General features: G+C 39.9%; 108 protein-coding genes, 1 tRNA gene and 3 pseudogenes (2 of these 112 cut by a window edge). 56 read left to right on the top strand and 56 right to left on the bottom strand.

What is annotated here, in order from left to right; genetic code table 11:
• Positions 1-68, bottom strand: the start of a protein-coding gene (locus E7X57_RS06210; protein WP_135611711.1) for a ferredoxin. The gene continues 163 nt to the left of window position 1, outside the view; only the first 68 of its 231 coding nucleotides appear in the window; its start codon is at positions 66-68; the stop codon falls past the left edge of the window.
• 137 nt (positions 69-205) lie between these two features.
• On the opposite strand from E7X57_RS06210, the gene E7X57_RS12470 reads away from it, so the two are divergent.
• On the top strand, positions 206-709 hold the full coding sequence (locus tag E7X57_RS12470; RefSeq protein WP_167880920.1) for a hypothetical protein: 504 nt from the start codon (positions 206-208) through the stop codon (positions 707-709).
• Between the two features lie 110 nt (positions 710-819).
• Here E7X57_RS12470 and E7X57_RS06220 read toward each other — a convergent pair whose 3' ends face one another.
• Positions 820-2,208, bottom strand: coding sequence for a hypothetical protein (locus E7X57_RS06220; RefSeq protein WP_135611716.1), 1,389 nt, complete (start codon positions 2,206-2,208; stop codon positions 820-822).
• 289 nt (positions 2,209-2,497) lie between these two features.
• Here E7X57_RS06220 and E7X57_RS06225 point away from each other — a divergent pair, with 289 nt between their 5' ends.
• The 5 genes and pseudogenes from E7X57_RS06225 to E7X57_RS06245 all read left to right on the top strand — a co-directional run bounded on the left by E7X57_RS06225 (position 2,498) and on the right by E7X57_RS06245 (position 5,561).
• Entirely contained in the window at positions 2,498-3,043 is a 546-nt protein-coding gene (locus E7X57_RS06225) for a copper chaperone Copz family protein (protein ID WP_135611718.1), read from the top strand.
• Positions 3,044-3,263: 220 nt separating this feature from the next.
• Positions 3,264-3,463, top strand: a pseudogene (locus E7X57_RS06230) (DUF378 domain-containing protein).
• An 80-nt stretch (positions 3,464-3,543) separates the two neighbouring features.
• Complete coding sequence (locus E7X57_RS06235; protein WP_135611720.1) at positions 3,544-4,551, top strand: DUF523 and DUF1722 domain-containing protein; 1,008 nt, start codon at positions 3,544-3,546, stop codon at positions 4,549-4,551.
• A gap of 401 nt (positions 4,552-4,952) precedes the next feature.
• Positions 4,953-5,219, top strand: a complete 267-nt coding sequence (locus E7X57_RS06240) for a DUF3303 domain-containing protein (RefSeq protein ID WP_135611722.1) — start codon at positions 4,953-4,955, stop codon at positions 5,217-5,219.
• A 78-nt stretch (positions 5,220-5,297) separates the two neighbouring features.
• Positions 5,298-5,561 carry a DUF3303 domain-containing protein gene (locus tag E7X57_RS06245; protein ID WP_135611724.1) on the top strand — a complete coding sequence of 88 codons (264 nt, stop codon included), beginning with the start codon at positions 5,298-5,300 and terminating at the stop codon, positions 5,559-5,561.
• A 13-nt stretch (positions 5,562-5,574) separates the two neighbouring features.
• Here E7X57_RS06245 and E7X57_RS06250 read toward each other — a convergent pair whose 3' ends face one another.
• Both E7X57_RS06250 and E7X57_RS06255 read right to left on the bottom strand, forming a co-directional pair.
• On the bottom strand, positions 5,575-6,192 hold the full coding sequence (locus E7X57_RS06250) for a hypothetical protein (RefSeq protein WP_135611726.1): 618 nt from the start codon (positions 6,190-6,192) through the stop codon (positions 5,575-5,577).
• 98 nt (positions 6,193-6,290) lie between these two features.
• Positions 6,291-6,680, bottom strand: a complete 390-nt coding sequence (locus tag E7X57_RS06255) for a hypothetical protein (RefSeq protein WP_135611728.1) — start codon at positions 6,678-6,680, stop codon at positions 6,291-6,293.
• Between the two features lie 248 nt (positions 6,681-6,928).
• Between E7X57_RS06255 and E7X57_RS06260 the strand changes: the two genes are divergently transcribed.
• Positions 6,929-7,678 carry an AzlC family ABC transporter permease gene (locus E7X57_RS06260; protein WP_135611730.1) on the top strand — a complete coding sequence of 250 codons (750 nt, stop codon included), beginning with the start codon at positions 6,929-6,931 and terminating at the stop codon, positions 7,676-7,678.
• Positions 7,675-8,019, top strand: a complete 345-nt coding sequence (locus tag E7X57_RS06265; RefSeq protein WP_244603619.1) for a branched-chain amino acid transporter permease — start codon at positions 7,675-7,677, stop codon at positions 8,017-8,019. Before E7X57_RS06260 ends, E7X57_RS06265 begins: the two co-directional genes overlap by 4 nt.
• A 431-nt stretch (positions 8,020-8,450) precedes the next feature.
• Here the strand turns inward: E7X57_RS06265 and E7X57_RS06270 are convergent, their stop codons facing one another.
• From E7X57_RS06270 to E7X57_RS06280, 3 genes are all read right to left on the bottom strand, one after another.
• Positions 8,451-8,828, bottom strand: coding sequence for a DUF5830 family protein (locus E7X57_RS06270; protein WP_135611732.1), 378 nt, complete (start codon positions 8,826-8,828; stop codon positions 8,451-8,453).
• Between the two features lie 283 nt (positions 8,829-9,111).
• The gene (locus E7X57_RS06275; RefSeq protein WP_135611735.1) at positions 9,112-10,050 is read right to left on the bottom strand and encodes a calcium/sodium antiporter; all 939 of its coding nucleotides are present in this window, start codon (positions 10,048-10,050) and stop codon (positions 9,112-9,114) included.
• Between the two features lie 240 nt (positions 10,051-10,290).
• Entirely contained in the window at positions 10,291-12,150 is a 1,860-nt protein-coding gene (locus E7X57_RS06280; protein WP_135611737.1) for a S8 family serine peptidase, read from the bottom strand.
• A 331-nt stretch (positions 12,151-12,481) separates the two neighbouring features.
• Here E7X57_RS06280 and E7X57_RS06285 point away from each other — a divergent pair, with 331 nt between their 5' ends.
• Positions 12,482-13,267 carry a DUF1638 domain-containing protein gene (locus E7X57_RS06285; protein WP_135611739.1) on the top strand — a complete coding sequence of 262 codons (786 nt, stop codon included), beginning with the start codon at positions 12,482-12,484 and terminating at the stop codon, positions 13,265-13,267.
• A 62-nt stretch (positions 13,268-13,329) separates the two neighbouring features.
• On the top strand, positions 13,330-13,527 hold the full coding sequence (locus tag E7X57_RS06290; protein ID WP_135611741.1) for a YwbE family protein: 198 nt from the start codon (positions 13,330-13,332) through the stop codon (positions 13,525-13,527).
• A gap of 129 nt (positions 13,528-13,656) precedes the next feature.
• On the opposite strand, the gene E7X57_RS06295 is transcribed toward E7X57_RS06290, so the two are convergent.
• Together E7X57_RS06295 and E7X57_RS06300 are read right to left on the bottom strand one after the other, a co-directional pair.
• Positions 13,657-14,421, bottom strand: coding sequence for a GTPase (locus E7X57_RS06295; protein ID WP_135611743.1), 765 nt, complete (start codon positions 14,419-14,421; stop codon positions 13,657-13,659).
• A gap of 58 nt (positions 14,422-14,479) precedes the next feature.
• On the bottom strand, positions 14,480-15,697 hold the full coding sequence (locus E7X57_RS06300; RefSeq protein WP_135611745.1) for a glycosyltransferase family 2 protein: 1,218 nt from the start codon (positions 15,695-15,697) through the stop codon (positions 14,480-14,482).
• 173 nt (positions 15,698-15,870) lie between these two features.
• Here E7X57_RS06300 and tnpB point away from each other — a divergent pair.
• The 3 genes and pseudogenes from tnpB to thrC all read left to right on the top strand — a co-directional run bounded on the left by tnpB (position 15,871) and on the right by thrC (position 19,215).
• A pseudogene (tnpB, locus tag E7X57_RS06305) lies at positions 15,871-16,983 on the top strand (IS200/IS605 family element RNA-guided endonuclease TnpB).
• A 276-nt stretch (positions 16,984-17,259) separates the two neighbouring features.
• On the top strand, positions 17,260-17,691 hold the full coding sequence (locus tag E7X57_RS06310; protein ID WP_135611747.1) for a DUF61 family protein: 432 nt from the start codon (positions 17,260-17,262) through the stop codon (positions 17,689-17,691).
• 180 nt (positions 17,692-17,871) lie between these two features.
• A complete protein-coding gene (gene thrC, locus E7X57_RS06315; protein WP_135611749.1) occupies positions 17,872-19,215 on the top strand; it encodes a threonine synthase in 1,344 nt (447 codons plus the stop codon).
• Positions 19,216-19,281: 66 nt separating this feature from the next.
• Here thrC and E7X57_RS06320 read toward each other — a convergent pair whose 3' ends face one another.
• The 17 genes from E7X57_RS06320 to E7X57_RS12475 form a co-directional block, all read right to left on the bottom strand.
• Positions 19,282-21,408: a hypothetical protein gene (locus E7X57_RS06320; RefSeq protein ID WP_135611752.1), complete on the bottom strand. Its 2,127-nt coding sequence runs from the start codon at positions 21,406-21,408 to the stop codon at positions 19,282-19,284.
• Positions 21,409-21,420: 12 nt separating this feature from the next.
• Positions 21,421-21,987 carry a hypothetical protein gene (locus tag E7X57_RS06325; RefSeq protein ID WP_135611754.1) on the bottom strand — a complete coding sequence of 189 codons (567 nt, stop codon included), beginning with the start codon at positions 21,985-21,987 and terminating at the stop codon, positions 21,421-21,423.
• 86 nt (positions 21,988-22,073) lie between these two features.
• Positions 22,074-23,561: a flippase gene (locus tag E7X57_RS06330; protein WP_135611756.1), complete on the bottom strand. Its 1,488-nt coding sequence runs from the start codon at positions 23,559-23,561 to the stop codon at positions 22,074-22,076.
• A gap of 50 nt (positions 23,562-23,611) precedes the next feature.
• Positions 23,612-25,039, bottom strand: a complete 1,428-nt coding sequence (locus E7X57_RS06335; RefSeq protein WP_167880921.1) for a CARDB domain-containing protein — start codon at positions 25,037-25,039, stop codon at positions 23,612-23,614.
• 577 nt (positions 25,040-25,616) lie between these two features.
• Complete coding sequence (locus tag E7X57_RS06340) at positions 25,617-27,782, bottom strand: hypothetical protein (RefSeq protein WP_135611760.1); 2,166 nt, start codon at positions 27,780-27,782, stop codon at positions 25,617-25,619.
• Positions 27,779-28,417, bottom strand: a complete 639-nt coding sequence (locus E7X57_RS06345) for a class I SAM-dependent methyltransferase (RefSeq protein ID WP_135611762.1) — start codon at positions 28,415-28,417, stop codon at positions 27,779-27,781. The genes E7X57_RS06340 and E7X57_RS06345 overlap by 4 nt, the downstream gene beginning before the upstream one ends.
• Positions 28,418-29,458, bottom strand: a complete 1,041-nt coding sequence (locus E7X57_RS06350) for a glycosyltransferase family 2 protein (protein ID WP_135611763.1) — start codon at positions 29,456-29,458, stop codon at positions 28,418-28,420. It abuts the gene before it with no gap.
• 167 nt (positions 29,459-29,625) lie between these two features.
• Entirely contained in the window at positions 29,626-30,642 is a 1,017-nt protein-coding gene (locus E7X57_RS06355) for a glycosyltransferase family 2 protein (protein WP_167880922.1), read from the bottom strand.
• Positions 30,643-30,696: 54 nt separating this feature from the next.
• On the bottom strand, positions 30,697-31,671 hold the full coding sequence (locus E7X57_RS06360; RefSeq protein WP_135611768.1) for an NAD(P)-dependent oxidoreductase: 975 nt from the start codon (positions 31,669-31,671) through the stop codon (positions 30,697-30,699).
• Entirely contained in the window at positions 31,668-32,513 is an 846-nt protein-coding gene (locus tag E7X57_RS06365) for a glycosyltransferase family 2 protein (RefSeq protein WP_135611770.1), read from the bottom strand. The genes E7X57_RS06360 and E7X57_RS06365 overlap by 4 nt, the downstream gene beginning before the upstream one ends.
• Before the next feature lie 28 nt (positions 32,514-32,541).
• Entirely contained in the window at positions 32,542-33,252 is a 711-nt protein-coding gene (locus tag E7X57_RS06370; protein ID WP_135611773.1) for a sugar phosphate nucleotidyltransferase, read from the bottom strand.
• Positions 33,252-34,058: a dTDP-4-dehydrorhamnose reductase gene (gene rfbD, locus E7X57_RS06375; RefSeq protein ID WP_135611775.1), complete on the bottom strand. Its 807-nt coding sequence runs from the start codon at positions 34,056-34,058 to the stop codon at positions 33,252-33,254. Before rfbD ends, E7X57_RS06370 begins: the two co-directional genes overlap by 1 nt.
• Positions 34,031-34,987: a dTDP-glucose 4,6-dehydratase gene (gene rfbB / locus E7X57_RS06380; protein ID WP_244603620.1), complete on the bottom strand. Its 957-nt coding sequence runs from the start codon at positions 34,985-34,987 to the stop codon at positions 34,031-34,033. Before rfbB ends, rfbD begins: the two co-directional genes overlap by 28 nt.
• A 40-nt stretch (positions 34,988-35,027) precedes the next feature.
• Entirely contained in the window at positions 35,028-35,579 is a 552-nt protein-coding gene (rfbC, locus tag E7X57_RS06385) for a dTDP-4-dehydrorhamnose 3,5-epimerase (protein WP_135611779.1), read from the bottom strand.
• Positions 35,580-35,598: 19 nt separating this feature from the next.
• Positions 35,599-36,684, bottom strand: a complete 1,086-nt coding sequence (locus E7X57_RS06390; protein WP_135611781.1) for a glycosyltransferase family 4 protein — start codon at positions 36,682-36,684, stop codon at positions 35,599-35,601.
• Positions 36,681-37,451 carry a glycosyltransferase gene (locus E7X57_RS06395; RefSeq protein ID WP_135611783.1) on the bottom strand — a complete coding sequence of 257 codons (771 nt, stop codon included), beginning with the start codon at positions 37,449-37,451 and terminating at the stop codon, positions 36,681-36,683. Before E7X57_RS06395 ends, E7X57_RS06390 begins: the two co-directional genes overlap by 4 nt.
• 136 nt (positions 37,452-37,587) lie before the next feature.
• Positions 37,588-37,734, bottom strand: coding sequence for a hypothetical protein (locus tag E7X57_RS12475; RefSeq protein WP_167880923.1), 147 nt, complete (start codon positions 37,732-37,734; stop codon positions 37,588-37,590).
• A 444-nt stretch (positions 37,735-38,178) separates the two neighbouring features.
• On the opposite strand from E7X57_RS12475, the gene E7X57_RS06400 reads away from it, so the two are divergent.
• Positions 38,179-40,002 carry a PGF-pre-PGF domain-containing protein gene (locus E7X57_RS06400; RefSeq protein WP_167880924.1) on the top strand — a complete coding sequence of 608 codons (1,824 nt, stop codon included), beginning with the start codon at positions 38,179-38,181 and terminating at the stop codon, positions 40,000-40,002.
• Positions 40,003-40,687: 685 nt separating this feature from the next.
• Entirely contained in the window at positions 40,688-41,620 is a 933-nt protein-coding gene (locus E7X57_RS06405) for a nucleoside recognition domain-containing protein (protein WP_135611787.1), read from the top strand.
• Positions 41,621-41,698: 78 nt separating this feature from the next.
• On the opposite strand, the gene E7X57_RS06410 is transcribed toward E7X57_RS06405, so the two are convergent.
• Positions 41,699-42,523, bottom strand: coding sequence for a DUF4097 family beta strand repeat-containing protein (locus E7X57_RS06410; RefSeq protein WP_167880925.1), 825 nt, complete (start codon positions 42,521-42,523; stop codon positions 41,699-41,701).
• Between the two features lie 247 nt (positions 42,524-42,770).
• Between E7X57_RS06410 and E7X57_RS06415 the strand changes: the two genes are divergently transcribed.
• Entirely contained in the window at positions 42,771-43,433 is a 663-nt protein-coding gene (locus tag E7X57_RS06415) for a class I SAM-dependent methyltransferase (protein ID WP_135611791.1), read from the top strand.
• Between the two features lie 31 nt (positions 43,434-43,464).
• Here E7X57_RS06415 and E7X57_RS06420 read toward each other — a convergent pair whose 3' ends face one another.
• From E7X57_RS06420 to E7X57_RS06430, 3 genes are all read right to left on the bottom strand, one after another.
• Positions 43,465-44,313, bottom strand: a complete 849-nt coding sequence (locus E7X57_RS06420) for a DMT family transporter (RefSeq protein ID WP_135611792.1) — start codon at positions 44,311-44,313, stop codon at positions 43,465-43,467.
• Positions 44,314-44,545: 232 nt separating this feature from the next.
• Positions 44,546-45,202, bottom strand: coding sequence for a hypothetical protein (locus E7X57_RS06425; protein WP_135611793.1), 657 nt, complete (start codon positions 45,200-45,202; stop codon positions 44,546-44,548).
• A gap of 293 nt (positions 45,203-45,495) precedes the next feature.
• Positions 45,496-47,034 carry a SulP family inorganic anion transporter gene (locus E7X57_RS06430; protein WP_135611795.1) on the bottom strand — a complete coding sequence of 513 codons (1,539 nt, stop codon included), beginning with the start codon at positions 47,032-47,034 and terminating at the stop codon, positions 45,496-45,498.
• 121 nt (positions 47,035-47,155) lie between these two features.
• On the opposite strand from E7X57_RS06430, the gene E7X57_RS06435 reads away from it, so the two are divergent.
• Positions 47,156-47,338, top strand: coding sequence for a hypothetical protein (locus E7X57_RS06435; protein ID WP_135611796.1), 183 nt, complete (start codon positions 47,156-47,158; stop codon positions 47,336-47,338).
• A 125-nt stretch (positions 47,339-47,463) separates the two neighbouring features.
• Here E7X57_RS06435 and E7X57_RS06440 read toward each other — a convergent pair whose 3' ends face one another.
• Entirely contained in the window at positions 47,464-48,381 is a 918-nt protein-coding gene (locus tag E7X57_RS06440; RefSeq protein WP_135611798.1) for a pirin family protein, read from the bottom strand.
• A 286-nt stretch (positions 48,382-48,667) separates the two neighbouring features.
• Here E7X57_RS06440 and E7X57_RS06445 point away from each other — a divergent pair, with 286 nt between their 5' ends.
• A complete protein-coding gene (locus E7X57_RS06445; protein WP_135611799.1) occupies positions 48,668-51,454 on the top strand; it encodes a PGF-pre-PGF domain-containing protein in 2,787 nt (928 codons plus the stop codon).
• Between the two features lie 253 nt (positions 51,455-51,707).
• On the top strand, positions 51,708-52,532 hold the full coding sequence (locus tag E7X57_RS06450) for a nitroreductase family protein (protein ID WP_135611802.1): 825 nt from the start codon (positions 51,708-51,710) through the stop codon (positions 52,530-52,532).
• Between the two features lie 93 nt (positions 52,533-52,625).
• Here E7X57_RS06450 and E7X57_RS06455 read toward each other — a convergent pair whose 3' ends face one another.
• Both E7X57_RS06455 and E7X57_RS12735 read right to left on the bottom strand, forming a co-directional pair.
• Positions 52,626-53,828, bottom strand: coding sequence for a hypothetical protein (locus E7X57_RS06455; RefSeq protein WP_244603621.1), 1,203 nt, complete (start codon positions 53,826-53,828; stop codon positions 52,626-52,628).
• An 11-nt stretch (positions 53,829-53,839) separates the two neighbouring features.
• Positions 53,840-54,238 (bottom strand): DNA polymerase, encoded by a 399-nt coding sequence (locus E7X57_RS12735; RefSeq protein WP_244603622.1) that lies wholly within the window; start codon positions 54,236-54,238, stop codon positions 53,840-53,842.
• Between the two features lie 90 nt (positions 54,239-54,328).
• Between E7X57_RS12735 and E7X57_RS06460 the strand changes: the two genes are divergently transcribed.
• The 3 genes from E7X57_RS06460 to E7X57_RS06470 all read left to right on the top strand — a co-directional run bounded on the left by E7X57_RS06460 (position 54,329) and on the right by E7X57_RS06470 (position 56,825).
• Positions 54,329-55,486, top strand: a complete 1,158-nt coding sequence (locus E7X57_RS06460; RefSeq protein ID WP_135611804.1) for an acyltransferase family protein — start codon at positions 54,329-54,331, stop codon at positions 55,484-55,486.
• A gap of 12 nt (positions 55,487-55,498) precedes the next feature.
• Complete coding sequence (locus E7X57_RS06465; protein ID WP_135611806.1) at positions 55,499-56,497, top strand: hypothetical protein; 999 nt, start codon at positions 55,499-55,501, stop codon at positions 56,495-56,497.
• 64 nt (positions 56,498-56,561) lie between these two features.
• Positions 56,562-56,825: a 2TM domain-containing protein gene (locus E7X57_RS06470; RefSeq protein WP_135611808.1), complete on the top strand. Its 264-nt coding sequence runs from the start codon at positions 56,562-56,564 to the stop codon at positions 56,823-56,825.
• A gap of 394 nt (positions 56,826-57,219) precedes the next feature.
• Here E7X57_RS06470 and mtaA read toward each other — a convergent pair whose 3' ends face one another.
• Positions 57,220-58,254, bottom strand: coding sequence for a methylcobamide:CoM methyltransferase MtaA (gene mtaA / locus E7X57_RS06475; RefSeq protein ID WP_135611810.1), 1,035 nt, complete (start codon positions 58,252-58,254; stop codon positions 57,220-57,222).
• A gap of 201 nt (positions 58,255-58,455) precedes the next feature.
• Between mtaA and E7X57_RS06480 the strand changes: the two genes are divergently transcribed.
• Positions 58,456-59,292 carry a GyrI-like domain-containing protein gene (locus tag E7X57_RS06480; protein ID WP_135612101.1) on the top strand — a complete coding sequence of 279 codons (837 nt, stop codon included), beginning with the start codon at positions 58,456-58,458 and terminating at the stop codon, positions 59,290-59,292.
• A gap of 92 nt (positions 59,293-59,384) precedes the next feature.
• Here the strand turns inward: E7X57_RS06480 and E7X57_RS12740 are convergent, their stop codons facing one another.
• The gene (locus E7X57_RS12740; protein WP_244603623.1) at positions 59,385-59,837 is read right to left on the bottom strand and encodes a cupredoxin family copper-binding protein; all 453 of its coding nucleotides are present in this window, start codon (positions 59,835-59,837) and stop codon (positions 59,385-59,387) included.
• Between the two features lie 203 nt (positions 59,838-60,040).
• Here E7X57_RS12740 and E7X57_RS06490 point away from each other — a divergent pair, with 203 nt between their 5' ends.
• From E7X57_RS06490 to E7X57_RS06505, 4 genes are all read left to right on the top strand, one after another.
• Positions 60,041-60,325: a ferritin-like domain-containing protein gene (locus E7X57_RS06490; protein WP_135611812.1), complete on the top strand. Its 285-nt coding sequence runs from the start codon at positions 60,041-60,043 to the stop codon at positions 60,323-60,325.
• 14 nt (positions 60,326-60,339) lie between these two features.
• Entirely contained in the window at positions 60,340-60,609 is a 270-nt protein-coding gene (locus tag E7X57_RS06495) for a ferritin family protein (protein ID WP_135611814.1), read from the top strand.
• Positions 60,610-60,781: 172 nt separating this feature from the next.
• The gene (locus E7X57_RS06500) at positions 60,782-62,272 is read left to right on the top strand and encodes a small ribosomal subunit Rsm22 family protein (protein ID WP_135611816.1); all 1,491 of its coding nucleotides are present in this window, start codon (positions 60,782-60,784) and stop codon (positions 62,270-62,272) included.
• 357 nt (positions 62,273-62,629) lie between these two features.
• Positions 62,630-63,238 (top strand): hypothetical protein, encoded by a 609-nt coding sequence (locus E7X57_RS06505; protein ID WP_135611818.1) that lies wholly within the window; start codon positions 62,630-62,632, stop codon positions 63,236-63,238.
• A 195-nt stretch (positions 63,239-63,433) separates the two neighbouring features.
• Here E7X57_RS06505 and E7X57_RS06510 read toward each other — a convergent pair whose 3' ends face one another.
• From E7X57_RS06510 to E7X57_RS06520, 3 genes are read right to left on the bottom strand one after another with little or no spacing between them, the layout of a single operon-like run.
• Positions 63,434-64,189 carry an ABC transporter ATP-binding protein gene (locus E7X57_RS06510; protein ID WP_135611820.1) on the bottom strand — a complete coding sequence of 252 codons (756 nt, stop codon included), beginning with the start codon at positions 64,187-64,189 and terminating at the stop codon, positions 63,434-63,436.
• Positions 64,189-65,280, bottom strand: a complete 1,092-nt coding sequence (locus E7X57_RS06515) for an iron ABC transporter permease (RefSeq protein ID WP_135611822.1) — start codon at positions 65,278-65,280, stop codon at positions 64,189-64,191. The genes E7X57_RS06510 and E7X57_RS06515 overlap by 1 nt, the downstream gene beginning before the upstream one ends.
• A 48-nt stretch (positions 65,281-65,328) precedes the next feature.
• On the bottom strand, positions 65,329-66,447 hold the full coding sequence (locus tag E7X57_RS06520) for an iron ABC transporter substrate-binding protein (RefSeq protein WP_135611824.1): 1,119 nt from the start codon (positions 66,445-66,447) through the stop codon (positions 65,329-65,331).
• A gap of 335 nt (positions 66,448-66,782) precedes the next feature.
• On the opposite strand from E7X57_RS06520, the gene E7X57_RS06525 reads away from it, so the two are divergent.
• Positions 66,783-67,427, top strand: a complete 645-nt coding sequence (locus E7X57_RS06525) for a MarC family protein (RefSeq protein WP_135611826.1) — start codon at positions 66,783-66,785, stop codon at positions 67,425-67,427.
• A 19-nt stretch (positions 67,428-67,446) separates the two neighbouring features.
• Here E7X57_RS06525 and corA read toward each other — a convergent pair whose 3' ends face one another.
• Positions 67,447-68,511, bottom strand: a complete 1,065-nt coding sequence (gene corA, locus E7X57_RS06530) for a magnesium/cobalt transporter CorA (RefSeq protein WP_135611828.1) — start codon at positions 68,509-68,511, stop codon at positions 67,447-67,449.
• A 134-nt stretch (positions 68,512-68,645) separates the two neighbouring features.
• Positions 68,646-69,566 carry a hypothetical protein gene (locus E7X57_RS06535; RefSeq protein ID WP_135611830.1) on the bottom strand — a complete coding sequence of 307 codons (921 nt, stop codon included), beginning with the start codon at positions 69,564-69,566 and terminating at the stop codon, positions 68,646-68,648.
• Between the two features lie 418 nt (positions 69,567-69,984).
• On the opposite strand from E7X57_RS06535, the gene E7X57_RS06540 reads away from it, so the two are divergent.
• The 4 genes from E7X57_RS06540 to E7X57_RS06555 are packed head-to-tail and all read left to right on the top strand — an operon-like array spanning position 69,985 to position 74,468.
• Entirely contained in the window at positions 69,985-70,707 is a 723-nt protein-coding gene (locus E7X57_RS06540; RefSeq protein WP_135611832.1) for an ABC transporter ATP-binding protein, read from the top strand.
• 40 nt (positions 70,708-70,747) lie between these two features.
• Positions 70,748-71,995 (top strand): COG1361 S-layer family protein, encoded by a 1,248-nt coding sequence (locus tag E7X57_RS06545; RefSeq protein WP_135611834.1) that lies wholly within the window; start codon positions 70,748-70,750, stop codon positions 71,993-71,995.
• 4 nt (positions 71,996-71,999) lie between these two features.
• Positions 72,000-73,214 (top strand): ABC transporter permease, encoded by a 1,215-nt coding sequence (locus tag E7X57_RS06550; protein WP_135611836.1) that lies wholly within the window; start codon positions 72,000-72,002, stop codon positions 73,212-73,214.
• A gap of 39 nt (positions 73,215-73,253) precedes the next feature.
• Positions 73,254-74,468: an ABC transporter permease gene (locus E7X57_RS06555; RefSeq protein ID WP_135611838.1), complete on the top strand. Its 1,215-nt coding sequence runs from the start codon at positions 73,254-73,256 to the stop codon at positions 74,466-74,468.
• A 12-nt stretch (positions 74,469-74,480) separates the two neighbouring features.
• On the opposite strand, the gene E7X57_RS06560 is transcribed toward E7X57_RS06555, so the two are convergent.
• The gene (locus tag E7X57_RS06560; RefSeq protein WP_048192944.1) at positions 74,481-74,804 is read right to left on the bottom strand and encodes a multidrug efflux SMR transporter; all 324 of its coding nucleotides are present in this window, start codon (positions 74,802-74,804) and stop codon (positions 74,481-74,483) included.
• Between the two features lie 143 nt (positions 74,805-74,947).
• Here E7X57_RS06560 and bcp point away from each other — a divergent pair, with 143 nt between their 5' ends.
• Entirely contained in the window at positions 74,948-75,430 is a 483-nt protein-coding gene (gene bcp / locus E7X57_RS06565; protein WP_135611840.1) for a thioredoxin-dependent thiol peroxidase, read from the top strand.
• A gap of 525 nt (positions 75,431-75,955) precedes the next feature.
• Positions 75,956-77,845, top strand: a complete 1,890-nt coding sequence (gene acs, locus E7X57_RS06570) for an acetate--CoA ligase (RefSeq protein WP_135611842.1) — start codon at positions 75,956-75,958, stop codon at positions 77,843-77,845.
• A gap of 264 nt (positions 77,846-78,109) precedes the next feature.
• Here acs and E7X57_RS06575 read toward each other — a convergent pair whose 3' ends face one another.
• Positions 78,110-79,360, bottom strand: a complete 1,251-nt coding sequence (locus E7X57_RS06575) for an MFS transporter (protein WP_135611844.1) — start codon at positions 79,358-79,360, stop codon at positions 78,110-78,112.
• 249 nt (positions 79,361-79,609) lie between these two features.
• Here E7X57_RS06575 and E7X57_RS06580 point away from each other — a divergent pair, with 249 nt between their 5' ends.
• On the top strand, positions 79,610-79,789 hold the full coding sequence (locus tag E7X57_RS06580) for a hypothetical protein (RefSeq protein WP_135611846.1): 180 nt from the start codon (positions 79,610-79,612) through the stop codon (positions 79,787-79,789).
• A gap of 8 nt (positions 79,790-79,797) precedes the next feature.
• Here E7X57_RS06580 and E7X57_RS06585 read toward each other — a convergent pair whose 3' ends face one another.
• The gene (locus E7X57_RS06585) at positions 79,798-80,319 is read right to left on the bottom strand and encodes a DUF2115 domain-containing protein (RefSeq protein ID WP_135611848.1); all 522 of its coding nucleotides are present in this window, start codon (positions 80,317-80,319) and stop codon (positions 79,798-79,800) included.
• Between the two features lie 253 nt (positions 80,320-80,572).
• Here E7X57_RS06585 and E7X57_RS06590 point away from each other — a divergent pair, with 253 nt between their 5' ends.
• On the top strand, positions 80,573-81,046 hold the full coding sequence (locus E7X57_RS06590) for an Hsp20/alpha crystallin family protein (RefSeq protein ID WP_135611850.1): 474 nt from the start codon (positions 80,573-80,575) through the stop codon (positions 81,044-81,046).
• 59 nt (positions 81,047-81,105) lie between these two features.
• Here the strand turns inward: E7X57_RS06590 and E7X57_RS06595 are convergent, their stop codons facing one another.
• The 4 genes from E7X57_RS06595 to E7X57_RS06610 form a co-directional block, all read right to left on the bottom strand.
• Complete coding sequence (locus E7X57_RS06595) at positions 81,106-82,236, bottom strand: DUF3179 domain-containing protein (protein ID WP_135611852.1); 1,131 nt, start codon at positions 82,234-82,236, stop codon at positions 81,106-81,108.
• Positions 82,233-82,928: a cytochrome c biogenesis CcdA family protein gene (locus E7X57_RS06600; RefSeq protein WP_135611854.1), complete on the bottom strand. Its 696-nt coding sequence runs from the start codon at positions 82,926-82,928 to the stop codon at positions 82,233-82,235. The genes E7X57_RS06595 and E7X57_RS06600 overlap by 4 nt, the downstream gene beginning before the upstream one ends.
• Positions 82,929-83,471: a TlpA family protein disulfide reductase gene (locus tag E7X57_RS06605; RefSeq protein ID WP_135611856.1), complete on the bottom strand. Its 543-nt coding sequence runs from the start codon at positions 83,469-83,471 to the stop codon at positions 82,929-82,931.
• A gap of 76 nt (positions 83,472-83,547) precedes the next feature.
• A complete protein-coding gene (locus E7X57_RS06610) occupies positions 83,548-85,662 on the bottom strand; it encodes a thioredoxin domain-containing protein (RefSeq protein ID WP_135611858.1) in 2,115 nt (704 codons plus the stop codon).
• A gap of 76 nt (positions 85,663-85,738) precedes the next feature.
• Between E7X57_RS06610 and E7X57_RS06615 the strand changes: the two are divergent.
• Positions 85,739-86,062 (top strand): annotated as a pseudogene (locus E7X57_RS06615) (amino acid ABC transporter ATP-binding protein); the annotation flags it as partial.
• Between the two features lie 2,144 nt (positions 86,063-88,206).
• Here the strand turns inward: E7X57_RS06615 and E7X57_RS06620 are convergent.
• The gene (locus tag E7X57_RS06620) at positions 88,207-88,746 is read right to left on the bottom strand and encodes a hypothetical protein (protein WP_135611860.1); all 540 of its coding nucleotides are present in this window, start codon (positions 88,744-88,746) and stop codon (positions 88,207-88,209) included.
• Between the two features lie 117 nt (positions 88,747-88,863).
• Here E7X57_RS06620 and E7X57_RS06625 point away from each other — a divergent pair, with 117 nt between their 5' ends.
• From E7X57_RS06625 to E7X57_RS06635, 3 genes are all read left to right on the top strand, one after another.
• Complete coding sequence (locus E7X57_RS06625) at positions 88,864-89,184, top strand: DUF2551 domain-containing protein (protein WP_135611862.1); 321 nt, start codon at positions 88,864-88,866, stop codon at positions 89,182-89,184.
• 27 nt (positions 89,185-89,211) lie between these two features.
• Positions 89,212-89,613: a hypothetical protein gene (locus E7X57_RS06630; RefSeq protein WP_135611864.1), complete on the top strand. Its 402-nt coding sequence runs from the start codon at positions 89,212-89,214 to the stop codon at positions 89,611-89,613.
• A gap of 68 nt (positions 89,614-89,681) precedes the next feature.
• Positions 89,682-89,757, top strand: a tRNA-Gln gene (locus E7X57_RS06635).
• 348 nt (positions 89,758-90,105) lie between these two features.
• Here E7X57_RS06635 and E7X57_RS06640 read toward each other — a convergent pair.
• On the bottom strand, positions 90,106-90,882 hold the full coding sequence (locus tag E7X57_RS06640) for an NYN domain-containing protein (protein ID WP_135611866.1): 777 nt from the start codon (positions 90,880-90,882) through the stop codon (positions 90,106-90,108).
• Between the two features lie 184 nt (positions 90,883-91,066).
• Here E7X57_RS06640 and E7X57_RS12865 point away from each other — a divergent pair, with 184 nt between their 5' ends.
• On the top strand, positions 91,067-91,189 hold the full coding sequence (locus tag E7X57_RS12865; RefSeq protein WP_256369407.1) for a hypothetical protein: 123 nt from the start codon (positions 91,067-91,069) through the stop codon (positions 91,187-91,189).
• 220 nt (positions 91,190-91,409) lie between these two features.
• On the opposite strand, the gene nrdD is transcribed toward E7X57_RS12865, so the two are convergent.
• Positions 91,410-91,766 carry an anaerobic ribonucleoside-triphosphate reductase gene (gene nrdD, locus E7X57_RS06645; protein ID WP_135611868.1) on the bottom strand — a complete coding sequence of 119 codons (357 nt, stop codon included), beginning with the start codon at positions 91,764-91,766 and terminating at the stop codon, positions 91,410-91,412.
• 706 nt (positions 91,767-92,472) lie between these two features.
• Here nrdD and E7X57_RS06650 point away from each other — a divergent pair.
• On the top strand, positions 92,473-92,931 hold the full coding sequence (locus E7X57_RS06650; protein ID WP_135611870.1) for a hypothetical protein: 459 nt from the start codon (positions 92,473-92,475) through the stop codon (positions 92,929-92,931).
• Positions 92,932-92,962: 31 nt separating this feature from the next.
• Here the strand turns inward: E7X57_RS06650 and E7X57_RS06655 are convergent, their stop codons facing one another.
• From E7X57_RS06655 to E7X57_RS06665, 3 genes are all read right to left on the bottom strand, one after another.
• Complete coding sequence (locus E7X57_RS06655) at positions 92,963-93,805, bottom strand: arsenite methyltransferase (RefSeq protein WP_244603624.1); 843 nt, start codon at positions 93,803-93,805, stop codon at positions 92,963-92,965.
• 51 nt (positions 93,806-93,856) lie between these two features.
• A complete protein-coding gene (locus tag E7X57_RS06660) occupies positions 93,857-95,332 on the bottom strand; it encodes a radical SAM protein (RefSeq protein ID WP_135611884.1) in 1,476 nt (491 codons plus the stop codon).
• A 250-nt stretch (positions 95,333-95,582) separates the two neighbouring features.
• Entirely contained in the window at positions 95,583-95,789 is a 207-nt protein-coding gene (locus E7X57_RS06665; protein WP_135611886.1) for a hypothetical protein, read from the bottom strand.
• 387 nt (positions 95,790-96,176) lie between these two features.
• On the opposite strand from E7X57_RS06665, the gene E7X57_RS06670 reads away from it, so the two are divergent.
• Positions 96,177-96,368 (top strand): TRAM domain-containing protein, encoded by a 192-nt coding sequence (locus E7X57_RS06670; protein WP_048194628.1) that lies wholly within the window; start codon positions 96,177-96,179, stop codon positions 96,366-96,368.
• Between the two features lie 359 nt (positions 96,369-96,727).
• Here the strand turns inward: E7X57_RS06670 and eif1A are convergent, their stop codons facing one another.
• On the bottom strand, positions 96,728-97,048 hold the full coding sequence (gene eif1A / locus E7X57_RS06675) for a translation initiation factor eIF-1A (RefSeq protein ID WP_135611888.1): 321 nt from the start codon (positions 97,046-97,048) through the stop codon (positions 96,728-96,730).
• A gap of 709 nt (positions 97,049-97,757) precedes the next feature.
• On the opposite strand from eif1A, the gene E7X57_RS06680 reads away from it, so the two are divergent.
• The 8 genes from E7X57_RS06680 (at position 97,758) to E7X57_RS06715 (ending at position 108,582) form a co-directional block, all read left to right on the top strand.
• Positions 97,758-98,507 carry an ABC transporter ATP-binding protein gene (locus tag E7X57_RS06680; RefSeq protein WP_135611890.1) on the top strand — a complete coding sequence of 250 codons (750 nt, stop codon included), beginning with the start codon at positions 97,758-97,760 and terminating at the stop codon, positions 98,505-98,507.
• The gene (locus tag E7X57_RS06685) at positions 98,486-99,709 is read left to right on the top strand and encodes a SufD family Fe-S cluster assembly protein (RefSeq protein ID WP_135611892.1); all 1,224 of its coding nucleotides are present in this window, start codon (positions 98,486-98,488) and stop codon (positions 99,707-99,709) included. Before E7X57_RS06680 ends, E7X57_RS06685 begins: the two co-directional genes overlap by 22 nt.
• Before the next feature lie 276 nt (positions 99,710-99,985).
• Positions 99,986-100,900, top strand: coding sequence for a glycine betaine ABC transporter substrate-binding protein (locus tag E7X57_RS06690; RefSeq protein ID WP_135611894.1), 915 nt, complete (start codon positions 99,986-99,988; stop codon positions 100,898-100,900).
• A gap of 66 nt (positions 100,901-100,966) precedes the next feature.
• Positions 100,967-102,094 carry an ABC transporter ATP-binding protein gene (locus E7X57_RS06695; RefSeq protein WP_135611896.1) on the top strand — a complete coding sequence of 376 codons (1,128 nt, stop codon included), beginning with the start codon at positions 100,967-100,969 and terminating at the stop codon, positions 102,092-102,094.
• A gap of 10 nt (positions 102,095-102,104) precedes the next feature.
• Complete coding sequence (locus E7X57_RS06700) at positions 102,105-102,749, top strand: ABC transporter permease (RefSeq protein ID WP_135611898.1); 645 nt, start codon at positions 102,105-102,107, stop codon at positions 102,747-102,749.
• Positions 102,743-103,354, top strand: a complete 612-nt coding sequence (locus E7X57_RS06705; RefSeq protein WP_135611900.1) for an ABC transporter permease — start codon at positions 102,743-102,745, stop codon at positions 103,352-103,354. The genes E7X57_RS06700 and E7X57_RS06705 overlap by 7 nt, the downstream gene beginning before the upstream one ends.
• 209 nt (positions 103,355-103,563) lie before the next feature.
• Positions 103,564-105,507 (top strand): NosD domain-containing protein, encoded by a 1,944-nt coding sequence (locus E7X57_RS06710; RefSeq protein ID WP_135611901.1) that lies wholly within the window; start codon positions 103,564-103,566, stop codon positions 105,505-105,507.
• Between the two features lie 243 nt (positions 105,508-105,750).
• Complete coding sequence (locus E7X57_RS06715) at positions 105,751-108,582, top strand: DEAD/DEAH box helicase (RefSeq protein ID WP_135611903.1); 2,832 nt, start codon at positions 105,751-105,753, stop codon at positions 108,580-108,582.
• A gap of 114 nt (positions 108,583-108,696) precedes the next feature.
• Here E7X57_RS06715 and E7X57_RS06720 read toward each other — a convergent pair whose 3' ends face one another.
• Entirely contained in the window at positions 108,697-109,380 is a 684-nt protein-coding gene (locus E7X57_RS06720; RefSeq protein WP_135611905.1) for a DUF169 domain-containing protein, read from the bottom strand.
• Positions 109,381-109,608: 228 nt separating this feature from the next.
• Positions 109,609-110,310, bottom strand: coding sequence for a DUF169 domain-containing protein (locus tag E7X57_RS06725; RefSeq protein WP_135611907.1), 702 nt, complete (start codon positions 110,308-110,310; stop codon positions 109,609-109,611).
• Positions 110,311-110,489: 179 nt separating this feature from the next.
• Here E7X57_RS06725 and E7X57_RS06730 point away from each other — a divergent pair, with 179 nt between their 5' ends.
• The 5 genes from E7X57_RS06730 to E7X57_RS06750 all read left to right on the top strand — a co-directional run.
• Positions 110,490-110,951, top strand: a complete 462-nt coding sequence (locus E7X57_RS06730) for a NifB/NifX family molybdenum-iron cluster-binding protein (protein ID WP_135611909.1) — start codon at positions 110,490-110,492, stop codon at positions 110,949-110,951.
• 153 nt (positions 110,952-111,104) lie between these two features.
• Positions 111,105-113,024 carry a Coenzyme F420 hydrogenase/dehydrogenase, beta subunit C-terminal domain gene (locus E7X57_RS06735; RefSeq protein ID WP_135611911.1) on the top strand — a complete coding sequence of 640 codons (1,920 nt, stop codon included), beginning with the start codon at positions 111,105-111,107 and terminating at the stop codon, positions 113,022-113,024.
• Positions 113,025-113,106: 82 nt separating this feature from the next.
• Positions 113,107-114,342, top strand: coding sequence for a cation diffusion facilitator family transporter (locus E7X57_RS06740; RefSeq protein WP_135611913.1), 1,236 nt, complete (start codon positions 113,107-113,109; stop codon positions 114,340-114,342).
• 28 nt (positions 114,343-114,370) lie between these two features.
• The gene (locus E7X57_RS06745; RefSeq protein WP_135611915.1) at positions 114,371-115,225 is read left to right on the top strand and encodes an ATP-binding protein; all 855 of its coding nucleotides are present in this window, start codon (positions 114,371-114,373) and stop codon (positions 115,223-115,225) included.
• A gap of 18 nt (positions 115,226-115,243) precedes the next feature.
• A protein-coding gene (locus tag E7X57_RS06750; protein ID WP_135611917.1) for a CGGC domain-containing protein crosses the window boundary here: on the top strand, positions 115,244-115,343 show its 5' portion. It continues 233 nt past the right edge of the window; 100 of the gene's 333 nt are visible here — the first part of the coding sequence; the start codon lies at positions 115,244-115,246; the stop codon falls past the right edge of the window.

Below are 115,343 nucleotides of genomic sequence, written 5' to 3' on the forward strand. Positions count from 1 at the left end.
ATACATCCTTCGTCTACATAGAACTGACCGGGTATATTCTCAGCTACTTTGTTTTCTTTATCAGCCATCTATAGTTCCCCCACTTATGGATACTGATGTTTACTTTTGAATTTACTTTCTATTTATAGGTTGTTATAAACTTCGCTTTGACCGAGAAATAGGGCATTTTTTAATCAAAAACACGAATTTTAGGTCATATTGACTTTTGGGCAAATTAAATACGATCATCAAATTTATTTGGAATGAAATACACTTAGAATATAGTTATGAAGGATGTGATATTATCAAAACAACAGACAAAATGATTCTTGTAACAGTATTTGCTACATTCATTTTGTTAATCACATTCATCCTGTTCATGCCATTTATATTTTCAGGGCCTGCTTCCCCTTTTTTTGTAGTCCACAACCACGATGTTAATAACCATACTGTAGTTATCGACGTATTGGATTCACGCAACATGTCCATAATAACAGAGACCTATGAATTGGGACCTAAGAGTGACATTTCCCGAAAAAGACCTTTGAGATTAAGTTTGCCACTATCAAAGGGTGAGTTTATGTTTAATGTCACTGTGGATAACAAAACAATTGGAACATATCATGTAGAAATACCACATCCACATACAATGGTCAATATACGGCTATATTATGAAGATTATACGGGAAATGTGACTCCAATCTCTGTGGAAGTAGCGGCAGTTGTATAACAATTTCTAATCTGAATCCGAATATATTAGGAAATCAATTTGACCGAAAATTCGTGTTTTGACCGAAAAAGAAATTATTTTTTGGTCAAAGCGTATAAATATCTTGATCTTCAGGCAACAACCCAATCGCTGTAAACATATGCTTGCTCAGCGTTTGAGCCCCAGGACATGATACCCACGCGATATTCCTGACCAACCGGGACTTTCAGGTTGGTTACCGTATATGTAATTCCGGCTTCTGCTTCAATTTCCGGGATCACATCACTCTGGATCTGATCCCATCCCATACCTTCATTGGTTGATTCAAGGTATGTGTATATGGTTACATCTTCTGCAGTTGCCGAGCCAACATTTGTGATCTCAATATCCAGATCTACATATGTGTACGCTGCCCCCCTCTTGCCGGTTCCTGTAAATTCAATTTGCAGTTGGGGATATCCATAACCGATCGGAGTTATTGTTGCTTCTGCATTTTTGTACTCATCCGGGATAACACCCACATCCCATCCGGAGTTGGTCGTTTCAAGATAGAAATACTTGACACCGTTGTGATCATAGTAGCTTCCGGAGATACCTTCATCACCCTTTACTCCCACTGCCATATGATCAGGCAATGTTATCAATGCCACTCCATATCCCATTTCGTGCAGAAGTGATGCAAGAAGGATCGATGAGTCTTCGCAGTCCCCGCCTCCGTGATATAGCGTCTCGAATGGGAATCTGGGATACTCATCGTATCCTGCAGAAGCACTGTCACTGACATAAGGAAGGGACTGGACGAAAGCGGTTGCGATGTATGGCATCTCATCGTTGGTATAGCCGCCTTCATCAGCGAGGTATTCAAGTTGGGAGGTTATCTGTGATATCAGTTCATCATCGAAGGGGTCATTTGCAAACTGATCATAATCCCTGCTTCGACTTCTCTCGGAATATAGGTCGTAATCTTCTTTGTAGTATTCATTCTTGATCCAGAACTCTGTACCGTCATAATCCCATTCATACGTACGTGTGATGGAATCCTCAGCCAGTGAAACTGCTATCTTTGTTTCAGTTTCAGGGTCAATGGGCTCTGTCTCCAGAAATATCTCCGGCTTTAGTTCATAGGTAATATCAATAGAGAAACTGCTATCGTATATCTTATCCACTCTGATAGAATAGACAACGTTTCGCTCGTCCGGATCTTTTATATTATATGTTTGGCCCGGGGAGAATGTTCTTACGGAATACTCCTTCTCGTCCTTCCTGAAAGATATGACCGTAAACTCTTCTTTCCTGTCAATATCCAGTATCTTCAGGGAGTATCCATTCTCAAGGTCAAGTACAGCAGTCTTTTTGAGAGTTATGTTATACTCTTCAGTGTATTCCTCAGCTGCTATCTCCGTTTCATCAATATCAGGCAAACTGTCTTCTTCCGGGTATCCTTCATCTGATATGCAACCCATACCTGAGCAAATGATCATAAAAAGAAAAAACCAGGAGATCGATCTTCTGATACCCATATGAAATGGAATTGACTGCTGAAATATAATAGTATTGTGGTTGCTACGGATTGATAAGGGCGTGTTGCCTTTGTCACGAGCACTTTCTCTTAAATATCAAAGAAACAGTTGAGTTGATCTCAAAAGTCTAATGGCTACACTTACAATTAATGTGTATTGTATAATTATTGTAAAAGAGCAGATCAGAAGCTTTGAAATCGGTTCTTTAATAAAGAATGAACTAGAAAGCAAGATATGAGTCTTGAATCTTGAAATTTAATAGCATCATGATGTTGTGGGAGTGCAGTAAATGATCTATCAGATATTGAATAAGCCATCTTGTTGTGATTGTGGGCCTGCGGAGGACAGTTGTTGTGGTCCGACGAACAGTAACTGTTGCGGACCTGAATCCATTGACCTGAACAAAAAGGAGCATGCTTGTCCCGTCTGTGGTACTACTGGAGAACCCGTTGAGAGCATTACAGTCAGACATCTGGTCAAAGAAGAATTGATGTCATCTGTTGTTGATGTTGATCACTGGCTTTGTCTTGATGAGAATTGTGATGTTGCATACTATACAGAGACGGAAGCACTTTTCAGAAAAGAAGACCTGAAAGTTCCGATATGGTTCAAAAAGGATGCTGATCCAAAGTATGCATGTTACTGTAATGAGATAACAGAAGAGCAGGTCATTGAAACAGTTTTCAACACTGGTATCGATAGCATGAAGGATGTTATTGCTGCTATCAAAGGTAAAGCAAAAGCTCAGTGCAGGGTCCGGAACCCGACAGGTAAGTGTTGTACACAGGCATTTAATAAAGCTATAGAAAAAGGGAAAGATATCAGGAATAATTGATAAAAAGACAACTTTCTAATATTATTCTCATGTGTAACAATTAGATTTGTTAAAAATCCTAGTCCCTTTAACCATTTTTAAGCTAAATTTATAGGACACTTTGCAATTATTTGTATCACAAAATTCTAAAATATATCTATTTTACTTTATTATTTTTGGTAAGTTATATATACTATCTTGCATAGATTAACTTTTGTAAATTTACTGGAGGGTACATTGTATGGTGGAGAAAAGCGCATTAGACTGGATAGCAATAGCTCTGGTAGTTATTGGTGGTTTGAACTGGGGATTAGTCGGAATTTCACAGGACTTTAATCTTGTGGCAATGATCTTCGGTTAAGCATAATTGCGAGAATTGTGTATTTGCTGGTCGGACTTTCGGCAATTTATATGATATACTTCGCAAACAAACAAAATTAAGGCAGCAATCTGCTGTCCTTCTTTTTAAGTATGAGTTCAGACTTATATTTTATTATAAGTTAATAGGTTTGAAGGTTGAAATGTCACACTATAATATTCCGGAGCATACATACCCAAGACCTCGCGTTGTTGCAAGTAAATGTCTTGAGTTTGCAAGTGTACGCTACAACGGAAGTGTTGTTAATTGCCCGACTGTTCGTGCTCTAATTCCATTTGTAGATTTTATCACAGTTTGTCCGGAAGTTGAAATTGGACTTGGGGTTCCACGTGAAACTATAAGGATCGTTCTTGAAGATGGAAAAAAAAGACTTATTCAACCAAAAACAGAGAAAGATCTGACAGAAGATATGGATAAGTTCACTGACAAATTCCTGGAAGATCTGCCTGATGTTGATGGTTTCATATTTAAATCCGGTTCACCTACCATCGGAATAAAAAAGATCAGAATATACTCTGCTTCTGATAAAGGGTTCGTAATTGATCATGGATCCGGCTTTTTTGCAGATAAGATCGTTCAAAAGTATGCTGAATATCCTCTTGAAGAGGACGATCGGCTTAGAAACAATATCATAAGACACCATTTCCTTACAAAACTTTTTGCTTTTGCAGATATTCGGAATGTAAAAGAATCGGGTTCATTTGAAAAACTCGAGCGATTCTATAAGTATAACCGTTATCTTTTCCGATTATATAACCGTGATCTAGCTGTAAAACTGGATCAGTTGTTGGAGAATAAAAGCTCATTAGGATTTGATAGGATCATAACAGAATATGAGAAACTCATTCCACAAGTTTTTTGCAGATCACCGGGGTCTAATCAGTTTGCGGATATTGCAAATGAGATCTTTTTAAGTGTAGCTTCTTCTTTGAATGATGCTGAAAATGAATATCTGACCTGTGTAATCAAAAAATATGTTGATAATCGATTGGCTTATGATGCATTACTTGAGATCCTTAAGCTTTACGTTATGCGTTTCAGTGACTCAAAAGAGGAATATTCCAGATTGTTCTTCCCATATCCTGAAGAATTAAAGAATGAATCAGAACCTGATAGGGACAGGGATTTCTGGGCAAATTTTCCGATCTGAGTTCTCTAAAAAATTTTGTTCAAACTTGTAATCATGACTTAGATAAATCTTTATAAATTTAATTTTAAAAAAATAAATTTAGCTCAAAAAAAGTTGGTAAGCTATATATAATATAGATAATAACTTTAACATGCATAATTTATTTGGTGGCCAAGGGGGGCGACAGATGAAAATGTTAAAGATATTAGTAGCTTTGCTTATCACAACAGTGGTACCGGCGGATATTAAAAGCCAGCAATGTAATTCATGCTATAGACAAGTTCATTCTGCCACCTTCAATGGTTGAGGAAGAAAGCACAATGGAGTGATAAACTTCATAGTTACAGTGCAAATACCATGAGATTCAAAAGAATCTCATTTTTTATGTGGTATATTGTTAAATTAAAAGTGGGGAAATGAATATGTTATACATGGAAATAAGCACATGGGAACCAGAGAATCGTGATAAGATACTTGAACACTTTAAAGAACTGAAGATGCCTGCCGGAGTAACGGTCCACGATCAATGGGTCGATCTCACAGGATCCCGGTATTTTATCTTGTATGAGTGTGATGATGCAGAGGCTTTTGCAGCATTCAACCTACCATGGTCGGATGTGTGCTACATTGACACTGTTCCTGTAATGAAATCAACCGAATTCATCTCATTAATGAGCAAAAAAAGCTGAGATCAGAGATCGTTGAAAGTAAATAGTGCGAAGTTAGTCCGGAAAGATAACTGTTAAATTCAAATTGGGGAGAGTAATATGCTATATATGGAAATAAGCTCATGGGAACCGCAGAATCGTGATAAGATACTTGAGCACTTTAAAGATATCAAGGTGCCTGCAGGAATAACCATCGTCAATCAGTGGGTCGATCTTACAGGATCCCGGTATTTTATCCTGTATGAGTGTGATGATGCAGAAGCTCTTGCAACATTCAACCTTCCATGGTCGGATGTGTGCTACATTGAAAGTGTCCCTGTGATGGAATCAACCAGGTTCATGTCACTAATGAGCAAAAAATAATTAGATCCCCATTTTAGGGGATTATTTTTATTTCTTTTTTCTCTTTTCCTAAGGATAAGCTTACTATTCCGGGTGGGAATGGTTTTGTCGGATACTCATAAACAAAATTTCCTTTGCTGTCTGAAACGATCGTTTGTGAAGCTTTGATCTTTAATATAACAGTTCCGGCATCATCATCAGCTTCACCATTTATGACTATGTCATAGTTTCCTGAAGGAACATCGTTGTCAACATATATCGCTTTTCCATTTTCGGCTTTCCGATGCTGTCTAAAAGGTATCAGCATTCGGACGGTGAATGTCATATCCTTGACATTATTTGCTTCAACCCGGAACTCGTTTGGCAATGAAGTTATTGCTACATCATCAAACCGGTGTTCATATTTTTGATCTTTAACGTTGATCGGGATCTCAAAATTAGCATCCATCCTTATACTTTTTTGAGGGGTCGTCCTGCCTGATATTATTAAATTCTCTCCTTTCTTTATTTCAAAGGCAGACACATCCCATTCAATTGAATCTGCATATGATGTTTTCGAAATAGGTCGGTAGAACAATGAATTTATTTTTTTGATAATTGTAAGGAACAGGTTATAATCTTCTTCGATCGTATAATTCCCCCCAAAGGTCAATGACGATCCTCCTTTTAATTTTAAGAGAATCGTCCCTAAAGCTGTTACTGTTGTTACAGAAACAGAAAGCAACAGATCTAAGTCTGAATATTATATTTTCAGGCAATATAGCCGAAGGATATCAGGTACACAATAATTCCCATAATCAATGTAACCATCCATAAGCCAGTTGCAATATCCATATGAACTTTCTTTTTGAATCTCCATCTGTTGGTCACGAAAAGTATTATGAAAATCAGAACAATTGACCCCAGAAGCCTGTGCAGTAGAAGCACGATTCCATAGGATGCCAGTTGAAAACCCTGACTGATCGAATAGAACATGAACAAAATAGTAGGGATAATTGTGAAAACAGCAAGTGATGCTCCTCTTGCATGTTGGTCTATACCCTCTGTCTTCAGCTTGATCGCATACACAAGCATTAGAAATGCTATTACCTGTAAGAAAAGTGAAAGGTTCGATAAAGTTCTAATTACATCCAGTTCCACTAAATTCCCCCATTTAGTTATACAAATAAATTGAAGTGTATACTATTTAGTTTTATTGAGAAGTTGTCATTCTGATGCCTCATTTTGTTTTTCATCTTCGTCTCCATCTCCATCTCCATTTCCATTTCCATCTTCTTAGTCTAATTTGACAAGACATAAATACAATTAATTCTTTTCTTGCACTTTATTTCCCACTTTGGAAAGTATATGGATAATTTATCCTTTAATTTAAAAGGTGCATCAGAAATATGAGCCAGCAGAGTGAAAGTCTCTTCACAAGCGCCCTCAAGACAACACTACCGGTCTTCCTGGGATATATTCCATTAGGTATGGCCTTTGGTTTCCTCCTCGAAGGAGCCGGTTACCACTGGATATATGCACCCCTAATGAGCATTTTCATCTATGCCGGAGCAGGCCAGTTCATTGCAGTTGCACTATTGGCAGCAGGTGCAGGACTCACAGAATTTGCTATCACAACACTGCTGATAAATCTCCGGCATTCTTTCTACGGTCTGTCTCTGCTGGAAAAGTTCTCCGGCGTTGGAAAGGTCAAAGCTTATCTTATCTTCGCTCTTACCGATGAGACCTATGCTCTTCTCACAACCACCAAAGCCCCGGATGAGGAGTCAAAGGGAATATTCTACTTCTACATAACTGTGCTTGACCACTCATACTGGATAATGGGCTCGGTTCTGGGAGCTGTACTTGGCTCAGTACTCGATCTCCGCCTGGAAGGAATGACCTTTGTTCTTACTGCACTGTTCGTAGTGCTGACCATTGAACAGTACCACGCGTCAAGGTCCCGTTTCCCGTTCATGGCAGCCATGGGTGCAGGCGTCATTTCACTTATGCTCTTCAGCCCTGACAATATGTTATTGTTCTCGATACTCATCGGCACCCTCATCCTGATGGCACATGAAAAGTTCGTTCAGGACGACCGTGATATTAGAAAGATCCCGGATAAGGATAAGGATAAGGATATGGAGGAGAATCCATGATGGAAGAGCCGGCGCATTTACTTGTTGTCACAGCCGTAGTAGCAGTGGCCACCTTCGCAACAAGAGTTCTTCCTTTCATATTCTTTAATACGAGAGCTCCACCCGGGATACTCTCTACTATTGAGAAGAACCTCCCTCCGATGATCCTCTTACTGCTTGTGATCTACTGCCTGAAGGACGTACAGTGGCTTTATGCTCCATACGGAGTCCCGGAGATATTCACCATAGCAGCGGTCATGGGCCTGCATCTGTGGAAACGCAATGCAATGCTCAGTATTTTTGCAGGAACAGGGCTGTATATGTTGCTGGTTCAGCTGGATGTTTTTTCAGTTATATTTTGATAATGATAGAATTGATGTGAAAACAGAATGGAGCCCAAGCTCCTGAAAGTTTTTACCATGGATCCCTGAAGGCTCAGCAGCAAGACAAGGTCAGTTTAACGAGAAGTGTGGGAGTTGCCAATCTGAGACTACCACCTTTTAGCAGAATCTCATCCCCACGTAATTTCCCCAAACTCGCTTCTTAACATAACAACTCCCACACCCATATAATATATTGGTTTCTAGGTTAAAGCTAGTTTCGGTGGGGGGTGTTGGATAAGTCCATAAACTCTATTTTTTTCTTGAAATTTAAAAGCAAAATAATAGCACGTAGTTGCACAGTACGACTTTTGGTGGGAGACAAAAGGATTTTTGGTGGCTGGTTACTGATGATTGTGATATCCACATAAAATGGTTGTTTAGATCGGGTGAAATATAATTAAAAACCACTTTCATTCAAACAAATAGTCCAGATAAAGCTTCCTGACACATTTGGAACCGTATGGACCAAGCAACCCGGACCTTAATTTGATGTAGTAGCTTTCTTTCATGTTCTTTCCACAGCATCTACAGTTGTTGATCTCTGTTGAGTGTATTATTTTGGGTTTGTAAAATTCCAGGTCGTGTGACTCATAAGTGAAGTGGCACATGCCATCTTTATCAGTTATGATGCCTTCTTTTCTGGCAGCTGACATTATCTGATCGATGATCTCAAAACGTTTGGTCACAGTTTTACGCAGCAGCTCTCTGGTCTCAAGTGGAGATAATTCCGTTGCATCCATTGCTACGATATAGTCAAGTCCTTTTTGGATAGTCTTTGGATGTTTCATTTTATCCCTTTGTTGTCACGAGCTTTAGATCCACATGTACATTATTTGATGAGGCCTGGATTTCGAGACTTGCTCTGATTCCACCTTTTTTCTTCAGATGCTAATTCGGAGTTGTATGCCTGAATTATGTTTAAGATCAATGCATCTACCTGTTTCAATGTATAAAATATCTAAAATAATTCAGATGCATTTAATAAGACTGTGCGAAATATAAAATTATCTACTTGATTCTTCCGGATACGAAAAATACTAAAAAGAGATATTTTAACTTCCGATCTCATGCTTACAAACTATAGATCTTCACGCCAATATAACCCACATAAAGCAATATCAACACAAAAGCCTCATTCTTCTTCAACTGCATGTGTCTTCTGAAGAACAACAGGACCAGCAGTGAAACGAAGAACAGGGCCGGGATGTCAAACCTGACCAGATCTTCGCTTACGATAAAATTGCTTATCAGGCTGCCTACCCCAAGGGTGAACAGGATGTCGAATATGTTGCTTCCGATCAGGTTGAAAACGGACAGGTTAACAGCTTTTTTCCTGATACTGCTCCATGAGAGTGCCAGTTCCGGCAATGAGGTTCCCAGTCCGATAAGTACGATGCCGATGAAGGATTGTGATATTCCCCACATATCTGCCAGGTATAGTGCGTTGTTCAGAACTGCATAGGATGATATTATCAGGATAGTAAAACCGGCACTTATGGAAAGGATCGTCCGTGTAAAGTACAATGGTGGAGCACTCTTAAACTTTTGGCTGACCTCTTCTTCCCTGTATAACAAAAAGAAATAGATCGCATAAACCGCGAGGAAGATCAGGCCATCTGTCCGGCTGAGTGTGCCATCCAGACCGGTCAGGAACAGAAGGGCAACGGAGACGAGCATCATAACTCCATCCCTGGACAGTTCATGTTTTGTTAAGGTCAGAACCCCGAACATGCCGACAATGCCCATTGTTATGCCTATCTGGCCAAAGCAGGAGCCTATGGAATCACCAATGATAAGTCCGGATGTTTCAGTTCCCATTGAACGCTGGATAGAACCGGTCACGCTAATGACAAGTTCCGGCAGGTTGGTTCCCAGAGTTAATAGTGTAAGACCGATGAATGCATGTGAGATCTTGTAGTGTTCTGCGATGGTCAGGGCTGCTTTGATGACCAGTTCAGCACCTACCATCAGACCTGCCAGTCCGATCAATAAGATTACAAGTTCATACATTTTAGCGAGTTCTCCACGTTATACTCAAATGTGATTCCTTTCTGTCTTCAACTTTTTAATTGTCTATATTGTTATTGTAGTTCAATGCATAAAAGCTTCCTTTTTTCGAAAATGAAAGAAGCTTATATTGCTTGTTTTCTTGATCATATTTTACAGGATCAATTCCTGTGAAAGAAAAATAATGAAAAAAAGAAGTGGTCTCAAATTGAGACCTTTAATTTTGTTTTACTCAGGATTGCTTTATTGAGTATAGCTTGTTGACAAAGTTGAACCATCGACATTAAATGTGAACGTCAAGGTTCCCTTTTTGTACTTTACCTCGTCGGAATAAAAAGTCAATGTTCCCGATCCGTTGGTCAGGCTGGATTCGTCGTCATTAGTAGCTTCACTCCAGAATCCGGTTATCGTATTACCTGCCACGTCGGGTTCTATACTCACAACTGCCTTTGCAGAAACAAATGTGTTTCTACCTGCCGTTCTTGTTATGGGGTCCACACTAACAATAGATATTGATGTTTCCGTTGGCTCTGTAGCAGTAGTTACAGTGACTGTAGTGCTGGCGGTGTCCGTTGTAACATCATCGTCTGTTACTGTGAGAGTTACTATGTAATCTCCAGCTAAGCCATAGGCATGAGTTGGGTCTATCTCACTGCTGAAATTTCCATCTCCAAAGTCCCAGTCATAAGAAACGATCGTTCCATCCGGATCTGTTGATCCTGAACCAGAGAATTGTATCGGGGTTTCTACAACACCACTATATGGCCCACCTACAGAAGCAGTTGGAGCTATATTCTCAGGAGGTACGGTGTTCAGTGAGTCCAGTGCAGCCTTTGCATCAATAAGACCATAGCCATAGGCTGTGTCCCAGCCGCTTTTTCCAAGATCCATTGCAGTTGATTCAAGTGCAGTTCTAACTTCATCGTTGGAAGCACCCTGAGAGATCAATAAAGCTGCAACACCTGAAACATGTGGTGTTGCCATGGAAGTACCCTGGAAGAAGTAGTAACTAAATATCTGGGTGCTTGGGTCAAAAGTGTTCTGAAGTATGCCGTCTCCATATCCATCGTTGTTCAGGTCCTGTCCCGTATTACCACCAGGTGCTACCACATCAAGTCCCGGCCCATAATTCGAATATGGTGCTAAGTTTCCATCATAACCGGTTGCTCCGACTGCAATACATTTCTCGTAAGCAGCAGGGTAGCTAACGAAACGTGTTCCGTCATTACCTGCAGCAGCTACAATGGTAACACCATGTTCGTCTGCATATTCAAGTGCATTGTCTAAGGCCACACCAGGGTAATACCTAGGTGGGTAACCAAGGCTCATGCTTATAACATCTGCACCATTATCGGTTGCAAAGTATATTCCATCCACCAACTGAGCAAGGTTTCCACTTCCGTCAGCACCAAGCACTTTTACGGGCATGATGGAGCAATCATATGCAACTCCTGCTACCCCAATTCCATTGTTGGTGCTCTGTGCAATGGTTCCTGCAACGTGGGTCCCATGGGAGTGATCATCGCTTGGATCATTATCTCCATTGATGAAATCATATCCAGAAACAAAGTTTGTATCTGCAAGGTCCGGAGCATTTTGGGCAACTCCGGTATCAAGCACAGCTACGACAACACCATCTCCAGTGGTAATTTCCCATGCAGGTTCAACATTGATCCCATATGTACTGTATAAATTCCATTGGTATGAGTAAAAGGAATCATTTACAGAAAAAGCCGTCATGATAGCATTTGGGACCGCATATTCAACATTCGGATTTTTGGTGTACATCTCGACCATCTTTTCGGCGTTCCTGTTCTCAGGAATCTTCAGCACCTTGAAACCGGCATACTGGCTTGTGTATTTTACTTTAGCCCCGTTCATGGCATTTATATTTGCGATCTTTTCTTCTGAAAGGCCAGGGGTGAACTTGACAATTATTTCGCCAGGTACGTATAGGTCATTTTTTGGTATGTCTATAGTCAATTCGTCATAAATGTCATGTTGAGCATCAACCGATGGCGTGAACGCAGAGACTGGAATTACCATCCCTGTGATCAACAAGCAAACGGTCAATAGAGTAAGTTTCCAATTTTGTAAATCCATTGTACTACCTCTGATTGATTTTACCACAAATTATCCTGAATATTAATTATTAGTTTTAATATAATATACGTTTTGGGTTTTTCCTAAAAATAATTAGAACCTAATTCTTATGATGATAGCAATCAGCTCTGCATTTTTATTTTCCATGATATTTTTTCAAAGCACGGGCACTCAAATGTCCTTATGTTTGGTGACAGTTACTCCGTTCCTGTGATCGGATATATAGAATACCTACACGGATGGCTTTTTATATTCACTAATCCCATTATTATTTACACTAAAAAACGATCGTATTTTCAAGAGATCAAATTTTCTACCGGAGGGTTGTAGCATGCCATCATTATACATTGTATCCTGTCGTATGTTCGAAGATGAGCTCGTAAATATATTCGAAGGAGAGGACGAGAATACCCGTCTGATATTGGTCGAGAACGAAAATATTGAAGGAATTGAAAAGAAACTTGATGATGCTTCTCTTAACTACGAAAGAACATCGTTTGAGGATGTAGCTTCAAAGATCGGTCCCACTGATGAATTCGTGGTTGTCCTGCACCTTCTGGAGTTTGCACTGGATGCAGATCCTGACCTTCTCAAGGATAAGGTCTACATGACCATTGAGGAAAAGGGAGAATTATTTGATGGTATCCTCATCTTTTACGGCCTTTGTGGCAATGTGCTTGGAACGATCGAATCTGATTTTGCTCACCTTGGTGTCCCGGTCAGGATCCTTAAAGATGCTCAGGGAAACATCGTGGACGATTGTATATGTGCTGCATTTGGTGACAGAAATACCTATGTTGAAGCCATGTCCGGTGAAGAAAGAGGTACAGGCACATACTTCCTGACCCCCATGCAGGCTGCCAACTGGAGGGAAATGCTTGTTCTTGCAAAACTGACGCCTGATCCTGATAATGTTGAAATGACAAAAATGGTCTTTGATTACTCGGGCTACAAACATGTAGGAAAGGTGGATACCGGTCTGTGCTACGAAAAGAAGTTCGATGAAACGGTGGATGAATTTGCAACTCTGTTCAATTTTGAGAAGAAACTATTCGAAGGTTCCACAAAAGTAGCAGACCAATGCTACCATTCCATCAAAAAAGAGATAATTGGTTGATATACTGCATGAAGTTCTTTTAAAAAATACATGTTTATAGCTTCAGGAACTTTTATCCTATCATGAGTGCAGGTAACACCAGAGCAAATATCAAAATCGGAGCAAAAGTAGGGATCGTCTTAAAGAAAGACCAACGATCAGGCAAGATAACTCAAGGTATTGTCAAGAGGATCCTAACTAAATCTTCTACCCATCCCCACGGAATAAAAGTCCAGCTGGAAGATGGTCAGGTTGGAAGAGTAAAAGAAATACTATCATAATATCCGGGATGGATGTTATCCACAAGTTTTCCGGATACTAACACCTTTTGAGGATTTTTGTAAATGTAATTAATACGGTTTATAGCGGCTGATCAGGGCAAATTGGCCAGCATTCTCATTTTAGATAATTTAGATAAGCAGCTGTCCTTTTTGCCAGTCATTGATTATCTTAATAGCAACTCGTGTTTCATCTATTTCCCCTTTCTTCTTAAGGAAATTCCCTTTTACACCTATGAGCTCAAGAACATCGTAAGAGTTCTCGTTCCCGATCTCGACCTTATAGAAATCTTCAAGTGCAGTCTTGTTCTTATCGCAGATGGTCTCAATTATCTTCAGAGCTACTCCTATGGGATCACTCAGGTGTGTAGCATCTTTTACTCCAAGAAGGCCCTGTCTGTACTCATCATTCTCATCAAAGGGTATGACTCCGGGAGTATCAATAAATACAATGCGAGAGCCGGCTTTCACAAGCTGGACTCCTTTAGTGTGACCGGATATTGAAGACGTACCTGCTTTGTTCTTTCCTGCCACTCCGTTGATGACCGAGGATTTACCCGTGTTAGGATAGCCAAGGCTTCCGACGAGAATGTCACGTCCCTGTATGTCGGCAACTTCAAGGATCTTATGTCTCAGCATGGTCGTACCAAACCTCTGCTTACTGGAAACAAAGACCGTTGGTGCGATCTTTGACAGGCGGGATTTGGATTTCTCAAGAGTTTCCTTAGATACGAGATCACATTTACTGAGGACTATGATCAAAGGCTTTCGTGAACGTTTAACGTTACGTTCTACTTCACTATTTCTGGTCTCATCCGGAAAACGAGCGTCTACGACCTCAAGAAGTACGTCGGCTTTTTTTATGACATCCTTTATCATCAACTTATAACTAGCCATCACGTATCCTTACAACATAAGCCTATAAGGATTTGTTGAGAGGTCTGCTATTACTTCCTCATAAAGTATCATAAATTATTGAATCCAGTCCTTTCCTTTCAGCGGCGTATAACATCAGGTCACTCCACCTCTTTTGCAGCTCACATAAATGATCAAAAGGATCAAAATCAGGGATCGCATCGCAATTTGCAAGTTCTATGTTCCTGAGGGCCTCTGCGCTTCCCAACGGATCCCCGCTATCCAGGTATTCTTCAGAAAGAAGTCTGCAGGCATTTGTTATCTTTTCTTCAAGATCTTCCCCAAGGAAATTCCCGGGATAACAACCCATATCTTCTGCAGATAACGGTCGCATTCCATCGGTGTCTTTCTGGCTCATGAGCTTTGCCCTCTCATAAACGAACCTGTAGATGTCTTCTCTTACCCGCTTCCATGTCGGGTGGGACTTAGCAGGCGGAAGGTGTTTGATGGCAAGCTCGTTGTCAAGGAAGAAGGAATGACCGAACATTCTGGCATTCATCAGGTAATCAATGTCTTCTCCTCGTGGGATCATGGGGTCGAATGGAACTTCCATGAAAAGGTCCCGGTGAATGACCATATTTCCCCCAAATACGAATGGAGTTTCTTTAAGGCGCGGGGATGTGCCTATTACCTGTTCAAACCCCTCATTCATACAGGCATTCTTGTCCCAGTATCTGGTCCAGGGACTGTCAGGAACACCAACAAGATAATCCCCGTCTGGCTGGAGATAGTAGCCGGCGATCGCATTGATGAACCCACCCTCATGATCAGTTCCGATGAATTCCTTTGATTTGGATATGAATTTCGGGTCTTCAAAGACCTCATCATCATCGATCAGGAGCGCAACATCTGAGTTCATAATATGCGGAATGAAAAGACACATGTTCCTTATGTTGGAATAGCCTGTAAGTGAAAGCAGGTCACAGTATTCATCCATGCCGTCATTTTTTAGTTTCTCATGCAGCTTTTCCATATGAGAAGGGCCGAACATGTGGACCTTTATATCACCATTTGCAGAGGATCTGATGATCTCTTTTACTTTCTGCTCCACCTGATCGGTGATCTCAGTATTATTTGGAGCGACTAGAATTACCAGTTCAAAGTCCGTGTCTTCAAGGATTGCTGTACTTTCTATAGCACGTCCAAGCGTCCCCTCAGAATCCAGCGGAGTGGCATGATCATATACGGCATCGCCTTCAAGCCATCCTACATCGCTTTCCCTGCCCCAGTAACTGGGAATTACCATTGTTAATTTCAAATAACTCCATCTCCCGATATTCACTTTATGTGTGAATATTTCTCCAGTTCCTACTATTTATCATTAATCAGCAAGAATACCACTGTTTGAAAACAGTGGACGAATTGCGTACAAATTACATTATACTTTTTAACACAAACTATAAGTAACGTTAAGAACATAGAGGAATGTACATGCTAAAAGCCTACAAGTATAGATTATATCCAAATAAAGAACAAGAAGAAAAGTTCCTACAGCACATTGGAGCTGGTAGATTCATCTATAATTGGGCTTTAGAACAAAAAATTAAATCCTATGAACAAGATGGTAAATCGGTATCGAGATTCACATTAAACTAGATGATACCTGAATTGAAGGTGGAGTATGAATGGTTGAAGGATATTAATTCTCAATCATTGCAAGGTGCTACACTCAATCTTGATAATGCCTTTACCAGATTTTTCAGAGAAAAGAAAGGTTTTCCTAAATTTAAATCAAAAAAGAACCCTGTGCAATCGTTTTCTGTACCACAATTCTATAAAGTTGATTTCGATAATGGTAAGATCAAATTACCTAAAATCGGTTGGATAAATACGAAACTGCATCGTAGATTTGAAGGTAAGGAAAAAACAGCAACATTATCAAGAACGTCAACTGGAAAATACTATATCAGTATTCTTGTAGATAATGAAAAAGAGATTCTTGTAAAGGAATCTTTTGATATTGATACAACCGTTGGTGTTGATGTTGGAATTAAAGATTTCGCCATTCTATCAAACGGTGAAAAAATCGATAATCCAAAATACCTCAAAAAATCAATGAAGCGTTTGAAAGTTTTGCAGAAAAGATTATCCAGAAAACAAAAAGGTTCAGCCAATAGGCAAAAAGCAAAGTTAGCAGTAGCAAAACTCCATGAAAAAATCAGCAACCAGAGAAATGATTTCCAACATAAAACATCTTCCAAATTGATAAGCGAGAATCAAGCAATAGCGTTGGAAACATTAAATATCAATGGTATGATGAAAAATCACCATCTTGCACAATGTATTAGTGATGCTTCATGGAGTTCTTTCGTTGAAAAATTAGAATACAAAGCAGAATGGTATGGAAAGACTGTTTTACATATCGGACAGTTCGACCCATCAACTAAGATATGTAATGTTTGTGGATATTATAACAAAAACATTACACTTGCAGATAGAAAATGGGATTGTCCTAAATGTAATTCCAATCATGATAGGGACGTTAATGCCGCTATTAACATCAAGAAGTTTGCTCTTGATAAACAAAATTTAATAGGAATTTAAGCACCTTCGGAACGAGGGGAAGAGCCTGTGGACTTGTGAACATAAGTTCAAAGAATGAAGCAGGAAGTCACCTATTTTAATAGGTGGTAGTTCACAAGTCGATATGATATAATTACTTTTATTTTAATTCTGGGGGTTTTTCATCTACTGTCATCATTTCTGTTGTAGTAGCAAGCACTAGAAATTAATCTGAAGAACCGCATATAGAACTATAGTACTAATGAAAGACATTAGTAGCTAACAATCTTTCCCAATAACAATACCGAAGTGAGCGACATGTCAGGAAGACTACCGGATTCGGATGATTCAGCTCTCATGGGCTGGATGAGGGTTGAGATCGGTATGATCAATAGGGATATAGTGGCTGAGAGGAAGTCCCTTTCCCAATTGCATAAGGAGGAGGTCCCATCTGCCAAAACAAAAGGCGGTGATGAACACCTATTTGATAAAAAGATGCTAGATGTTCTTGAAGAGCAACTACCAGCAGAGCTCCATGGAAAGCTTCGCCTTCCCATTCTTTTCTTTCTCGACAACCGTGTGGCAGACAGTAGTTTTCTTAATGATGAGACTGCTGCCAGATCCCTGCAGATCCTGGGGGAACTAAGCAAGTTCCGCAGTTTTAGTAAAGGAAGGCTCTGGGTGGGTAAGAGCATTGCCTATTCTATCATGAGAAAGTATCCCACTGTAGTGCAGATCGTAATGGGATGAATTCAGTAATGCAATGACCTTAAGGAATAAAAGCCCATAAATACACCAGGTATGTAATGCTTATATAGGATACATCGAATTAACGTTCAGAAAATAAACTTATCAATATCATCGATCCACTGGATCAACGCGATAACGAACCAATAAAACCAGCGGATCAATACAAGAGTCCTGATTAATATGAAACTCTATAGCACTAACCTCAAAGCAGAAGAAGTAAATTTTGAAACTGCACTTATCACAGGCCTGGCTCCTGACAAAGGTCTTTACATGCCAAAGGCGCTTCCACATTTCTCAGAAGAAGAACTCGTAGCCTTAAAGGATGAAGAGTATCCTGAGATCGCTTTCCAGTTGCTTAAGAAGATACTTGAAGGTGAGATCGATGAGGAATCCCTCAGGGTAATCACTTATGATGCTTACGACTATGAAGTACCACTGGAAGAAGTTGATGAGAACACATTCATAATGAGACTTGACCGCGGTCCTACTGCATCCTTCAAGGACTTTGCAGCCCGTATGATGGCAAGGCTCATGCAGTTCTATCTCAAGAAGGAGAACAAGGAACTGACCATACTTACAGCAACTTCCGGAGATACGGGAAGTGCGGTTGCTCATGCATTCTACGGTCTTGACAACATCAAGGTGATCGTACTGTTCCCTGAAACAGAGGTCTCAGACCGCCAGAGAAAGCAGATGACAACCCTTGACAAGAACATCTCTGCACTGGCAATTGACGGAAAGTTCGATGACTGCCAGGCAATGGTGAAGCAGGCATTTGCAGACAATGATCTCAAACACCTGAACCTTTCATCAGCAAATTCCATTAACATAGGCCGTCTGGTCCCACAGACTCTCTACTACTTCTATTCATACCTGAAACTGAGGGATTACCCTGAGGAGATCATTTTCTCAATACCATCAGGTAACTTCGGTAATATGATGGGCTGTGTGCTGGCAAAGAACATGGGTGTACCTATCAAAAAGATAATCGCTTCTGTTAACGAGAACGATGAGGTTCCGGGTTTCCTTAATACCGGTGAATATGAAAAGATCGTTCCTTCAAAGAACTGCATCTCAAATGCAATGAACGTTGGTCATCCAAGCAACCTTGCCCGGCTCATCGCGATCTACGGCGGGGAAATGGATGAACAGGGTAACATCAACAAGCTGCCTGACATGGACAGATTGAATGATGATATCTATTCAACATCTGTTACTGATGAGGAAACCAAAGCAGTGGTGAAAGAGTTCTTCGAGGAGCACAACATTTGCATTGAGCCTCATGGTGCTGTTGGTATTAAGGGCCTGATAGATTATCGTGCAAGTACCAATGACAACACGCTTGCAGTAACACTGGAAACTGCTCATCCGGCAAAGTTCCCTGCTGAAGTTGAGGATGCCATCGGGATCGAGCCGGAGCCACCTCAGAGCCTGAAAGAGATCGAGGGAAAAGAAGAGCATATGGAGTTACTGGATACTGATTATGAGAAGTTCAAGAGCTACTTGAAGGAAAGGCTTGAGTGAGGTCTTTCTTTTAAGTTTTTCTTTTTTGTTATTTTTCTCAAACTTATTCTATGATATTATCAGAAATCAGAGCTTGATCGTATTTTTTCTATAGCTCCACAATAATATTATTATCGTGATCAGCAGACTGATCAATGCTCCAATTATGTGGGCGGTAAAAGGTTTATAGCGAATGTAGCTGTCACCTGCAGTATCTTTTGATGCTGTAAATATCGATGTCAATCCTGCTGAATCCAGACTTTCACCATTATCAAGTACCCATCCGTTTTGATCATGCTCGGGTGAAGTGAAGAGTACATATTCTGTGGAATTATACAAATGATACCTGAATGGTGAGACTGCAGTATAGTTAAGTTCTTTTGCAGATGCATTGGTAAGATCCATTTCAATGTTTTCCTGATTAGCAGATCTCATCAAATAACCATGGTCATTTATATCGATCGTTTTACTCAACTCTACCAATTCAGCCCAATCTTTTATTTCTATTAAAGAATTAACTTCCCTGATCCTTGACGTTTTATGAAGATTCCTGAAAACAATAAGTTCTTCATTTTCCATTACTAATTCCAGGTCGCTTTGATCATACAGGAAATCATATTTTTGATAATCAACATCCTTTGCAAGAACTATATACTTAACATTTAGTGGTGCGACAAGTTCTCCAAAGTTATCTGTTTCGTTCTTGTGTTCCAGCAAATATCCCATGTAATGCTGAGTAGGTTTTGAACTCTGTGTCCGGATATGTCCAACTTCTGCATTTTCCCCGATCATCGTAGGCTTATCAAAAAACAGGTTTGCAGGATTTGCAATTCTCCTGTCGCTCCAATTGAAGGTCATGTACAAATGCCAGGGGAAGAAAAGCACATCAAAGTCTTCCGAATCATTGTTCAGGAAATCATTGACCTCATACCATTCTGCTGGATAGTCCTTTGGTTCTATCTGACCGTTAAAACCATTGAAGATCGTGAAAGAGTAAGCAAGTGGAACCGCGATAATGAGCACAGCCAAAGCTACTGACAATATCTTTTGTTTATTTTCCGGTACAAGGTTCATCCTGTCGTTAAGTTTGAAGCTTTTGAATATCTCGTCAACGCCCAGACTGCCTAAGAACGCATATGCTAAAACCAATGCACCTACGAATTTCTGAGAGTCCCTCATTCCTTTGAATATGAAAAAATGATCGAACAAGTACTCAAAGATCGGTGCAGAATATTGATAGGTGATGCCACCTGCCAGTAATAACGAGATGATGGCAGACAAGACCAGGCCTTTATGAAGTGGCTTCTTTGTATTCGGCAAAAATCCGTGAATTGCAAAGTACAAAATTCCGGTAAAGAGTAGCATAAATATCCACTTGGATGCAAAGTGAAATGGATATTCATATCCTCCACGCCAGAAACCATACATCATAGCAAGTGAGAGCAGGATATTCCCAGAAATTGTACTGCTGGCAGTGAAAGCGGACAGGTCATATGCTGATATCTGGTTCAGGATGCTTGATCCTTGTGAGACAGACCAAAAGACCGGCAGGATCCAGAACATATTGACTGCTAAATAAGCCAGGCCTAAGTGGATAGTACTTTTAATGATATTTTTTCGTTCATTTCTTTCATCAACTATAACAAAAATAAATATGCACAGTTGAATAAGTAATACGATCAAAAGAACATGCATATCGAATATGCTTACAACAGTGTTCCACAACAGCGGTCTTTTCCATTTGGTCCTGTCATCCAGGAAATCTGAGAAACTTCTGATCGCAAGAGGAACGAAAGCATATGCTAAGAGTAGATAGAGATGTCCGGCTAAAAATCGGGTATAAATGAATGGATTTACTGCATACAGCGTTCCGCTGAAGTATTTACCATAAGCAGACTTCGAGGGAGCAGATATGTGGGCAGAGATGCCTGCTATTAAAAATACTGAGAACAGGATGATCTTTTGAGTAGCCCATGAAGGTAAGACCAGTTCCATAATTTGAAGGATCGCAAGGAATGGTGCCTGTCCCCCGATACCGTTGCCCAGGATATGATCTGCAAGATAATTTCGACCAGCAGCCCAGGTAGTATCTAATGTCAGAATATAACCAGGTCGAAACAGAGGAAGGAAGATCGCGAGTGTCAGTATAGTATAGTAGATAAGTGCATATCTATCAAATGAATGCCGGGTCATACTATTTTTAGATCCACTCATACGACACCTGATTTAATTTTCATTTGACTGCTTAAGAAATAAGGTCAACAGCAGATACAGTGAAGAAAATCCAATTACTATCCAGATTATCATTTCCATGTATCCCCAGACGATCCACCAGCCGAACATGGATCCGTACACATACATTATGACAGCCAATAACCCCAGATAGATCGATACTTCCTTTGAGATATTCTTCATAAGCACCAGATTGGACCTTTTGAGCACTCTTTCCGTGTTGGGTATGGATATTGGCATATGCTCTATGGATGGTTTCAATTCACTGATCTTTTTGAATATGGGTGCATTTACTGCACATCCATGGCCCCATATTGCTAATTTATGCACGTTTCCTGAGACCCGGGACATTGCAGATCTGAGCTTTTCTGGAGTGTCATCCGGAAGGGAAATTTCCAGGAACCGGATCGTTACACCAATAACAAGTAAATAATATGCATAGATGGCAAGGCTCTCAGCACGGGTCTCATCACCCATTGCAAGTGTTACTGCTGTGGCTGCAAGCAAAACTAATGCAAGAAAGATCGGATAATTTGATGGTGGCCAGTTACTTGTTTCCATTTTGATCTTTACCCTGGAGAGATTCTTTGTCTGTCAAATCCATTTTATAACTTTATTAGACATGTCTATGCTATAAATGCGTATCATTAGACCCGGTTTAATTTTCTGATAACTCTGGATGTCATTTCTGCTATAGGGGTTATAGCTTTGTGGTTCGGCATACCGGCAAGGAATATTGATGTATCTTCTTCTGTCAATAATCCAAAGCTTGCCAATACTACAAGATATATGATGCCACTTAAGGTCATACTTCCTACCAGTGGGAAAAGACCCGTATGTGGGAGCGTGTACAGTACCAGGAGCAGTATACAAAAGCTCACCAGTACTTTTACGATTGTAAGATGATTAATTTTGAGTTTATATGTGTGCACATAAAGACCTGCCAGTACGATGCACCCAATTGAGCATGCGATGGCGGTTGAACCTGCTGCACCGACGATCCCGTATGAAGGAACTAATACGACCAGCAGGATGATCTCAATTATCACGGCAAATGGCAGGATAATTGCGGGGATCCTTGGCACATTACGTGCCTGGAATATGTTAGTAAAGACCATTATCATAACCAGGAATCCCATGCCAATGGCAACTATGGAAAGTGCCGGTGCACTTGCAATATATTCAGATGGGAACATTAACAGAATAAAGGCCTCCGGGATCGCTGCGATCACAAGTGCAAGGGGTAGGATGAACAATGCACCGTATTTGATACTTTTTGATGCATACCTGTCATCTTCCTGGTGTTTTGAGATATAGGGAAACAGTACTCCCATTAATGCACCTACTATGAATATTGGTAACTGTGCAAGGATCAAAGCTGCCCTGTAGTATCCGGAAAGCGCATCTGATAGCGCTACTTCTGTGAGGAACTTCACGCCTATGATATCGATGTTCATGAGCAGTGTGGTTCCAAGTGTACCAAAGAACATCGGGAGGGCAAAGAAGTATACATTGGAGTCCGCCCATCCTTTTGTTTTCCAGAAGGTGAAGTCTCTTGTCAGCAGGATCGCAAGGGAAAGACCAATGAACATCGATATGGGAAAGCTGAGGACTGCACCAAGTGCTCCAAATCCCATCTTAACAAGTATTACTCCGGACATGAGTTTTGCAAAAATAGTTATGATCCCGATGAGTGCAAAGGACTTGAAACGGAAAGTTCCCTGAAGTATGCTAATATAAATGATTGACATGGCAGTGAATATTGTTGCAAGCAGGATGCATATGACCAGCAGGTTGTAATTTGCCCCAAGATCGATAATATCAGTCGTATATCCAACATAAAATACAATGGATAAGAGCACAGCAATGCCGATGTTTGCAATTAAAGCGCTCTTGAAAACACGGTGTTTTGTAGTGGTATCATACTTTCCTGAGATGAATTTGGTAGTTGTAAGTGGAAATGCGGATGTCACAAATAGTGAGAAGATTAGCAGGAATGATGCTGATACTCCTAACATACCGAATTGTGCAGGTGTCAGCATCCAGCCCATTATAACATTGAATCCATAGTTAAGGAGTGCACCGATGAAGAATGCTGCAAACATTACAAAGCTGTTCTTTGAAGGATTGGTCATTTATTGCCTCGAATATCTATAAAAATTTCGTATACGGGTCAGAATTCCTCTTATCTGCCCCGATACAGGTTCAGTGCCGAGTAATAGCCAACAAGAGTTCCGACAACGACGAAAAAACTCCATTCCGGCACTTGCAGTACAATATATGCAGCACTAGCGAACACTATCAGCATTCCTGCAAAGTCGTGCAGATGTGAATCCATCATTAACATCTTACCAATAGTAGAATCACTCCTGCTGGCCACATTCGCACCGATACCGGCACCAGTCAGGATGATACCCGCAGCAGCCATGTCAGATCCACCCCTGGTAAATGCAGCTACAAGTACTCCGATTCCACAGATGAACGCTATTATGTCAAGCGGAAGTGAACGCGTCACCTTTTGCATGTGGTTACGCACAGAAACCGCTGCGACCATTCCGATAAGTAGCATCATGAGCTTTGGATACAGTTCACCGGTAAGTATGGTAGGAGGAATTTCATCCCCGGTGGGAGCATAAGCAAAATCATCCCCCACGATCTCGAACAGATCACTGTCCTGCATTCCGCCGGTATCCACACTGACAACATACTGTCCATCCCCGCGGTAGAACTCATTATACCCCAGATCGACGTTGAATGTAGAGCTGGTAACAGGCACATCCTTTGAATATATTTCCTTCTTACCATTATCCACAACCTTGTAGACCCTGACCACTGCCATCGTATTCCAATCCACATATTCAGCAGGGAACGGGGAACCTATGCTGACAGTACCGCGTATCCCGTTATCTTCCTGCAGGTCAGAGGAGATCGTCGTAACGCCCGGATTAAGTGCCTTTACCTGATAATCCACAGACTTCTCTATGGATGTATATTCCGGATCAATGGATACTGTGAGTGTATGACTGCCTGGATTTTCAGGTGCTTTCAGCACCACATCGAATTGCTCTGATTCACCGACATCAAGAACAAGTTCAGGTTTGATGATTTCACTATCGCCATCTGTATTTACCACAATTTCAGGCATACCCGAATACATGATCCCTCCATTATTCTTGACCGAGAACCGGATATTCATGTCCTCTTCCTGGTAATAGTTTGGTTCGATCGAGATATCATCCACACCAATGTTAAGATCATCACTACTTGCTGAGATGATCTCTTCCAGCCAGACACCACTGTTGTCCTCTGCATCGAATACCTGATTAACCTTGAAGTTCACAGCCTCATCCCCATTTTCAAAATAAAGGGATACTGTCTCACCTTCTGTTCCCACAGATGAGTCTACGGTCTCTCCGAATTTGCTTAAGCTGAAAAATGCTTTTCCGTTTGCGGTATCTTCAAGGCGGAGTGTGTATGTAGAGTCGATGTTGGTAGAGGGATTGGTGGAGGTGAGGTTGAGTTCGTTGATGTAGCCGGAGGCATTTTCCATGGTTATGGGGCGGAGGTAGAAGTTGTCGAAGTAGCTGGTGGTTTGATAGGTAGCAAAACCCACTTTTCCTTCTGGATTTGTATCTTTGAATTCAGTGGTAATTGCGAGATTGTTGTCGTAATATAAATAAATTTTTTTGTTTATACGAACTACTTTGATATGGTGCATTTGTGGATAATTGAAATCGATGGAGGTGTTAACAGATGAATTTATGTGTGTTATAGTATTGAAAAGGATGGACTCCTTTACTTCTCCAGTATAAATTGTATCCACGTGTTTTCCTTGCTGATTATCATCTTGTATCCAAAATGTAGCATAATCATCACTATTTTCATAGTAAAATATAAATCCTGGCAAAGCAAAACCCTGAATAATGGTGTCATTTGCAGTAAAATCAAATTGGCACATATATTGTGTACCATCCCACTGGTCAAAAATTAAACCAGTTCGACTTGCGGTAACTGATATCATTCCATTTATGATAGTCCATGTGTCTGGAGTAGTTGAGAACCATTGAGATGTTTGAAGTGTAGTTGTATTGAAATCATCACTATATTCTTCTTGTGCTGAGGATAACTCAGCACCCATTACAAAGAAAAGAATGATTAATAAGACTTTCATTGAGTTAGAACAATTCATGCTACCTCCTTAACCATGTCGAAGTTTTTTTCAGCCAACCCATGGTTAGATAAACTAATATTCCTAATACTGTTAATCCTGATACAATTGAACCAACATAAAAATATGATTGTGGGCGGAAATAAAGTGTCAAATCTAAATTAATACTCCCATCATTATTTCTAATGTAATTGTCTTCTGAAAATTCATCTTGTATATATTTTGGATCTATTAAAAAAGAATTCAACAGGGCATCATTTTCAAAATGAACTTCATCACTTATAAAATAATTTTTATCCATTAGTGCAATAAACCAATTAAATTCTCCAACTTTTAATTTCCAATCAGGGTGATACCTATCTGAAAAATGTAAATAAATTGGTTCGGATATATTTTTTAATTGTATTTCATACTGAGTTGGATTTTTCATTTGAAATTCAATATCTTGAAACGGGATCTGCTTATAAATAGTTTCATTTTCTGAGGTATAATATATGTGTGGTCTATAATCTTTGTTTTCATAAACAACAATATCTTTTGTTCCAATATCTATTTTTTTAAGGTAATCGATTTGTTCTAGTTCATTTAAGTAATATGTACGCTTGCCATAATGTATAAAAAAATCATCATCGTTATTTATATCTTGTATCGGTAAAATAACATATTTGATTGAACTAGTATCAAGAAGTTTATCAGAATAAGGTTGTTTTAAGATATTCATAGTCTGATTTTCAATAGAATCACTAGCACTGACTTGACCATCATTTTTTAGAATCTTATCCCAAGAAGATTGCAATGTTTGTATGTTACTTACTTTTGGATGAGTACTTGTATAAGTACTCCATCGAGAATCGGTTGGAACCCACAAAGTGCGGAAGAAATCGGGTTGCTTCTGAATAAACTCATTGGCAACAGGATAATCTTTTGGAATTTCTCGGGCCACAAAAGTTGCCCCAAATTCACCAGTTATTAGGGGGTTTGCATTCCATACAAATAAAAGCGCAATGCAAATAGTTATGAAAGATTTACCATAAGTTTGCCATTTTTTCTCACTCCACTTTGTCCATAACCAAGCTACAAAAGACCCTATCAATATAGAATAGCCAAATACGATTACGAAATAAAATTTACTTGCCTCACGAAATGCATTGAAACCTGGCATATTATTATATAACCATGGGTATAAATCTGGAAAAGGTTCTCCAACTTGTTTTGTAAGCAGTATTCCAATAAGTGCCATTATTGCAAAGAACAACACATTTTGATTTTTTCGGTTCAACAATAACCCCATAAAAGCTAAAATTGGAATTAAATAAAAATAAATTGGAATCGGTTGAACGATAAATACACTGATTGATTCTCCAGTCCAAAATCTGTGAAATAGTGCTATCGCACTATTTATATCAAAAAATTCATTTCCAAATAGTCCTCGACTGAATATTTCATTACTTATTAATGAATTGGTGGCAGTCAATGGTAAAATCCATGGCAAATTTAGTAAACCTATAATGCTAAGAGATAAGATCCAATATAAAAAATTCTGATATTCATGTTTATTTATAAATCGGTATATAAGAAATAAATTGATAATCCATACACTTATATAAAAAATTCTGAATTCATATGCAGATAAAATTACACCACAGATTAATAATCTCAAAAAATCGTTTCTCTCATACCCTTCTACAAAGAAACTGTATGCATAATAGAAAAATATTAAAAGAAGACTATCAGCAATCAACACAAAAAGATGTCCTGTTTGAAGCGTTAGAGTATATGTATTAAATAAAACAATGATAGCGGAAATGGCTGCTGCAGGTCTTGATTTAAGTATCTTTAATGATAAAAAGTAGGCTACAATCGGAGTTACTATAAGGTATGGCCATAATAGCAACATTCTTAATGCAAAATTATATCCAATTCCTATATTCGCTAAAATTCCATATAAGAATTGGATAGGGTAATAGCTAGCCGTAAGCAAAACGTTACCTAAACCCACATTATTGTTATATATCAAAAAAGAATTAAATAATAATTCTTTTTGAGTGTCTAATAACCAAACCCCAGCGTCACCATGAGTGATAAATCCGTCATTAAAGACCCACACCCAGTGGGTAATAATATTTATTAGTATGACAAAGTTCAGACACCAATGTCTTTTCATAAATTGTTTAATATTTTGAATCATATTTTTGGGATTGCAACTATAATTATATGGATACTTAATATCTTTCTTAAAAAAGATGCATTGTGTACAACTGACCCTAGAAAATTGGCAGCACCTTGCACTTTAATCACGTTATAGCCGGAAGATGAGATTAAGTCTTTGGATGTCTTAAAGGTATAAAAGTGCAAATGAGTTGAATCCATTACACCGTAGTCACTATAATCGAATTTTCCCAGTAACAGATTTAAACGTACTCTCCAAAGAGCTATATTAGGTAATGATACAATAATCCTGCCTTGAGATTTAAGGTATTGTTTAAAATGTTTCAATACTTTGTCTGGATATAGTAGATGTTCTAGCACGTCACCAAAAACGATCACATCAAATTTTTGGCTAAAAATCGGATTTATAGGGAGATTATTTAGGTCAACCAATTTTACTTCTGCACAGGTTTCTTTAGCTTTGAAAAGTGCTTGGCAATTAGCATCAATTCCCCACACATCATTATTAGGTATATGCTTAGCTAAATACCCTTCTGAACATCCTACATCTAAAACAATTTCTCCTTGCTGAATTTCGGAAATAATAGTGGCGATGGAACCATTACGAGGGAGTTCTGAAGGAGCTTTGTATTGTTTAATAATTATACCACCGATTTAATTTTTTTGTTTAATTATATTTTTTAGTTGTCTTTCAGAAAGTAAAAAAGATTCTTTATTAATAAGCATTTTTAATTTTAACACAATAAATCTTGTAATATTAATTAAAATTGAGGGCATTATAATAGCAATATAATATGAAATTTTTAATTTTTTAGAGTTTCTTGCAATTGAAGACATTTCGCAAAAATTATTGTAGTTATATGATACTTTTTTATTTCCTACAATACTTTTTTCCTTAAGAAGCATTAATAAAGAGCGATTCGTTAAGTCATTTGCAAGAAAATCATCATTATAATTGAAACTATACATTTGTTTCAAACGATTAAAAATTTCAAATAATTCAATATTACCATGTTTTTCTCCTCCTTTTATTCTTTGGTTTTTTATCGCATAAAATCCTAATTGTTCTCTATGAGCTCGTCCAGCAATTAAAAAATCAGATATACCAAAAGAATCATACTGGTTGAGGATATGGCCTACTAATTCTACCTGTGGGAATAGTATGTCTTCCTTTGGGTAAAATTCAGAGAGATTGAAATTGTTTCTTATTCCAATTCCTGGGATAAAAATCGATGTTGTCCATATTCTTTCCATTGATTCTTTCCCTCGTTTAAAATACATATCTTGCTTGAAAAACGTATACCTGTAGTCGATCTTCAATTGATTTGAAAATTGAATTTGATTACTATAGATATAGGATACATTTGGATTGTTTGTAAAGATTTCAACATATTTTGATAACGTTTTGTTAGAGAGAAGTAGATCATCATCTCCTAGAATTACTATATAATCCCCTTCTGCCATTTGCATCGATTTAAGGAGGTTTTTTGAATATCCTAAGTTCACCTTGTTTTTAAAATACTTAATTTTAGAATCATTAAACGTTTCTACGACTTCTTGAATTGAATCATTGGGAGAATCGTCAGATAAAACTAACTCTGCATTATCATAATCTTGATGTAAGAATGAATAAATAAGTTGTTTTAACATCTTTGGTCTATCATAAACAGGAACACAGACACTTATTTTTGGCATAATATTACTCCTTCGAACTCAACTTTTCATTCATTTTTTCTTTTATTAATTTAATATCCATTTTTTAGACTTCTCTGCGGAAATATTTGGAATATTCTTCCCATAAATTTCATGCAGAACTGAATTTAGGTTATTCATGATCCAACAAATATAATATATGAATTTCATCAAACGACTTCAGGAATGCCAATTGCTTTAAATAAACGCAGTTTTACTATTCCTTTATGAATGAATTTATTTAAATGCACATCTTTAATTTTTCTCTGTTGCTGAATGTTTTTTCGTGATTTCAGTGTCGTTTTTAAATTAATAACATTCCACCACCAAGCTTTGACATAGACTAATGAAACTTTTGGTTTTAGCATAAAAATAAAAAATATACATTCACTAACATTAAATAGTAAGGATATACATATTCGGATTGCTGCATTTTTATATTCTAGATTTTTTAAAAGTGTACAATACGTATTTCTTTCTCTTAGATATATTCGATTGCTATTAGTTACATATTTTTTATTTTTTTTCGTGCCACCCACTATAGATCCGCCACCATAATGATATATCTCAGCATTACAATTTGTAATGATTTGATACCCTTGAAGTTTAACTCTCCAACATAAATCTAATTCTTCGACGAACATAAAATATCTTTCATCAAATCCATTAAATTGGGTAAATAACTCTTTTTCCATAAACAGGGCACATCCGCTTACATAAAACAAATCTGTTATCAAATTGTCTGTTATATCTTTATTGATTCCAATTGGATAACCCAATATATCGATTTTCACTCCCAAATCTTGTATGGTTCCGTCTGGATTTTTTATCTTGCAGCCAACAACACCTAAATTATCAACCTTTAGATAGGTAGATAATAGTTCTTGAATTGTATTTTTTTCAACCCATGCGTCATTATTTAGCAGGAATATATATTCACCATTGGATTTCTGCACGCCAATATTATTTGCTTCAGCAAAACCCAAGTTAACGTTGTTTTTGATAATAATTGTACGTGGATAATTTTCTTTAATAAACTCAACCGAATTATCTGTTGAGCCATTATCTACAAATATAATTTCATAATTTTCATAATTTTGATTTATTAATGAGTCAAAGCAATCTTTCAGGTACCTATGCCCATTCCAATTAACAATTACAATAGACACTAATGGATTATTTAGCAATATTTCACCTCACTCACCACAAGCCCCACTTCACATACTGCAAACTCCTAACTTTCATAGATTCTCACAATAAATTTTGTACCAATTTATAGTTTCATTAAGACCTTTCTCTAAAGATCTTGGTTGAAAATTGACACTAGAATAAAACTCAGTCACATCTAAGATTCGAGCTTTTGCACCAATAGGCTTATCCTTATTATAAGAAATCTTTTGTTTTGATCCGACAATGTTTGTAATCAATTTGGCTAAATCTAAGATTGAGATTGCATCATTATTTGCAATATTTAACTTACGGTTTTTTTTCGTTTCAACCATCTTTAAAACGGAGTAAACAAAATCTTTGACATAAATGAACTGCCTAATTTGGCTTCCATCACCCCAGATTTCGACAGTTTCATTGTTTATAACTTTCTTCATAATGCTTGGTATAACTCTATTAGTTCCATCACCAAAATGATCTCTTGGGCCGTATATATTCGTTGGACGAGGTCGATAAATATTAATTCCATATTCATTTTCATAAAGTTCGCTGAGAATTTCTCCGTACTGCTTAGACAAAATATAACCATTGGCAGTGTAATCATTATACTTCTTATAATCATCATCTTCAACAATTGGGTTATTAGCACGAACAGAATAAATTTCAGCCGAACTTATCATCACAACATCTTCCACTTTATTTATTTTAGCACTATTTAGAATGTTTGAAGTGATTCTAAGATTTACATCCATAATTTGAGCAGAATGATTCATTTTAAATTCTGTATTGCCATCAAGTGCAGCGCAATTGATAATTACATCTATTTGTTTGCATTCTTTCACTACTTGGTTGTAATCTTGTAAATCGATCTGCTTAAATTTCAGCTTAGATTCTGGTAAATTTAAATTTGTTAAAGTCGTTTTTTTACCATTAAGATAAACACAAGTAACATGTGCGCCCTCTTTCAATAATTCTTCAACAAAATTTGAACCCACGAATCCAAGACCGCCGGTTACGAGTACTTTTTTATCGGTCCAGAAATTGTTCATTTTCTCACCCAATGTCTATAAAATGCGCATGAGATACCAGAAAAGCCTGCTAGGTATTCCACTATTCTCATCACTATAAAGGCAGTAGTGTCTATTGGTCTACTTAAAAACAATTTCCAGTTTATGATATAAGCTTTCCTTATCGGGAAGTAACTTTTAAACCCTTCATTTGGCCTCTTTTTGATATATTTAGCCGAATCAAGACCATACATAAATCTTTTTTTGACTAGTTTTTTAAGCTTGAGGTTCCCTTCGTTATGCATTACTAAACTTTTAGTTCGACCAACTGTATACTTTTTATCCCGGAGTTTTTGATGCAAATCCCAATCATCGCCTCCTCCACCTAAACTTTCATCTAATCCGCCTAATTCCATCCATATTGATTTTCTTAAAAACCTGGGTGCTTCTATTGAATCATCCCCATAATAGCATCTTCGCTCCAAATTTTTAGCCTGTGCCCAAATTCCTATTCCAAACGAATCTTCTGGAATAATGACAGCTTGATAACCTGAGTCGCATAAGCACACTGCATCTAGCACCACATTAGGGGTCAATTCCATATCCACATCAACATAATATACAAATTCACCTTTTGCTTTCTTGGCCCCATAATTCCTTCTATGGGGTGCATCAAAGGTGCCTTTGCGAACATTAGGATTAAATTGATAAATGTTACATTCATGTTTTTGAGCTAACTCGATGGTTCCATCTTTCGATTGACCATCCACAATGATTATCTCTATATTTTTATAGACTTGTTTGTGAACGGAAGTTAGACATTCATCCAAAAATTCAGCGCTGTTTTTGGTTGGAATTACTATGGAAACTAATGGCTCATTCATTTGCTTACACCTGCTTAAATATTTTAATTCAAAATATTTTTTGCACTATCAACCCAGCCCTTATCAGACTATCAAATGTTCCAGCGTCGCTCCATTGTCCATCAATCACTGAATATTTCATCGAATCTTGCCGGATATATTCGTTGTTCACATCCGTTATCTCCAGTTCACCCCGGCCAGACGGTTTTAGTGTCCTTATAATTTCAAATACACTGCTGTCATACACATATAGTCCTGTCACAGCATAATCTGACTTTGGTACTTCAGGTTTTTCCTCGATACTAAGAACCTGTCCACTGCTTTCGTCCACCTCTGCAACACCAAACCTTGCAGCATCAGGAACTTGTTTCAGAAATATTTGTGCACCTGCCTTGAAAGACTGTACTGCATTGCGAATACTATCCTGGAATATATTATCTCCAAGGATTACAGTTATGTCGTCATCGTCTGCAAAATCCTTTGCCAGATTCAGGGCCTGGGCGATTCCACCTGCTTGGTCCTGTATCTCGTAGGTGAATCTTGCCCCGAAATCGGAGCCAGACCCAAGAAGTTCTAGGAAATGGCCTGCATGGCCACGGCCAGATACTATCATGATATCATCTATTCCTGCATCCAGAAGGGTTTGCAAAGGATAGTATATCATAGGTTTATCGTAGACTGGAAGCAGGTGCTTGTTTGTGACTTTGGTTAGGGGATACAGTCTGGTTCCTGTGCCGCCTGCGAGGATTATTCCTTTCATTATTGATTCTCCATAAGGTATTCATTAAGTGCATTTTTCCAGTGTCTCATGGGAGTTGTTTTTGTATTCGTGAGGACTGAGTAGGTTGGCCGTTTTGCTTTTGTGGGGAACTCTTCACTGGAGCACTGAACTGTGCTATTGATAATCTCGGATGCAAATTCATACCAGGTGCATCGACCTTCGTTAGTTATGTGGTAGATTCCAGGACCAAGGTTGATGATCTCGGCGGTCTTGGAGGCCAGGTCTGCGGTATAAGTGGGTTTGCCGAACTGGTCGTTGACGACTTTTACGTTTTCCATCTCTTTTGAGAGCCTTAACATCGTATCTACGAAGTTCTTTCCGTTTTTTCCAAAAAGCCAGGAAGTGCGTATGATCCTGTAGTTTTCCGTGTTTTTGATGATCTTCTGCTCACCCATCAGTTTGGATTGACCGTAGACGTTGATGGGGTTGGTAGTGTCAGACTCGATATATTCCTCTTTAGAGCCATCAAAGACATAATCTGTGCTGAAGTGGACAAGTATTGCACCGATATCGGAACAGGCTTGTGCGATATAACCCGGTGCGTGTCCATTTACCTCAAAGGCAAGATCCTGATTATCCTCACATCCCTCTACGTTTGAGTAGGCAGCGGCGTTAATCACTACATCGGCTTTGAGTCTCTTGATGGAATCTATAACTTTGGTTTTGTCAGTAATTTCAAAATCCTTATGTGTGAGTTTTACAGCATCAGGAAATACTCTGCATAGATCAGAGCCCAGCATTCCGCTGGCACCGATTATCACTGTTTTAATGGTTCCCACCACCATCTGTTCTCAACGTACCATTTTATGGTATTGGAAAGGGCTGTCTCAAAGTCATATTCTGGCTTCCAGCCCATTTTCTTTAGTTTGGTGCAGTCAAGGGAATAACGGAAATCATGGCCCTTGCGGTCTTCCACGTATCTGATCATGGTTTCGTCCTTTCCAAGTATTTCCAGTATACGGCGTGTGATCTCCAGGTTTGTGAGTTCGCTGCCTCCTCCGATGTTGTAGACCTCTCCAATGTTGCCATTCTTCCTGACAAAATCGATTCCTGAGCAGTGGTCACCTACATGGATCCAGTCCCTCACATTTAGTCCTGTGCCATAGATAGGCACCTGCTTTCCTTCCATCAGGTTCGTGATGAAGAGTGGAATCAATTTTTCCGGGTATTGGTATGGTCCGAAGTTGTTGGTGCATCTGGTGATTGTCACCGGAAGACCATAGGTACTGTGGTAGGACATCGCCAGTAGATCCGAGCCGGCTTTACTGGATGAGTAAGGGCTGGAGGGCTTCAAATCGTCTGTTTCGGCAAAGGATCCTTCCTTGACACTGCCATAAACTTCATCCGTAGATATGTGAATAAAGCGTTCGACGTTGTTATTAAGAGCGCTCTGTAGAAGGGTGTTCGTGCCGAGCACGTTCGTTTTAACAAAGATCGAACCATCTTCTATGGAACGATCCACATGACTCTCAGCCGCAAAATGAACTACCTGATCTACATCCTGCATTACTTTGCTCACAACATCAATATCACAGATGTCACCTTTAACAAAGGTATAATTTGGATTGTTCTCGATATCCTTCAGGTTATCAGAATTGCCCGCATAAGTCAGTTTATCTAAATTTATAATATGGTAATCAGGATATTTTTTAAGTATATTACGGATAAAATTGCTACCTATAAATCCACAACCACCGGTTATTAACATTTTCAAAGCTCTCATCCTCCACTTTTAGTATCCTTTTTAACCATCGTTAGAGTTTTATTTCGATGTCCATCAGCTCAGGTAGAACACTATCCTTGTTTGATACTAATATATCCTGTTGCTTCATTTTCCAGTCAATATTCAGTGTTGGGTCGTTGTAGATGATCCCTCCTTCTGCTTCTGGATTATAATATTCATCACACTTGTAAGCAAATGTAGCAGTCTCACTCAGTACGCAGAAACCGTGGGCAAATCCTTTTGGTATCAGGAACTGCTTTTTGTTCTCAGAGGATAGTTCCACACCCACCCATTCTCCATACGTGGATGAATTTTTTCTAAGGTCAACAGCAACGTCGTATACTTTACCTTGTAGGACTCGTACTAATTTTGTCTGGCTGTATGGAGCAAGCTGGTAATGCAACCCACGGAGTACTCCATAAGATGATTTTGATTCATTGTCCTGAACAAAATCATAATTCTTTCCAATTAGTTCATCAAATATTTGCTTGTTATAACTTTCAAAAAAGTATCCTCGCTCATCACCGAAAACTTTCGGATTCAGGATAAATACGCCTTCAATTTTTGTATTTATAACTTCCATATTTTAGCCAACATTTATATTATTGTTTGAAAGTCAAATTTACCAATGACTTAAAGAATACTTCCGTACTAGTGTCCCAATCAAATTCTCTTGCAGAATCGAGTACATTATCATACAGTACTTCTTGCAGATTATCATCTTTCAGGAAGATCAATGCTGTTTCAGCCATTGCCTTGGGATTTGGATCACACAATAATCCCGTCTCTCCATCACGTATCGAGTCACGTAACCCGTGGATATCATAACCAATGGCAGGTGTACCCATGGCATTTGCTTCTGTGACAACGAGACCCCATCCTTCTCTAACACCTGGAACAAGAATCGCATGGGCACGCGACATAAGTTCGTGCTTCTTCTGCTGATTCACATAGCCGAAGAATGTTACACCATCTGGATTCATAGCTTCCAGTTGATCCTTCATAGCACCATCTCCGACCATCCACAACTTTGCATCTGGATTATTTTCTCGGATATAGGAAAATGCTTTTACGACATGGTCCGGGCGTTTGGCATGCCCCATCCTGCCAACAAAGACAAAGGTAGGGTCTTGCTCTTTCTCAGGCATGGAATCGAGAGGTGTGATGTTCAATCCTTCAGGGATTATAGATATGTCTTTGAATCCCAGGTCGACAAGATCCTGCTTCGTGGAATTGCTCACAGTCAATGTGGGCACATCAACGTAGTTCTTGAGCCACATGTCTTCGAAAACATGATATCCAAGCCAGCTTATTGGATACTTCATCTCCAGGAACCAGAACTCTCTTGCAAGTTGGTGTATCAGCGCCACGACAGGAGTACCGTCCTTTACGAATTTAGGAGCCATGAAAGGTCTGGTATTAATCTCATCCACGACGATATCAAACTCGCCGGAATGTTTTTTGTAGAAACCTTTAGCTTTCAGGTAGACTGTATAGCGATTGCCACGTCTGAAAACCTCAACTCCGTTAATGACCTCTGATGGTTTGCAACCTTTAAACCCGGCAGTGAACATAGAAACATTATGCCCTTTTGCAACAAGTCGTTCAGCAATCTCATGCGTAAAGACCTCTGCGCCACCTGCTGCGGGGTTTTTAGTGTCACGCCAGTTGAATATGAGGATCTTCAATCCATCACCAGATCACTATTACTTGGATAATCCTGATTACCAACTGGAGGATTATAATGACCAATAAAATTCAACTTGTAATAGATAGAAGCTGTATCCTTCGCAATGTTCAATATATCATCAAATGTCATCCGGTCTCCGGATGGATCAAAATCAATGTGTACAGGGCATTCTTCGATTTTATAACCATGTTTGTGTGCGATCACCAATTGTTCAACATCTGCTGCATATCGTTTTACTGATAACATTGGCATGATCGTGTCCACAACATCTTTACTATAGATCTTAACTCCGACCTGTGTATCAGAAACAGGAAGATCGAACAACATTTTTATGGCCATGTTGTATGATCTACTTAAAAATCGTCGCTTGACAGGAAATCCTTTTACAATGCTATCCGGATGTCGCTTTGATTGGACCACGAAATCTGCACCAGTTTCAGCAACTTTTTCCAGTAATGGTTTGATCTGTTTTGGAGAGATGTCTAGATCGGCATCAAGAACACTGATCAATCCTTTGGATGCAGCTTTGTAACCTTCTACGATGGCGTGTCCTTTGCCCTGGTTTTTGCTATAGGAAATTATCTTTATGTTATCTGCCTTTTCAGCTGCTTTTATTGCTTCTTCTAATGTATTGTCGCTGCTGCCATCGTTGACAAATATTATTTCAAAGCTATTGCAAAAGATCTTCAATTCATTATGAATTTTTAATAAGTTATTGCATATATGATGACCTTCATTATATGCTGGAATTATAACTGATAGCATGTACCTTCCCTACTCCTATTTTGAACACTCTGGATCTTATTGCAAATTTATCTCTACATTATTCCAAAATTCTCATCCTGAATGAATCAAGAATGAAATTTAAGATGCTTTTTTAGTAATGATAGGTTTTTTCAGATCAAACTTCTAAAACAACGCTATTTGGTTCACCCTGCATAGCTCTGGAAAAACATCTGAGTGTGCAGAACAACTCCCGGTCTCCTATTTTTTCATTTACAACGAACTTATCCCCACAAACAGGGCAGGTTTTTTCAACATACCTCAATATAACACCTTTCTATTATTGTACCCACTGAATTTATATAAAGTATACTTAATATAAGCTGGAGTGCGCAATGCTATAAATATATTTAAGTCGATCGATTCGATTTTTACGATGTGTATATACATTATCCTGCAATAGTTTTGAAGCTATATCTCTAAGAACATGTTGTTTTCCGTATTTAGTACAGTATTCTGGCTCTGCTTCTCCAAAACCATAGATCATGTTAACGCTGTAATTTCTTCAAATGTCATGTACATTGAGTTCCCAGTGTATTTTATACATTAATTATATTCTTAATTTCAAGATCAGCTGCAACATTTAAACTTCCCAACTATGCATAAATATTTCGACACGTTTATATATCTTATTGCTTGTAATATCATGAAAACAGTTGATCAATTATTTGTGTGTGGTTATGTGGTCTTTAAGTCTCAGAGGTTAAATATGCAATCGAAATCTGGATCCAAAAATTATGGAAGATATGTTAGTATTGGAATAACGGTTGCCATAGTAATAATGATGGTCTTGTCAGGCCCTGTAACTGCGGTTTCGCTAGGAATTACAGAACTGGACGGAACCACTCATACGAAGGGCAATTCTGTAACATTCAATGTTACTGCAACGATCGAAGGTACTGATAGTTATGTGCCAATTGACAGTTTCGCATTGCAGATCACAGGTGCGACTTCCAAAGAAATCACATATTCAACAGATGGAACTATACTATCAGGATCAGGTATAACAGTTGAAGCTGTTGAAGTTCCATCATCATCATCAGAATATGGTCAGGGTTATGGTTATGATTCCAGGTTGGGTTCTGGTCATGACTTTGGATACGGCTATGGCTATGGCACAGGTGGTGCAGATCTTGTATATGAGTATACTATTACCCTTGATACATCTACACTTAATGCCGGTGTCCACAACGCTGTATTATCACTGAACACAGGCGATTCAGCAAAGCCTTCATTTGAATCATCATCTGCTTCCTTTACAATTGAGTCTTCCAGCAGCAGTAGAAGCAGCTCCTCCGGCGGCGGTGGCGGTGGAAGCGGATCAACCGGTGAAGCCTACGATAACATCGAATTCAAGGAAGTGAAGACAGAGAACATTGTAGGTGGACTTGAGATCAGTTATGCCTTTGGTGAAGAGCAGAATGCAATTCAATACATCAACTTCTCTGCAGTGAGGAATTACCAAAGAACTTCAACAACGATCGAAGTGCTTAAGGACAGATCTGAAATGGTCGATGAAAGTGCTCCGGGACTTGTTTACAGCAACCTTAACATCTGGGTTGGTAAATCAGGATTTGCTACAGAAGATAACATTGCTGATCCTGTGATAAGTTTCCGTGTACCAAAAGACTGGATCACAGAGAATGGAATTGATGAGAATTTAATAGTACTATATCGCCACAGTGAAGGCAAATGGAATGCTCTCAATACCGGGAAGGTTGGAGAAGATGACTTATTCATCTACTTCGAAGCGGAAACTCCGGGATTCTCACCATTTGCTATTGCAGCAGATGTGGATGATGAAGTTTTAACAGAAAATACCACTTCAACAGAAGATGACTCCAGTGCTGTCAATATTACTGTATCCTCAGAAGAAGAATTGAATGCAAGTGGAACTGAAGAAGAAAATGGCTCGGGGTTAAATATACTCTTCATTATAGTACCGGTACTTTTGGTGCTAATAGTTCTATACGCTTCGTATGCAGCAGAAAAAAGCAAGCGTGATAATGGAGGGGACAACACTGCAGATCTCCCGGATGATGTGCAAGTTGCAGAAAGTGATGATTCTAAAACTGCTCCAGATATCACAAATGCTGAGGAAATATCATCTCAGTCTGCCAAACCAACGCCTGAGTCTGAGGAAATCCCAGTCTGGTCTGCCAAAACAGCACCTGCTACTGAGCAAATCCCGGTTCGGTCTGCCAAACCAAAGCCGGCTGCTGAGGAGATATCAGGTCAGTCTGCGGATACAACACCTACTGCTAAGGAAGTATTAGGTGAACCTGTCGAAACAATACCTACTGTTGAGGAAATGTTAGGTTACTCTGCCGAAACAAAATCTGATGATGTGGAAAACAAAGTCCAGTCAGAAGATACTGAACAAGAGAGCAAAGAGATGAAAGAGTCCGGTAATTTCTCGGATGACGGATGGACACAATCCACTACTCAGGATAACGAAGTCCGGTCAGATGATACTGAACAAAAGACCAAAGAGCCGAAAAGATCCAGGACTAACCCGGATGACAAATGGTGATGGCGGTACTGGTATAATTACCGGATCTTGAAGGGTTAGATAAAAACCCTTCTTTTTATCTTTTTTAATTAATTTTCTTGGATCAGAAGAAGCTTATTTACTTGATCTAAATTTACATAATTCGTGTTTACGTTCAGTAAATTGATCTTCTCTGCCAGAGTCATGAGGTAACTCTTCTCTCACTTAAATGCAATATATTTTCGAACCTATATGAATTCATTTCCTGAACATGCTTTTAAGCACCAGTGAGGATCTGGCCACAGCTTATTTTTAATCAATGAAACGAATTAGCTAGATAATTGTCTTATTTTACTGGAAGTATGATCAATTCATTAAAAAGGGAAAATAAATTATTCTATCTCCGCTTCATCACGAAAGAAACAGCCAGAACCCCGGTGATTGCCACATAAACCATAAAACCTGGTGTATCTTCATTATCTGCTTCAACGTCAGGTGGTGGAGCTTCAGCAATCCTCTCAATTGTTTCCTCTGAGGAACGAACCACTGGCACTTAACCACGAAATATCCTTTTTGGGAACCATACTTTCTTGCAGGAATATTTTTCAAAAAGCTAATATCTGGTATCTTTTCAATGACGATGTCAAATATGCTTTCTCATTTTACCTGGTCCTTAGTTTGCAAGGACACGTAAGACTCTTATCTGATATGGGGAATATGTCCGCCAATGTGGATCGATGGATTGTATTCAGCATTTGACTATCTCATCAAGGTCATTCCCCCGATAGTTGTCGGAACCCTGATCATGGATATTATGGTGGAAATGGGCTGGGTGAACAAGCTGGGTTTTCTGGCATCCCCACTAATGCGTTTTGGTCACTTACGAGAAGAGATCGGCCTGAGCTTTCTCACATCCTTTGGTTCTTCCGCTGCCGGAAACTCAATGATAGCAAAGCTGCACGATGACGACCACATCGATAGAAAAGAAACGATCATAGCGACAATGGTAAATTCTTTCCCTTCAGGCATCGTACTTTCAAGGGACCTTTTTCCCGTAGTAGTTATCTTACTTGGTACCACCGGGCTAATATATCTGGGGATAGTGGTACTCATAGGTTTTCTGAAAACATTGCTTGCACTGATAGCTGCACGTCTTATTCTCACACCCAGGCCATCCGGAAATATTCACAGCAATATGGAGAAGGTAACCTTCAGGGCAGCTTCTGTGAATGCTTTGAAAAGGTCCCGTAGATCCCTTACAAGGATAGTTCTTACAATGGCCCTTGTATCGGTCATCGTATTCCAGCTGATGGAAACAGGCATTTTTGATTCTGTAGCATCCATAATGAAGGATTCATTCATGATCCGTTACGTGCCTGCTGATGCCCTGCCAATAATCGCCGGCTGGTTTGCCAGTAACATTGCTGCCTATACCATAGCAGGCAATCTTTTAGATGCAGAGATGCTATCCGGCAAGGACATTATCCTTGCACTTCTCATTGGAAGGATATTGGCAAGTGTTGCAAGGATCAGGACCATGCTACCTTATTATGTGGGGATATTCAGTCCGAATCTGGGTGTAAGGATAATGGTCGTATCGCTGGTCATGCAGAATGGTATCATGATGGGGATAGCAGGCGTTATCTTTGTGTTCTTTTGATGAGGGCAAAAAAACCATTGATAGGCATAAGATCTTATCAAAATAAAAAGTAAATGAAATAAATGAAATGAACCCTTTTCAAACGACAAGTTTGTTAAGGTTCACATTTCCATTTGTTGTTCTGATATGCATTTTATTGCCACCTTCACCAATGACTCCTTCTACATGAGTTGATTCCAGATTTGTTGCTACCAATTCCACTTCACTTATTGAAATATGGCCATTGGTTGTTTCCATCTCGATATCGGCGTCCAATGACGGATCAATAAAGAGTATGATCGCCCCATTGGTGCACCTGATGTCTACATCATCTCTGATGTCAAGTATATGGGCCTCTATTCTTCCATTGGTGGTCTGCAGGTCGCCGATACCTGTTGTTCTCTGAATATCCAGTGCACCATTGCTTGATATTGCTGTTATGTATCCTTTGACGTTGCTTATTGCTATATTTCCATTGGTGGTTATAGCTGTAGTATTTCCCTTTGTGTCTGAGATCACTATGTTTCCATTGGTTGTTTCTATAATGTCAACTGTAACATTCTCCGGAACCTTGATGTTAATGTCAACTGAGACCCTGACATTTTCAAGAGCAGGATATTTCGTTTCCACTTTCAGCTCATCATCGATCTCATTGACAATAATGTTAACTTTTTGAAGTTCATCTTCACCATAATTTGTTCTTTTGATGGCTTCCAATTCGACCTTATCGCCATCCCAGCGATTGATCTCGATCTGTCCGTTTATGTTGTTAACGGTCAAGGTTGTGTTGTTATCTGCTTCATATTCTCCGCTGAAATATTCTATCTCTTCAGCTCCGTAGTCCGGTCCGTAGGTCGTGCAGCCTGAAACAGCAGCTACGATCAGTGTTGAAAATAATAGGAATGTAAGTTGGTATTTGTTCATTGCAGAAGTCCCCATTAAGAATTGGGGACAGTTAATAATAAATCTATCTGTTAGAAGAAACGAAAATATAAAAATCATTTGCAGTTTTAGTCGATCTGATCAATGTTTCAATACGCAGCATTTTGATCTGAAAAATGATAACTTTATCTATGGAAATGTATAATCTCACTAATAGGATATCTTCTAAGATATCGTCTGGTTTAAACATCTAACAGATACATCTAAGCTTGTCCATCGAGATGATACAATGACCCGATCTGTTTTTGATAACCTTCCCCAAAGATATGACCTTCTACTAAAACAGGCTCTTCCAAATTGGGAGATTTTCTTTGCCACGGTCGTTGAATACATCCCTGAAGGGAAAAACGAAATACTTGAGCTGGGCAGTGGAACTGGTTTTCTTACCAGCATGATCCGGAAAGCCAGACCTGAAGTATCAATTACCTGCATTGATAATGATCCTGATATGCTGGCGATAGCTAAGGAAAAGCCTGAACTCAAAGATGTTACCTTTATCGAAGGCGACATCCTGAAAATGTGGCCTGAGACCTCTTGTGATCTTGTGATCTCTACGCAATGTCTCTTTGCTTTACCAGCAGATGAAAAAGCACGTATTTTCGAACAGATATATGATTCTCTCAAACCAGGCGGTATGTTGATCGAAGGTGACATTGTCAGACCTGAAAGCAAATGGGAAGAGATGATATATAGGTCACAATGGAAAAAGTATATGCTGGAGCAGGGTATGTCGCCTGAGGATACTGAAGAGATGTTGCTTTCTCTGGACCGGGTATCTGACAGGATCGATACACTTGCAGAATTTCGGGGAAGGCTGGAAGAAGCCGGGTTCGAAGGAATTTTTTCCCCTTACTGGTACGAAATGTATGCGGTTCTTGTAGCTTCCCGATAAATTCTACATTAAAGGCACTCGATTTACAATTTCAGGCTGAGATGAAAACTATCGCAACCAGAGCAGCAGCTACTCCGATCCATTGCTTTAAAGAGAGCTTTTCTTTGAGTATCAGCCATGCAAGCAATACTGTGCCTGCAGGGTAAAGGGAAGACGTAATGGAAGCTATATCGAGCCGACCTGCCTGGGAAGCCAGAGCAAAAAAGGTGTTTCCACCTGTATCAAAGACACCTGCAATGATAATTACGGGTAGGACATTTTTCGGAGGTAGGTACACCTGCTTGCTCAAAGCAATAAATATGATCAATGTGATCACAGCTGCGATCCTTGCAGCAGTAAGTGGCCAGAGTACAGCCGTATCACTGACCCTGTCGATGGATATGAAGAACAGTCCGAATCCAGTTCCGGCGATCAACGGGAGTATAAGGTCTGTGCGTTCTATCTTGCTGCTCTCATCTCCTCCACCTGCAATGAGCCAGACTGCTACAAATGCAAAAGCAAAACCGATCATTTGATGAACAGCAGGCAATCCTTCATAGAATGCACCGTAAATGACCGGTACAGAAGCAGCTACCACCGCGGAGATCGGTGCAACAAATCCCATCCTTCCCTGTGAGAGCCCACGATAAAGTGCCAGAAGCCCGATGCTGATGAATACTCCGGCAACAGCTCCCCAGAGCATACCGCCAAGAGGTGGCATTTTTTCTGCCATCAGATAAGCTGAAGCTGCAAGAAGGAAAACCCCGACTGCCTGGGTTATCAGGACCACACTATATACATTGGCACGTTTAGATGCGAATCCACCGCTGAAATCTCCGGCACCCCAGGATATGGCTGCCATAAGTCCAAAAAAAACCACAAGAAATTCAGCAGGTATCATGTATTTTGTTCTCCAGAACAATTATTAGGTTGAAGCTATTTGGATTTATGCAACATTAAGGAAGTTCCTGGCAGAATCTGTACATTTGTTGACTGATTATGATTAGCTTTATTTTGCATATATCATGAGTCTATCGATTTCATGTTGTAGAATTTAAGATAATTTTAAAAGTTGACATTGCCTTGATTTATGCAATAAATAGTTCAAAAAAAGAAAAAAAGGAAGTTCAGTTTTAAGCTTCATAGAAGCGTATCTGAACTAACTTGCTTCCGTGGTTGTCATACTGCCAGAAGTATGTTGGATCTGGATAGAGAACAGAGTCAAATGTCTTTAGATTGTTCAGGTAATCGAAAACCCATACATCAGCATCACCCGGACTCATCATTCCAATTGTATCCGGCTCTTCCTTTGCACTTACATAGAACAGGTCTGTAGCATCGGTCCATTGTGCTTTCTTTGATTTAGAAACGGTTACATCTCCAATATCAAAGTAGTAGGTATCGTTAGCCTTTACCCATCCAACAATGTTTGTGTATGCATTTGGTTTAGCTTTGGCAGCAATGTATACATTGTATTTTCCTGGTGCCAGCTGGAAGGCACATGTACCATCATCAAATGCATTTCCATCGATGACAGTAAACTCGTCTCCCTGTGTTATATCGATTTGAATACCAGGAATTACGGTTTCAACCCCTTCGTCCCAAACAGTAATACTAAATTCGCTGGTGTTATCAGGAACGAACATTGTGTTTCCGTTATCATAACCTTCACCATTACCTTTCCAGTCAACATCTTTTCCAATGATGTTCAGGGTATCGTGAGGACCATTGAAGTCTGTCCCTGGTTTGGCTGCTTGTACCGATACTGCTAGCCCTGCTAATATAAGCATAGCTAGAACTCCTATTGTTATTGTTCTTATATTCATTAGTACCCACTCATTAAATATGAGATAATACGAATGAGTTATTTCTTCTTATATATATTTAATGCAACAAATAAATATCATTATAATGAGCATAATATAAAAGCTTAATTATTTCATTTGACTAAGGTATCTTCTATCTTTCATCTTCCACAATGAAGAATTGATTACTTTAAAAATAATATTAGTTTTTAGTCCTTAAAAAAGATCAATGAATTCCGGGATTGGAATTCATATTTTAAAATTATGCTGAAAGCTTCTTATCCTAATATATCAGAAGGAACTTTGTAATGCGGATCTTCCCAGTGATTGACATCAATTATGGCAGATGCATTGTCCAAAAGTACCAGGCAATCTTCGCTTAAATGTCGCAGATGAACCTTTTTTCCAACCTTGGCATAGCGTTCAGTTATCTTATTCAATGCTTCAATTGCAGAATGGTCAACAACTCTTGATTCTTTGAGATCTATAATTATCTCATCAGGGTCATTTAATACATCAAATTTACTTTGAAATTCAGTTACTGAACCAAAGAACAACGGGCCAAAAAATTCGTAGTGCTTGATCCCGTTATCATCAACGATCTCTCTTGCACGCACCAGTTTGGCATTTTCCCATGCAAAGGCCAATGCAGAAATGATGACACCTGCAATTACAGCGACCGCAAGATTGTGGAAGATAACTGTTATACCTGCAACGACAACCATCACAATTACATCGGTCATAGGCACTTTTCTGAATATCTTCAATGATGCCCATTCAAATGTTCCGATAGCAACAACGAACATTACACCAACCAATGCTGCCATTGGTATCTTTTCGATAAGGGGAGAACCTACTAACACAATTAGTAATAATCCAACGGCTGCAACGACGGCTGAAAGTCGGTTTCTGGCACCTGAATTGATGTTAATGAGACTTTGTCCTATCATGGCACATCCACCCATGCCTCCAAAGAGTCCGCAAACAAAATTAGCAACACCCTGTGCAACACTCTCTTTATTTGCCCTGCTTCTTGTCTCTGTCATTTCATCGATCACGGTCAGCGTCAACAGGCTTTCGATCAATCCAACCAATGCCATGACCAGCGAATAAGGGAATACTATCTTTAATGTTTCCAGATTGAGAGGGACCTGTGGAAGATGGAATTCAGGAAAACCGCCTGCAATTGATGCAATATCCCCAACTGTTCTTGTCTGGACCTGGAAAAAGATGACAATGGCTGAAACAACTATAATTGCAGTTAGTGAAGCAGGAACAGCTTTTGTTAGCTTTGGCATCAAATAGATTATAGCCATGGTCAATCCTACAAAACCTAACATGACCAGAAGTGCTTGTCCTCCCAGCCAATGTTCTATCCCGTTGATATCACTAAATTTGAACTGGGAAAGCTGAGCCATGAATATTACTATAGCCAGGCCATTCACAAAGCCGAACATAACTGCATGTGGTACAAGTCGGATAAATTTACCTAATTTCAAAAAACCAATAGTCATTTGGATTATTCCCATTAGAATTACGGCAGCAAAAAGATACTCAATTCCGTGCCTGATCACCAGGGCCACAACTACAACTGCTATTGCACCGGTAGCACCTGATATCATTCCTGGTCTGCCACCAATAAGTGCGGTTATTAATCCAATGATGAATGCAGAATAGAGCCCAACCAATGGACTAACATTTGCTATTATTGAGAAGGCTACAGCTTCAGGCACAAGTGCCAGTGAAACTGTCATCCCGGATAATACCTCATTTTTGAAGTTCAATTGATCGTTCTTTAGTTGTTCTATAAACGCCATATTTATACCAAATTTTAAAGATTGCTATGCACCCGTAAGTTATGCCAACGGTTGAAACTGAAATGTTACCAAAATATATTTTGGAACTTTATGATAACGTAATTCCAGATCGGGGGATCTGGTGAATACTTATCTGGATAGGGAATGCTGTGAATTATCAAGGGAAAAAACAAGCAGGCCTCAAATGATAGCATCACAAAGAACCATCATCTGTTCCGGGCCAGAAGTTATTGCAAAGGCAATTGGAAGTGTTACAATTGCTGGAATAAAACCTGTTTTTAGATCATTCAGGAATGATCTATGATATTTTTCTCGAATTCCATTATTTCGATCCTTTTAGAGATCTCCTGTTAAAGTTATCAGGCTTCGTAAAACATACTTTCAGTATATAAATGTAATCATTCTTTGGAAATAAAAAAAAGAAGGGGGTCAATCTGAATTGCCCGATTTAATAAAAGTCCCATTCCTATATTCCTCAAAAGCCACCTTCAATTCTTCCTGTGTGTTCATCACGATAGGACCATACCAGGCAACCGGTTCATTGATGGGCTTTCCCGAAACGAGCAGGAATCTTAATCCTTTATTCCCCGCCGTTGCTACTATCTCATCACCATCATCGAACATAACCAGATTCTCGCGTCCAATTGAAGAGGCTTCACTGAGGTCGAAATATTTTGGACCCTCCATTTCGAAGGAATATGGTTCCTGATCTTTTCCAAAGGAGCCTTCACCTTCGAGAACATAAGCAAAGACTGTATAACCGGGCTTTGTCGGATGTGAGAATGATGTTTCAGGAGGAACTGTAACATCCAGATATTCCGGGTCTGTTACAATATCCTGTACAGGACCTTTTGTGCCATTAACCTCACCGCAAATGATCTTGATACGTGCACCGTTATCCATCATGATTTCCGGTATCTTCTCGCTCTTAACTTCCCGATACCGTGGTTCCATCATTTTGTGCGATGCCGGCAGGTTGGCCCAAAGCTGGAACCCCCAGAGAGTTGTTCCTTCCTTTCCCTTTGGCATTTCCTGATGAACTATCCCGCTTCCAGCGGTCATCCATTGCACATCCCCTGATTCAATGAGGCCCTTGTTCCCCATGCTGTCACCGTGTTCCACCTCTCCGGACAGCATATAGGTGATCGTTTCCATTCCTCTGTGAGGATGCCAGGGAAATCCCATTATGTATTCTTTCGGATCATTTGAATGGAAATCATCAAGCAACAGGAAAGGGTCCAGTTGTGGGACATGATTGAATCCGAAGGCTCTTTTCAGGTGAACTCCTGCTCCTTCAATGGTCGGCATGCTCTTCATTATTTTTTTGATGGATCTTGTAACTCCCATGATTATTCCCCATTATGTATGCTTGTTTGATGCTATATGATAGTTCTCTATTTTTGTTCATTTTAATTTTAAACACACAAACAATTTAACATGTAGTTTCATTACAATATAATTTACATTTAAAAATATAACTGTGAACATACTATTTATTTTATAATTATTTGTTTTATTATTGCATTATATTATTATCAATTAATATATATTCATTTTTGTATAGAAAAGTTATTATATTAAATTCCAGTTATAAAGTTGATTTGCCTTATGGGCAAATATAGGTGGTATTCGTATGAATATATATAAAAAAAACAAAACGTCTACAAAAGTAGCTTTGATGTTATTTGTCGTTCTCATGACATCAATTTTTACTTTTGCAGGTACAGCAAGTGCTTCCACTCATTATGTAAATGCTAGTGGGGAAGCTAATTTTACAACTATACAGGCTGCTATTAATGCAGCAGATACTTATGATACCATTATTGTTCTTGATGGTATATATTACGAAAACGTTGAAGTCAATAATAGTGTTTCATTGTTTGCAGCTGCAGACGATGCATTGATAATTTCAAATTCATCAGATGCTTCTGTCATTAATGTGACAGCAGATGATGTTATCATTGATGGATTTAATGTCGATGCAAATAACACTTCGAGCTCGGGCATTTTTGTTCTTGAAGCTGACAATATAACTGTTCAGAACAATGAAGTGTTCAATGCAACAATTGAGGATCTGCCATCTGCTGGTAAGTATAACTATAACCTCGGAGAAGAGGTAAGAGCAAATTATTCTCTTGTTGTGCTATTCAATTGTTCAAATATTACTGTTGACAACAACATTTTGACCGATGGTTTTGCTGGTGTTGGCTATATTTCCGGAGAAAATATTTATATTATAAATAATGAGATCTCTGAAGTTAACAGGGGTATCAAATCCTGTCTTGATTATAATGGCTATGAAACTGGTACTGGTCTTTACATAATGGACAACATTATCTCCAGCATAGGGGACAGGGGTATTGAAGTCATGTCTGATAATTCTGTGATTTCTGGCAATACAATTGATAACGTTTCTTTAGTTAACGTTCCATTCCCTGATGACTATTCTGTAGGAGGAATTTTTGGTATAACAGCTGGTTGTTCCAATCATGAAATTGTGAATTGTAAAATAACTGATAATACAATAAGCAATTTTTATCTTGATGAGAATGATATAAGTGTTTACAGACAATCGGGTATTAAAACAAGTTACGTCGATGTACTTACCATTTCTCAGAATATGGTTCATTCCTTCTACATAACCAATACCTCAAGTGCTTATAGGCAGGAAGGCATTTCTGTGCATTATGGAGATGAGTATCTTGAAATAGTATCTTCTATCGATTCCAACACAATTGAAGGACTTTACGTCGTTAATTCATCAATTTCTCATCAGTATGGTCTTGATATCAAAGATTATTATAATGTTTCCGTTGAGGACAACACTATAAGATCATTGTCAATTGATAACTGTTCATCAGCTAATAATAATATCCGTCAGTCAGGAATATATGGTAAATATGTTTATTACTCCGACTTTGAGAATAATGTTGTAGATGATATAAAGTTTACTCATCCTATTGATTTCAACGAAGGCGATAAACAGAGTGGACTTTTTATTCATGACTCTGAGGAAACTGCCATAATTGAAAACTCGATTTCTAACATCTATGCAGATTATGTTGGACAACAGTCTGGAATAAGAATTGTGGACTCTTGGGACATGACAGCCTCTGAAAATGACATCACATATCTGGATATTGATAATGGTAACATTACAGAGAATAGTTATGGAAAACAAATTGGAATCCTGTTATGTGAAACTGACAACTCCACTCTTTCAGATAATACTGTTGAAGAGGTAAACACCGTTGTACCTAGATGTATGGAAGCCGGTGTGCTTGTTGATGATATTGATTACGCAACAGTAACTGGTAATACTATCAGGAATTCGAATTCCACAGGTCTTATTATAGGGGGCACATACGATAGTACTTTCTCAGAAAATAAGATCAGCAATTGTGCAGAGGGTGGCTTGTTTATAGACTACTCTGAAGGTAACTTGATCTATAATAACTATTTCAACAATGAGGTCAACATTATCTCAGATTTTGAATCTGAATCTATGTCTACAGCCTTTGATGCAGCGCCAATGGATGGTGACGGATTATTATATCTATATCTAAACGATTGGAACATCGCTAAGACAGCCGGAACAAACATTGTTGGTGGACCTTACCTCGGTGGAAACTACTGGGTGCATCCAAATGGAACCGGATTTAGTGTTGATACAGCAGACTCAAATAAGGATGGAATCTGTGATGAGGAATACCGGCTCTCAGAAGATGAGTTCGACTTCCTGCCACTTGCCCCTGCACCAACTGAGAAAAAGAGCAGTTCCGGAAGCCGTGCATATGTTGGTCCAAGCCAGCCTCCTGAAGGTGTGAATTCAACCGATTCTTCTATCCTGCGTGTAACTGGTGGCGAGCGTATGGAATATGATTTCGGTAATTCAAGTGGTCCTGTTCTTGGAATAAGCTTTGATTCAAAAGAAGACAAAGGTCTTGTGGTTGGTAACGTCCAGGTTTTGGATGATGCCCCTGTAGATGTTGGAGATTACCCTGATGGAATACCATATGAGATCATGAGTATCACTCTTGGACCTTCAGGCACGATCTCTGATGAGAATGCTGATAACATTATCATAAACTTCAGGGTGAGCTGGGAATGGATCAATGAAAATAACATCGATCTCTCCACAATTCGCCTCATGAGATTCCACAATGGTGAATGGCAGGAGCTTCCAACCATCCAGATGAACGATGATGGTGAGTTCCTTTACTTCAATGCTCAGACACCTGGATTCTCTGTATTCAGTATTGTCGGAGATGAAGCAGGAAGCGATGCGTCTGTTACAGCAGAAGATACAACTGAAGTTGGATCTGAGGAAGCAAGTACTGAATCAACTCCTGGATTCACAATGCTCTTCTCAACAGCATTACTTGCAATTGCAGCAGTTGTTATCAGAAGAAGGAACTGATTCCTGAATTAAAGAGCAGACCTCTTTCTGCTCTTCTTTTTTTATTTTTAAATTTATAGTTGAATGTATTACTATTGCTAAAAATATCTGCACTATATAGTGTAAAGCAATCAATTCGAAAGTCGTTCTGCTGGCTTGGTCGTAATGGTTGGTTGAATTTTCTCATCATGATTTTCTATTCAACAGATGAAAAGTTTATAACCTCCAGCAACCAACATTGAATGAATATATTTTTGGGAGCTGAGGTGACTTTATGAATGTAATTTCAATTGAACCTGAATTGTGTACGAACTGTGAGATATGCGTAGAGATATGTCCTATGTCTATAATTCTTCCTCCTAAGGAAGGTGGAACTCCTTACTCGCCGGAGGATGCTGCTACATATTGTGCGAAATGCGGGCATTGCGAGGTATTCTGTCCTGAAGGTGCTATCTCTACTTTGTTCGATTCAACTTATTATCAACTTGAAGACGATGAGTTTCCTTCCATAGATCCTTCTGAGCTAGGCAAATATATGGTTATGCGCCGCTCGATCAGGAGCTACAGGGATGAATCCGTGGATACGGGTACAATAGAGAAAATACTTGACATCTCTCGCTATGCTCCTTCCGGAATGAACAAGCAACCTGTACACTGGACCATTGTTCATGATCCCGAAGAAGTAAAAACGATAACTGGTTTGAGCATAGAGTGGATGCGTGAGGTCGTAGCAAGTGAAGAAGACCATCCTCTAAAGCCGCTGATGCCGGGCCTTATTTCGTCTTATGAAATGGGTGTTGATCCTATCTGCAGGGGAGCACCACATCTTGTAATAGCACACACACCATCTGATAATCCGACCGGTTACACTGACAGCATTATAGCCCTTTCGTGGTTCGAACTTGCAGCACAGGCCTTTGAGTTAGGAACATGCTGGGCAGGATTCCTTGCCATAGCAGCTGCATCTTACAAGCCACTAATGGATGAGCTGGAACTTCCTCAGGGTCATGTGGTGCAGTATTCTATGATGTTCGGATATCCCGAGCATGAGGTAAAAGGAATTCCGGGAAGGGAGCCGGCAAGAGTTACCTGGAAATAAAAAGGAGATCAGTCCTCAAATGGACTCATCTCCGGAGAAAGCAGCTCTTAAGGTTTAGAGCTTGCCTTTCTCCAGGTAATGTAAAATAAAGGTTTATATTAACTTCAAAACCAATAAGGTAACATACACATGTGTAAGTGGTGCTACCATGAACGAGGAAGCAAGAATATCTTCCCAGATCTCAGCCTGCCACTCATCAACAGCTTTTGGAAATGGATTTGTTAAATGCCCAAGTCCATGCAATTTAAAGGATCTCTCTCCTTCCATGAACTTGATTTCTTCATTCTCATAAGTGTAAAGAGCATATCTCTTAGAAGAAATCCCATAAAACCACATATCCTCTTTCTCAGCTTTCAACAGATCAATATCAAGGCTGTAAGGATTAAGAGGTTGGAAATAATCAATAATCTCCTGAGCATGTTCAGGAGGAACAAAGATAGAATCCGTATCCATGTATGCATGGACTGAACCAAGCTCTTTAACTTTGGCTTCTGCCATTGCCAAGAATAGTTTTGATCCTGCTGTAATCATGACAGCAAGTAAAGGATGAAAATAATTGCCTGCCTTCTCAAACCTGTTCTCAGATGTATTGAAATCATCCAATCCATAAACCTGAATATCGCTTTTCTTATCCTCTGGGTTAAGCTCAATAAAGATCCCATAACTCATAGCATTAACAAGTATCTTGATAGCCTGTGTCCTGCTCTTTAATTGCTGATATTTTGGATTATTCCTGTTGATGTCCTTCATCTGAAGCTTGATTTTCTGCCTTTCCTCAACAAGTACCTGAACAAGATTATCCTTTGAAGGATCTATCTCAATTCCAAGTATCTGAGATTTCTTCAATCCCTTCTGAACACCCTTTGGAATATACCTGACAGCTTCAACGATCTTTGGAACTTTGCCAGTAAGAATGACTGAGGCAATGACATCAGGCAAAGCATACCATAACTCATTATCCGAGATAAGATAATTAACCCCAACGTTATAACCTGTATTATTACCCTTATAATCCATCCTTACAGGTAAGATATCGTTGTCAGGCTGTATCTTTACCATAACAACAAAGTCTTTCCAGTTGTCCTTATCTTGAAGATATGTAAGGTTAAGACTTGAAAGCATATCCTTAATCTCATCGGCAACATCCTTTGTCTCAATGGATTCAGCTATCATGAATTTCCAGAGAGCCATCTCCATAGTGATTGTTGGATACATGCTAGTAAAGTCAAGAGTCGTCACCTTTGCAGGTTGTTTCCTGATCTTGCATTCACACCTTCCTCCATAGTAAGATGTCATGATGTTTCCAATCATCTCAAGGGGAAATCGGGATTAAGATCTAAAAACGATTGAATGGCCAATTGCTTTAAAGCATGTTTTCCGAGAGATGCTGAACTGAATATTCTGGTTGGTGGGATGTCTATCTGGTACAGATCCAACTCTTCAATAAGCTTCTCATATACCTGATAAGTTGTTTCAACATCCTGAATTAGATAATCAATATATTTCTTGGTTACTTTGCCATGCTCAATTCCTTTCATCTTCTTGACATTGGTATTGAGCTTTTGTCCTGCTTTATCTAGTGAGATCCTTTTTGATTGGAGCAATACCTCAGCAAGGTTTTGAGCATCAAGGAAATATCCATATTTTCTGCTATCCCCTTTATTCTCCTTAGTTGATGTAAACTTGAAAGAATGAACATCTCCCATCTTCTTAATAATAATTGGAGGATTAAACTTATTCTCTGAAAGAGTAAAAGTATATAGAATGCAAATACAATTCTTTATGGGGGTAAAGGTATGGATGATAAAAAACCTGAGAGACGTTATGATCTGGACTGGCTAAGAGTTATAGCTATACTTGCAGTTTTGATTTTTCATTCCACGAGGTTTTTTGATCCCATGGACTGGGATGTGAAAAACAACGTACTGAGCGAAAATATAATGGTATTGGTCTTGTTTATAGTTCAGTGGTTAATGCCATTGTTCTTCCTGATATCAGGTATGAGCATATATTTTGTGCTGAGTTTCAGGACAAAGGGACAGTTCATAAAGTCGCGATTTCTGCGCATCATGGTCCCCTACCTTTTAGTAGGCATATTTGTCATACTTCCTCCCCAGCATTATCTGAGGCTGTTAAGCAGTGGAGAATCAGGAATTACATTGCTGGAGTTTTATTCTACATATCTTACAGACATTTTTGTTAATGCATTCCCGGGTATAAACCTGCCAATGGGTCATCTCTGGTATCTTTACTATCTTTTCGTATTTTCTATGGTAATGCTCCCGATTTTTGCTTATCTTGGAACTGAATCAGGAAGATCGATCATTTCACGCATTGCTTCCATTTTTGAAAAGTCCGGAGCTATATTGCTGTTATCATTACCAATTGGTGTCCTTACTGCAATTCTTGACCCAACATCATTTGCAGGTAACCCGAATTATTTTGGTGGATGGGGTATATTGGTCTATCCTATCATTCTGTTTTATGGATATCTTATAGCCTCCAATAAAAAATTAGAGGAATCCATTCAGAAGCATGGGAAAATTGCATTGGTATTAGCCCTAACAACTTTCCCGATTATTCTATGGTTTATACAATCCGTACTTGATGGGACATTCCAGTTCGGAAGCTATGGATACGCAGGAGTTATGCTGCTTCGTTCATTCAATATGTGGTGCTGGATGGTTGCCTTCCTTGGCTATGGAAAGAAATACCTGAACTTTAACAACAGTACACTGAAATACGCAAATGAAGGACTTATCGCCTTTTATATACTTCATCAAACAGTGATCCAGATAGTGGGATTCTTTATTGCAGGCTGGGATATGGGAATTTTCCCCAAGTACATTATACTCGCCACTACATCGTTCATAGCGATTTTGATGATATATGAAATTGCAATCAGACGCATCAATATAGTCAGATTCCTTTTCGGTATGAAACCAAAAAAGTAAGGTGGTGAGAACATGACATTTCCACCGATCAAACAAATAATACATCAAAAGCCGGCATTCCCCGGCCTGATCATCAGCGGTATTCTCCTGTGTGGTCTGCTGATGCAGGAGTACCTGCTGGGCCGTTTTCCGGTGATATTTGAAGAGGAGTATTTGCTACAGGATTTCTGGATTGCAGTTATTCATTGTCTTCTGGCAGGTTATCTTCCCAGTGCATATTTATTCCTGCTACGCGGCACGAGAAATACTTTTGAAGGACTTAAAAATGTCCTGGAACCTGTAACTGATCCTTCGTATGTGAACTCTGCCGTGCGTTTTAAGAAGAGGGATCTAATCGTCTGGGGCTTGCTTGGCGTGCTGTTTGCGGTGCTTCTACCTTACCAGACTGCCACATCACCCTGGGACCCTTCTACATGGCACCCTGAGGTTGTCTGGCATCGTGTTCTGGAACCATTCATAGGTTGGTGGGCCGGCTGGTTCTTTGGTGCAGTCTGGATTACATCGATGCGTACTTCCCGGCTGGCTACCCGCATTAAGTCTGTGGACCTGCTGGATCTGAGTCCATTGTCTCCCTTTGTTAAACAGGGTCTGCTGACCACCCTGCTAACTGTTGGAATGGTATCGATCTTCAGCTTGCTTCTGCTTGATCCGGGGGAATGGCCTGTTGTTGCCAGAGCTTATGTTGGCTCCCTGCTGATTGCATTAGTTGGCTTTTGGCTGCCCATGAGAGGTGTGCACCGGCGGATTCATGAGATCAAGGAAGCAGAGCTAAAATGGACACGGGAGAAAATCCATCAGTCTGAAGCACTCTTGCACAGTGGTTCACCAGACTCGCCACCAGGGCAGATAGCAGATCTGGCTGCTCATCTCCAGCTCATTGAGGATGTGCAGGAATGGCCTTTTGAAAGCTTGACCATTGTGCATGTGCTGGCCTATTTGCTGATCCCACTGTTATCCTGGTTAGGTGGCCTGCTGATCGAAAGTCTGCTGGAAATTATTTTTACTATTTGACAAGTTATGTATGTCAAAAAAATCAAATAGTTATACGTTCAATTTGTAATAGGGGAGATATTTAATGGAAGAACAAGACCAAAAATTATTACGTGCTCAGGAAAGGGTATCGGAACTCAAAAAGTTCTATAATCATGTAATAGTGTATCTGGTGATCATGGCCATACTGTTTTTTATCGACTATTCTGATAGAGGAAACTGGTGGGTTCAGTGGCCAATGGTTGTATGGGGAATCTTTGTAGTGATACAGGGAATTAATGTTAGCAAAATCGGTAAAAACTGGGAAGACAAAAAGATTAAGGAGATTATGGAAAAAGACGAAAAATAAATTCTTCCATAATTAAGGGTACTTTGCACTACATGAAAAAAGGCTGAGATTGATGAGCCTTTCCTTTGAATGCAATGTGAGGGAGAGGGTGGAAATGTGGGGAAGTTATATTTAAAAAAGGATGATTTCATTTTATATATATCAAACCATCTTTTATTTGAAACCAAGATGTTATTTGTCAAAAAGTTAATCAAATTAAAATAGATGTTCAGATTAAGACCTATATTCTATTATTACTAAAAGTTCCGTTTTTACACGTTACCTATATCCCAGACTTTCTATGCGAGGGGAAGGATTCGAAACCAAGAAATCATTCGAAATTGAATATTGAGTCCGGTAACGTTATCCTTCCGTAGTATGTAAATGGCAAAATTATGGGAGTAATATAAACCTATTAGCTCTCTTTCTTCAGGTAATATTCATCCCTTGCATCAACAAATGCTTTCAAATTCTTAAGAGACGTATGCGGAGCTAATCCACATCCTGGTGCAAGGATATCGATTCCATCATCAATACATGATTTTGCTTCTTCCTTTACCCCTTCCGGAGGCATTCCAAGAAGCGTATGTACTGGTGAAATATTTCCGATAAGGCAGGCTTTATTCCCGATAATGCTTTTTGCATATCCGACATCGACCTTTTCCTCTATACTTATGCCATCAAAGCCGGAAGTTGACAGAGGTTCAAGAATATCAGAAGCATCTCCGCAAATATGTGCTATTGTCTTCCCGTGTACTTTCTGATTGAGTCTCTTATACTCGGACAAGATCATCGTTTCAAAGAACTCAGGTGGTATCAGATCGGGTCCGGCTTCGGAATCAGGAAGGCAGACCACATCAGCCCCATGTTCAAAAAGAGCATTTGAATATTCTATGCAAATGTCAGTGCCTATTGTTAGCAGTTCCTTTATGGTGTCGGGTTTTGAAATGAACCACATGAGGTAGTTTTTTGCACCAACCAGTGACATTGCAAGTGCTGCAGGTCCTAGCATCCCTGCAACTATCGGAATGTCGTCATCGATACGTTCTTTTACTAGATCTGTTGTTTTCAGGAGGGTCGCTACCCTTTCACATTCAAGGAGATTCTCAGGAATATCCAGATCGTTCACATCTTTCGATTTTTTACAGGGGAAATCAACGATCGATGGCTGTGTATCGTAGGTTCCTTCGATTATCTTGCAGCCGAGTGTCTGAGGAATATCAGTTCCATCAAAAGGATAGCGTACAGCTTCAAGTCCTGCGATCTCATGTCCTGCAATTGCAAGGGTTGCCATTTTCTCCGCATCAAAATGTGCTTCCGGCCAATTTGCACCTGTAATGTGCATAAGTTCGATAGTGCCTGTCTGGGTAACTGAACAGACTGGGACCTTGTCTACATCTTTACCTTCTAAAGCTCGCATGAATCTTTCTTTTGGTGTTAGATCTGTCAATTTCAACCCTCTGATTTGTTAGTGATGATCAGTTTTACGAAGTGTTTATCCTTGAACGAATGTATGTTTTAAATAAGGCTTATTTTAATGTTCTGTTTTTTGTTACGTTTATGTCTTTTATTTCATTCTTAGTTGAAAACTCTCCCCCACGTCAGAAAAAATTCTATTATATACTTTTAAGCTGATCATCTGTTGAGCACAATGAAATTCGATCGAATACCAATTGGTAAATTCTCACTAATGACACACTTAACCCAAAAAGCTCTAAGGTTATATGACCAGAAAGGACTTCTTGTTCCCGAAGCAAAAGATGCTTTCTCAGGCTACAGATGCTACACTTCCCATCAGATCGAAAGGGGTGTTAAGATTCGTATGCTATCGTGGATGGGATTCGGGCTGGATGAAATATCCTCTTTGTTGGATGCAGAAATACTAAGGGATAATGAATTCATTGGTGAGATGATGCAAAAAAGATATACTGAAACTCAGCTGGAGATCCGGAGGCTTCAAAAAATACAGAATCTTTTGCTCAATCAGACAGACACACTGGAGTTGATTAGTATGTCAGTATCAGAACCAACAACGAAAGAAATACCAAAGATGCGTGTACTTAGTATGCGTGAAACAGGAAGTTATGAAGTAACGATTGGAAAACTGGTCGGCGAATTGCTTGGGTTTGTTGGGAATTCAAGTAGAGCAGGTAAAAATATTAAGTTGACTGGTCCGGTAATGTTCCTTTGTCATGATAAAGAGTATAGGGAAAATGATGCGGATATAGAAGTTTCACTACCAATCTCAGGCAACATTGGCTTGGAAACACCCTCTATTGTCCTTACGACACTACCTGCTATTAAGGCAGTATCTGTGATCCATAAAGGACCATATCAGGAAGTTGATGTTGCATATTCCCGTATTTTCGAATATATGGCTGAAAATGGGATGGAACAGGCAGGTTCTTCAAGATCCCTCTATCTTAATGATCCTAATGAGGTTCCAGAGGAGGACTTATTGACAGAAGTACAGGTCCCGATAAAATAAGACCTCACTAAAATAAAGTAGCAGAATAAAAATGGATGGATGGAATTTCCATCCTTTTTTGTGCCAAAATACTCAGTTTTCAGGGAATCATTTTAAGCTTCGACTGTGATCTCTCCTTCCATATAAGGATGGAAAGTGCATATATAATCAAAAATTTCCTCTTCTTCGAAAGTAAAGCTGAAACTTTCACCTTTTGAAAGGCTTCCTGAATCGAAACCTTCATCGTTAGAAGTTGCTGTGTGTGGTGCTGAATCCATATTGATCCATGTGACAGTGTCACCAACCGATATCTGAAGTGTGGCAGGTTTGAACTCAAAGTCCTCGATCAGCACCTCATGATCTTTTGACAGGGTTTCATCGACATTGTCGGTGATCTCCATATCATCTTCAGCATCTTGTACAACTTCTTCTTCTGTTGTGTCTTCATCAGTATCTTCAGGTGTGGTTATGTCTGTTTCCTGTGCAGGTTGTTCGCTATCCTGTACACATCCTGCCATTAATATTGTCGTCAATAGAACGATAAATACAATTAATGCTTTCATCATAAGTCCTCCTTGATTATTTCTAAATTAACTAAATTTAGGTCAGCATCAATGATATGCATTTTGCCAACGACAATCCTGCGAAATTTATTAATAGTTCAGTTGATGATATTTTATTGGGAGTTTGATCGAGTTGTGGCATTTTTGTTTTTTTGAATGCTTATTATAATCGACTCGATATGATCATAGCTTTAAGGGGTGCAAACATGCTGTCAAAAATACCGATCGACTTTTCAAAAGTAGCAGCTGAAGATATCAATAAAGAGATTCTGAGGCTTGGAATAATTGCTGAACTGGATGCCATAAGTCTCTATGAGCAAATGGCTGCTCTTACAGATAATAATGAAGTAAAACGGGTCCTTCTGGATGTTGCAAAAGAAGAAAAGACCCATGTAGGTGAGTTTCAGACACTTTTACTGAAAGAAGATGAACAGCAGGACTATGAGCTAAAGATGGGTAAAAAGGAAGTTGAAGAAAAGCTTGGAAAATAAAGGAGGCTCCTGTGATGTTATCAGAAATACCGATTGACCTAGAAACAGTGGACAAGAAAAATATTGATAAGGAACTCATGCGACTTTCCATGATAGCTGAACTGGATGCTGTCAACCTTTATGAGCAAATGGCTTCCCTGACCGATGACGAAGAGCTCAGGGCGATACTTCTTGATATTGCAAGAGAAGAAATGATCCATGTGGCCATGTTTGAGACGGTGCTGATGGAAGTGGATGATGAATATCTTAAGGTTCTTGCAGAATACTCCCTTGCAAGGAGCTGAATTTTATCCTTAAGTATCGTTGGAAGAAGTTCGAAGGTTATCATATCTATCATATTATATTATATCATTTTGAGATATTGGCGAACTTTCCTTTGATCAAATCCTTCATTTTTGTTCTTTTTTCCTCTTTTCCCAAAATGCTTTAATTACTTGCGATCCTTCCTCTCAAAAGATGCCCAAAAATAATATACTCTCTGTGCTGAAGTACGTTTCACGCATGAAAAAAGAGTTCATGCTATCGGAGATAAAGGATTACATAGAAGAAGAGATGTCAACACAGGACATCTATGAAGCCGTATCACCATTCTTATTCGACCTTAAGATCAATGCAACTCCCCAGGATGAAGATTTCAGGATGACCCGCGCTCTCAGTAAAGAAAAACTGGAGCTTACAGTTGAAGAGCAGGGAAGGACCAGGTCATTCTTCAGGACTCCTGTTGTATCACAACAACTCCAGAAAACTATTGAGCAGTACATCAAATATAAGACGACAAAGGACTGGGATGACCCTCTGGTTCTGGAAAAAATAAGAAAAGCGATAATCGCACAGAAGAATTCCTACTGGAAATCAGGAAAGTCCAGGAATATCTCCTATGAGAAGGGCTATAGCATTCTTGCCTATCTTGCTTACCAGTTTCCGGTCTATTTCGTACAGTTCGAACACATTCTCTACAGCATGGCACTTGATGGCATGTTGAAGACAAGGATGAAGATCCTTGACATAGGCACCGGTCCGGGTACAGTACCACTCTCTATTATTGATTTCTATAAGCGGCTTGACGTGGCAGAAGCATCTATCCATAGTGTTGAACTCTACGATGAGAACATCGAGGCATATGATTTCATCGTACCGGAATATGCAAAGAATAAAGCAAGGGTGTCCGTGGAAAAGCCCATTAAGGCCAATATCGTGGACCTTAAGCCCGAAAATATTCCTGACAAGATCGATCTGATGATATTCTCCAACGTTCTCAATGAGATCAAGGAACTTTCAATTGAGCAGAAGGCAGAGCTTGTTAAAAAACTGTCCGAGAAGCTCTCAGGCGATGGTAATATTATTCTTATTGAGCCTGCAGACAGGGTGAATTCAACCGATTTCAGGAAGCTGACACTTGCTCTTAAGAATCTTGGTCTTGGTATATACAGTCCATGTTCCTTTATCTGGTGCAGAGGCTGCAATCCTGACGAGTGCTGGAGCTTTGAGCAGAAAGAGGACATCAAGCTACCTCTCCTTATGTCAAAACTCGCAGAATGTGAGGAACCTTTCAGGTATCTTAACACTGATATCAAATTTTCATATGCTATAATGAGAAAGGACAATTTGTCAAAAGTAAGTTACAAGGTACCACTAAAAGCAAAATTTGCCAGATTATCCGATATGAAAAAGTATGTCGACAAGCGCATTAATGTTGTTTGTTCCCTCATGTCAGGAGATCTTGGCGATGATAAATACTCCGTCTATAAGGTATGTGATGGAACTTCAAATAAGCAGGTATATGCTGTATTGCCTTCGCATAATGTCGTTTATGAAAATGCGCTTCTCAAAGAGGAAAGTTATGGAAATGTTCTGGAGCTGCATAATGTTCTTGTTAAGTACAACAAAGATAAGGGTGCATACAATCTGCTTTTGAGCAAACAAAGTATTGTTAAAAAGGCGGAGTGATATTTCCACCCGCCTTTTATTTATTCATTTATCATTCATTTATTTATTTATTTATTTATTTTACTTCACTTAACTTTACTTTACTTTTTTTATATTGTCTTTTTAGTGTTTTTCAATTCTCATCTTCTTATTTTCTGATCAGCATTATTTATAATATCTCTTGCACCTGGTTTTTTCTAAAATAGGATGTATGGGCAATCATCCATTTGGTAAGAATTTGTAGGTATATTTTAATCATTATTTTCTAAATCAACAAAAAAAGACTTAAATATGATTGAGTTATAAGATTATATATTGATTTTCTAGCAAAAATACTGGTATTTCATAGGGGGTTATACCATTTCATACGAAGACACAATGGACAAAGTGAGGATCAAGCTAAATTCCACAAGAGGTATCGAGCAAATAGTACTTCTTAATAATACAGACCGGATGAAAGTAATTGAACTTGAGGGGGAGGATGAAAAGGTCAAATCAATTCTTTTCGGTAAAAAGAACAACCTTGGTGTTAAGCAGGTTCTTGATTGTGATGTAATGGTAGCTTTCCTGACGAACAAGGAGTTTGGATGGCCGGCTAATAACATCAAATTGATGCATGGTGATAAGATAATAGGCGGAGATGTGACTGATCCTGTCAAACTTCAGGAATATCAGGAACATTCAGGATACTGTGTTTTTGGAAATATCGTTGTCGAACTTGATAAGTTAGTAAAAAAAGGGTCTTCTGCTGATTCTATCTGTATGGTGGTCAATCCGAAACCATTCCCTCACATAAGCCACATCCCGGGTATTTCCGATGCTCTTATGGCTTCTCCTTCCCGGTTTACAGATGAATATATAAGGTCAAGGTTGCAGCCTAACAGCAAAAAGGACTGTATTGGTTCTTTCCTTCTGGGATTCAATATTAAAAATCATATTTTTGCAAACCCTGCAGAGTGTACTTCTGTCAGGGGTAGTGTTTATTGATCGAAGATTGGAAAAGAAGATGAATGGATGTAGTTTCACTTCCTTTGCATATTCATCATCTTTCTTTTCGATCATCTCGATTTCGGGGCGTTAATTTTGGTTACGCCAGTTCTTGGGTTGACGTCATAATTTATAATTACTTTTCTACTAGACCATAGTACTAATTCATAATTATTGAATTATGACTAACAGAAATCATTCCTCATTTGGTATAACGATGCGGAATCCGTTTAATTCTTCTACGGTTGCTGAAACACCGTATACCTGTTCTATAGTTTCAGGCACGACTACTTCATGTCCTCCGTGAGCGAAGATCGTCCCGTCCTTCAGGAATATATACCTGTCAGCGAACCGGAGTGCAAGGTTTATGTCATGCATTGTTATGACAGCAGATACTCTGTTCGCTTTCACGACATGCCTGACCGTACGCAATATCTCCAGTTGTTTCTTAAGGTCAAGACTGCTGGTCGGTTCATCAAGTAGCAATAGCTTAGGTTCTTGAACTAGTGCTCTTGCTATTGCAACCCGTTGAAGTTCCCCGCCACTCATCTCGTTGATGTACCTGAGTGCCAGTTCTTTTAGTTCCAGCTTCATTATAATGGATTCAACGATCCTGTGGTCCTTTTCTTTAATGTTCCAGCCAATATGCGGTTTCCTTCCAAGCAGGATTGCATCATAGGCAGTGAGCCTTCCGGCTTCAGAACGTTGCGGAACGTAACCTATCCTCTTTGCGACCTCATGTTTTTCAAGGGAAAGGACCTCTTCGCCATCAACAAAGATCGTTCCTGTAGCAGGCGGATGTATTGTATTGATGCATCTGAGAAGTGTTGATTTCCCTACACCGTTTGGTCCGAGAATAGCAAGGACTTCCCCTGGTCTTAAGTTGAAGTGGATCTGTTCGAGTACTTTTCTTGTCTTATAATTGAAGCCAAGTCCTTCTACGTTCAACATTAGTGCTGATACCCCCTGATAAGCAGGTAAAGGAATAATGGAGCACCCATAAAAGCGGTCAGTATAGCCACCGGTAGCTCGTGTGGTGCGAGCATAAGACGCGCAGCTGTATCCGCAGCAAGTAGCAGCAGTCCACCTGTAAGGCAGGATGCCGGCAGGAGAAACCTTTGCTCATCACCCACGAACTTGCGTGCAATATGCGGGCAGACCAGTCCGACAAAACCGATCACACCTAGAAAAGCAACAACAAAAGCTGTCATCAGGGATGCGACGAGCATACCCCAGAGGCGGACTTTTTCGACGTTAACGCCAAGTCCTTTGGCAGTTTCATCTCCTGCATCGATGGCATTGTAGTTCCATCGGTTAAGCAGGAAATAGATCAATGAAGGAACAGTGACGGCTGTTAGTATTCCAAGGTCTCCCCAATCGGCCCGCCCGACGTCCCCGAAGGTCCAGAAAACGACTGCTGCAAGCTGAACATCGTCTGCAAAATACTGAAGGAACATTGTGCCTGCAGTAAAAAGAGATGCCAGTGCAACCCCTGTGAGGATCATAACTTCCGGGGAGGCATTCCTGTACCTTGCGATAGTAATCAGGATGAATGTTGCTATCATGGAGAATAAGAATGCAACTGCTGTTGTCATGTAAGGGTTGTTCAGCATGACCGCATCAGCTCCTGTACTTCTCATAGTACCGCTTCCAAGGACGATTACAGAGAATGCTGCACCGAATGCGGCGGCATGTGAGATGCCCAGTGTGTAAGGGGAACCAAGCGGGTTTCGCAGGATGGATTGGAGTGCGACACCTGCAACCGATAATCCTATACCTGAAACAATGGCTGTCAGTGCTCTTGGAAGACGTATATTCCATATGATGGTGGAAATATTTCCAACATCGTAGCCAAGCAGTGCAGCCATAACATCTGTAAAAGATATATTTGCTGCACCTACAGCTATGGAATAGCCAAGTAACAGGAACAGAAGGATCGATGAGATTATCATAAAGGAGATCTTCTTTCTTATGTAACCTGTATATGCCAAAGGAAGTGTATCTCCCTTTAGCTCATCCATTTCACCTTCTATTAGTTCCATATATTTCTCCGCTGAACTTTCAGGACCAGTTCTAAGTTCATTTCTCTTTTATTCATTCAGTTCTATCTGTCCGAATCCTGCACTAAATCCGGAGTTCATGGCTTCATAAGCCGGTTCACCAAAGAGGAATACATAGATCTCGTCTGCTTTTTCAGCAGCATCGATGTTCTGGAACCTGTCAGGATAGATCACCTCGCCTGAGTAGTAAGCGGCAGCAAGTACAGAACCATGGTTCGTGGTGTACCAGTTGTAAGGCACTACGCCATAGACTTCGCCGTTCTTTACAGCTGTCAGTGAGGTGTAGGCCGGATCAGTTTTCAGCTCATCTACTGCTGAAGGTGTCGTCTGGTATGTTGAAAGGTCAACAAAAATGATCTCCGGGTCCCATTCAATGATAGCTTCCTTTGACACATCAGCATGTTCGGTTCCAAGTGATGATGCTACATTCTTTGCATTAATAAGTTCAAATGGCGGGTAGGATGGTTCAGTTGACTGGAACCCATGTGGACCTCTGTATGCTATGCCGCCAACATAGACGGAAGCCTTTTCTTCTTCAGGGATATCCTCAGTTCTGGAACCAAGGTCTTCGATGGTCATATCGAAGAACTCAATGACCTCTTCTCCTCTTTCTTCTTTTTCCATTACTTCTGCCATGATACGCAGTGAATGGTACATATCATCGCGATAGACTCCGAGGTCTCCATAATTAAGGGCTATCACAGGGATCCCTGTCTTTGCCTGAAGTTCATCTGCATCATCAGCTGACTGCACGTATGTCCAGAAGATCACATCAGGATCAACGGCAACGATCTTTTCGGGGTCAGTGTTTCCCCTGTATTCGCCTATCAGGGGCATGTTCTGGAATTGAGGATTAGCAATAGCATAGGGTCTTCTATTTTCATCTTTTCTCAATTCAATGTCTTCAACACCAACGACTTTATCCTGAGCACCAAGATAGCAAATATATCTTAGCGCACCGGGTCCCTGGCAGATGATTTTTTCAGGAGCCACAGGGACCGTTACTTCTCTTCCAAGACCATCGGTAATGGTTTGCATTTCTACATTATTTACTGCCGACTTCCCGGAACTGGAAACACAACCAGAACCTATGCAGGACAGTATCACGAGGAGGATAATTAGTATTCCACTATATGTTTTTAATTTCATTCTGTTAGCACCACCGTATGCGATGTTACAAATATTATTCATGCACAGGCCCAAAGTTTTCGATCTATTTGCAGATATGGCTGCAATTTTTGTCGTTCATGGCTCTATTTATATGATGATTTGTAACAATTCCATGCTATGTTCTAAAATATTTGGCATATTTATTACTACGAATTTTAATATTTTTAATAATAAATAGCATGTAACTTAAACTTTATGTTAATAGTGTTAACAATGTAAAAATTTGTTAAAAAATGAGTATTTTTCAACCCACATTGATTCAAAGGTATCCCCAATCGCATACTTTTTAACATGCTATGTCCTTCTACTAATTAATGGACCTTATAGGGTATTTTATCTATTCTTTTATGACTCTATTTATTATTGTAAGCCCTATTACCGGAGTCATTACTTTTATAACGCTGACCAATGGTCTCTCTCTTGATGCAAAGAACGTGATCGCAAAGAAATCTGTTATGCTGGCATTTGTTATTGCCATATTCTTTATTTTCACGGGAAATATTATTCTTGATATTCTTGGGATCAGCCTTGATTCACTGAAAGTTGCAGGTGGACTCTTACTTTTTACGATAGCTTTTGATATGATGCAGGCCAAGATCTCAAGAGAAAGCATTACTGACAAAGAGATAGATGCATCTGCTGATCGTGAAGATATCTGGATCTTCCCCATCGCAATGCCAATTCTCACAGGTCCTGCTACAATAACAACAGTTATTATTCTTACAGAAACCGCTGAAGTGGTTCAGCAAAAATTGCTCGTAATACTTGCAACAGTTATTACATATTCAATAGCCATGGTAACATTTCTCTTTTCGAGAAGAATACACAAAAAAATGGGATATAATGGAATGCTGGTACTTACCAGACTATTTGGTCTGTTCCTGGGTGCGATCTCAGTAACTATGATAGCAAGTGGTATCTGGGGAATTTACATTGGAATGGTGGGATTGCCTACTTAAATCCAGACGAAATACATCTTCATATCCATTTCAGTTTTCTGAAATAAGTGAGCATCACAAGAGATACGGATATCATTAGTGCCCAGACCGCAGGATATCCCAAATGCCATTTCAGCTCTGGCATATATTCAAAGTTCATCCCATATATTCCTGCGATGAACGTGAGGGGAATAAAGATGGTCGCTATGATGGTAAGTACTTTCATTATCTCGTTCATTTTGTTGCTTGCAGTAGAAAGGTAAAGATCGAGCATCGTGGAGAGGATATCTCGATATGATTCAATTGTATCCATTACCTGAATTATGTGATCATAGACATCTTTAAGGAAAATTGATGTTGACTCTTTGATAAAAGGTGACTCTTCTCTTTGTAAACTGCTTATAACTTCCCTTAAAGGCCAGACGAATTTCCTTAAAAAGATCACTTCTTTCTTTAAGCGATGGATCTTCTCAAGAGTTTTTGGTGTAGGGTCATCAAGGAGTTCGTCATCAAGTGATTCTATATTTTCACCTATTTTCTCAAGCATAACAAAATAGTTGTCAACTATAGAATCCAGGAGTGCATAAGTCAGATAATCAGGACCTTGTTTTCGGATCCGACCCTTTGATGATCTTATTCGATCTCTTACCGGATCGAAAGTATCCCCCATAATTTCCTGGAACGAAATTACAAAATTTGACCCGAGGATAATACTGACCTGCTCAGCTATGATCTCCTCTTTGTCCTTATCATATTGTAACATCTTCAGAACTATATACATATAGGAATCGAAAAATTCTACTTTAGGTCGTTGATCAGTGTGGACAATGTCTTCAAGTACAAGGGGATGTATACCAAAGTTAGTACCTATCTTTTCGATCAGGTCGACATGATGTACTCCGTAAATATTGATCCAGGAAACATTTTCACTATCTTTAAATGGATATGCTTCCTCGATATTTTCTGCTACCAGTTCCTGAAAATCATCTGCATTGTAATCAATAACAGTTATTTTTGGCTCTGTTAGCTGTTTTTTCCCAATATGAATCAGTGTTCCGGGAGCAACGCCTACTTTTCTGGAACCCGCATGAACCATTTTACTCATAATATCCCATTATATAATATTCGTCAATGCCTTTTATTTCTATTCATACGTCCATATGGAGCTAGTGCGACTATAATGTGAATTAAAAAAGATCTGTCTAAAAGCTCAAAAAGTAAAAAAAGAAAGTGGAAAATTCATTTCTTCTCTTTGGCATATGCCACAAGAGCTTCTTTGATACCCCACTTGAAAGCTACGACAACAGCGATTCCCCATGCCAGTGGTCCTATCAGCAGATAGAAGATACTAGTATCTATGAGCATTGTATCAAGTGCCAGTAAGATCAGTATCAGTGCAAGGAATCCCTTGAGTAGTGGGATCCAAACATTGGTTCCTTCTACTTCCATTCCTTCCATAATACCTCTTAGGTAATCTGTAAGGAAATCAATTACTAATAGGCCAACTACAAGTATCAGAACTCCTGCAAATACATTTGGTATGTAATCGAGGATCCCTGTCAGGAAATTAGATATAACATCCAGTCCCAGAATATTAGAAGCTGCCAGGATGAAGATAAGATATCCGAAAATTTTGACAATACCTGCAATTATACCTGAAGTTGTCAATCCAGATGCTTCAAGACCTTTCCCAATACCACTCTTACCGATCGTATCATCAACACCTGATGCCATGATGATCGTCTTTATCAGTCCGGCCAGAAAATCAACAACAAGCAGTCCAATGATAAGGGTTATCAATGCCGATACTATAAGGGGCAGGAATAAGATTATCTGAGTGATAAAATCTGCCACGATCTGTATTTTTAGCAGATCGATAATGATCACAGCGAATATGATGTAGATGAACCATCTGATTATTGCATCAAACGTTTCAACTGTGGTCGTTCCGGTTTTTTGTATCATGCCACCTAAAGCTGTCTTATCAATAAGATCATCCAGGCCTACCTTATCAAGGATCTTTGAACCGATCTTTCCAAGTGCTTTTCCGACAATCTTTCCTACTATCAGTAACACTATGACAGCAATAAGTGTTGGAATAAAAGCAATGAATTGATCCACCATTCCGTATAAACTTTCAAGTATAGGTGATTCTGCCATTATATATACCCCCGTATATTATTTTTGAAGAATAAATGTCCAAAATTTAGACGCACAAAAAAATTTCTTCATAATTTAATCTGGTAATTATCTATTTAAACCTTTTGAAAAAAACAAATCTGTAACAATTCTCTTTCTGAATAAATCAATAACTATATTGACTAATAACTAAATTAATTAATTAATTAATAGTTTGGTGTAAGAAGCTGACCATCCTTTATTTTTCTCTTTTTTCCTTTATCCGTATATGCTAACTCTTAAATAAATAGCAACCCAATATTTCCATAGAATTATTGCACTAATGATGTACCAATATTGCAGTGTATTATTGTAACATGAATCCTCTGCTTATATTGCGATGTTGAAATCTCATTAAGACGTGCTGACAACCTACTTGTGATCCTTTAGAGGTGAATTTTTGGAAACAACCCCAAATACGGATATTGATGATCCTGCTGTTGTAAAGGCTACTGATGTCTGTCGTGATTACCAGGTAGGTGAGATGACAATCCCTGTTCTTAAAAATGTGAACATGGTTGTTGAAAAAGGAGAATTTGTCGCTATAATGGGTCCGTCGGGTTCTGGTAAAAGTACACTTATGAACCTGATAGGTTGTCTGGACCGCCCTACCTGTGGTACTGTCCTTCTTATGGGAAAAAATATAAACAGTATCTCTGACAACGAACTGGCAAAGCTTCGGGGGCTTGAAATTGGTTTTGTGTTCCAGAGCTTCAACCTTGTTCCAAGGCTTACTGCTCTTGAGAATGTGGAACTTCCCACTTATGCCAATAGCAGGCCCGGTGTTGATAATCGAAAATATGCAAAGGAGCTTCTGGAACTGGTGGGGCTGGAAGACAGAATGAATTACCGTCCAACTGAACTTTCAGGAGGTCAATCCCAGAGAGTTGCTGTTGCACGCGCTTTGATCAATGATCCATCGCTTATCCTTGCTGATGAGCCTACCGGGAACCTCGATTCCAAAACAGGTAAGGAGATCATGGAACTGTTCACTGATCTCAATAATAAGGGACGTACGATCATAATGATAACGCATGATCCGAATCTTGCAAAAAAATATGCTGACCGGGTGGTATACCTGAAAGATGGGTATATCGAAGACCGTAATGATGTTGCTAACTAAAAATATGGTGGATTTAATTGATAGAAGGGTGGAGTATATTATGATGAATTATAAAAGACCAATAGGGATCCTTGTATTGTTGATATTGCTTTTCGTTGTTGCAGGTCCCATAATTGCTGGTGCAGCATCTTCCAGCAGTACATTAAGGGTGGACCTGCTGAGGTATGATCCTTATCCTGCAGAAATAGGTTCTTATGTAGATGTGTGGATCAAAGTTGAGAATTTTGCATCCGGGACCGCTGAGGACGTTTCAATAAAGATCGAACCAGAGTATCCCTTTTCACTGGATTCAGAGAATAATGCCATCAAGAATTTTGGCATCTTACCTCCTGACAGGACTGCTATCCATGAGTATCGTCTTTATGTGGATGATGGTGCAAAGGCAGGTGCAGGAAGTTTTGACATCCTGTATCGTGCAAGTGACGAATCTTCCTGGCAAAAGACCAGTTTTGATATCAAAGTAGGCTCCACCACTTTTGATAGCAAGGGTACAGTAGGCCTCTCAAACGTGATCTCCTCTCCTGAGGTATTTATGCCGGGGGATGAAGGAAGTGTAAGCTTTACCCTGACAAATACTGCCCAGCAGAGTACGATCGTTATCGATGATGAAAGCTATGATACGTATGCAAGGGTGCAGTCAGCAACACTTATGGGTACTGATATGATCACAGTGACCAGCCAGCCGTATGAAGGTAAGGGTGTACTAGGTCCCGGGGATTTTGTACAGGTTACCTATAACATCAAGGTTAGTGATTCGATGGAGGATGGTACTTATTTCCTTGATCTTGTCATGATAGGCAACTCACATTCATTTAATAATAACTGGATGGTGCCCGTTGTTGTAGATTCCTCTGCTGTGAGGGTAATTCCTTCCATGCCGCTTGTCCTGGAGAATGGAAAGGCAGACCTTGAATTCGATGTTGCGAATATCCATCCGAACGCACTGTCCTCTGTGCTGGTAAAACTTGAAGCAGATGGTGTGAAATTCCTCCCGCAGGAATATTTCGTGGGATCCATGGACCCTGATGAACTGTTCACCATTGAGATCGAAGCGCAGGCAGATGATCCTGATAAGACCGGTCCGGTAAACCTTACCATCTACACGGATTACAGGAACGGTTTGAACGAGCACAACGAAGTCATTGGAACAGATGTTCTTACATTGGAACATGTAGAGGAAGACGGTAACAATACTGCACTTGCGATCCTGTTGATCGGGGGTATCATTGTAGCTGTTGCTTACTACATGTACAGGAAAAAAGGCCTAAGGATATCTATGGACCGCTGAAACAATGGTAAATCTCTCACAGGCGACGAAGATCGCACTTGGTAGCATACGTAGTGCTAAGATGCGCTCTGCTTTGACAACGCTTGGTATTGTTATAGGTGTAGCTGCTGTTATTGTGAACATCTCGATGGGTGTGGGATTTAGCCAGAGCTTTGAAGATAACATTGGAGCTGTGGGGTCAAATTTCATCATTATTTACACGCAAAAGAGCAATGTTCTCAATGATAACCAACTTGAGGTCGTGAGGAACACAGCAGGCGTTGAGGCGCTATCTCCTGTCAATGGACAAATTGGTACTGTCACATATCAATCTTCGGGCAGGAGTACCACAATAAATGGTGTCCGTTCAGAATATGAAGAAGTCGGGAATATCTTAATGGAAAAAGGCCAGTTCCTCACCGATCAGGACCAATACGTTGCTGTGATAGGTTCGGATATAGCGTATGACAAATTTGAAAGGAACCTTTCTGTCAAGAACTCCATTAATATTTCCATCAATAATATCGATGGTACTGTGAGCACACGTAAATTCACAGTGAAAGGTATCATCCAGGACCCTGAGGGAACTTATATTGCTCCTGAGCTTGATCCAAGATTTAGGGTATTTATCCCCCTGGATGTGATGCAGGAGATGCAGGGTGTAACTGATATTGGTTTCTTTTTTGTAAAAGCTGAGAGCCTTGAGGTACTTGAAGCAACTACTGATGAGATCGATGAGAACCTTGCAAGGTCTGTTGGTGTCCCCAGTCGTGATCTCGATAATGAGGATGCAAAACCCTATGTGATCTTCAGCCAGCAGGACATCCTTGAGCAGCTCAACCAGATCTCCACTGCACTCACATCGATCCTGACCGCGATCGCATTGATAGCCCTTCTTGTTGGTTCTATTGGTATCACGAACATCATGCTCGTGACAGTTACTGAAAGGACAAAAGAGATCGGTATCCTTAAGTCCCTGGGATATACTTACAGGGATATTCTGACGATCTTTGTTGTGGAATCAGCTATCATTGGCTTCTTAGGCGGCATCTTTGGTGTTATCCTCGGAGTTATAGGCTCTTACATTGTGAACCAGTACCTTGATGTACCGTTCGTCTTCCCGATATCCCTTGTCTTCCTGGGATTTAGTATCGCACTCTTTGTAGGGGTCGTATCAGGAGTCTATCCTGCCAATAAAGCAGCTAGAATGGATCCGGGGGAGTCGTTGAGATATGAGTGATGATATCTGTAATGGTATGAGCAAAAGAGGTGTTCCCGGATGCTGAATTTCTCACAGGCCCTTCATCTGTCTATTGGCAGTATAAGCAGCTACAAGCTAAGGTCTGCACTGACAACTCTTGGTATCATCATAGGGATAGCTGCTGTTGTTGCAAATGTATCTCTTGGTGCGAGCTTCAACCAGTTCTTCGTTGACGAGCTTGGTTCCCAGGGGTCGAACTTCATTGTTATTTACAGCGAGGATATCAATCTCTTCTATGACAACCAGCTTGATGTCATAAAGAATACGCCAAAGGTCGAAGGTGTGTCCCCTATCCGACAGCAACTGGCGGGTGTTACGTATATCAGTACTCTAAGACAGGTTGATATTCAGGGGACTTCGGCCGATTATGAAAAGATCGGCAACATACAGCTGGAGGTCGGTAATTTCTTCTCAGAGCAGGATAAGTATGCTGCTGTACTGGGTTCGGATGTTGCATATGAGAAGTTCGACCAGAAGGTTTCCTACCGTAATTCCATCGACATTGAGTTCATACGCAGGGATGGTACACCTGTATCCCGCAGTTTCAAAGTGATTGGCATTATTGATAGCCCTGATTCCACTTTTATCCAGAGCGGAGCTGAATCTGATGTAAGGATATTCATTCCGATCGATACGATGAACGAGATGCTGGGAATTGAGGATTATGGCGGATTCTCAATAACAGTTGAAGACGCTGAATCGGTGCGTCCGGTTTCTGATGAGATCGATAAGAAGATCGCCAGAAGCCTTGGAGTCTCTGAAAGGGAGCTTGATAATGAGGATGTAAAGCCTTATAGTATCTTTAATCAGGCTGACATTCTCGATCAGCTTGATGAGCTCTCAGCCGGTCTTACTTCTCTCTTTATTTCGGTTGCACTGATCTCATTGATAGTCGGTTCTATCGGTATTATGAATATCATGCTTGTGACCGTGACAGAAAGGACAAAAGAGATCGGACTATTGAAATCGCTTGGTTATACGAGATCCAATATTCTCTATTTGTTCATCACAGAATCAATTATACTCGGTCTTATAGGTGGTATCCTTGGGACTGTCCTGGGTTTTGTCGGCTCTTATGCTGCAGTAAGCTTCCTTAACCTGCCTTACGTCTTCCCGACATATCTCTTAGTCTTAGGTGTTGGCATAGCCGTTGTCGTAGGCCTGATCGCAGGTGTCTATCCTGCGAATAAAGCTTCAAAACTTGATCCGGTGGAGTCGTTAAGAAAAAGCTAAACCTTTTACTTTTTAGTGCATCCCGCTGCTTAAATTAAGTCCGATGACTCCTATGATAATAAGGGCAATAGAACCTACTTTAAGGGCTGTCAGTGTTTCATCAAAATAGAAGATGCCAATAGCAGTAATGCTTAGTGTACCGATACCTGACCAGATGGCATATGCAAGGCTGACCTCAAGTCGTTTGAGGGCCAGTGTGAAGAGGGTGAAACTGACTCCATAGAACACAAATATCATTATGGAAGGAAGCGTTTTGGTAAAGCCTTCTGATAGTTTCATGCAGGTGGTTCCCATGACTTCGAAAAGTATGGCTGCAAAAAGAAATACGTAGCTCAAGTAAGATCACTCTCCTTATCTGTCAGAACCTTTTCTCTTTCTAATAAGAGAACAATATAGCTTTTAAATCTGATGTTAGATGAAGTTTCATTTTAGTTAGTTTTTTGTATCTGGATACTCAATATAATTGTGAGGTACTAAAAATGGCAAAAACATCACTTACTGCAGGCGAAAAAGCCCCCGCGCTCTGTCTACCGGATCCCGAAGGAAATGATGTATCTTTAGAGGATCTTAAAGGAAAATGGGTAGTTCTTTATTTCTATCCCAAGGATAACACATCAGGATGCAGCATAGAAGCCATGGAATTCACAAAACTGAAAGGCGATTTCGAGGAAGAGGGTGCTGTTGTAATAGGTGTCAGTAAAGACAGCCAGAAATCTCATCAAAGGTTCATTGAGAAGAAAGAACTTGGAATTACTCTTCTTTCAGACGAAAGTACTGAGTTACAGCAAAGCTATGATGTTTGGCAGCTGAAGAAAATGGCAGGCCGGGAATATATGGGAACTGTCAGGACGACCTTCCTTATCGATCCTGAAGGCAATATCGCAAAGGTGTGGGATAAGGTCAAGGCCAAGGGACATGCTGGGGCTGTGCTTGAGGGATTGAGGGAGATCAAGGGAGAATAATTCACTCATATTCTTCGTTTTTACTTTTTTCAATATTGTATTCCTTATAAACAAACATCTTTCTTCGCTGTCTTTTCATGCTGTTTGAACACTTTGGTTAATAATGAGATCCTTGCTTGATTTCTAACTTAAAAAGGTTGTACACTTGATATTAAGGTCATTGGTCCCTGATAACGTATGTTCATTCTTCCTTTTTTTATCATTTTCTTTGCGAACAACAGGAGTCTATATTATGACACTTCTGTATTTTTGGTTCCATTGATGTCTTTTTTTATTCAATGGGTTGCTAATCCAAAGACCACAACAGATAAATACATCCCTCATCATTATTCATGATGGATGGGAACTATTAACCTGTGGTTTCATTATCTCTTCCTTATTTGGTCCCATCAATTTCCATAGCAGTCAGCTGTATTCTCCTCCTAGTGGAATCTATTGTATGGTTCCAAAGCTGAGTTCAATTGATCTGAAACGAAGTCAGGTCATGTGAAATCTGTAATGAATATTAGTTAGGAATAGAGAAACATGTCTGAAAAATTTGATATTAAGCTGGACAGTAAATGTTACTATCCTGATCCATCGGTAAAGGAAAATTCCTGGATGCAGGATTATGAAAAGATCTATAGTGAATCTCTCAAGGATCCTGAAAAACACTGGGAAAGTGTAGCAGAGGAACTTGAATGGTTCGAAAAGTGGGACAAGGTTATGGAATGGAACCATCCTTATGCAAAATGGTTCACCAATGCCAGGATGAACATAACCTCCAACTGCCTTGACCGCCATGTATTCAATGGGAAAAGGAACAAGGTCGCAATGATCTGGATAGGTGATGGTGGAGAAGAGCAGGTTATCACATATCGTCAGCTTTACCGTGATGTCATGAGATTTTCCAATGGTCTCAAATCCCTCGGTGTTGAGAAAGGGGATAAAGTATGCATATATATGCCACAGGTTCCTGAGCAGATCGTGGCCATGCTGGCATGTGCACGTATCGGTGCGGTCCACAGTGTCGTTTTCGGAGGCTTCGGTGCCAAAGCATTACATTCCAGGATAAAGGATGCACAGGCAAAGATCGTCATTACTGCAGATGCAAGCCTTCGGCGTGGTAAGCGCATTGATCTGAAGTCTCTTGTGGACGAAGCTGTGGTCAATGCTTCATGTGTTGAAAAGATAGTGGTCCTGAGAAGAATGACTCCTCAAATGGAACTCTTTTCTGAGATCGAGGTTGATTTCTATGAGATCATGGAAGATGTGGAGAAGGAGTGTGAACCCGAGATGATGGATTCCGAGGACCCTCTGTTCATACTTTACACCAGTGGAACAACCGGTCCTGCCAAGGGGATAGTTCATGCATGCGGTGGCTACATGGTAGGCACCTACTACACCACAAAGAACGTTTTAGATCTGAAGGAAAATGATGTCATGTGGTGTACTGCAGATCCCGGATGGATCACGGGCCACAGTTACATTGTCTATGGCCCCCTTTCTATGGGTGCAACGATCCTCATTTCCGAGACAACACCCGACTATCCGGATCCAGGTGTCTGGTGGAACATAATTGAGGAGTTCGATGTGAGTGTCTTCTATACGGCACCAACAGCGATACGCATGTTCATGAGAATGGGGGAAGAATGGCCCGGGAAGTACAACCTGAGTTCCTTGAGGATCCTGGGTTCGGTTGGAGAACCTCTGAATCCTGAAGCTTTCAAGTGGTATTATCGTGTTATCGGCAAGGAAAAATGTCCTATTCTGGATACCTGGTGGCAAACTGAGACAGGCATGCATATGCTCACCACAGCGGTTGGGGAACCCATGAAACCGGGATTCACAGGAAGGCCCGTTCCAGGTGTGGTTGTTGATGTTGTAGATGAGAATGGTGACCCGGTACCGGCAGGAACAGGTGGTTTCCTTGTGATAAAAAAACCCTGGCCTTCCATGATGAGAACCGTTTATGGTAATGATGAAAGGTATCGTCAGTATTGGACAACGATCCGGAATTACTACAGTGCAGGTGACTTGGCCGTAAAGGATGAGGATGGGTATATCATGATACAGGGACGTTCCGACGATGTCCTTATCGTTGCCGGTCACAACATTGGAAGTGCAGAGGTCGAAAGTGCGCTTGTATCCCATGAGGCTGTGGCTGAAGCAGCTGTAATAGGAAAACCTGATCCTCTTAAAGGGGATTCCATCAAAGCTTTCGTCATACTTCGCATGGGCTTCAACTATTCCGATAAACTGAAGCTTGATCTCATGTATCATGTAAGGATGAACCTGGGTCCAATTGCAATGCCTTCCGAGATCGAGATCGTTGACTCGTTACCAAAGACACGTAGCGGGAAGATCATGAGAAGGTTGCTTAAGGCACAGGAACTTGGAATGGATCCCGGAGACGTATCCACATTGGATGATTGAGTTCCTCCATTCAGATCTCGCTTCCGGAGTTCGAAACGAGGTGATGAGCTATTCTCACTACCTCATTTGAACATGATAATTATACTATAATTTTATTAAAAATAAGTTCTGGAATTGTGGTAATAACTTTGGAGCCTGATTATAAGATCGAAAAAGAACCTGTTATGTGAATCGATCCTTCCGATCTCTTTCACATAAGCATTAGACTAAACGTTCTCTTGATCCTGCCATCCTGCCATTAACCGAAATAGGTCCTATTTACTCTCAAACCTCTTCCCGCACTTTCTTTTCAAAAGAGAGCATCCTGAAGGACAGCAGGAATACTGTGTAAATAATAACTGCTGCTATTATGAAAGACACTCCTTCAAGTATCTCATAGAGGAAACCTCCTAAGATCAGGCCTGCAATACTGGCCAGACTTGAAAAACTGCTGGCAAAGCCCTGCACAGCACCCTGATGATCCTTACCTGCAAGTTTTGAGATTATAGAAAGGACAGAAGGCCACATGAGTCCGTTCCCAAGTGCAAAGAAAGCGGCTGCCAGATATGTAAGGGCCACGTTACCTGATACGAGCAGGAGGAAGTTCGTACCGAGTACAACACTTCCGAATATGGTAAGTTGGGCATCGGAATACTTCTTCACTGCCTGACTGAGTATCGGTCCCTGTACTACGATCATCAGGATGCCGAGTACTGAAAAATAGATTCCCATATCAGCAACGGACCACTGAAGTGAACTGATAGCATGAAGCGGGAATGCTGTGTAGAATATGTTGAATCCGAGGAATATCAGGAAATATAGCAGCAACATGTATGGTATGTTCGTTATCCCGATCACTTCCCTGAAGTTGATCTTCTCTGCTTTTTTAATGGTACATTGCCTTGATTCCGGCAGGTAAAGAACTATTGCAATAGTTCCTGCAAGGGATATGAGAGCAGCAGCGAGTACAGGGATCAGTTCTCCATAGATCGTTATACTAAGCAGGCCTGCAAGTGCGGGTCCTATAATGAATCCAAGATTTGCAGAAATGGACATTTTCCCAAAATTCTTGTTGCGGTCCTTTTCTTCAGTTATGTCTGCAAGGTAAGCATTTGCTACGGCTATATTTCCTCCTGTAAGCCCGTCAAAGCTTCTGGCAATGAAAAGGATCAGGAGTGGTATTGTGACAACAAATGCTCCAAAAAGTGTAGAATTGACGCTCACAAGGGTCTTCACGGGGGTAAAAAATGCAAGTAAGAATATTATCCAGGATAACAATGTTCCTGCCTGGGAAATTAACAATATTTTCTTTCTACCGTGAATATCGGACCATCTTCCAAGTATGGGTGCTCCTATTAGCTGGAATGCCGGATATATGGCACCGATAAATCCGTAAACGATGGCATTTCCTCCAAATCTCTCTACCAGGAAAACAAGGAAGGGGATGACTATTCCAAAACCAAGGGTATTGATGAAGTTGATGAGCAGTAAAGGAAAAAGTCTTGGTTTCTTTGGTTCACAGCCATTCTGATCCATCTATTCATATTTTCTGTTTCTATCTATTTATAGGATCATGTTCCGTGCAGGAATTGAGTTCTAAATTACTTTTATGGATGTTTAATAATTGTAATTAGCTCAATTTTCATTGACGATTGGTTTGCTACTTTATTGAACCGATTTAATCAATTTTAGTTGACTAGTTGTTAAATATAATTTTTAAAAACAGTTATATACCATCAACAGGCTATTTATTATTATCACATAAAACTCAAAAGAGGTATTGTCATGGCATGCTGGGAATATGATATTAAGTCTGTTCGAATGGGTGAAGTAGGTAAGACAAAAGAAGATCTTAATCTGATGGGTCTTGACGGCTGGGAATTAGTCAAGTTTGTTGGTCAAGTAGATGAAGAAGGTATGTCTACTGCATTTTTCAAGCGTGTTTTAGATGGAGCTAACATCTAAGTTTCATCTTAGACCTCCATTTTCCATTTATCTCCTTTTACCATTTCTTCTGCATCCCTGCAAATACAGAATTTGCAGAGAGCACACTCCACATCGTTCTGCTTGTCTTTTACAGGACAATAGTAGGTCCCATCCTTTTCCAGGACTTGGTCCCCTCCCGGAAAGACCATCCCTATTGGATGGATCGGTTTTTTCACGATGAATACAAGATAGAGGGCTGTAAGATTTACTAACTTATTGAAATACTCCTGATTTTGATCTTCTGAAACACCCATTTTGTTGAGCCTTTTTATAAGATCATCATATTCTTCTGCATTGATGGTCTCATTTTTTTCAGGTCTCTTTAAATTACTGATGTCTGTAAAAATGGTATATAAGTAGTTGAAAAGCTCAGTTGAATATGCTTCCCTGTATTTTTTAGGCAAGCCGGAAGCTGATCTGACCATGAAGGCCCTTGCTTTCATAAGATCTGCTATCGACATGTTTCTTGCATCTTTTTGGAGCGAACCAAGAAGATCGGCAGTGTTCATAAGAAGTATTGTGTCTTTCTTTCATTTAAAAATTTGTGATAACTCATAGTATCACATCTAATTACTTTGATTTAATGTTACTTTTAAACTAACAGAAACACTTATATAATAACAGTTCGTATATGCACGAACGTTACTATTGTATAAATTCTTACTTGATTAATTTGGTTAATCCGTTAACTTAATCGATTACATTTTTTCTTTTCTTGTTTGAATCGACCTTGAAACACAAAATAATTGATGGAGGCAAACCATGACCGAAAAAGAAAACAACGATGATGGTTCAGTTCCTCTTCCGATGAAGGAACTGGAAGAAATAGTCAGATCCCTTATTGAGCGTATCATGGATGAAATGGCTGAAGAAGGATTCGAGAAACCTGCATTTTATGGTTTTTCCGTAGTCTACAATGGAGCTGATAACTCTGAAGATCAGCACTTCTCCACCATCAAATTAGGTGATAATAGCTTCTTCTATGTTTCAAAGAAGGATGCAGTCATAGAGTGCACCGAGGTAGATGACAAACTGTACGTTACAGTTGATACCGGAGTTGAGGTCGATGATGTTTCATATAGTGCATCAGGTTCTGAACTTGAACTTCAGTTCGAGACTGAAGAACAGGTCTTTACCCAGCACATTGAACTGGAACCAAAGGTCGATCCGGAAAGCTCAAAAATGACCTGCAAAAATGGAGTAGTTGAGATCGTGTTCCGGATACTCGATGAATGATCATCGTAACTGTACACGACCTCTTCTCTTTTTATGGCACGTTTAATTCTTCAGTTCTCTTATTTTGTCTTCTTTCTTAGAATAGCAAAAGCTATAGCTACACAAAGAAGCGCAATGGCCGGACTTAAGGGACTATCCTGCTCATCCTCCGGAGGTTCAAGAACCACACCTTCAGGGAGATAAAGATCTGTTTCGGGATGGAATGCATACCATGCAAACCAGAAATCCCTTTCTTTGATTATTTCTTCTCCACTATCAATGTTGGTTATGGTGACAATTCCCACTTCGTCCCTTTCTACCAGAATTTCAACACCATCGACAGTGTCTTCGATGGTCCCGAATTCAATGAGATCATCTTCACGGTAGGCCTTGAACATACCATCCAGTTCTATGCCAAAGATCACGGTCTTTGGATGGATCGTAGTGTTGCTGTTCTCTACCGGGAACAATAATATGCTGTTCTCATAGTAGTTACCATAAGGGTCATTTCCATAAGGCCTGCTGAATCCGGTATTCTGGGAAAGCACTTCTGAGTCAGGATGTGCGACCTTCCAGTCTCTCCAGACGACCGTCTCAATTGAGATCGCATTAAGTTCCATGCCCGTAAGTTCTCCTACTATCGCCTGTCCTCCGATCTGTGTCCAGTAAGAATTTGTCTTCCTGTCATACATCACAAGGTTCGAATTGTAGAGTTTACCGGATGTCCCGAATTCGACCTCTTCCCCGTTTATCGTTCTCTCATAAGCGATACCTGATCCACACAGGGGGCAATATGTAATGAGGATCGGTTCACCATTGATGTGATCATTAACTATCTCATGCCATACCATGATCTGCAGGGGATAGACTCTCTTTGTATCATTGTGGATAAGTGCAAGCACAAGTTCATTGTCCTCGATCCATCTGTCAGCTTCCTCTACGGTAACATATTCAGGATCATCCAGTGATGGTATTCCATCCATCGGTGGTCCGCCTGAGACGATCTCATTGGGGTCAACGATATACTTAACACCCATTTCCGTAAGCATTATCCCAAGCTCATCTTCCATCTCGATCAGTTCCGGAAGTTTCTCTATACCACCATCAGCTACCTCTTCTGCAGATGCAGCAATACACCCCATAAAGGCAGTTAACAGGATCGTTATCGATACTAACAATACTCTGTATTTTCCTCTATATTTTGTCTTCACATCAATCTCTCCACTACTCTGAACACGAATATGAGATAATACACCGATATTACGAGCATTATTATACCTGCAGACAGGTTGATCTTCCTCTTATACTTGATAAGGAACCTAATGATGCTCTTGCTTTTTGCAGTTGATATTGCTGAAAAGACCAGTAATGGGAAACTTATTCCTATTCCGAAGGCTACGAAATTCAGGAAATTTTCAAAAAAACCCATGCTGGTAAGTGATTTAGCAAACAGGGCTGCAATAAATGCAGGGTTGCAAGGTACAACGATGGCTCCAAAAAAGAACCCGTAAAGGAATGCAGTTATCAATGGGTTCCTGTCCCCTGCAATGTTCGTGCGTGGCAAAAATTTCCCTATGTCGTAGTCCATTATCAGTAACAGGCTGATGATAAAAAGTATCCCGAAAGCTATCGGGGAGATTATCCCTATGACATTTGTTAGCGATACCTGAAGCAGGGTTGTGAATATGAGGCCCAGCAGGGACATGAAAAGGATCACACCTGCACTTATGACCAATCCAAAGATAAGAGGTAATCTCTTATTCTTCTCTTCACCTGAAAGCTGGTTGGAAAGGTATGCCAGGAATGCAGGGTACAATGGCAGTACACACACAGCTGTCAAGGGAGTCAGCAGACCCAGTGTAAATGAAAGGAACAGGTCTGCCAAGAAGGCCAGAAAAGCCATTTAGCACCCCTCCGCGACCTCATCATTTAATTCATCTGCAGATTTGAGTCCTCTGCCCAACAATCTTGCTTCTCCATCCTCACAAATGAGTATGACTGGTGCAATTGGTGCATTTACTACCTCTACACCGAATTCGTCTATCATGTCTTCTGTCATTTCTGTAGGTGCAACTGCAAAGTACCAGTCAAGATCATTTCTCTGGACATGATCAAGTACAGCATCCACATCTTCGTTCGGATCGGTATCAAGAGATATATGAGTTATAGTTTCGCCTTCTGTCTCAATGAGCTTTTTCATTTCTTTTTGCTGCTGAAGGCAGGTCGGACACCATACTGCAAAACTTTCAACAAGGATTGGTCCTTCAAAGTCACTTATTCTGAATACTTCTCCTGTCCTGACATCGGTAAGTTCAACATCTCTCCAATCAACAGATTCTGTCTGTTCGTTATCAGTTGCAGTTTCATTTTCCACACAACCGGACAACAGAACAAGAAACACTATCAGTACAATTGAAGCTAAACCTATGTTCTTTTTAATGTGCATTTAAAGCCCCCATTAAATATGGGGATTGTCTCCAAATAAGTGTTTTGTATTAAATCAGTAAAGGCTTATTTTCTGCTTATTCCTTAGCCTTGAGCAATTGCATCATCTTTTCCGGATCGGTGGTAGGTTCTTTGCAGCTTAAGTTCCTGCATACGTAAGCTGTTGCCTTTCCATCTTTCATAACAAGGTTCTCAGTATACTCTGCGATCCGGGTGATGGCATTCCCGTCAGTTCCTGATGCTTTGAGCATCACGATTTTATTAGGCAGGTACTCCTGATGAAGGTTTGATAGCATCAATTTTGTATCCTCTGAATTAAGGTCACCTGCGATCACAACTTCGCTCGAGGGGGCCAGAATAAAGTTCACACCAGACAGGAACTGGGTGTATCCTATAGGTATGGCTGAAATAGTTCCGGAAAAGGTCTTCATGATCTCATAAGCCTTTTTTTCAAGTTCGGTGTTTCCTGTCATTCTTCCAAGACGGATCAGGTTCGAAAAAGCAACTGAGTTACCGCTTGGGATTGCGCCGTCATAAACTTCTTTCTTCCTGAAAAGAAGGCTCTCTGAAGTATTAGCTGTCTGGTAGAATCCACCATTCTCGTCATCCCAGTAATTATCCAGCAGGTATTCGTTGAGTTTTAATGCTGTATTAAGATATGATGTTTCAAAAGTAGTTTCATATAACTCAATAAGTCCCCATATTAGGAATGCATGATCTTCCAGGAATGCCGGTGTTTCTGTTGTTTCGCTGCACAGGTGAGAAAGCCTACCTGTTCTCATGTAAGTGCTGGTAAGGATAAGATCTGCACATCTTTTAGCCAGTGTTTCGTATCTCTTTTCTCCAAGTGCCCTTGAAGCGATGGCCAGGGAAGCTATCATCAGCCCATTCCAGTCCGTGAGTACCTTATCGTCTTTTGACGGATGAACTCTCTTTTCGCGTACCTCAAAGAGCTTCTTCCTGCTTTTTTCAATGGAGCTTTCAAGTTCTTCTATCTCCATATTGTGTTTACGTGCGATCTCATCAGGACCAGCTTTAATGTGTAATATGTTCTTTCCGGTTGGTGTGCGAGTGCTTTCATCAAGGAAATTGCCGTTATTTTCCATGTTGAAATGATCTATGAACAACTCTGCATCAGTTTCTTCAAGAATTCCCTTGATCTCATCAATATCCCAAATATAGAACTTACCTTCAACGCCCTCACTGTCGGCATCTTCAGCACAATAGAATCCGCCTTCCGGGGATGTCATATCTCTTTCAAGATATTCGAATATCTCTTTAACCGTATTTGCAAATTCAGGATTGCCGGTTGCTTGATATGCTTCTGAATAGGATATTGCCAGCATTCCCTGGTCATATAACATTTTCTCAAAGTGAGGGACTAGCCAGGCATTATCCGTGGAATACCTGTGAAATCCAAAACCGATATGGTCATAGATCCCTCCTGATCTCATTGCACTGAGGGTTCTCTCTACAATTTCCAGTGCTCTTTCATCACCGCTCCGGTTCCAGTATCGTAGGAGGTACATGAGGTTGTGTGGGGATGGGAACTTTGGGGAATTTCCAAATCCGCCATTCTCTTCATCGAAAGTATCCTTAAGATGCTTGAAGGCCAGATACAGGACATTATCATCAATTGTTCCATTTTCTCCGGGCTTTCGAGTTGCCTGACCTGCAAAATGAGAACTTATCATGGAGGTCTGCTCATCGATCTTGTGATGCTCCTTGGTCCAGATATCATTAATCTGTGGTAGAAGTTCCATCAGTCCGATGCGTCCCGGGATGCTTTCTTTTGGCATATATGTTGCAGCTACGAAGGGCACTTTTTCAGGCGTCATTATTATTGTAAGCGGCCAGCCACCATTTCCGTTCATGGCCTGGCAGACTTCCATGTAGACAGCATCAATGTCCGGTCTTTCTTCCCTGTCCACTTTTATGGCAACAAAATGGTTGTTAATCAGATCTGCCAGGTCCTGATGTTCAAAAGATTCCCTTTCCATTACGTGACACCAGTGACAGGTTGAATATCCTATGGACAGGAAGATAGGTTTGCTTTCATCTTTCGCTTTTTTGAATGCTTCATCTCCCCATGGATACCAGTCCACAGGGTTGTATGCATGCTGCAAAAGGTACGGACTTTTTTCATGGATCAACCTGTTCGGTTCTCTATTGCTGTTATCGTCTGTATTCATTAAATGCCCCCGATAATCCCCAAATCGTTTATTAGATAATAACCCTCTATTTGGTATATATCTACTTAGCGTCCGGCCAGGTGCACTTTCGGGTGGTCAACAGCAGAGGGTTGCTATTGCAAGAGCACTAGCTATGCAACCAAAGGTAATGCTTTTCGACGAGTCGACCTCAGTTCTGGACCCTGAGATGGTTGGTGAGGTCCTAAATGTAATGAAAGACCTTGCAAAGGAAGGCATGACAATGGTCGTGGTAACCCATGAAATGGGATTTGCCAGAGAAGTCGCTGATCGCGTACTTTTCATGGATGAAGGTGTGATCGTTGAGGAAGGTACTCCTGAGGATATCTTTTCCAATGCTAAACATGAAAGGACAAAATCATTTTTAAGCAAGATCTTGTGATGCGGATTTGATGTGTTCGTGATAAGTTCTGAAGATGCGAGAGTGCACAGAAGAGTGATGGGGACGTTTTTTCCAGAATTTCGCACTTACATTTTCAGAACCGTTCTGGATAATCTTGCTTAAGGTCTTGGTATACGGGTACATTAAAACGAAGGGTCTTTATTGCAACTGGTTCCGATATATTTTTGATGAATAAAGATTTCTGATATTTGTTATTTCTTTGAAGTTAATACTTATTATATGCATATCTAAATATATGCTTTATATTATATTGTTCTTTGTAGCGGTATTTTTATGTGTTTCTTTAAATAACTTCATTATTTATTTCAAATAATATTAGTTATAATATACTCGTTTGATAGCATACTAATGATAGTATGTTATAGAATATATATTTTAATTTATGCTTCATTGACTAGTTATATTAAAATGGGCGATTCAATAAATTATATAATATCTATAAATATGTCATATAATATTCAGCTTAATTTTATATCATTGCCAAATTAAGTTGTCATTAAATTAATATGGCTTTATTTTAATTGTATTTCTAATATTTTAATATTAAGAGATCATTACTTAATTTTATAAGGGTATGTTTATTTATTACTTTTTAATTCCTTTAGTGTATAGTGTTTAACCTAAATAATAGCAGATTCATATAGCTATTTCTTTTTAAGAATATTTCCTATGTCTTAGTTTAATTTAACTCTATAGTATTTATTATAATATCTATTTTTAATTATCTACTATTTTTTATCGTTTATTAGATATATTTTTATAGATATATACTTAATATTAGCTATGTTTGCCTAATAAAGTATTGTGTATAGAAAGGGTACAACAAATAGTATATATTTAAATATATATGAAATTTCAGTTATATTTGATGTCGCATACATTGCAAAACATATTAAAATAAATTCAAAAGACAAATTCATCTTAAAATGCTATTTTTTGTTATATATAATTAAGTATGCATTTTATTACGCATTATATTATTATATGAGTATATTTATATATTATTTTATTGCTTACATAGTATAGGGGTCATGGTTTAAAAAGGGGTTAGTTAGCATAGTACAAAATTATCATATTGCTCGCAACAGAGCATTAATTTTTATAGAGTAATCATGTTAATTCACATTTTTCTAAAAAAATAATTTTGCTAATAGAGTTATGTCAACTTCCAACCTTAAATAAGACAATCTTCTTCGTTAAGAACCAATCGACACTCATTCATATATCATATATGAATGACAATGGCTTACACCTTTAAGTGTGCAGTTTTGTAAACTCATCAATTACAAAGTATATAGGAATATACAGTTTCAATCTTGCAAACCCGGTATTCTCTACAAAATATAATCGAGAAATGCATATTAGGAATGTCACTGTATCATATACATATAGTCTATGTAATATGCAATTTTGTAACTCTTTTTGATCTCAGTTATGCCAGGCATATTCGTTAAAGCAGATCTAATTTGTTTGATTATTCAGATTATATCTTAAAAGTTAGAACATTTATGTCCAAAAAAGCACTATGCTTTTCTACATATATTTTGATTACAACTGGTATATAGGTTGTAATTAATATTATGTTAATAAAGCATAGGCATTTTTCTCATAGTTAAATGTTCGATTGAAGCAAATAAACAAAAAGTGAGATATCCTTAAATGATCTCAAGCATCACTCACTTTTTTGGGTTAGAGTTTAATGTAGATCTTTCTTCTCCTAATTTTTCTTATTATTTTATAAGCATTTAATATTATTTTTTTTAAAATCTGCTTATGCGTTTCTTGCAATATTTAATTCATTACCTATACACTCTGCAATCAAAGAATGTCCGAGAACGTATAGGCAAAATAGAGGTGACATCTACTTTAAATTTAATAAAACTTTAATAAAAATTTTTATATTTCAAACCAATTCCCTAAAAAATTATATATGTTTATTTTGTTTGGTAACATTTAATCAGTTACAAATTAATAAGAATGTTTGAAATAATATTGCGTAACAACTATATAAGTATATTATAATTTTAAATTATATTTTCAAGATTAATTAACGTAATATTATATTATTACAATAAATATCTAAACCTACTTTCACTTTAAAAAACGCTATCAAACTCGTCATTTTAAATTGTAAGCTTGACTCCAAAAACATCTTCAAAGGTTTGATACTTTTTTCTGGCATTGTAAAGATATTGTCTTACACATTTCTCACCTTTTGCACGTGCAAACAGTGCCGTGATCTCTGTGGGTGAAAAAATAGTCTCTATTTGTTTCATGGGAATGGTCTTCAATAGTTCCAGACCATTAATTTCAGGCATTTCTGCTTCTTTGGGATCTTGAGCATTAAGAGGTGTTCCCGATAATTCTTCTGTATTGTTCTCAGAGAGAGGTCTGGAAAAGTGAGAGATCGTGAGTTCACTTACCCATTTCCAGTCAGGATCATAGATGTTTGCAGAGAGAATTCCACATTTCGTGCATTTGCCCGCGACAATGAATTCGTCATCAGTCTCATGATAACTGAGACTTATGATGGTCGATTCACAGTCGCCACATGTACCAATCTCATTTTCTTCCAGCTCATAGGCAGGTACCTTTTTCTCTCCTGCATAAAGTATATTCTCTTTCAGATCGTAACTATAATTTCGATTATCTGGAGCTGTCATTATAATCCTCTTATGAATCAATCGCTCTGATGTTAATTTTGCGTCATTATTTTACAAAGATATATATACTGCTATCTACATAATATGTTTTACTGTTCTTTAGGGAGAATACATATCATGGCATCTATTCGATCTAAAATTAAAGACCGGCTTGAAAAATTCATAGAACTGGATGTTAATGGACTTAGGAGCTATGTCCTATCATTATTTTTAAACTTAAAGAAGTCTACTGTAGATGAATTGCACGAAACCATCACCAAAAAGTATGATGTTTCCAGAAGCGCAGTTGCTTCAATGGTTGGCTACATACATTCAAAGCTTGGAATTCTCAGGTCCCATAAGGAATCTTACAAGACCCCGACGGTCTATTCTTTAAAGGAAGAATATGCTGATCTTTTAAAATCAGAACTTAATTCTAAGGGGATTGCCTCAAGCTGATCTTTGACCAGCAGGCTTTGATCTTGAATGGTATCTGTAAAAGATGCTCCCAGAACCTCTACGACATTAATGGTACGTTCCGATACAAATGCACGCATAACTCGCTCCAGAGATCCTTATTTTAGCCTTATGCGTCGTCTTTTCCAGGAAGATGCCACAGCTATGCGCGGGCAGAAATTCCTGATCATGGTCGAAGAGCGCCAGAAGGCAGGAAATCCTATCAAAACAAGCGAATGGCAGGATGTCATAAAAGAGCTTGACATAGGCCGGGCCTCGTTCTATGCAATGCGGAACAAGCTTCTTGGTGCTGGAATGATCTCCAATAAGAACCATAAGTATCGATTATCAGGCCAGTTCAGCCATGATCTTATTGATATGGCAAGATGGTGGATGACAGCTATTCTGGACGAGAATCCGGACGATATGTAAGTCCTTTTTATGCACCAGCCGATAGCTTTATTAATTAGAGTTACTATGTAGGTGCTGTAATCATAAGCAGCCCGGTAGTGTAGTGGTCAATCATGCAGGACTCTGGATCCCGCAACCTCGGTTCGAATCCGTGCCGGGCTACCAATTTCTATTGGATAGTCCTATTTTTTTGAAAATATTTTGAAGATATTCATATTGAATCATACAAAGATTCATGCAACTGGAAGAACTAAAAATTCGACTCATATTGTGGAGTGGAGGTATGTGATTCTGTAAGCGAGAAAGAGTTTGTACGTTGTATTTTTTATGAGCTGAGCATCTATATGCATGATGGTGCAAAGAGCATTATTATCTTATTCATCGTTTGATAAATTAATTTATAAAAGTTAATCTGCTAAAAGCAAGAACTTTCTTCTGATGGTAAACATGAATAATGAATTCAGATCAATAGTATTTTGTGAGAGGCTTAAATTGATTCTATGCCCCCCATAATCAAGAATTACTCTTTTTTGAACGACCATCTTTTACATATATGTGTTTGTTCTCGCCTCTTTTCTCCTCTTTAAAGAGGTCAATTGCTTCAATCAGATCACTTAATTTCTTGTATCCGTAATTCCTTGAATCAAAATCTGATTCTCGATTCATCACATTTTGTCCAACATTTCCCAAAGATGCCCAACCATTGTCATCAGCAGAGTCTTCAACTGCACTTCTCAATAGAGTCACAAGTTTTGTATCCATTTTTAACTCATTTGTAGTTATCTTTTTGTGGGGAGTCGAAATTGTAACACTTGCTTCCTTTTCTTCTACTTCTGTCTCTTCTTCTTTCCTGAGATTTTCTACGTAGATGAATTTATTGCAAGCAGCTCTGAAAGCTTCAGGTGTTTTTTTTTCACCAAAACCATATACGAATGCCCCCGATTCGCGTATTCTTTGACATAGTTTGGTATAGTCGCTATCACTTGAAACGATACAAAACCCATCAAGATCCTTTGTGTAAAGTAAATCCATTGCATCTATTATCAATGCACTATCGGTTGCATTTTTTTTAGCTGTATAACTGAATTGCTGTATTGGTTGAATAGAATATACGTGCAAGATATCTTTCCAATTTGAAAGTTGAGGGCCTGTCCAATCCCCATAAAGCCGCTTCACGTTTGCGATTCCATATTTTGCAATTTCGTCAAATAATCCTTTTATAAGTGATGACTGAGCATTATCAGCGTCGATTAATACAGCTAATTTATCATACGACTCGTTCTCTTCCATAGACTTCCTCCACTTAACTCCATATAGATGTAGTTTTAAACATTTATTTAAAGTGCTGACTTTCTTATAATCGTTCTTATTTAAAAACATTAACCTTATATTTAAGAATTAACTAAAAATATTCTGAGATAATATTCATAATATACTTATCTCTAATCTAAACTAAACCAGAGGTGAAAACTAAATGGCAGAAAAATCAATGGACCAGAAAGCAGCTTCAAGAATACAGTCTAATGCGGATAAAACAGGCAACAATCAGAATTTTAAATCCCGTGCTCAGTCTGCAGCAGACAAGAATAAAAAGTGAGTGGGGGCTTTATGCCCTCTTTCTTTTTATTCAATTAAAACTTGATTCATTTCGTAGAGTACATCTATAGGTAAGAGTTTGTCATCGGATTCAAAAAAGTCTTCTCTCGGAAATATTTCCCTACATACAATGAAGTTCGTATTTGTTGCTGAGAAGCGACGATATAAAAAGAAATGCTGGATTACTTTATCTCTAATAATCCATTTGCGTATAGCTCACATCATTTTAGATCAGATCGCACACGGTCTTTAAGTTCCTGTCTTTTTGCAGCGTTCCATCCGCTAACATTGGATATATATCCAGTTACTCTTGAGAGTTGGTGGACGCTGTGATTCATACAATCCGGGCACATTGGTTGGTCACATACGGGGCACGGTGCAATGTTTGCAACGGTGTCATGAGCACATTTTTTCCCATTAAGTGCTACCCATACGTGAACCGGGCAGGGATTATTTTCATCTGTTTTCATAGGTTGTCCGTCATTGAACTCATTGCACCATTCTTTGCACCTATCAACAAATTTATTCTTTGGGAGTGCAAACAGTTCTTCTATTGACATTGTTTGTGAATTTGACATGTTCTATTTCTCCTGTATTATATTGTACTCTTTAAATTTGGTTTATTGATTAATAATCGTTTTTGACCCCATGATTGGATACTAATTATCCAAAAGTGGTAACAGAGTTGATAACATATAATGGACAGTATAATCAAGCTCTCAATCCATCATTCTTGAATTTGCATGAGAACGAGCAATTGTTGAAGATCATGTGTGGATATGAGTAGGTCAAATACAGGCAATTTGATTGCTATCGCCAGGCGAGCACTTTAAGCGCCCTGAAGGCAAACGTTCACAATTCACGGCAACCTCCTGCTCGATTTATAATCCCAACCAACTAAACTAAACTAAACTAAACTAAACTCTCAGTAAATCTTGGTACTCGAACAGTTTCCCGGTTGAGATTTGGAAGCCCACTTATTTCTTGTTTGTTGTGTAATTTGAATATTCTGTATCGTACATATTATTTCATGATCTCTCTTGATGTTTAACAAACTAAAAATATCTCTTCTAAACACAAAACATATATATCATATTTCGGTTGTGTATTCAAAATAGAATAAAATAACAATAAAAGGCAAAACTTCGAAATAAAAGCTTTCGATCATTATGTAGGAGTAGTAAAACGGTGGCATCAGTCCTAAAAATATTATTTGCTCTGATAATTGTAATTATTTTACTTACAACGGTAACACTAATTGATAATAATTATTCATCAGAGTCCATGGGGAAAAGTACTGGTTCCACAAAAGCAGAATTTTCAACAATAGAAGATGCTTTAATGTTGGAATTGTCTGAACCATCACTGGATTCAGGAGTTAGTGTAGTTGGGGTAAGTTACTACGAAGACATTAATGCAATAGTGATCGGACTCGAAAGAAGGACCTATTCTGACAACGAGCATTTGCGCAATTCAATGATCCAGTCTATTTTTGAGATCATGCCTATTGTCCTTGATCATTCAGAAGAACTGGGTGATAAAAATATTGTTTTTACCGGTAGCTCGATGTCACTAACTGCAAGAGGCACCCGCAGAATGATGAAGATCTTCCACACCGAGGTCAATTTTGACCTGGCTACACAGATCGATTGGGATAATTTTACTGATAATGAAGATAGAGAGCAATTGTTACTAAACGAATTTGAATACGTGTGGTGGCATACTAAAGTTAAAAGCAGTTGATTATTTTATTTATGCTATCATTTTATGTTTCTTAAGATGGCTTAATTCCACCAACTTCAATGCTAACTACAGATCCTGTCATCTTTTCTGCTTCTTCCATGGAAAGATCCATGTCCTTCAGGATCGCAGTCATTTCATCAGGTGAGATCATTGCAACGATCAGGTCGAATGGATAAGTTGTCTCTTCTATTATCTCAATATCTACGAACCCGGATTTTCTGATAACATCCAGATACTCTTTCTTTAAGATCGCACCTGAAATACAGCTGATATACGCCTCTGCGGATTCTTTTATCCTGTCCGGGATGGGGCTTAAAAGGGCAATGTCAGATATGATGAAACGTCCACCTCCTTTAAGGACCCTGAATATCTCCCTGAATACTTTATCTTTGGAAGGGGAGAGGTTGATCACACAGTTCGAGATCACAACATCAATGGAATTATCAGTAACAGGAAGGTCCTCAATATCTCCCAGCCTGAATTCTACATTTGTATATCCTCCTTTTGAAGATTTTTCAGTGGCTTTTTCGATCATATCCGGTGTCATATCTACGCCGATGACCTTTCCTTCCTTTCCTACCCTGGCTGCTGCAAGGAAACAATCAAAGCCTGCACCTGAACCCAGATCAAGGACAGTTTCACCAGATTTCAGAGATGCCAGTGCAGTGGGATTCCCACAACCAAGACCAAGATTTGCTCCTTCCGGGATCTCATCAAGTTCTTTGTCTGAATAGCCGACCTCCCGGCTTATGTCTTCCGCAATGCCACTAACATTACAGCATGAGCTTGACGTTGAACAGCAGGGCAAGCCAGTTCTTGCTATTTCGGTATAACTTTCCTTTACCATTTTCTTTATTTCTTTTGGATCCATCATAACCCTCGATTATCGAATACATCTGTATGATCATCATTCCTGTTGACTTCATTATTGGCATGTGTTCCTGAATTTTGCGCTTAATTTTTCTCTGTAGAGTATGTTGTACACGCAGAATGGTATCATTTGGCCGTTAGGAAGGATCTCTGTTATACAGCATTTCTTCGCTCTATCCAGATCAAAATTGAATTCGTCCATAAAAGCATGGACAGAGATGAGAGTTATGTTGTCTATTATTTTACCAGTATCTGAAACCATGCCCGGGAACAATGTGCAATTACATTTCTGTGTTCCATCGCCACAACACTTGTTAGTTTTGGACATAAGCACATTCAGAGCATTGATCGATCTTTCTATCTTAGATGTAACTTTAAGGTCTGCAACAGTGCGATCAACAAGGAAGTCACGGCAGGCACTGGAGTTCAGGAATTTAGTTAGTGATATCTTTTTTCCCATGTGATCGTAAACATAGGCACAAACTGAACAGGTTGGGTGAGGGCAAGGGATGCTAATAAAATTATTTTTGTTTAGCACTCCTTCTGTCTGATCCTCGATCTCGTCTAATATTTCAGGAATGGTTAGTCTCGTTTCGGTCTTTTTCTCCAGTTCATATCTTCCGGTTATTGTTGCTGGCTGGAAATTGACCATTTTTATATTTGTTTTTCCAAGGGCAAGATCTATGATATTACCAATTTCCTGATCATTTACTCCCTTAACAATAGTGGCTACCAGAGCAACTGTCAAACCAAGTTTTTCACAGTTATCAAGCGCTTTCATTTTGATATCGAGCAGAGGTCTTCCTCTGAGAGTTGTATAGGTCCTGTCATCCAATCCGTCGAATTGAAGGTATATGATTGGTTTACCAATTCCGGATCTATCATTTTGAACAGTAGATGCTATCTTTTCTGCAAAATCCATATCAGCAAGTTTTAACCCGTTGGTGTTCAAAACCGGATAAATGATATTCTTTTTACCCACATATTCAAGGATCCTAATGATATCCGGATGCAATGTTGGTTCTCCTCCACTTATCTGGAGGACTTCAGGTTCCTTCTCACACTCGACATAAAGGTCTATCATTTCCTTTACCTTTTCAAAAGGCAGTGTAAAACTTCCTTTTGAAGCTGCAAAACAAACCGGGCAATTCAGATTGCAAGTGTCGTTTATTTCGACGATCCCAACGCATGTGTGCTGCTGATGATCAGTACATAATCCGCAATCAAGGGGACAACCCTTAGAAACAGGGTTTTGGTATTGCAGGGGTTTTGAACCGGGCCTGTCGCTCTTTAAAGCAGCAAGATAGTCATTGGCATCCGAATAGACAAGTGTTTCGAAAGACCCGTGCTCAGGACAATCTTTGCGTAAAAATACTTTGTTCTCACGCAGTATCATCTGGCAATCGATGATCTTAAGGCAGTTCGGGCACACACTTTTTGAGGTTCTTGCAATAATTTCATCAAAGGCTAAGCCTTTTTGAGCCGATCTGTTCCTATTCTGAATTGTTTCAGAATCTTTAGTAATTGTCAATTCCCCCTTCTAATAGCAAATACAGCATCTGCCAAATATAGCATCATTCTATAGTTTTTCTGTTAAACTATTTATAGGGCTATAATGGGGTAATCTAAATCGGGATTACTTAATGAAAGTAAAGATCTTAATAAAATCCCAAAGACCAATTGTTAGAATAAGAATTTACGTCATTCATGATGGTGATATGACCGAAGCCTATAAAATTAAATGAACAATAAAATAGTGATCAAGGAATGAATCTTTGATCTCACTCAGCTAATTTATACTTTTTAACTGTAGCATATCCTGCTAGTGCTATTAAAGGAGCTGCCATAAGATGTGTGTTACTTTCAAGAAATATGCTGATTCCTGATCTCATTGCAACAATTTGTAATTGAAGAAGTACTTCTGCTACTAAAGCAAGTGCAGCATATGCTGATATTATCATAATATATGAATAGTATTTCGATTCCATAAGTTCAGATCCCCCAATAATCCTTAATATTTAAAATTTCAAATATATTATATGTTGAGCATTCTATTCTATCCTTAGTTATTGTATAAATAAATTTCTAATCAATTATACTTTTTTTAATCTAGTTTTAAATAAGTGATCAAAACGAGTCAGATATGAATATGGTCGATCCGTTTTTCTCATCAGTTGATGGTAATATTATTATCCAAAAGCTTTATATCTAAATAAGGTATTTTTAGATTGCTTTTAGAGGATTAACGCTGCTTTGATGAATATATAGGTTTGGATGGTATTGCTTTAACTGTTTTGCTATTTCTCCTTATGTTTACTAGTCTGGTTATTATCTTTTTAAGCACTTGAAAGGAAGTGAAATATTTGTTCAATAACATGGAATCCACTGCACCAGTAGAAGCTGGCGAAACATACGACGTAACAATTGAAGATATCGCAAGAGAAGGCGATGGAATCGCTAGAGTAAGCGGTTTCGTAATTTTCGTCCCAGGCGCAAAGGTCGGCGACGAAGTAACAATCAAAGTTACCAAGGTCATGAGAAAGTTCGCATTTGGCGAGCTCGTATAATTACAGTTTAATAAGTTCAATGATGGAAGGTCGTATTGTTCGATCTTTCATTGTCACTTTTTTGGCATTTATTTTCGTTAATAGTAATCTTAATTAATGCTAATTCTTGTTTTGAATTGCAGTTTTAAATTAAGTTATCGATTGTAGCATTTACTTGGTTAATAGTGAAAACAGCTATTATGTTACTCGAATCTAATATCCATCATTATTCTTTATTCATTTAAAGTATAGGCATAGCTACTGGCACAGCTACTAAATTTAACAAATCATGAGAATAGTTAATTGAATTAAACTAAATGATGAGAAATGATCATGTGATGATCATGAAAATAAATAATGAATGGTAATACATTCATCATTTATTTCAGGTAACCCTTGCGCTGAAGCCAGTTTACCTGTGGCATTGTGTACTTCCAGATCACATCAGCTTTTGAATCCTGGAAAGACCATGGAGTCGCTATAACAATATCGCCTTCACGAACCCACATCCTTTTTTTCTTTGAACCAGGGATCCTCCCCATCCTTACAACGCCATCCATGCATTGTAATGTAACTCTTTTTCCACCAAGCAATGTACCAACAGTTGCTAAGATCTCATTTTTATCTTTTCGTGGGGTACGAACTCTTGTAACTTCCGGAGTATCGGAAGGTTTGCCGCTAGCACCCTTATTTTTCCTCATATTACTTCTATAATTGGCCAGGTTAATTCCTCTTTGTTAGTATGTAGATCATTAGAATGTGTTTATAACATTCTGTCCTATTCTATAACAAATAAGTGTGAAATGTGTGAATTGCTATAAAGCACTTGAACCACTTAATGGTATCTAATTCTATAAAGTTCCACTGAGATTATTTGTTGGAAGATTTCTCAAATATGATCAATATAATTTATCATTCAAAAAAGTGGAAATAATTTTTTTTAATAACAAACCATAAGCATATCTGTTTATGATATTAAACAAACTCAATACATATAAAGTCTGTTGAAGAAGTAGGAATAGTCTAAGCAATTTAACTTCTTTTCAACTTGAAATTAACGTTTCATGCATATACTTTCTAAAAAATCACCTGTTTTCTCTTTCGGAGCTAGCGGTAATTTTGTCGGAATTCAGTCTCATTCTCCGAAGATAAATTATATATCCAATCAATCCCCATTTCACGCCGTTAACTCAAACACAAAAGCTTATCAGTAATGTCTATTAGACTAGCGACCTGAACATTTTTGTCGATAGAACTAAGTAACAGATACTCATGTTCAGATTTGAAAAATGCTATAGATATTATAAAATGCTATAGATTACCAGTGATTGACAACTGGTTAGATTTTATTTGTAAAGTTTGTGTTAAAGTCATAGGTAATGAATATCTCTTCAAAAAATTGGAGGAAACATGCTCGAGGTAAAAGATCTGGTAGTTGAGATTGGCGGCAGGACGATCCTGAACAAAGTTAATCTCAAAGTAGAGCAGGGTAGCACCACTGTTCTTTTTGGCCCTAACGGAGCAGGTAAATCCGCACTTCTCATGACGCTTATGGGATTTAGCGGTTACAATATTGTTAGTGGGCAGATTATATTCAAAGGCGAGGACATAACTAACCTTTCAGTTGATGAAAGAGCAAAACGGGGATTGGGCATCATGACCCAGAGACCACCTAATCTGACAGGTGTTAAGCTCGAGACGCTCGTGAGCGCTATATCAACAGAAGACAGTCTTGACACTGAAGCAGTTGCAAAGAAACTTGATATGGAGCGCTTCATGGAAAGAGATGTTAATGTTGGCTTTTCGGGTGGAGAGATCAAGAGGTCTGAATTATTACAACTATCAGCACAAAACCCGTGCATGTACCTGCTCGATGAGCCGGAATCGGGTGTTGACCTTGTGAGCATTGAAGAAATAGGTAAGACCATAGACGAACTTCTGAAAAGCAGGTCAAGCTGTTTTGTTGACCATAACAGGAGAGGAAATTCAGCACTTATTATAACGCATACCGGTCAGGTATTGGACTATGTTGAGCCTGATATGGGCTACATACTTTGTAATGGTGCTGTTGTATGCAAAGGTCACCCACGTGAAATGCTCAAGGAAATAAAGAGTCAGGGATATGGAGAGTGCATAAAATGCAAAAGGGGACAGCTTTAAAGGAAAAGGCTGAAAAGGCCATAGCAAAGACTGCAACGTATGGAGAGGACTTCGACCTTGATGAGTTTGAGATCGGTACAAAAGAAGTACCAGTTACAGAAGATCTTGAGGACCTTGACAGCGATTTCAAGCAGACACTTCTCAATGTAGGTGTTCTGCCTGATGAGAAAGAGAGATCTGGCAGTTTTCTGATGCTGGACAATGCAATATCCCATTCATCGATCAGTGATCCTGACATCGAACTGATGTCTTTGCATGAAGCAATGGAGAAACATGACTGGCTGGAGGAATATTCCTGGAAGCTTGTTTCCGTGGATACTGACAAGTACACTGCAAAAAGCTATCTTGAGAACGCTAATGGTTATTTCATTCGTGCACCTGCAGGTAAGAAAAGTTCTATGCCAGTGCAGACATGTCTTGTCATGGGGCATAAGGATGTGACACAGACCGTTCACAACATCCTTATTGTAGAAGAAAATGCACAGCTTGATGTCATAACGGGATGTACCACCAAGAAAGGCGTTGAAAGAGCAATGCATCTTGGTATCTCTGAGATATATGTCAAAAAGGGTGGTGTCCTTAACTTCACAATGATACACAACTGGGCCGAAGACATAGGAGTGCGCCCAAGGACCGCTATCCATCTCGAAGAAGGTGCAACGTTCGTCAACAACTACATCCTGCTTAAGCCGGTGAGATCAATTCAGTCATACCCAACTGCAATTCTGGCAGGAGAAGGTGCTTTCGCAAGGTTCCATACAATTGCTGTTGCACATCCCGGTTCCGAGCTTGACCTTGGAAGCAGGGTATTGTTCAATGCTCCCAACACAAAGGCAGAGCTTATTTCAAGGACCATTACTACCGGTGGTAAGATCACTGCCAGAGGAGAGATGGTTGCAAATGAGCTTCATTCAAAAGGACATCTGGAATGCCATGGGCTTGTACTTAACAACGAAGGTACACAACGAGCAATTCCAATACTTGAGGCAAATGTGGATGATGTGGAACTTACACATGAAGCAGCTGTAGGAAGGATCGCAAAGGAACAGGTGGAATACCTGATGGCCCGCGGACTTTCTGAAGAGGAATCTGTAGGAATGATCGTACGTGGTTTCCTTGATGTGGGCATAACCGGCCTTCCGGAAGAGCTTGCAGAAGACATTGACAAAACTATCGCACAGATAGGAAAGGATGCGATCTGAGATCAGATCTGTCCTTTTTCATTTTATTTTGGTTTATTATTTATTGATCCAAATCCTTTTTTAAGTATGTATAATCTAAAACATACTATTAATTATACATAATTCAAGTACGGCATATGCTATAAAATTAATTGGTATGTTTAATGTCTCTTTATATTCTTAATAATTTATATATCAGTTCTTTTTATTTTTAATACGGGATTGCACTTCGAAAATCAAAACATAATGCCCAAACTTATAAATATTGAATAAATCCCACTATAAGAGGGGTAAAAGATGAATTGGAAAATTCTATTAACAACTTTTGTTGTTCTGACTGTTGTCCTTAGCGGATGTACAGAATCGGGGTCTGAAGATCCTGCAGATGCTGAGAAGGGAAAAGTGGTCATTGGTTCTAAATTGTTCCAGGAGTCATATATACTGGCAAACATGGCTGGTATCATGCTTGAAGAAGAAGGTTATGAGGTTGATGTAAAAGAAGGTCTTGGTGGCACTCTTATAAATTATGAGGGTCTCAAGCAAGGTAGTGTGGATGTATATGTGGAATATACAGGTACTGCATATAGCCAGATACTGAACGAGACTCCGCTTGAAGTGTGGGATCCTGAAGTTGTCTATCAGGTATCTGAGGAAGGACTGAATGCTGATGGTGTTGTTATCGTAGCAGAACTTGGTTTTGAGGATGCGTATGCACTTGCTGTAAAGGATCAGTGGGCTGAAGAGAACAATGTTGTTAATATCAGTGATCTGGATGGATATGCATCTGAGTTAACTATCGGTACTGATCCTGAATTTGCATATCGCGAAGATGGTCTGCCTCGCATTAACGATCTCTATGGCCTTGAGTTCAAAGCGGTCAAGCCTACAGTTGCGAACATCATGTACGAGGCTATTAAGAATGATGAAGTTGATGTCGTTTCAGCATATACTACAGATACAAGGAACGAAGTTTTCGATCTTCGTATCCTGAATGATGACATGAATGCATTACCTCCATACGATGCTATTCTAATTATGTCTGCAGAATTTGCAGAGGTAAACCCTGATGCTGTTGCTGCTCTTGAAAAATTGGAAGGACAGATCGACACAGACACAATGAGAGGTCTGAACTACCAGTTCGATGTTGAGAAGCGTGAAGCAGAGGACATAGCAAGAGATTATTTGATCTCAAGCGGATTGATAGAGAGCTAATTCCTCTTTCAATCTCTTATTTTTTTAGTATAGTGTAGAAACTGCTTTTTTAACTGAGATCTGCTTATGCCATCCAAAAGGATATTCGACAGGATAGATTCTATCCGGATTCGCGGTGTGACTAAAAAATATGAAGGCAGGTTTGCTATCAATGACCTGAACCTTGATATTGAAGGTGGGGAAATGCTCATTCTCATCGGTCCCAGCGGATCAGGGAAGACCACAACGCTACGTACGATCAATCGTCTGATAGAACCTGATTCCGGTACTATTCACATAAACGGACAGGATGTTATGGAAATTGAGCAGGTTGCTCTCAGGAGGAACATTGGCTATGTTATCCAGGATATCGGCCTATTCCCTCATATGACAATAGCTGAAAATATAGGACTTGTTCCTAAACTGGAAGGATGGGATAAGGAAAAGATCAGTGAAAGGGTACAATACCTTCTGGATTTTGTGTCCCTGCCATCAGAGATGTTCATGAACAGATACCCCCACCAGTTAAGTGGAGGCCAGCAACAGAGAGTGGGACTCGCAAGGGCACTGGTAATGGACCCGCCTCTTTTGCTCATGGATGAACCCTTTGGAGCACTTGACCCTATTCTGAGAAAGCAGCTTCAGGAAGAGTTTTGTATTATCCGGGAAAAGCTCGGAAAGACCATTATTTTCGTAACTCATGATATTGAAGAGGCTTTCAAGCTGGCGGACAGGATAGGCATTATGGATGATGCAAAGCTTGTACAGATCGGAACAGCAGAGGAACTGATCTTCCATCCTGCAAATGAAATGGTGGCAAGTATTGTTGATACCGGAAAGAAGTTCAAGCATCTTGATACTTTGAGGATAAGGGATCTTATGACTCCCCTTGACAACAAATATGTTCATGAAGGAACTCTTTCTGTCAGCGAAGCCATTAAGTCGATGCTTGATAAAGGCATAGAGCTCGCTGTTGTTTTTGATGACAATGGACCTGTTGGTATTGTCAGGCTGCCTGACCTGATGCGTCTGGGAGAAACAAATGATACTATTGGTGACCATGCTTTAAGTGTTCCTTCGTTTAGCAGTGATGAGCTTCTTGAATCTTCACTTAAGGACCTGCATGAGAAACATAATTCGATCGCATTTGTCAGAGACGATGACCAAATTCGAGGTTTCCTGTTCCCGATAGATATATTCAGGCAACTGGTTTGATCAGGAGTGAGTGTTTTTGTTACTATCTGATCTTATAAGAGTCTGGGAAGCGAATTCCCTTACCACACGTACGATTGAGCACTTGACCATGTTCAGCATTGCCATCGTCATTGCATCCATTATTGGGGTAAGCTTGGGCATCTACCTGTACAGCAGACCCAGAATTGCTCACCCTGCACTTAATTTCCTGAACGTTGTGGAAACCATACCGGATATTCCTCTTCTTGTACTCCTGTTGCCAATATTCGGGCTTGGCGAGGAACCAACGATCGTAGCTTCCATACTTTATTCGCTTTTACCTATCACACGTAACACCTACACAGGCCTCAAAGAGGTTGACCAGCAGTATATCGATATAGCACACGCAATGGGACTTTCCCAGCGTGAGATCCTTATGAAGGTCAGACTCCCGCTTTCCCTGCCTATGATAGCAGGTGGCTTAAGGATAGCTCTTGTATTCACTATGGGTGTTGTGACACTTGGCGGACTGATTGCTGCAGGTGGCCTTGGAACAGCCCTTATAGCCGGGATACAGCTCTATAAGATCGAAACCATACTTGTCGCCGGTATCTGGACCGGTCTTCTGGCAGTGATCCTTGATGGCTTTGCAGGTTCTCTTGAGAAGAAACTGCAGAGGAAGTATGGCACATGGTAACTATTGAGACGATCCTTGGACATACCGGTGAGCATCTTGTGCTTTTGCTTACCACGCTGTTTGCAAGCATTTGCATCTCCCTGCCCCTTGCATTTGTTTCCCTTTACAGCAAACGTGTCGGATATGTCATCATGAAGTTCGCGAACCTTGCCCAGGCAGTGCCAAGTTTTGCTGTTGTTGCTATTGTGGTCCCTCTGATAGGAATCGGATTCTATCCTGCACTTATAGCCATCCTGCTGAGGGCACTTCTGCCTATCATCAAGAACACCTACATCGGACTTTCAACGGTGGATCCTTCCATGCTTGACTATGCAGACGGTATCGGTCTTAACCAGTGGCAGATCCTCCGCTATATCCGTCTCCCAAATGCCTATCCTGCCATATTTGCAGGTATCAAGTTCGCATCCATCCTCATCAACAGCATAGCCATCCTGACAGCCTACATTGGCAGTGGAGGTCTTGGTGAGCTTATCTTTGAAGGGCTTGTGGGCTTCAATAATGAGAAGATACTTGCAGGTGCCATTCCTGCGATATTGATAGCACTTACACTGGATGTCATTTTTACAGCAATGGAAAAGAGGCTGGTTCCGAATTACAGGAAATGAGTTTCAAGATGTTGAAACACTTCGGTTAATATGTAGCTATAATTAGACATGTTGAGTCGCATTAAACAAGAAAAAATAAATAAAATATGAGGATTTGAATCCGTTATTTCTATAGATTTTTTATCTTTTTATTCTATAATCCATAGGTAAATGGATAGAGATATTTATTAGTAAGTGCTTCTAATAATATATTAGGGGGAATTATTCAAATGAAAATATATTCAATAATTTTAGTAGTACTTTTTATTTTGATTACCATTGGAACAGTATCCGCAAGCACATTCACAGTGAACAACAGCACCGGAGATGTAGCAGATTTTACTTCGATCCAGGCTGCTATAGATGATGTGAATACAACTAATGAAGATACGATTCTTGTTTATCAGGGAACCTATACAGAGAATGTGACTGTGAACAAGGAACTGACAATCAATTCACATCCTGATAATCTGGGCGATACCATTGTTCAGACTGCTAATCCAAATAATTCCGTATTTTACGTGACTGAAGACAATGTCACTATCAACGGCTTTAATGTGACAGGTGCAAATAATTACGTTGGGATACTTCTCAATGGAGTTAATGGATGTAATATTAGTGATAATAGCTTATCGAATAACTTTGTCGGCATCAGGCTGGACCAGTCCAGCAACAATATGCTGAGTAATAACATTGCAAACTCGAACAGTGATACAGGTATCGGCCTGGTGAATTCCAGCGACAGCAACACACTGACCAATAACATTGCAAATTCGAACACCGACACAGGTATCTGGCTTTTCGGGTCCAGCAACAACATGCTGAACAGTAATATTATATTGAACAATGAATTCGGCATCAGGCTGGTAAATTCCAGCAATAGCAATACACTGACCAATAATACTGCAAGTTCGAACAACGATGCAGGTATCAGACTGGAACAGTCAAGTAATGGCAACAATCTAAGCAGTAACATTGCATTGAATAACATCTTCGGCATTGGTCTGCAACAGTCCAGCAATAGCAACAAGCTGACCAATAACACTGCAAACTCGAACACCAACACAGGCATCTGGCTTTCCGAGTCCATCAACAACATGCTGAGCAGTAACATTGTGCTGAATAACAATTTCGGTATCGGTCTGCAACAGTCCAGTAATAGCAACACACTGACCAATAACACTGCAAACTCGAACACCGACGCAGGTATCAGGATGCAACAGTCCAGCAATAACAACACGCTGACCAATAATAATGCAAACTCGAACGGTGATACAGGTATAGGTCTGTTGAATTCCAGCGATAACTCCCTGAGCAGTAACATTGTGTCAAATAACTTTGACGATGGCATTTATTTTGAGGGTTCCAACAACACTCTCCTCTACAATAATTACTTCAACAATACAAATAACGTTGAATATGTTGGCATCAATAATGGCAACATCTGGAACATCACCATGACTGCTGGAACAAACATTGTTGGAGGTCATCTCCTTGGTGGAAACTATTGGGTGCATCCTAATGGAACAGGATTCAGTGTTGACACAGCAGATAATAACACGGATGGGATCTGCGATGAGCAATACAACCTTTCAGTAACTGAATCTGACTACCTGCCACTTATCATTGTCGTTGACACTCTCATGCCAGTGATCAGTATAACCTCACCGGCAGATGGATCATCCACAACGGCAAGTTCTGTTACTGTCTCAGGCCTTGTCAATGGAACCGGATCTCTGCCATTGGTTACAGTGAATGATATTAATGCAGAAACCACAATCATAGAATTCAACGGCACCTTCACGGCAACGGTACCTCTGGTCATAGGTGCTAACACCATTTATGCAAACGTTACCGATGCTGCTGGAAATACCAACACAACATTTGTGAATATTGCACGAACCTCATCCTCTGGCAGTAACGGTGGCGGTTCCTCCGGAGGTATTGGCACTCCGGTAATTATACCAATTCAGGAAGAACCTAAAGTGGAGGAAGAAAATACTACTTCCGATTCAAATGCTACCAATAATGTAACTATAGTAGCTCCTGAAGAGGAAGTTGTTGAAGAACCACAGGAACCACAAGGAGAAACTGAAGCAACTCCGGGATTTAGCATAATGCTGACAACTGGTGTTCTGCTATCAGCATATGTTATTTACAAAAGGAAGGATTAATAAACGGTCCTTCTAACCTTTTTCTTTGTTTATCCTGATCTCAAGGTTTCGTTTGTTTTGAAGCAGTTCTATATCATTTATTGACTAAACTGTTGTACGATATTCATTGATTCAAACTAGATGGTGTTATGTGCTCCAAATACCAGAGTCTGATTTTAATTCACTGATAAATTCTAGGACGGAACCATTTTGCACTATTTTAAGTATCATCAATTCTGTTATGAATCACGGAGTTGCACTACAATGGATGTTCCTCAACTGATCAATACTATCCGTTCCTCGCGCAGGTATGAAGGCCAGATCGTACACGTTGAGACCATTCCTCCAAAAGAGCCAGAATATGAGGACGTGGAACTGAAACCGCTGGTAATGTATGCTCTCAGCGAAATGGGTATTGAGAAGCTTTACACTCATCAGGCAGAGGCCATCGGGACAGTAAAAAGAGGCAAACACTTGGGCCTTTCTACCAGCACAGCAAGCGGTAAATCCATGTGCTATATGCTTCCCATCTTCGAGAAATTAATGGAAGATCCCAATGCAACTGCTCTTTATATTTCACCTTTGAACGCACTGGTCAATGACCAGCTTGATACATTTCAGAATTTCCGCGATCTCATGGGCATCGAGATGAACATCAACCGGTTCATCGGTACAATGTCATCGGAGGAGAAATCCGCGGTAAAATACGGAAATCCCAGAATACTTTTTACTAATCCGGAAATGCTCCATTTAAGCTTTCTGCAATGGAAACACCAGTGGAAGAAGTTCCTCTCTAACCTGAAGTTCATCGTTCTGGATGAGAGCCATTCCTACAGCGGTGTCATGGGAAGCAACATGGCAAACCTTCTCAGGCGGCTAAATCGTGTTTGTGATCATTACGGATCTAAACCGCAGTACATCTGCTGTACAGCTACCATTGGCAATCCGGAAGAACATACATCTGCCCTGATAGGCAAAGATGTGACACTGGTCAATAAGGATGGTTCAGGCAGCGGAATGCAGAAGTTCATCTTCTGGAACCCTCCTCTTTATACCCGTTCCCGCTCCAACAATTTCACACTCAGGAGAGCAAGTTTTGGTGAGACCGTTGATCTCTTCACTACCTTTGTGCAGAATGACCTCCAGACCATTGTTTTTGCAAGATCAAGGCAGAAGGTCGAAAGAATGTACGTTGAAGCAAAACAGAGACTTGAGCAGCGAGGCGAGCAAAAGATCATCAGCCCTTACAGGGGTGGCTATCACGGGAATGAACGTGAAGCGATCGAGAAGGGACTCTCAAGTGGGAATGTTGCAGGTGTCATCTCTACTATGGCTCTCGAACTTGGTATTGATATTGGCGGTCTGGACGCCTGTATAATGGATGGTTTCCCAGGGACCATCATGAGCGCTAGGCAGCAATCCGGACGAGCAGGGCGTGGAAGTCAGGAAAGTGTTGTTGCCCTTGTGGCTGATTCTAATGCACTTGACCAGTACTATATGAGAAATCCAACTGACCTTTTCAAGAAAGAATGTGAGGAGGCTGTTATCAATGTCTCCAATCGTTATATTCAGGCTGGCCATCTGCTCTGTGCAGCAAGGGAACTCGCATTAAGGCCGGAAGACGAGAAGTATTTTGGCAGTGATTTTGCCGAGATAATAGCAGTGCTTGAAGAAGAAGGATTGCTAGAAGGCGATCGCGAAAAAGTTTGTACGGACGGCAAGGCTCACATGCGTGTGTCCATCAGGGGAATTGATGGCGATGGCTACACCATTTTTGAGAAAGGAAGCCGTGCTCCCCTGGAAAAGGATATTGGCAGGCTAAGGGCATACAGAGAGGCTTTCAAGGGTGCTGTTTACATCAACAAAGGCACTCCTTATTCTGTTACTGAACTTGACCATGAGAAACAGGTCATCCGAGTGGAAAAAGCAAAGGATGGATATTACACAAGGTCACAGGTAGCTTCAGACATACAGATAGTGGATGTGATCGATACGAAGCCTCTTCAGACCTGTGATGGTGTCACTGTTGGCTTTGGTGATGTTGACGTCACCCAACAGGTGACCGGATTCAAGAGGTTCATGCAGCGTACTGATGAGGAGCTTGGACAATTTTCCCTCACGATGCCAAAATTTAGTCTTGAGACCGAAGCCCTTTGGCTTGAGTTTCCTGAATACCTTGCCGACCTGGTGGAAAAGTATGAAAGGGATTTCAATGGCGGCATCCATGCCATTGAGCATGCAATTATAGCAATGTATCCGCTTCACCTTCTTGCTGACAGGAACGATGTGGGTGGAGTTTCCACTCCTGAACATACTGACCTGAATAAGAAGAGCGGGATCTTCGTCTATGACGGTCATGCCGGGGGTGTCGGATATGCTGAAGCTGGTTATGGCAGGATCGTCGAAATGCTCGAAGTGACACTGAAGGCTATAGAGAGCTGTCCCTGCAAAGACGGATGCCCAAGCTGTATCCAGTCCCCTAAGTGTGGTAATAACAACAATCCTCTGGATAAGGATGCGGCAATAATGATCCTCAGGAAGATGCTTGGCAAACCAGAATATATCCCGAAGAGGAAACACCTATCTGAGATATCAAAGCAGAGGCCAGGATCTCCTGCTCTGAACAGGCAGAATGAGAAGAAGGATCAGAACGATACTGCTGATGCATTGAACAGGGCAAGAAGGAAGCTGAAGCGTCAGGGGTCAGGATCAGCTGCCGAGTGGGTCAAAATGGGGATAGCTGCCGGCAGGGATGAGAAGGATCACAAAAAGGCATGTGAGTGTTTTGACAGGGCTCTTCAGCTGGAGCCGGATAACAGTACAGCACTTTCGAATAAAGGTGTCACATACATAATGATGGGAAAGCATACGCTGGCACTGCAATGCTTTAACAGGTTGCTGGAGCTTGGTTATGGGAAAAGCCATGTGGTCTGGAAGAACAAGGGTACAGCTTTGAGACTTCTTGGGGATCGTGCAGGTGCTATTGAAGCATACAACGAGGCCCTCAGGATAAAACCGGATGATGTCGGGACAAAACAAATGAGGGATAAATTAAGGGAAGCTGATAATGCTCTGTATGGTCGCGATGACCTATGATAGAAACAATTGGTTGTCGAATATATTCAATTAAATGTATATGAAACATTGAGTATATTTGATATGAAATATATTTTTTAAAAAAAGTTGAACTTAAATTTAAGAATAAGATGTTCAGGCGAACATCTCATTTATAGCTTCCACGAGGTCGTGAAGTCTTTCAACAGGGATTCCGATGATAAGCTCATCATCTGCGATGTTTGCGAACTTCCTGCTTCCTCCACATCCGACTGTTACGCTGATCTTACCTTCCTTGTATGGAAGGGCAACACCGTCTGCGCAAACACTCTGAATACCTGCAAAGCTTGCTTCTACCCTGCCACCAAACTTGTAGATCAATGCCTGGGAGAGCTGCATGACCTGTTTTGGTGAGGTTACGATAACAACTACATCAGGCTTGAAGGTTGCACTTTCGAGTGGTCCGTATACGACTGCTTTTGTGGTTCCTGCCTCTACCTTTGTTACCTTTTCCATTGTACGTCTTGCTGCATTGATGGTGCTGAAACGCTTGAGGTTGTAGTAGGTGTCACCGGTAGCCAGTTTGTGTGGCATTTCCTGCAAACCCAATACAGAAGATCCACCCTTGCACATCTGTTCATCTGCTGTAGCATAGAACTGCTTTCCGGTCTTCCTGACAATGTCCACCATCTGGCAGTGCCTTGTGCTCTCATCTATCTTTTCGATGCCTTCAGGTATGGCATGTCCTTCCGGAATAAGTGAGACTGCAACCGGTTTTGTCTTAAGGTTGAGCTTTTCTGTCAGCTGCTTTCCAAATTCGTTTATTTCCTTGAGATCCATATGTATCACTCAGTATTATGCTTGATATGATTGAAGATAACAATATTATTTTTGTTAACAGTGTTGTTGATACTGCTGATAACGGTTTATTTCGGTTGTGTTGTAAGTGTACACAACTGATTTTATATAAGCTTTGCTACTGATCATTTTAGAAAAGGATTGGTAGCTATTTTATGCTACCTGATAATCAAATATAGTAAAAAGAAACAGGATAGGGTCAGAGATCATTTAAGATCTCATCCAGTCGTTCCAGGCCCCGGCCTTCATTTCAAGGATATTCGTAATGTCCTCAAGCTGTTCTTCAGGAATACCTACAACCATCTCATCATCCTTGAGTCCTGCATTCTTGGCAGCACCATCACATCCAATAGAGATGTTAACTTCTCCGGTTGTGTAAGGTGAACCGGTAGCATCTGCACATGTAGACTGGATGCCTGCAAAGTTTGCAGTCATACGACCACCGCGCCTGTAGATCACGGAATGTGCGATCCTTCTGGCTACAAGGGTGTTTCCTATCACAATAATAACGTCAGGTTTTGTTGGTGTGCTTTCCAGTGGAGCAACAATGGTTGCAACGGTCGATCCGGGAGCAGGTCTTGGCATGTTGTCTACAACACGCTTAGCGACACTCAGGGAGATTTCCTTACCAAGTTTATCAAAATACAATTCTCCACTTTTGATCTTGTCAGGATAGTCTTGCAATCCAATGGCTGCAGCACCACCTTTGCAGGCATGCTCATCCATGGTAGCAAAAGTGACAGTATTGTTGAACCTGGCATCCTGAAGCATCTGGCAGTATCTTCTCGGATTTTCAATCTTTTCTAAGCCTTCAGGGATGTCTTTTTCTCTCTTTAATAATGATATTGCTACTGGTTTCCCGTTAAGTTCCAGTGCCTCAATAAGTTTCTCACTCATTTTTGCATAATCCATGTTAATACCTCTGGAATTTGTACTTGTATCGAGGATAAAATTTCATCTATCCATGTTCTTTACATATGATCTAATCTCTCATAGATGGGTAAATATATAGGCTTTTTCAGTAACATTTATATATTTCCTCTCATCTGTGTAGAATACAACAAAAAGATAATTAAAAATGAGGAAATTATATGAAGATATGTGTAACAGCCACAGATAAAAATATTGATGCAGCAATGGATTCACGTTTTGGAAGATGCCCGTACTTTGTTCTTGTAGATCCGGAAACAATGGAATTCAAAGCAGTTGATAACGCAGCAGCTTCAGCATCAGGCGGAGCAGGTATACAGGCTGCTCAGAACATTTCTGACAAAGGGATCGATGTTCTCCTTACCGGTAACGTCGGGCCCAACGCTTTCCCGATCCTTTCCGCAGCCGGAATTAAAGTAATGACAGGAGCCAGTGGCTCAATCAAAGATGCGATCCGCCAGTACAAAGAAGGTCAGTTGAATGAAACCGGTGCTCCGACAGCACAAGCACATGCTTCTATGGCTGCACCCGGCAGAGGCATGGGTGGAAGTGGCAGGTCCAGTGGGTCCGGCAGAGGAATGGGAGGCGGTGGCGGAGCTGGCAGAGGCGGAGGAAATCGTTAAGTTAACAGCTACAGATATTCCATTGTTTCTTCTGAAATTTCAAATAGGAAATTTTATATATTTGTAGGTTTTGTAAATTTTGTACACTTATTCCACAACCAATAGAAACCGAATTTGCCTTAAAAGTACAATAAATGATACGAGATGAGAACAATGTCAGAAGAATATAAATGGTTCTTAAAAGATGCAGTTGTAGACACCGGAATGTGCACTTTATGCGGTGCCTGCGCTGCGGTTTGCCCTTATGAGATCATCGAATTCGATGAGAACGGGCCAAAATTAAAGGAAGAATGCTACAGGAACGGAGAAGGTGCCTGCAAGGATGTTTGCCAGCGTGTCATGACAGATGCAGCCCGTATATCCATGAACGTGTTCAATTTTAAATCACTGCCACCATCACCTATCGGCCAGTATCAGAAGATCGTTTCTGCAAGGGCTACAGATCCCTCAATAGCCAAGAAGGGGCAGGATGGCGGCGCGGTGACCGCACTTCTCGGATACTGTTTTGACAATGGTCTCATTGATGGTGCTGTCACCACTGCAGGTTTTACAAAACCGGATTCCTGCATTGTTGCAAGCAAAGAAGAACTTATGGATACCCAGGGTGCCAAATATTCAACAGTTCCTGTGATGGCCGCACTGCGCCAGAGCAAGGATGAAATGAAAAATGTCGCAATGGTAGGTGTTCCATGCCAGACATACGGAACCAGAAGGACACAGTTCTTCACAGGCCTGAACGTTCACCCGATGGAAGTCGGAATGAATGGTGAAAAAGCTGACATCCCGAATATACCATATACGATCGGTCTGTTCTGCATGGAGAACTTTAACTATGAAAAGTTATCCGAGCACATGAAAAGCATAGGTATTGACCTGGACAAGATCCGGAAATATGCCATCAGGCTTGATGAAATGATCGTTACTACCGATGATGGGGAAATTGAGATCTCCCTGAAGGATATCGCTGACTGTGTGTGGGATGGATGCCGTATCTGCAGGGACGCTGTTTCAAAAGTTGCAGACATATCAGCAGGACACGTTGGCTCATCTACCGGATGGACCACTTTAATAGCCCGTAATGACAAGGGGCTGGCACTTCTTGAAGCAGCAGAAAAGGCTGGATACATAGAAACAATCGATGATGTCGACATCAGCATGCTAGAGGACTTTGCATCTATTAAGATGAGAAAGTTCAATAAAGAACTTGATAAACGTCTTGATAATGAAAAGAAAGTGAACTTTTACTGGGTACGTGATTATCCTGGTGTCAGACCTGAAGCAAATGGCACGAATTTCGTGAAGATCAAAACTAACTCCGGTATCGTGCAGCATGATTACATTGCCAGGGTTGCTGAACTTGCAGAGAAATATGGTGACGGTAGCCTTGAGCTTACCACAAGAAAGAGCGTTGAGATACAGGGTGTCAAAGGCGAAAATGTCGATGGCCTGATGGCCGATGTCTATGGCAGCGGACTCAAGACCATTGGAATGGGTTATGCTAACGCTTGTCCTGGAATGGATTACTGTCCTGAGGGACTTGTTACTACTAAGGACATTGCAAATGAACTTACCATGCAGTTCGCCCAAAAGCTCACTCCACACAAGATGAAGGTAGGTGTGGCCGGATGTCCGAACAGTTGTGTCAGAGCAGAAAACAATGACATTGGTATTGTCGGTCAGCTCCGTCCGAAGGTCGATACGGAAAAATGTACCGGATGCGGACGATGCAGCGAATTGTGCAAACTGAATGCTATCTCTGTGACCTCAGGAAAAGCTGTTATTGACAGGGACCTCTGCATCAACTGTGGATGGTGTGTCAGAGGGTGCCCACATGAGGCTGCTGTTGAAAGTGAGAGAGGTTATTCTGTATGGATCGGCGGGAATGATGCAAGAAGACCAACAAATGGTGTTCTCCTGAAGGCATTCTGTACAAAAGAAGAGATCCCTGCCCTGATAGACAAGGTTGGTAAGACCTTTGTCAAATACCGGACCAAACCCGGAAAGGAGCGGCTTGGTAATATCATTGAACTGGTAGGAGAAGGCCAGTTTATCAGTGAAGTTCTGAAAGAATGATCGAAAAGAAGGGTCCCGATGAGGGATCCCTTTTTTGTTTTTTGTGTTTTTTTATTGTTTATTAGTTATTGGGGAACATAATATGGCTGTAAAAGAAAAACTTCAGTTAGGTGCTAAGGCTTCAAAGAACTCTACCTTTGCACTGGTCTTTCTTGCAGCAATAAAAGGTACAGTGGGGTTCTATTCAGGAAGCTCTTCCCTGATCGCAGATGCTATCCATACATCAATGGATATCTTTACATCCCTTGCAGTGTGGATCGGGTTAAGACTAAGCCTGAAAAGTAGCGGGGAACACTTCCCTTATGGTTACTACAAGGCAGAGAATCTTGTGGCTCTTTTAGTATCAATTCTTATTTTATTATCCGGCTTTGAACTTGTTCGTGGAGCCCTGGAAACTATAAAGGATCCTGTTGAGCTGGAACATCAGGGACTGGCACTTGGGGCGGCTGTGTTCTCTGTAATTACTATCTATGCCCTTTCACAGTATAAGTTCAAAATAGGAAGGCAAATCGGTTCACAGGCACTGATCGCTGATGCTACTCATTCGTATACAGATGTATTTAGTTCCATGATCGTTGTTGTTGCTATTATCGGTTCGATGTTTGGCATGTCCTGGCTTGACAGTGCAGGAGTTCTTCTTATATCATTGATCATCTTCAAACTCGGGATCACCACAGCAAAGGAATCGGCACTGACCCTGATGGATGCATGGCTGGATAGGGATTCTATCGAGCATATCAGGAATACAGTAGGTCAGATCCCCGGTGTTAACAAAGTTGATGATATCAGGCTCAGAAGATCCGGCCTTGTGGTCTTTGGGGAGATGCAGGTAGAAAGTGCAGGAGAATACGATCTGAAAAGGGTTGAAATGCTTTCCGTTGAGATCGAAGAAGCAGTTAAAAGTGAAATACCAAATCTGGAACATATTTCAGTCGATGTAAAACCTGGAAAGATATCCGTGCTCAAGGTTGCGATCCCTGTAATGAAGCCAGAAGGATTACAGTCGAAGTTATCCAGGCATATCGGAAAAGCTCCTTATTATATGTTCATCCAGCTGGAAGACAACAAAATAATGGACTGGGACATTGGTGAGAACCCCGCTGCTGATCTGGATAGGAAAAGAGGCGTAAAGACGGCGGAGTACCTGCAGGAACATGGTGTTAATATTGTCATCATAAAGGATATCGGGGAAGGCCCATTCCATAAATTCCATGACAGCTTTATTAAACTGTTAGAGATGCCGGATGATGTGGAAGATGTTGAAACACTTATTGAAATTATCTCTGAGCTGAGTGTGATCACCGCTCCTACAGAATAATATAATTTGAGAATCGGAGAACATGGAAATGAAAATTGCGATAGCAAGCGGAAAAGGTGGAACAGGTAAGACAACAGTGGCAGTAAATCTTGCACTTTCCCTAAAGGATGCACAACTGTTCGACTGTGATGTGGAAGAACCTAACTGCAATCTGTTCCTTGGGTATGATCTTAAGAAGATCGAGGATGTGAATGTTCCGACACCGGTTGTTGATAAGAATAAGTGTGACCTTTGCGGCAAATGTTCTGAGTTTTGCCAGTTCAATGCCCTTGCCGTTCTGCCTGAAGATGTAATGATCTTCCCAACACTCTGCCATGGATGTGGTGGATGCACTATTGTATGTCCGAATGAAGCTATCAGCGAGGTGGACAGGAAAGTCGGAGTTATCGAAGGTTCGGTAAATGAAGAACTCGTGTTCTATCAGGGACTGTTGAAGATAGGGGAACCCATGACATCACTTGTGATCAAGGCCCTGCAGGAGCATATCGATAAGAATGCGACTGCCATCATCGATGCACCTCCAGGTACTGCCTGCCCGGTCATTGCTTCAGTGAAGAATGTCGATTACTGTATCCTTGTGACCGAATCGACACCTTTTGGGTTTCATGACCTGAAGCTTGCTCTTGATGTTATGAGGATACTGGGAATACCTTTCGGTGTGGTGATAAATCGATGCGATATCGGTGACAACAGGGTGGAAGATTACTGTGTTGAAGAGGGGATCCCGATCTTGATGAAGATCCCTTACGATAGGGAGATCGCAAAGTTGTATTCGCAGGGCATTCCCTTTGTTAATGAGATGCCGGAGTGGAAGGACAGATTTCTCAGGCTTTTCAGGGATGTTACTTCACTCTCTGAAATGAAGGATCGTCCTGAACAATGATCAAAAGAGTTGATATTAATGGTAAAGATCGGATTGGTAAGATGTGAAATGGCCTCAAGGTCCTGTCCGGGTACATCCTGTTTTAAGGCGATAAAGAATGGGACAGGTACACTTGAAG

Source organism: Methanococcoides sp. AM1, assembly GCF_900774055.1.
Taxonomy (GTDB): Archaea; Halobacteriota; Methanosarcinia; order Methanosarcinales; family Methanosarcinaceae; genus Methanococcoides.

What these genes read in the sequence shown, in the direction of transcription:
- E7X57_RS06280 (WP_135611737.1), bottom strand. Translation starts at nt 12,150, where the DNA reads ATGGATTTACAAAATTGGAAACTTACTCTATTGACCGTTTGCTTGTTG.
- E7X57_RS06420 (WP_135611792.1), bottom strand. Translation starts at nt 44,313, where the DNA reads ATGATACCTGCTGAATTTCTTGTGGTTTTTTTTGGACTTATGGCAGCC.
- E7X57_RS06650 (WP_135611870.1), top strand. Translation starts at nt 92,473, where the DNA reads ATGGGGAAAAGTACTGGTTCCACAAAAGCAGAATTTTCAACAATAGAA.
- E7X57_RS06365 (WP_135611770.1), bottom strand. Translation starts at nt 32,513, where the DNA reads ATGAATGAGCCATTAGTTTCCATAGTAATTCCAACCAAAAACAGCGCT.
- E7X57_RS06735 (WP_135611911.1), top strand. Translation starts at nt 111,105, where the DNA reads ATGTCAGAAGAATATAAATGGTTCTTAAAAGATGCAGTTGTAGACACC.
- E7X57_RS06470 (WP_135611808.1), top strand. Translation starts at nt 56,562, where the DNA reads ATGGAAGAACAAGACCAAAAATTATTACGTGCTCAGGAAAGGGTATCG.
- corA (WP_135611828.1), bottom strand. Translation starts at nt 68,511, where the DNA reads ATGAGTAAAATGGTTCATGCGGGTTCCAGAAAAGTAGGCGTTGCTCCC.
- E7X57_RS06625 (WP_135611862.1), top strand. Translation starts at nt 88,864, where the DNA reads ATGGCATCTATTCGATCTAAAATTAAAGACCGGCTTGAAAAATTCATA.
- E7X57_RS06525 (WP_135611826.1), top strand. Translation starts at nt 66,783, where the DNA reads ATGGACCTTATAGGGTATTTTATCTATTCTTTTATGACTCTATTTATT.
- E7X57_RS06415 (WP_135611791.1), top strand. Translation starts at nt 42,771, where the DNA reads ATGACCCGATCTGTTTTTGATAACCTTCCCCAAAGATATGACCTTCTA.
- thrC (WP_135611749.1), top strand. Translation starts at nt 17,872, where the DNA reads ATGAAACTCTATAGCACTAACCTCAAAGCAGAAGAAGTAAATTTTGAA.
- E7X57_RS12865 (WP_256369407.1), top strand. Translation starts at nt 91,067, where the DNA reads ATGGCAGAAAAATCAATGGACCAGAAAGCAGCTTCAAGAATACAGTCT.
- E7X57_RS06715 (WP_135611903.1), top strand. Translation starts at nt 105,751, where the DNA reads ATGGATGTTCCTCAACTGATCAATACTATCCGTTCCTCGCGCAGGTAT.
- E7X57_RS06235 (WP_135611720.1), top strand. Translation starts at nt 3,544, where the DNA reads ATGTCACACTATAATATTCCGGAGCATACATACCCAAGACCTCGCGTT.
- E7X57_RS06290 (WP_135611741.1), top strand. Translation starts at nt 13,330, where the DNA reads ATGAGTGCAGGTAACACCAGAGCAAATATCAAAATCGGAGCAAAAGTA.
- E7X57_RS06550 (WP_135611836.1), top strand. Translation starts at nt 72,000, where the DNA reads ATGGTAAATCTCTCACAGGCGACGAAGATCGCACTTGGTAGCATACGT.
- E7X57_RS06220 (WP_135611716.1), bottom strand. Translation starts at nt 2,208, where the DNA reads ATGGGTATCAGAAGATCGATCTCCTGGTTTTTTCTTTTTATGATCATT.
- E7X57_RS06445 (WP_135611799.1), top strand. Translation starts at nt 48,668, where the DNA reads ATGAATATATATAAAAAAAACAAAACGTCTACAAAAGTAGCTTTGATG.
- E7X57_RS06450 (WP_135611802.1), top strand. Translation starts at nt 51,708, where the DNA reads ATGAATGTAATTTCAATTGAACCTGAATTGTGTACGAACTGTGAGATA.
- E7X57_RS06610 (WP_135611858.1), bottom strand. Translation starts at nt 85,662, where the DNA reads ATGAATACAGACGATAACAGCAATAGAGAACCGAACAGGTTGATCCAT.
- E7X57_RS06745 (WP_135611915.1), top strand. Translation starts at nt 114,371, where the DNA reads ATGAAAATTGCGATAGCAAGCGGAAAAGGTGGAACAGGTAAGACAACA.
- E7X57_RS06685 (WP_135611892.1), top strand. Translation starts at nt 98,486, where the DNA reads ATGCAAAAGGGGACAGCTTTAAAGGAAAAGGCTGAAAAGGCCATAGCA.
- rfbC (WP_135611779.1), bottom strand. Translation starts at nt 35,579, where the DNA reads ATGGAAGTTATAAATACAAAAATTGAAGGCGTATTTATCCTGAATCCG.
- E7X57_RS06495 (WP_135611814.1), top strand. Translation starts at nt 60,340, where the DNA reads ATGTTATCAGAAATACCGATTGACCTAGAAACAGTGGACAAGAAAAAT.
- E7X57_RS06395 (WP_135611783.1), bottom strand. Translation starts at nt 37,451, where the DNA reads ATGCTATCAGTTATAATTCCAGCATATAATGAAGGTCATCATATATGC.
- E7X57_RS06405 (WP_135611787.1), top strand. Translation starts at nt 40,688, where the DNA reads ATGTGGATCGATGGATTGTATTCAGCATTTGACTATCTCATCAAGGTC.
- E7X57_RS06545 (WP_135611834.1), top strand. Translation starts at nt 70,748, where the DNA reads ATGATGAATTATAAAAGACCAATAGGGATCCTTGTATTGTTGATATTG.
- E7X57_RS06520 (WP_135611824.1), bottom strand. Translation starts at nt 66,447, where the DNA reads ATGAAATTAAAAACATATAGTGGAATACTAATTATCCTCCTCGTGATA.
- E7X57_RS06690 (WP_135611894.1), top strand. Translation starts at nt 99,986, where the DNA reads ATGAATTGGAAAATTCTATTAACAACTTTTGTTGTTCTGACTGTTGTC.
- E7X57_RS06665 (WP_135611886.1), bottom strand. Translation starts at nt 95,789, where the DNA reads ATGGAATCGAAATACTATTCATATATTATGATAATATCAGCATATGCT.
- rfbD (WP_135611775.1), bottom strand. Translation starts at nt 34,058, where the DNA reads ATGGTGGTGGGAACCATTAAAACAGTGATAATCGGTGCCAGCGGAATG.
- E7X57_RS06605 (WP_135611856.1), bottom strand. Translation starts at nt 83,471, where the DNA reads ATGCACATTAAAAAGAACATAGGTTTAGCTTCAATTGTACTGATAGTG.
- E7X57_RS06310 (WP_135611747.1), top strand. Translation starts at nt 17,260, where the DNA reads ATGTCAGGAAGACTACCGGATTCGGATGATTCAGCTCTCATGGGCTGG.
- E7X57_RS06245 (WP_135611724.1), top strand. Translation starts at nt 5,298, where the DNA reads ATGCTATATATGGAAATAAGCTCATGGGAACCGCAGAATCGTGATAAG.
- E7X57_RS06620 (WP_135611860.1), bottom strand. Translation starts at nt 88,746, where the DNA reads ATGACAGCTCCAGATAATCGAAATTATAGTTACGATCTGAAAGAGAAT.
- E7X57_RS06425 (WP_135611793.1), bottom strand. Translation starts at nt 45,202, where the DNA reads ATGCTTATATTAGCAGGGCTAGCAGTATCGGTACAAGCAGCCAAACCA.
- eif1A (WP_135611888.1), bottom strand. Translation starts at nt 97,048, where the DNA reads ATGAGGAAAAATAAGGGTGCTAGCGGCAAACCTTCCGATACTCCGGAA.
- E7X57_RS06260 (WP_135611730.1), top strand. Translation starts at nt 6,929, where the DNA reads ATGAGCCAGCAGAGTGAAAGTCTCTTCACAAGCGCCCTCAAGACAACA.
- E7X57_RS06320 (WP_135611752.1), bottom strand. Translation starts at nt 21,408, where the DNA reads ATGAGTGGATCTAAAAATAGTATGACCCGGCATTCATTTGATAGATAT.
- E7X57_RS06270 (WP_135611732.1), bottom strand. Translation starts at nt 8,828, where the DNA reads ATGAAACATCCAAAGACTATCCAAAAAGGACTTGACTATATCGTAGCA.
- E7X57_RS06535 (WP_135611830.1), bottom strand. Translation starts at nt 69,566, where the DNA reads ATGGCAGAATCACCTATACTTGAAAGTTTATACGGAATGGTGGATCAA.
- E7X57_RS06505 (WP_135611818.1), top strand. Translation starts at nt 62,630, where the DNA reads ATGGACAAAGTGAGGATCAAGCTAAATTCCACAAGAGGTATCGAGCAA.
- E7X57_RS06670 (WP_048194628.1), top strand. Translation starts at nt 96,177, where the DNA reads ATGGAATCCACTGCACCAGTAGAAGCTGGCGAAACATACGACGTAACA.
- E7X57_RS06580 (WP_135611846.1), top strand. Translation starts at nt 79,610, where the DNA reads ATGGCATGCTGGGAATATGATATTAAGTCTGTTCGAATGGGTGAAGTA.
- E7X57_RS12740 (WP_244603623.1), bottom strand. Translation starts at nt 59,837, where the DNA reads ATGATGAAAGCATTAATTGTATTTATCGTTCTATTGACGACAATATTA.
- bcp (WP_135611840.1), top strand. Translation starts at nt 74,948, where the DNA reads ATGGCAAAAACATCACTTACTGCAGGCGAAAAAGCCCCCGCGCTCTGT.
- E7X57_RS06265 (WP_244603619.1), top strand. Translation starts at nt 7,675, where the DNA reads ATGATGGAAGAGCCGGCGCATTTACTTGTTGTCACAGCCGTAGTAGCA.
- E7X57_RS06585 (WP_135611848.1), bottom strand. Translation starts at nt 80,319, where the DNA reads ATGAACACTGCCGATCTTCTTGGTTCGCTCCAAAAAGATGCAAGAAAC.
- E7X57_RS06275 (WP_135611735.1), bottom strand. Translation starts at nt 10,050, where the DNA reads ATGTATGAACTTGTAATCTTATTGATCGGACTGGCAGGTCTGATGGTA.
- E7X57_RS06740 (WP_135611913.1), top strand. Translation starts at nt 113,107, where the DNA reads ATGGCTGTAAAAGAAAAACTTCAGTTAGGTGCTAAGGCTTCAAAGAAC.
- E7X57_RS06630 (WP_135611864.1), top strand. Translation starts at nt 89,212, where the DNA reads ATGGTATCTGTAAAAGATGCTCCCAGAACCTCTACGACATTAATGGTA.
- E7X57_RS06720 (WP_135611905.1), bottom strand. Translation starts at nt 109,380, where the DNA reads ATGGATCTCAAGGAAATAAACGAATTTGGAAAGCAGCTGACAGAAAAG.
- E7X57_RS06725 (WP_135611907.1), bottom strand. Translation starts at nt 110,310, where the DNA reads ATGGATTATGCAAAAATGAGTGAGAAACTTATTGAGGCACTGGAACTT.
- E7X57_RS06430 (WP_135611795.1), bottom strand. Translation starts at nt 47,034, where the DNA reads ATGGCGTTTATAGAACAACTAAAGAACGATCAATTGAACTTCAAAAAT.
- E7X57_RS06370 (WP_135611773.1), bottom strand. Translation starts at nt 33,252, where the DNA reads ATGAAAGGAATAATCCTCGCAGGCGGCACAGGAACCAGACTGTATCCC.
- E7X57_RS06680 (WP_135611890.1), top strand. Translation starts at nt 97,758, where the DNA reads ATGCTCGAGGTAAAAGATCTGGTAGTTGAGATTGGCGGCAGGACGATC.
- E7X57_RS06705 (WP_135611900.1), top strand. Translation starts at nt 102,743, where the DNA reads ATGGTAACTATTGAGACGATCCTTGGACATACCGGTGAGCATCTTGTG.
- E7X57_RS06330 (WP_135611756.1), bottom strand. Translation starts at nt 23,561, where the DNA reads ATGACCAATCCTTCAAAGAACAGCTTTGTAATGTTTGCAGCATTCTTC.
- E7X57_RS06350 (WP_135611763.1), bottom strand. Translation starts at nt 29,458, where the DNA reads ATGCCAAAAATAAGTGTCTGTGTTCCTGTTTATGATAGACCAAAGATG.
- E7X57_RS06490 (WP_135611812.1), top strand. Translation starts at nt 60,041, where the DNA reads ATGCTGTCAAAAATACCGATCGACTTTTCAAAAGTAGCAGCTGAAGAT.
- E7X57_RS12735 (WP_244603622.1), bottom strand. Translation starts at nt 54,238, where the DNA reads ATGGGAGATGTTCATTCTTTCAAGTTTACATCAACTAAGGAGAATAAA.
- E7X57_RS06460 (WP_135611804.1), top strand. Translation starts at nt 54,329, where the DNA reads ATGGATGATAAAAAACCTGAGAGACGTTATGATCTGGACTGGCTAAGA.
- acs (WP_135611842.1), top strand. Translation starts at nt 75,956, where the DNA reads ATGTCTGAAAAATTTGATATTAAGCTGGACAGTAAATGTTACTATCCT.
- E7X57_RS06410 (WP_167880925.1), bottom strand. Translation starts at nt 42,523, where the DNA reads ATGAACAAATACCAACTTACATTCCTATTATTTTCAACACTGATCGTA.
- E7X57_RS06400 (WP_167880924.1), top strand. Translation starts at nt 38,179, where the DNA reads ATGCAATCGAAATCTGGATCCAAAAATTATGGAAGATATGTTAGTATT.
- E7X57_RS06295 (WP_135611743.1), bottom strand. Translation starts at nt 14,421, where the DNA reads ATGGCTAGTTATAAGTTGATGATAAAGGATGTCATAAAAAAAGCCGAC.
- E7X57_RS06465 (WP_135611806.1), top strand. Translation starts at nt 55,499, where the DNA reads ATGACATTTCCACCGATCAAACAAATAATACATCAAAAGCCGGCATTC.
- E7X57_RS06575 (WP_135611844.1), bottom strand. Translation starts at nt 79,360, where the DNA reads ATGGATCAGAATGGCTGTGAACCAAAGAAACCAAGACTTTTTCCTTTA.
- E7X57_RS06240 (WP_135611722.1), top strand. Translation starts at nt 4,953, where the DNA reads ATGTTATACATGGAAATAAGCACATGGGAACCAGAGAATCGTGATAAG.
- E7X57_RS06710 (WP_135611901.1), top strand. Translation starts at nt 103,564, where the DNA reads ATGAAAATATATTCAATAATTTTAGTAGTACTTTTTATTTTGATTACC.
- E7X57_RS06325 (WP_135611754.1), bottom strand. Translation starts at nt 21,987, where the DNA reads ATGGAAACAAGTAACTGGCCACCATCAAATTATCCGATCTTTCTTGCA.
- E7X57_RS06285 (WP_135611739.1), top strand. Translation starts at nt 12,482, where the DNA reads ATGCCATCATTATACATTGTATCCTGTCGTATGTTCGAAGATGAGCTC.
- nrdD (WP_135611868.1), bottom strand. Translation starts at nt 91,766, where the DNA reads ATGTCAAATTCACAAACAATGTCAATAGAAGAACTGTTTGCACTCCCA.
- E7X57_RS06225 (WP_135611718.1), top strand. Translation starts at nt 2,498, where the DNA reads ATGATCTATCAGATATTGAATAAGCCATCTTGTTGTGATTGTGGGCCT.
- E7X57_RS06510 (WP_135611820.1), bottom strand. Translation starts at nt 64,189, where the DNA reads ATGTTGAACGTAGAAGGACTTGGCTTCAATTATAAGACAAGAAAAGTA.
- E7X57_RS06440 (WP_135611798.1), bottom strand. Translation starts at nt 48,381, where the DNA reads ATGGGAGTTACAAGATCCATCAAAAAAATAATGAAGAGCATGCCGACC.
- E7X57_RS06340 (WP_135611760.1), bottom strand. Translation starts at nt 27,782, where the DNA reads ATGATTCAAAATATTAAACAATTTATGAAAAGACATTGGTGTCTGAAC.
- E7X57_RS06500 (WP_135611816.1), top strand. Translation starts at nt 60,782, where the DNA reads ATGCCCAAAAATAATATACTCTCTGTGCTGAAGTACGTTTCACGCATG.
- E7X57_RS06515 (WP_135611822.1), bottom strand. Translation starts at nt 65,280, where the DNA reads ATGGAACTAATAGAAGGTGAAATGGATGAGCTAAAGGGAGATACACTT.
- E7X57_RS06730 (WP_135611909.1), top strand. Translation starts at nt 110,490, where the DNA reads ATGAAGATATGTGTAACAGCCACAGATAAAAATATTGATGCAGCAATG.
- E7X57_RS06555 (WP_135611838.1), top strand. Translation starts at nt 73,254, where the DNA reads ATGCTGAATTTCTCACAGGCCCTTCATCTGTCTATTGGCAGTATAAGC.
- E7X57_RS06480 (WP_135612101.1), top strand. Translation starts at nt 58,456, where the DNA reads ATGAAATTCGATCGAATACCAATTGGTAAATTCTCACTAATGACACAC.
- E7X57_RS06640 (WP_135611866.1), bottom strand. Translation starts at nt 90,882, where the DNA reads ATGGAAGAGAACGAGTCGTATGATAAATTAGCTGTATTAATCGACGCT.
- E7X57_RS06455 (WP_244603621.1), bottom strand. Translation starts at nt 53,828, where the DNA reads ATGACATCTTACTATGGAGGAAGGTGTGAATGCAAGATCAGGAAACAA.
- E7X57_RS06695 (WP_135611896.1), top strand. Translation starts at nt 100,967, where the DNA reads ATGCCATCCAAAAGGATATTCGACAGGATAGATTCTATCCGGATTCGC.
- E7X57_RS06600 (WP_135611854.1), bottom strand. Translation starts at nt 82,928, where the DNA reads ATGGCTTTTCTGGCCTTCTTGGCAGACCTGTTCCTTTCATTTACACTG.
- E7X57_RS06655 (WP_244603624.1), bottom strand. Translation starts at nt 93,805, where the DNA reads ATGATGGATCCAAAAGAAATAAAGAAAATGGTAAAGGAAAGTTATACC.
- E7X57_RS06360 (WP_135611768.1), bottom strand. Translation starts at nt 31,671, where the DNA reads ATGAACAATTTCTGGACCGATAAAAAAGTACTCGTAACCGGCGGTCTT.
- E7X57_RS06590 (WP_135611850.1), top strand. Translation starts at nt 80,573, where the DNA reads ATGACCGAAAAAGAAAACAACGATGATGGTTCAGTTCCTCTTCCGATG.